General features: G+C 58.1%; 113 protein-coding genes and 1 riboswitch (2 of these 114 running past the window's edge). Of the genes, 60 read left to right on the top strand and 53 right to left on the bottom strand.

From position 1 onward, the window contains the following. On the bottom strand, positions 1 to 351 hold the 5' portion of the coding sequence (fos, locus tag ACUTQY_RS01830; RefSeq protein WP_033643393.1) for a fosfomycin resistance glutathione transferase. 57 nt of this gene lie to the left of the window's left edge; only the first 351 of its 408 coding nucleotides appear in the window; its start codon is at positions 349 to 351; its stop codon lies beyond the left edge, outside the window. A 169-nt stretch (positions 352 to 520) separates the two neighbouring features. Here fos and ACUTQY_RS01825 point away from each other — a divergent pair, with 169 nt between their 5' ends. The 3 genes from ACUTQY_RS01825 (at position 521) to ACUTQY_RS01815 (ending at position 2,672) form a co-directional block, all read left to right on the top strand. After that, positions 521 to 823, top strand: coding sequence for a phage protein NinX family protein (locus tag ACUTQY_RS01825; protein WP_033643391.1), 303 nt, complete (start codon positions 521 to 523; stop codon positions 821 to 823). A 75-nt stretch (positions 824 to 898) separates the two neighbouring features. After that, complete coding sequence (locus ACUTQY_RS01820) at positions 899 to 1,135, top strand: DUF4060 family protein (protein WP_025303167.1); 237 nt, start codon at positions 899 to 901, stop codon at positions 1,133 to 1,135. Between the two features lie 175 nt (positions 1,136 to 1,310). Beyond that, complete coding sequence (locus ACUTQY_RS01815; RefSeq protein ID WP_033643390.1) at positions 1,311 to 2,672, top strand: amino acid permease; 1,362 nt, start codon at positions 1,311 to 1,313, stop codon at positions 2,670 to 2,672. Positions 2,673 to 2,712: 40 nt separating this feature from the next. Here the strand turns inward: ACUTQY_RS01815 and ACUTQY_RS01810 are convergent, their stop codons facing one another. Continuing rightward, positions 2,713 to 3,003, bottom strand: coding sequence for a hypothetical protein (locus ACUTQY_RS01810; protein WP_033643389.1), 291 nt, complete (start codon positions 3,001 to 3,003; stop codon positions 2,713 to 2,715). Between the two features lie 221 nt (positions 3,004 to 3,224). Here ACUTQY_RS01810 and ACUTQY_RS01805 point away from each other — a divergent pair, with 221 nt between their 5' ends. From ACUTQY_RS01805 to cspE (ACUTQY_RS01795), 3 genes are all read left to right on the top strand, one after another. After that, a complete protein-coding gene (locus ACUTQY_RS01805) occupies positions 3,225 to 4,259 on the top strand; it encodes an MBL fold metallo-hydrolase (protein ID WP_046687259.1) in 1,035 nt (344 codons plus the stop codon). Between the two features lie 682 nt (positions 4,260 to 4,941). Further along, entirely contained in the window at positions 4,942 to 5,058 is a 117-nt protein-coding gene (locus ACUTQY_RS01800) for a DUF2627 domain-containing protein (protein ID WP_002211058.1), read from the top strand. A gap of 41 nt (positions 5,059 to 5,099) precedes the next feature. Next, entirely contained in the window at positions 5,100 to 5,309 is a 210-nt protein-coding gene (gene cspE / locus ACUTQY_RS01795) for a transcription antiterminator/RNA stability regulator CspE (protein ID WP_002221949.1), read from the top strand. Between the two features lie 52 nt (positions 5,310 to 5,361). Here cspE (ACUTQY_RS01795) and pgeF read toward each other — a convergent pair whose 3' ends face one another. Then, entirely contained in the window at positions 5,362 to 6,078 is a 717-nt protein-coding gene (gene pgeF / locus ACUTQY_RS01790) for a peptidoglycan editing factor PgeF (RefSeq protein WP_089194866.1), read from the bottom strand. A 161-nt stretch (positions 6,079 to 6,239) separates the two neighbouring features. On the opposite strand from pgeF, the gene rlmA reads away from it, so the two are divergent. Next, positions 6,240 to 7,058, top strand: coding sequence for a 23S rRNA (guanine(745)-N(1))-methyltransferase (gene rlmA, locus ACUTQY_RS01785; protein ID WP_046687257.1), 819 nt, complete (start codon positions 6,240 to 6,242; stop codon positions 7,056 to 7,058). A 62-nt stretch (positions 7,059 to 7,120) separates the two neighbouring features. Here the strand turns inward: rlmA and mntP are convergent, their stop codons facing one another. The 5 genes from mntP to manX all read right to left on the bottom strand — a co-directional run bounded on the left by mntP (position 7,121) and on the right by manX (position 11,289). Continuing rightward, positions 7,121 to 7,690: a manganese efflux pump MntP gene (gene mntP, locus ACUTQY_RS01780; protein WP_025159822.1), complete on the bottom strand. Its 570-nt coding sequence runs from the start codon at positions 7,688 to 7,690 to the stop codon at positions 7,121 to 7,123. A gap of 11 nt (positions 7,691 to 7,701) precedes the next feature. Then, positions 7,702 to 7,884, bottom strand: a riboswitch (yybP-ykoY riboswitch). Positions 7,885 to 8,102: 218 nt separating this feature from the next. Continuing rightward, entirely contained in the window at positions 8,103 to 8,561 is a 459-nt protein-coding gene (locus ACUTQY_RS01775; RefSeq protein ID WP_046687256.1) for a DUF986 family protein, read from the bottom strand. Between the two features lie 53 nt (positions 8,562 to 8,614). After that, positions 8,615 to 9,457: a PTS mannose transporter subunit IID gene (locus tag ACUTQY_RS01770; RefSeq protein WP_046687255.1), complete on the bottom strand. Its 843-nt coding sequence runs from the start codon at positions 9,455 to 9,457 to the stop codon at positions 8,615 to 8,617. Positions 9,458 to 9,472: 15 nt separating this feature from the next. Continuing rightward, on the bottom strand, positions 9,473 to 10,273 hold the full coding sequence (locus ACUTQY_RS01765) for a PTS mannose/fructose/sorbose transporter subunit IIC (RefSeq protein ID WP_033634888.1): 801 nt from the start codon (positions 10,271 to 10,273) through the stop codon (positions 9,473 to 9,475). Between the two features lie 56 nt (positions 10,274 to 10,329). After that, positions 10,330 to 11,289: a PTS mannose transporter subunit IIAB gene (gene manX, locus ACUTQY_RS01760; protein WP_089194865.1), complete on the bottom strand. Its 960-nt coding sequence runs from the start codon at positions 11,287 to 11,289 to the stop codon at positions 10,330 to 10,332. A 562-nt stretch (positions 11,290 to 11,851) separates the two neighbouring features. Here manX and ACUTQY_RS01755 point away from each other — a divergent pair. Next, positions 11,852 to 13,396: a TerC family protein gene (locus tag ACUTQY_RS01755; RefSeq protein WP_033643383.1), complete on the top strand. Its 1,545-nt coding sequence runs from the start codon at positions 11,852 to 11,854 to the stop codon at positions 13,394 to 13,396. 16 nt (positions 13,397 to 13,412) lie between these two features. Here the strand turns inward: ACUTQY_RS01755 and ACUTQY_RS01750 are convergent, their stop codons facing one another. The 4 genes from ACUTQY_RS01750 to pabB all read right to left on the bottom strand — a co-directional run bounded on the left by ACUTQY_RS01750 (position 13,413) and on the right by pabB (position 19,026). After that, positions 13,413 to 14,999 carry an EAL domain-containing protein gene (locus tag ACUTQY_RS01750; RefSeq protein ID WP_033643382.1) on the bottom strand — a complete coding sequence of 529 codons (1,587 nt, stop codon included), beginning with the start codon at positions 14,997 to 14,999 and terminating at the stop codon, positions 13,413 to 13,415. A gap of 267 nt (positions 15,000 to 15,266) precedes the next feature. Next, positions 15,267 to 16,631, bottom strand: coding sequence for an L-serine ammonia-lyase (gene sdaA, locus ACUTQY_RS01745; RefSeq protein WP_033650934.1), 1,365 nt, complete (start codon positions 16,629 to 16,631; stop codon positions 15,267 to 15,269). Positions 16,632 to 17,077: 446 nt separating this feature from the next. Beyond that, complete coding sequence (locus tag ACUTQY_RS01740) at positions 17,078 to 17,656, bottom strand: CoA pyrophosphatase (protein WP_342188172.1); 579 nt, start codon at positions 17,654 to 17,656, stop codon at positions 17,078 to 17,080. Next, a complete protein-coding gene (gene pabB / locus ACUTQY_RS01735; protein ID WP_046688496.1) occupies positions 17,653 to 19,026 on the bottom strand; it encodes an aminodeoxychorismate synthase component 1 in 1,374 nt (457 codons plus the stop codon). The genes ACUTQY_RS01740 and pabB overlap by 4 nt, the downstream gene beginning before the upstream one ends. 525 nt (positions 19,027 to 19,551) lie before the next feature. Between pabB and ACUTQY_RS01730 the strand changes: the two genes are divergently transcribed. Continuing rightward, positions 19,552 to 20,553: a glycosyltransferase gene (locus ACUTQY_RS01730; RefSeq protein WP_046688495.1), complete on the top strand. Its 1,002-nt coding sequence runs from the start codon at positions 19,552 to 19,554 to the stop codon at positions 20,551 to 20,553. A 70-nt stretch (positions 20,554 to 20,623) separates the two neighbouring features. Further along, entirely contained in the window at positions 20,624 to 20,863 is a 240-nt protein-coding gene (locus ACUTQY_RS01725; RefSeq protein ID WP_033643378.1) for a YoaH family protein, read from the top strand. A gap of 34 nt (positions 20,864 to 20,897) precedes the next feature. Here ACUTQY_RS01725 and purT read toward each other — a convergent pair whose 3' ends face one another. Next, entirely contained in the window at positions 20,898 to 22,076 is a 1,179-nt protein-coding gene (gene purT, locus ACUTQY_RS01720; RefSeq protein WP_046687252.1) for a formate-dependent phosphoribosylglycinamide formyltransferase, read from the bottom strand. Positions 22,077 to 22,322: 246 nt separating this feature from the next. On the opposite strand from purT, the gene cspE (ACUTQY_RS01715) reads away from it, so the two are divergent. From cspE (ACUTQY_RS01715) to yebF, 5 genes are all read left to right on the top strand, one after another. After that, on the top strand, positions 22,323 to 22,532 hold the full coding sequence (cspE, locus tag ACUTQY_RS01715) for a transcription antiterminator/RNA stability regulator CspE (RefSeq protein ID WP_004927572.1): 210 nt from the start codon (positions 22,323 to 22,325) through the stop codon (positions 22,530 to 22,532). Positions 22,533 to 22,679: 147 nt separating this feature from the next. Then, a complete protein-coding gene (dbpA, locus tag ACUTQY_RS01710) occupies positions 22,680 to 24,062 on the top strand; it encodes an ATP-dependent RNA helicase DbpA (RefSeq protein ID WP_033643376.1) in 1,383 nt (460 codons plus the stop codon). Between the two features lie 88 nt (positions 24,063 to 24,150). Further along, positions 24,151 to 24,474 (top strand): YebG family protein, encoded by a 324-nt coding sequence (locus ACUTQY_RS01705; RefSeq protein WP_033643375.1) that lies wholly within the window; start codon positions 24,151 to 24,153, stop codon positions 24,472 to 24,474. Between the two features lie 39 nt (positions 24,475 to 24,513). After that, positions 24,514 to 24,822 carry a N(4)-acetylcytidine aminohydrolase gene (yqfB, locus tag ACUTQY_RS01700; protein ID WP_004927562.1) on the top strand — a complete coding sequence of 103 codons (309 nt, stop codon included), beginning with the start codon at positions 24,514 to 24,516 and terminating at the stop codon, positions 24,820 to 24,822. A gap of 70 nt (positions 24,823 to 24,892) precedes the next feature. Continuing rightward, positions 24,893 to 25,252 (top strand): protein YebF, encoded by a 360-nt coding sequence (gene yebF / locus ACUTQY_RS01695; RefSeq protein ID WP_033643374.1) that lies wholly within the window; start codon positions 24,893 to 24,895, stop codon positions 25,250 to 25,252. Between the two features lie 57 nt (positions 25,253 to 25,309). On the opposite strand, the gene ACUTQY_RS01690 is transcribed toward yebF, so the two are convergent. From ACUTQY_RS01690 to mdtH, 5 genes are all read right to left on the bottom strand, one after another. Next, complete coding sequence (locus tag ACUTQY_RS01690; RefSeq protein ID WP_016927416.1) at positions 25,310 to 25,873, bottom strand: lipoprotein; 564 nt, start codon at positions 25,871 to 25,873, stop codon at positions 25,310 to 25,312. A 152-nt stretch (positions 25,874 to 26,025) separates the two neighbouring features. Continuing rightward, a complete protein-coding gene (locus tag ACUTQY_RS01685) occupies positions 26,026 to 27,666 on the bottom strand; it encodes an ABC1 kinase family protein (protein ID WP_046687251.1) in 1,641 nt (546 codons plus the stop codon). A 34-nt stretch (positions 27,667 to 27,700) separates the two neighbouring features. After that, positions 27,701 to 28,348: a glutaredoxin 2 gene (gene grxB / locus ACUTQY_RS01680; RefSeq protein WP_033650938.1), complete on the bottom strand. Its 648-nt coding sequence runs from the start codon at positions 28,346 to 28,348 to the stop codon at positions 27,701 to 27,703. 127 nt (positions 28,349 to 28,475) lie between these two features. After that, on the bottom strand, positions 28,476 to 28,724 hold the full coding sequence (locus ACUTQY_RS01675) for a hypothetical protein (protein ID WP_033643371.1): 249 nt from the start codon (positions 28,722 to 28,724) through the stop codon (positions 28,476 to 28,478). A 73-nt stretch (positions 28,725 to 28,797) separates the two neighbouring features. Continuing rightward, positions 28,798 to 30,003: a multidrug efflux MFS transporter MdtH gene (gene mdtH, locus ACUTQY_RS01670; RefSeq protein ID WP_033643370.1), complete on the bottom strand. Its 1,206-nt coding sequence runs from the start codon at positions 30,001 to 30,003 to the stop codon at positions 28,798 to 28,800. 346 nt (positions 30,004 to 30,349) lie between these two features. Between mdtH and rimJ the strand changes: the two genes are divergently transcribed. From rimJ to murJ, 4 genes are all read left to right on the top strand, one after another. Beyond that, positions 30,350 to 30,934, top strand: coding sequence for a ribosomal protein S5-alanine N-acetyltransferase (rimJ, locus tag ACUTQY_RS01665; RefSeq protein ID WP_033644290.1), 585 nt, complete (start codon positions 30,350 to 30,352; stop codon positions 30,932 to 30,934). Between the two features lie 9 nt (positions 30,935 to 30,943). After that, positions 30,944 to 31,588, top strand: a complete 645-nt coding sequence (locus ACUTQY_RS01660; RefSeq protein WP_042784746.1) for a YceH family protein — start codon at positions 30,944 to 30,946, stop codon at positions 31,586 to 31,588. Then, a complete protein-coding gene (locus ACUTQY_RS01655) occupies positions 31,581 to 32,501 on the top strand; it encodes a Gfo/Idh/MocA family protein (protein ID WP_033643368.1) in 921 nt (306 codons plus the stop codon). Before ACUTQY_RS01660 ends, ACUTQY_RS01655 begins: the two co-directional genes overlap by 8 nt. Positions 32,502 to 32,607: 106 nt before the next feature. Further along, positions 32,608 to 34,143 carry a murein biosynthesis integral membrane protein MurJ gene (gene murJ / locus ACUTQY_RS01650; RefSeq protein ID WP_033643367.1) on the top strand — a complete coding sequence of 512 codons (1,536 nt, stop codon included), beginning with the start codon at positions 32,608 to 32,610 and terminating at the stop codon, positions 34,141 to 34,143. 66 nt (positions 34,144 to 34,209) lie between these two features. Here murJ and argS read toward each other — a convergent pair whose 3' ends face one another. After that, a complete protein-coding gene (gene argS / locus ACUTQY_RS01645) occupies positions 34,210 to 35,940 on the bottom strand; it encodes an arginine--tRNA ligase (RefSeq protein WP_033643365.1) in 1,731 nt (576 codons plus the stop codon). A 200-nt stretch (positions 35,941 to 36,140) separates the two neighbouring features. Here argS and ACUTQY_RS01640 point away from each other — a divergent pair, with 200 nt between their 5' ends. Together ACUTQY_RS01640 and ACUTQY_RS01635 are read left to right on the top strand one after the other, a co-directional pair. Then, positions 36,141 to 36,299 carry a hypothetical protein gene (locus tag ACUTQY_RS01640; RefSeq protein WP_154219869.1) on the top strand — a complete coding sequence of 53 codons (159 nt, stop codon included), beginning with the start codon at positions 36,141 to 36,143 and terminating at the stop codon, positions 36,297 to 36,299. A 475-nt stretch (positions 36,300 to 36,774) separates the two neighbouring features. Beyond that, on the top strand, positions 36,775 to 37,341 hold the full coding sequence (locus ACUTQY_RS01635) for a VOC family protein (protein WP_033643364.1): 567 nt from the start codon (positions 36,775 to 36,777) through the stop codon (positions 37,339 to 37,341). Here ACUTQY_RS01635 and ACUTQY_RS01630 read toward each other — a convergent pair. After that, positions 37,338 to 38,486, bottom strand: a complete 1,149-nt coding sequence (locus ACUTQY_RS01630; protein ID WP_046687249.1) for a MalY/PatB family protein — start codon at positions 38,484 to 38,486, stop codon at positions 37,338 to 37,340. The genes ACUTQY_RS01635 and ACUTQY_RS01630 overlap by 4 nt on opposite strands. Before the next feature lie 101 nt (positions 38,487 to 38,587). Between ACUTQY_RS01630 and cutC the strand changes: the two genes are divergently transcribed. Continuing rightward, positions 38,588 to 39,346, top strand: a complete 759-nt coding sequence (gene cutC, locus ACUTQY_RS01625; protein ID WP_060660624.1) for a copper homeostasis protein CutC — start codon at positions 38,588 to 38,590, stop codon at positions 39,344 to 39,346. A gap of 131 nt (positions 39,347 to 39,477) precedes the next feature. Here cutC and ACUTQY_RS01620 read toward each other — a convergent pair whose 3' ends face one another. Then, positions 39,478 to 41,298 (bottom strand): hypothetical protein, encoded by a 1,821-nt coding sequence (locus ACUTQY_RS01620; RefSeq protein ID WP_046687247.1) that lies wholly within the window; start codon positions 41,296 to 41,298, stop codon positions 39,478 to 39,480. Positions 41,299 to 41,741: 443 nt separating this feature from the next. Between ACUTQY_RS01620 and ACUTQY_RS01615 the strand changes: the two genes are divergently transcribed. Continuing rightward, positions 41,742 to 42,146: a hypothetical protein gene (locus tag ACUTQY_RS01615; protein ID WP_033643360.1), complete on the top strand. Its 405-nt coding sequence runs from the start codon at positions 41,742 to 41,744 to the stop codon at positions 42,144 to 42,146. Then, on the top strand, positions 42,143 to 43,999 hold the full coding sequence (locus tag ACUTQY_RS01610) for an FKBP-type peptidyl-prolyl cis-trans isomerase N-terminal domain-containing protein (protein ID WP_128868473.1): 1,857 nt from the start codon (positions 42,143 to 42,145) through the stop codon (positions 43,997 to 43,999). Before ACUTQY_RS01615 ends, ACUTQY_RS01610 begins: the two co-directional genes overlap by 4 nt. A 36-nt stretch (positions 44,000 to 44,035) precedes the next feature. Here the strand turns inward: ACUTQY_RS01610 and cmoB are convergent, their stop codons facing one another. The 5 genes from cmoB to ACUTQY_RS01585 form a co-directional block, all read right to left on the bottom strand. After that, positions 44,036 to 45,007 carry a tRNA 5-methoxyuridine(34)/uridine 5-oxyacetic acid(34) synthase CmoB gene (gene cmoB, locus ACUTQY_RS01605; protein ID WP_033643358.1) on the bottom strand — a complete coding sequence of 324 codons (972 nt, stop codon included), beginning with the start codon at positions 45,005 to 45,007 and terminating at the stop codon, positions 44,036 to 44,038. Then, positions 45,004 to 45,747: a carboxy-S-adenosyl-L-methionine synthase CmoA gene (gene cmoA / locus ACUTQY_RS01600; protein ID WP_033650946.1), complete on the bottom strand. Its 744-nt coding sequence runs from the start codon at positions 45,745 to 45,747 to the stop codon at positions 45,004 to 45,006. The genes cmoB and cmoA overlap by 4 nt, the downstream gene beginning before the upstream one ends. Positions 45,748 to 45,849: 102 nt before the next feature. Next, the gene (locus ACUTQY_RS01595) at positions 45,850 to 46,245 is read right to left on the bottom strand and encodes an MAPEG family protein (RefSeq protein WP_004932387.1); all 396 of its coding nucleotides are present in this window, start codon (positions 46,243 to 46,245) and stop codon (positions 45,850 to 45,852) included. A 102-nt stretch (positions 46,246 to 46,347) separates the two neighbouring features. Next, on the bottom strand, positions 46,348 to 47,163 hold the full coding sequence (locus tag ACUTQY_RS01590) for a DUF72 domain-containing protein (RefSeq protein ID WP_089195493.1): 816 nt from the start codon (positions 47,161 to 47,163) through the stop codon (positions 46,348 to 46,350). Positions 47,164 to 47,215: 52 nt separating this feature from the next. After that, positions 47,216 to 47,794: a hydrolase gene (locus ACUTQY_RS01585; protein ID WP_033643355.1), complete on the bottom strand. Its 579-nt coding sequence runs from the start codon at positions 47,792 to 47,794 to the stop codon at positions 47,216 to 47,218. Between the two features lie 215 nt (positions 47,795 to 48,009). Between ACUTQY_RS01585 and ACUTQY_RS01580 the strand changes: the two genes are divergently transcribed. The 7 genes from ACUTQY_RS01580 (at position 48,010) to ruvB (ending at position 53,635) form a co-directional block, all read left to right on the top strand. Further along, on the top strand, positions 48,010 to 48,240 hold the full coding sequence (locus tag ACUTQY_RS01580) for an FmdB family zinc ribbon protein (RefSeq protein ID WP_320204121.1): 231 nt from the start codon (positions 48,010 to 48,012) through the stop codon (positions 48,238 to 48,240). A 74-nt stretch (positions 48,241 to 48,314) separates the two neighbouring features. Further along, positions 48,315 to 50,099: an aspartate--tRNA ligase gene (gene aspS / locus ACUTQY_RS01575; RefSeq protein ID WP_033643354.1), complete on the top strand. Its 1,785-nt coding sequence runs from the start codon at positions 48,315 to 48,317 to the stop codon at positions 50,097 to 50,099. Next, positions 50,099 to 50,545 carry a dihydroneopterin triphosphate diphosphatase gene (gene nudB / locus ACUTQY_RS01570; protein ID WP_004932373.1) on the top strand — a complete coding sequence of 149 codons (447 nt, stop codon included), beginning with the start codon at positions 50,099 to 50,101 and terminating at the stop codon, positions 50,543 to 50,545. The genes aspS and nudB overlap by 1 nt, the downstream gene beginning before the upstream one ends. Before the next feature lie 19 nt (positions 50,546 to 50,564). Then, complete coding sequence (locus ACUTQY_RS01565) at positions 50,565 to 51,308, top strand: YebC/PmpR family DNA-binding transcriptional regulator (RefSeq protein ID WP_004932370.1); 744 nt, start codon at positions 50,565 to 50,567, stop codon at positions 51,306 to 51,308. A gap of 57 nt (positions 51,309 to 51,365) precedes the next feature. Continuing rightward, positions 51,366 to 51,887 (top strand): crossover junction endodeoxyribonuclease RuvC, encoded by a 522-nt coding sequence (ruvC, locus tag ACUTQY_RS01560; protein ID WP_004932367.1) that lies wholly within the window; start codon positions 51,366 to 51,368, stop codon positions 51,885 to 51,887. 112 nt (positions 51,888 to 51,999) lie between these two features. Further along, on the top strand, positions 52,000 to 52,611 hold the full coding sequence (gene ruvA / locus ACUTQY_RS01555; RefSeq protein ID WP_033643353.1) for a Holliday junction branch migration protein RuvA: 612 nt from the start codon (positions 52,000 to 52,002) through the stop codon (positions 52,609 to 52,611). A gap of 19 nt (positions 52,612 to 52,630) precedes the next feature. After that, positions 52,631 to 53,635, top strand: a complete 1,005-nt coding sequence (ruvB, locus tag ACUTQY_RS01550; RefSeq protein WP_033643352.1) for a Holliday junction branch migration DNA helicase RuvB — start codon at positions 52,631 to 52,633, stop codon at positions 53,633 to 53,635. A gap of 61 nt (positions 53,636 to 53,696) precedes the next feature. Here the strand turns inward: ruvB and znuB are convergent, their stop codons facing one another. Together znuB and znuC are read right to left on the bottom strand one after the other, a co-directional pair. Beyond that, entirely contained in the window at positions 53,697 to 54,482 is a 786-nt protein-coding gene (gene znuB / locus ACUTQY_RS01545) for a zinc ABC transporter permease subunit ZnuB (RefSeq protein WP_033643351.1), read from the bottom strand. Beyond that, positions 54,479 to 55,237, bottom strand: a complete 759-nt coding sequence (znuC, locus tag ACUTQY_RS01540; protein ID WP_004932357.1) for a zinc ABC transporter ATP-binding protein ZnuC — start codon at positions 55,235 to 55,237, stop codon at positions 54,479 to 54,481. The genes znuB and znuC overlap by 4 nt, the downstream gene beginning before the upstream one ends. 78 nt (positions 55,238 to 55,315) lie before the next feature. Here znuC and znuA point away from each other — a divergent pair, with 78 nt between their 5' ends. From znuA to lpxM, 3 genes are all read left to right on the top strand, one after another. Beyond that, positions 55,316 to 56,260 (top strand): zinc ABC transporter substrate-binding protein ZnuA, encoded by a 945-nt coding sequence (znuA, locus tag ACUTQY_RS01535; RefSeq protein WP_033644289.1) that lies wholly within the window; start codon positions 55,316 to 55,318, stop codon positions 56,258 to 56,260. A gap of 20 nt (positions 56,261 to 56,280) precedes the next feature. Continuing rightward, positions 56,281 to 57,603 (top strand): murein DD-endopeptidase MepM, encoded by a 1,323-nt coding sequence (mepM, locus tag ACUTQY_RS01530; RefSeq protein ID WP_046687244.1) that lies wholly within the window; start codon positions 56,281 to 56,283, stop codon positions 57,601 to 57,603. 150 nt (positions 57,604 to 57,753) lie between these two features. After that, positions 57,754 to 58,722, top strand: a complete 969-nt coding sequence (gene lpxM, locus ACUTQY_RS01525) for a lauroyl-Kdo(2)-lipid IV(A) myristoyltransferase (RefSeq protein WP_042785718.1) — start codon at positions 57,754 to 57,756, stop codon at positions 58,720 to 58,722. Between the two features lie 49 nt (positions 58,723 to 58,771). Here lpxM and ACUTQY_RS01520 read toward each other — a convergent pair whose 3' ends face one another. The 3 genes from ACUTQY_RS01520 to ACUTQY_RS01510 all read right to left on the bottom strand — a co-directional run bounded on the left by ACUTQY_RS01520 (position 58,772) and on the right by ACUTQY_RS01510 (position 62,243). Beyond that, entirely contained in the window at positions 58,772 to 59,653 is an 882-nt protein-coding gene (locus ACUTQY_RS01520) for a leucine-rich repeat domain-containing protein (protein ID WP_046687243.1), read from the bottom strand. A gap of 84 nt (positions 59,654 to 59,737) precedes the next feature. Beyond that, the gene (gene pyk, locus ACUTQY_RS01515) at positions 59,738 to 61,180 is read right to left on the bottom strand and encodes a pyruvate kinase (RefSeq protein WP_019452801.1); all 1,443 of its coding nucleotides are present in this window, start codon (positions 61,178 to 61,180) and stop codon (positions 59,738 to 59,740) included. A 190-nt stretch (positions 61,181 to 61,370) separates the two neighbouring features. Next, complete coding sequence (locus ACUTQY_RS01510) at positions 61,371 to 62,243, bottom strand: MurR/RpiR family transcriptional regulator (protein ID WP_033643347.1); 873 nt, start codon at positions 62,241 to 62,243, stop codon at positions 61,371 to 61,373. A 447-nt stretch (positions 62,244 to 62,690) separates the two neighbouring features. Between ACUTQY_RS01510 and zwf the strand changes: the two genes are divergently transcribed. The 4 genes from zwf to mdtI all read left to right on the top strand — a co-directional run bounded on the left by zwf (position 62,691) and on the right by mdtI (position 66,199). Next, the gene (gene zwf / locus ACUTQY_RS01505; protein ID WP_033643346.1) at positions 62,691 to 64,166 is read left to right on the top strand and encodes a glucose-6-phosphate dehydrogenase; all 1,476 of its coding nucleotides are present in this window, start codon (positions 62,691 to 62,693) and stop codon (positions 64,164 to 64,166) included. 154 nt (positions 64,167 to 64,320) lie between these two features. Next, complete coding sequence (locus tag ACUTQY_RS01500) at positions 64,321 to 64,962, top strand: bifunctional 4-hydroxy-2-oxoglutarate aldolase/2-dehydro-3-deoxy-phosphogluconate aldolase (RefSeq protein WP_046688494.1); 642 nt, start codon at positions 64,321 to 64,323, stop codon at positions 64,960 to 64,962. Positions 64,963 to 65,514: 552 nt separating this feature from the next. Then, positions 65,515 to 65,883: a multidrug/spermidine efflux SMR transporter subunit MdtJ gene (gene mdtJ / locus ACUTQY_RS01495; protein WP_004932327.1), complete on the top strand. Its 369-nt coding sequence runs from the start codon at positions 65,515 to 65,517 to the stop codon at positions 65,881 to 65,883. Beyond that, entirely contained in the window at positions 65,870 to 66,199 is a 330-nt protein-coding gene (mdtI, locus tag ACUTQY_RS01490) for a multidrug/spermidine efflux SMR transporter subunit MdtI (protein WP_046687242.1), read from the top strand. Before mdtJ ends, mdtI begins: the two co-directional genes overlap by 14 nt. Positions 66,200 to 66,260: 61 nt before the next feature. On the opposite strand, the gene ACUTQY_RS01485 is transcribed toward mdtI, so the two are convergent. After that, a complete protein-coding gene (locus ACUTQY_RS01485; RefSeq protein ID WP_004932322.1) occupies positions 66,261 to 66,605 on the bottom strand; it encodes a RidA family protein in 345 nt (114 codons plus the stop codon). A gap of 133 nt (positions 66,606 to 66,738) precedes the next feature. Here ACUTQY_RS01485 and ACUTQY_RS01480 point away from each other — a divergent pair, with 133 nt between their 5' ends. The 5 genes from ACUTQY_RS01480 to rnd all read left to right on the top strand — a co-directional run bounded on the left by ACUTQY_RS01480 (position 66,739) and on the right by rnd (position 73,229). Next, positions 66,739 to 68,655 (top strand): ATP-dependent DNA helicase, encoded by a 1,917-nt coding sequence (locus tag ACUTQY_RS01480; protein ID WP_342188174.1) that lies wholly within the window; start codon positions 66,739 to 66,741, stop codon positions 68,653 to 68,655. 79 nt (positions 68,656 to 68,734) lie between these two features. Then, on the top strand, positions 68,735 to 69,436 hold the full coding sequence (gene tsaB / locus ACUTQY_RS01475) for a tRNA (adenosine(37)-N6)-threonylcarbamoyltransferase complex dimerization subunit type 1 TsaB (RefSeq protein ID WP_046687241.1): 702 nt from the start codon (positions 68,735 to 68,737) through the stop codon (positions 69,434 to 69,436). 101 nt (positions 69,437 to 69,537) lie between these two features. Next, positions 69,538 to 70,128, top strand: a complete 591-nt coding sequence (locus tag ACUTQY_RS01470) for a Slp family lipoprotein (protein WP_021503867.1) — start codon at positions 69,538 to 69,540, stop codon at positions 70,126 to 70,128. A 209-nt stretch (positions 70,129 to 70,337) separates the two neighbouring features. Further along, positions 70,338 to 72,026 (top strand): long-chain-fatty-acid--CoA ligase FadD, encoded by a 1,689-nt coding sequence (gene fadD / locus ACUTQY_RS01465; protein WP_033643344.1) that lies wholly within the window; start codon positions 70,338 to 70,340, stop codon positions 72,024 to 72,026. A gap of 81 nt (positions 72,027 to 72,107) precedes the next feature. After that, positions 72,108 to 73,229 (top strand): ribonuclease D, encoded by a 1,122-nt coding sequence (gene rnd, locus ACUTQY_RS01460; protein WP_046687239.1) that lies wholly within the window; start codon positions 72,108 to 72,110, stop codon positions 73,227 to 73,229. Between the two features lie 237 nt (positions 73,230 to 73,466). On the opposite strand, the gene minE is transcribed toward rnd, so the two are convergent. The 3 genes from minE to minC are packed head-to-tail and all read right to left on the bottom strand — an operon-like array spanning position 73,467 to position 75,273. Further along, complete coding sequence (gene minE / locus ACUTQY_RS01455) at positions 73,467 to 73,736, bottom strand: cell division topological specificity factor MinE (protein ID WP_004932303.1); 270 nt, start codon at positions 73,734 to 73,736, stop codon at positions 73,467 to 73,469. A 3-nt stretch (positions 73,737 to 73,739) separates the two neighbouring features. After that, on the bottom strand, positions 73,740 to 74,552 hold the full coding sequence (minD, locus tag ACUTQY_RS01450; RefSeq protein WP_004932300.1) for a septum site-determining protein MinD: 813 nt from the start codon (positions 74,550 to 74,552) through the stop codon (positions 73,740 to 73,742). Between the two features lie 25 nt (positions 74,553 to 74,577). Next, on the bottom strand, positions 74,578 to 75,273 hold the full coding sequence (gene minC, locus ACUTQY_RS01445; RefSeq protein WP_033650952.1) for a septum site-determining protein MinC: 696 nt from the start codon (positions 75,271 to 75,273) through the stop codon (positions 74,578 to 74,580). Positions 75,274 to 75,409: 136 nt separating this feature from the next. Here minC and ACUTQY_RS01440 point away from each other — a divergent pair, with 136 nt between their 5' ends. From ACUTQY_RS01440 to ACUTQY_RS01425, 4 genes are all read left to right on the top strand, one after another. Next, positions 75,410 to 75,682, top strand: a complete 273-nt coding sequence (locus tag ACUTQY_RS01440; protein ID WP_033643340.1) for a YcgL domain-containing protein — start codon at positions 75,410 to 75,412, stop codon at positions 75,680 to 75,682. 28 nt (positions 75,683 to 75,710) lie between these two features. Then, on the top strand, positions 75,711 to 76,733 hold the full coding sequence (locus tag ACUTQY_RS01435; protein WP_046687238.1) for a lytic murein transglycosylase: 1,023 nt from the start codon (positions 75,711 to 75,713) through the stop codon (positions 76,731 to 76,733). A gap of 58 nt (positions 76,734 to 76,791) precedes the next feature. Continuing rightward, entirely contained in the window at positions 76,792 to 77,448 is a 657-nt protein-coding gene (locus ACUTQY_RS01430) for a fumarylacetoacetate hydrolase family protein (protein WP_033643338.1), read from the top strand. A gap of 122 nt (positions 77,449 to 77,570) precedes the next feature. Then, positions 77,571 to 78,017, top strand: coding sequence for a YcgN family cysteine cluster protein (locus tag ACUTQY_RS01425; RefSeq protein WP_025159803.1), 447 nt, complete (start codon positions 77,571 to 77,573; stop codon positions 78,015 to 78,017). A 118-nt stretch (positions 78,018 to 78,135) separates the two neighbouring features. On the opposite strand, the gene ACUTQY_RS01420 is transcribed toward ACUTQY_RS01425, so the two are convergent. The 3 genes from ACUTQY_RS01420 to nhaB form a co-directional block, all read right to left on the bottom strand. Further along, a complete protein-coding gene (locus tag ACUTQY_RS01420) occupies positions 78,136 to 78,897 on the bottom strand; it encodes an aspartyl/asparaginyl beta-hydroxylase domain-containing protein (RefSeq protein WP_033643337.1) in 762 nt (253 codons plus the stop codon). Between the two features lie 649 nt (positions 78,898 to 79,546). Next, positions 79,547 to 80,077 (bottom strand): disulfide bond formation protein DsbB, encoded by a 531-nt coding sequence (gene dsbB, locus ACUTQY_RS01415; protein WP_033643335.1) that lies wholly within the window; start codon positions 80,075 to 80,077, stop codon positions 79,547 to 79,549. 120 nt (positions 80,078 to 80,197) lie between these two features. Further along, complete coding sequence (nhaB, locus tag ACUTQY_RS01410; protein ID WP_042784729.1) at positions 80,198 to 81,763, bottom strand: sodium/proton antiporter NhaB; 1,566 nt, start codon at positions 81,761 to 81,763, stop codon at positions 80,198 to 80,200. Positions 81,764 to 82,006: 243 nt separating this feature from the next. Between nhaB and fadR the strand changes: the two genes are divergently transcribed. After that, a complete protein-coding gene (gene fadR, locus ACUTQY_RS01405) occupies positions 82,007 to 82,726 on the top strand; it encodes a fatty acid metabolism transcriptional regulator FadR (protein ID WP_033643333.1) in 720 nt (239 codons plus the stop codon). 57 nt (positions 82,727 to 82,783) lie between these two features. Here fadR and ACUTQY_RS01400 read toward each other — a convergent pair whose 3' ends face one another. Then, positions 82,784 to 84,319 (bottom strand): SpoVR family protein, encoded by a 1,536-nt coding sequence (locus ACUTQY_RS01400; RefSeq protein WP_033643331.1) that lies wholly within the window; start codon positions 84,317 to 84,319, stop codon positions 82,784 to 82,786. Positions 84,320 to 84,617: 298 nt separating this feature from the next. Between ACUTQY_RS01400 and zinT the strand changes: the two genes are divergently transcribed. Next, the gene (zinT, locus tag ACUTQY_RS01395; RefSeq protein ID WP_046687237.1) at positions 84,618 to 85,268 is read left to right on the top strand and encodes a metal-binding protein ZinT; all 651 of its coding nucleotides are present in this window, start codon (positions 84,618 to 84,620) and stop codon (positions 85,266 to 85,268) included. 46 nt (positions 85,269 to 85,314) lie between these two features. On the opposite strand, the gene ACUTQY_RS01390 is transcribed toward zinT, so the two are convergent. After that, positions 85,315 to 85,632 carry an antibiotic biosynthesis monooxygenase family protein gene (locus ACUTQY_RS01390; RefSeq protein WP_046687236.1) on the bottom strand — a complete coding sequence of 106 codons (318 nt, stop codon included), beginning with the start codon at positions 85,630 to 85,632 and terminating at the stop codon, positions 85,315 to 85,317. Positions 85,633 to 86,166: 534 nt separating this feature from the next. On the opposite strand from ACUTQY_RS01390, the gene ACUTQY_RS01385 reads away from it, so the two are divergent. Further along, positions 86,167 to 87,471 (top strand): D-amino acid dehydrogenase, encoded by a 1,305-nt coding sequence (locus ACUTQY_RS01385; protein ID WP_046687235.1) that lies wholly within the window; start codon positions 86,167 to 86,169, stop codon positions 87,469 to 87,471. A gap of 76 nt (positions 87,472 to 87,547) precedes the next feature. After that, complete coding sequence (gene dadX / locus ACUTQY_RS01380) at positions 87,548 to 88,621, top strand: catabolic alanine racemase DadX (RefSeq protein ID WP_046687234.1); 1,074 nt, start codon at positions 87,548 to 87,550, stop codon at positions 88,619 to 88,621. An 8-nt stretch (positions 88,622 to 88,629) separates the two neighbouring features. On the opposite strand, the gene ACUTQY_RS01375 is transcribed toward dadX, so the two are convergent. From ACUTQY_RS01375 to ACUTQY_RS01365, 3 genes are all read right to left on the bottom strand, one after another. Next, positions 88,630 to 89,823: a multidrug effflux MFS transporter gene (locus ACUTQY_RS01375; RefSeq protein WP_046687233.1), complete on the bottom strand. Its 1,194-nt coding sequence runs from the start codon at positions 89,821 to 89,823 to the stop codon at positions 88,630 to 88,632. A gap of 77 nt (positions 89,824 to 89,900) precedes the next feature. Continuing rightward, entirely contained in the window at positions 89,901 to 90,461 is a 561-nt protein-coding gene (locus ACUTQY_RS01370; protein WP_033643325.1) for a 3'-5' exonuclease, read from the bottom strand. A 306-nt stretch (positions 90,462 to 90,767) separates the two neighbouring features. Beyond that, complete coding sequence (locus tag ACUTQY_RS01365) at positions 90,768 to 91,250, bottom strand: hypothetical protein (protein WP_033643322.1); 483 nt, start codon at positions 91,248 to 91,250, stop codon at positions 90,768 to 90,770. Positions 91,251 to 91,475: 225 nt separating this feature from the next. Between ACUTQY_RS01365 and ACUTQY_RS01360 the strand changes: the two genes are divergently transcribed. Further along, positions 91,476 to 91,772, top strand: coding sequence for a hypothetical protein (locus ACUTQY_RS01360; RefSeq protein WP_033643321.1), 297 nt, complete (start codon positions 91,476 to 91,478; stop codon positions 91,770 to 91,772). A 159-nt stretch (positions 91,773 to 91,931) separates the two neighbouring features. Here ACUTQY_RS01360 and ACUTQY_RS01355 read toward each other — a convergent pair whose 3' ends face one another. Beyond that, a complete protein-coding gene (locus ACUTQY_RS01355) occupies positions 91,932 to 92,108 on the bottom strand; it encodes a GhoT/OrtT family toxin (protein ID WP_033634815.1) in 177 nt (58 codons plus the stop codon). A 395-nt stretch (positions 92,109 to 92,503) separates the two neighbouring features. Here ACUTQY_RS01355 and ACUTQY_RS01350 point away from each other — a divergent pair, with 395 nt between their 5' ends. Next, a complete protein-coding gene (locus ACUTQY_RS01350; protein WP_144414663.1) occupies positions 92,504 to 92,875 on the top strand; it encodes a hypothetical protein in 372 nt (123 codons plus the stop codon). A gap of 109 nt (positions 92,876 to 92,984) precedes the next feature. After that, positions 92,985 to 93,674, top strand: coding sequence for an alpha/beta hydrolase (locus tag ACUTQY_RS01345; RefSeq protein ID WP_033643320.1), 690 nt, complete (start codon positions 92,985 to 92,987; stop codon positions 93,672 to 93,674). A gap of 174 nt (positions 93,675 to 93,848) precedes the next feature. On the opposite strand, the gene ACUTQY_RS01340 is transcribed toward ACUTQY_RS01345, so the two are convergent. From ACUTQY_RS01340 to yeaG, 3 genes are all read right to left on the bottom strand, one after another. Beyond that, the gene (locus ACUTQY_RS01340) at positions 93,849 to 94,079 is read right to left on the bottom strand and encodes a hypothetical protein (RefSeq protein WP_033643319.1); all 231 of its coding nucleotides are present in this window, start codon (positions 94,077 to 94,079) and stop codon (positions 93,849 to 93,851) included. Positions 94,080 to 94,407: 328 nt separating this feature from the next. Beyond that, positions 94,408 to 95,676, bottom strand: coding sequence for a YeaH/YhbH family protein (locus ACUTQY_RS01335; protein ID WP_033643318.1), 1,269 nt, complete (start codon positions 95,674 to 95,676; stop codon positions 94,408 to 94,410). A gap of 132 nt (positions 95,677 to 95,808) precedes the next feature. After that, the gene (gene yeaG, locus ACUTQY_RS01330) at positions 95,809 to 97,743 is read right to left on the bottom strand and encodes a protein kinase YeaG (RefSeq protein WP_016927472.1); all 1,935 of its coding nucleotides are present in this window, start codon (positions 97,741 to 97,743) and stop codon (positions 95,809 to 95,811) included. A gap of 426 nt (positions 97,744 to 98,169) precedes the next feature. Here yeaG and ACUTQY_RS01325 point away from each other — a divergent pair, with 426 nt between their 5' ends. Beyond that, the gene (locus tag ACUTQY_RS01325; RefSeq protein ID WP_033643317.1) at positions 98,170 to 98,934 is read left to right on the top strand and encodes a MipA/OmpV family protein; all 765 of its coding nucleotides are present in this window, start codon (positions 98,170 to 98,172) and stop codon (positions 98,932 to 98,934) included. A 94-nt stretch (positions 98,935 to 99,028) separates the two neighbouring features. Here ACUTQY_RS01325 and ACUTQY_RS01320 read toward each other — a convergent pair whose 3' ends face one another. Then, complete coding sequence (locus tag ACUTQY_RS01320; protein ID WP_033643316.1) at positions 99,029 to 99,904, bottom strand: D-hexose-6-phosphate mutarotase; 876 nt, start codon at positions 99,902 to 99,904, stop codon at positions 99,029 to 99,031. Between the two features lie 194 nt (positions 99,905 to 100,098). Continuing rightward, positions 100,099 to 101,094 carry a glyceraldehyde-3-phosphate dehydrogenase gene (gapA, locus tag ACUTQY_RS01315; RefSeq protein ID WP_004932222.1) on the bottom strand — a complete coding sequence of 332 codons (996 nt, stop codon included), beginning with the start codon at positions 101,092 to 101,094 and terminating at the stop codon, positions 100,099 to 100,101. Between the two features lie 348 nt (positions 101,095 to 101,442). On the opposite strand from gapA, the gene msrB reads away from it, so the two are divergent. Together msrB and ACUTQY_RS01305 are read left to right on the top strand one after the other, a co-directional pair. Beyond that, entirely contained in the window at positions 101,443 to 101,856 is a 414-nt protein-coding gene (gene msrB / locus ACUTQY_RS01310) for a peptide-methionine (R)-S-oxide reductase MsrB (RefSeq protein WP_033643315.1), read from the top strand. A 63-nt stretch (positions 101,857 to 101,919) separates the two neighbouring features. Further along, positions 101,920 to 102,192 (top strand): YeaC family protein, encoded by a 273-nt coding sequence (locus ACUTQY_RS01305; protein ID WP_004932218.1) that lies wholly within the window; start codon positions 101,920 to 101,922, stop codon positions 102,190 to 102,192. Between the two features lie 45 nt (positions 102,193 to 102,237). Here the strand turns inward: ACUTQY_RS01305 and ACUTQY_RS01300 are convergent, their stop codons facing one another. The 4 genes from ACUTQY_RS01300 to sppA form a co-directional block, all read right to left on the bottom strand. Beyond that, positions 102,238 to 103,515, bottom strand: coding sequence for a glycoside hydrolase family 18 protein (locus ACUTQY_RS01300; RefSeq protein ID WP_033643314.1), 1,278 nt, complete (start codon positions 103,513 to 103,515; stop codon positions 102,238 to 102,240). A gap of 233 nt (positions 103,516 to 103,748) precedes the next feature. Further along, positions 103,749 to 104,381: a bifunctional nicotinamidase/pyrazinamidase gene (gene pncA / locus ACUTQY_RS01295; RefSeq protein ID WP_046687230.1), complete on the bottom strand. Its 633-nt coding sequence runs from the start codon at positions 104,379 to 104,381 to the stop codon at positions 103,749 to 103,751. Between the two features lie 22 nt (positions 104,382 to 104,403). Beyond that, a complete protein-coding gene (gene ansA, locus ACUTQY_RS01290) occupies positions 104,404 to 105,420 on the bottom strand; it encodes an asparaginase (protein ID WP_033643312.1) in 1,017 nt (338 codons plus the stop codon). Positions 105,421 to 105,513: 93 nt separating this feature from the next. Then, positions 105,514 to 107,370: a signal peptide peptidase SppA gene (gene sppA, locus ACUTQY_RS01285; RefSeq protein ID WP_033643311.1), complete on the bottom strand. Its 1,857-nt coding sequence runs from the start codon at positions 107,368 to 107,370 to the stop codon at positions 105,514 to 105,516. 160 nt (positions 107,371 to 107,530) lie between these two features. Here sppA and ACUTQY_RS01280 point away from each other — a divergent pair, with 160 nt between their 5' ends. From ACUTQY_RS01280 to mnmH, 3 genes are all read left to right on the top strand, one after another. Continuing rightward, positions 107,531 to 108,082 carry an NAD(P)H nitroreductase gene (locus ACUTQY_RS01280; RefSeq protein WP_342188175.1) on the top strand — a complete coding sequence of 184 codons (552 nt, stop codon included), beginning with the start codon at positions 107,531 to 107,533 and terminating at the stop codon, positions 108,080 to 108,082. Between the two features lie 157 nt (positions 108,083 to 108,239). Further along, on the top strand, positions 108,240 to 109,283 hold the full coding sequence (gene selD / locus ACUTQY_RS01275; protein ID WP_046687228.1) for a selenide, water dikinase SelD: 1,044 nt from the start codon (positions 108,240 to 108,242) through the stop codon (positions 109,281 to 109,283). Between the two features lie 8 nt (positions 109,284 to 109,291). Further along, on the top strand, positions 109,292 to 109,516 hold the start of the coding sequence (gene mnmH / locus ACUTQY_RS01270) for a tRNA 2-selenouridine(34) synthase MnmH (RefSeq protein ID WP_046687227.1). Its footprint extends 885 nt past the window's final position; 225 of the gene's 1,110 nt are visible here — the first part of the coding sequence; it begins with the start codon at positions 109,292 to 109,294; the stop codon falls past the right edge of the window.

Below are 109,516 nucleotides of genomic sequence, written 5' to 3'. Positions count from 1 at the left end.
CAGATCGCCGGCATGGATCTCCAACTGATGCCCATCAGGATCGAGAAAATAGAGCGACTCGCCCTCGCTGCGATTGCTTTTCCACTCTTCTGCGCCGCTCTGGCGCAGCCGCTCGCTGACCCGTTCAATGTGTTCCGGCGCGACGCTGAAGGCGTAATGGGTGTAATCACGCGCCCGTGGTTGCGTGCGGGCCTCATCCAATGACAGGCACAGCCACAACGCCCCCAACGACAGATAGGCGCCGCCTTGCCAGCGGGCGTGAGGGGTAAACCCCAACAGATGACGGTAAAAATCGAAGCTGCGATCGAGATCGCTGACGGCGAGCGTCAGGTGGTTGAGGCCGGTCAACATGCGTGCGTTTCCTGGGCGCTAAACAGACGAAAAGTGTACGCAGAAGGGGAGAAAAGTTAAAGGGGGCGAAACATTAGTGCAGATAATGTGAAAACCGGCGACGCTGTCATAAAACTGTCTTACAGACATCGTAATGTAGCGCGAACCTTACAAAAGATGGATAAAGCCGATGATTAAATGGTACGAAGAAAGCGATGCCGAAGTGAACCGCAGCATTGCGCTGCTGACCGGGGAGAACCCGGACAAGTGGTATCCCTACGGCGGCGTGAAAGGTAAAGATTACTGCAAGAATCCCTCCGACGCCTGGCCGATCATTTGCGCCAACAAAATCAGTCTGAACCCCGACAACCACAGCGACAGCCCACAGTGGCAGGCGCGCATGAGCACCCAGGGCGGTGAATGGCAGGCCGACAGCGCCAGCCCGCTGCGCGCGGCGATGATCTGTTTTCTGATGAGCCGACAGGCTAACTGATTCGCAAAAATACCGGTGATTGGTAAGAGTTTCTCCTTTTTCTAATAACAGAGCTGTCGTTGGCGGAGGCTGTTTATGAAGCGCATTATCAAAGGTGATAAAAACTTGTCTCATCTGGTGATTGCCCATGCGGCGATCGATCGTCATGCCGAAAGCTTCGGCCAGCGCCGTCAGGGCTGGCCCTCGACCTATCTGATAAAATATCAAAACGATCGCGTGGCGGTGGAAGTGGTTACGCGTCGCCAATCTTATGTCGCCACGCTGATGATCGGCGCGCGCAACCTGACCAAACTGTGCGGTATGCCTGGCTGAACGCCGCCGTTACCCGCTCTCCCTCGGTTAAAAAATCGCGCTCCGGTCTGCCGTCTCGGGGCGCTACTCCTTGATGCTCACGGGGTTAAGTGTTAAAAAGCCGCCCGCAGATACATTTATTGATTGGTGAAATCTTGGCCGATAACGGCAAGGAGGTACGCCATATGAGGATAAGATGGGCGGTCAGCATCAGGATACCCCGCTAAAACGCGGATTAAAAAACAGACACATACAGCTTATTGCCCTCGGGGGCGCCATCGGCACCGGTTTATTTCTCGGCATTGCGCAAACCATTAAAATGGCCGGCCCCGCCGTGCTGTTGGGCTACGCCATCGGCGGTTTTATCGCGTTTTTGATCATGCGCCAGCTGGGCGAAATGGTGGTGGAGGAGCCGGTCGCCGGATCTTTCAGTCACTTTGCCTATAAATATTGGGGTGATTTCGCCGGTTTCCTTTCCGGCTGGAACTACTGGGCGATGTTCATTCTGGTCGGCATGGCGGAATTGACCGCCGTCGGCATCTACATTCAGTACTGGTGGCCAGAGATCCCCACCTGGGCGTCCGCCGCGCTGTTCTTTGTGTTGATCAATCTGATCAACCTGGTGAACGTGCGCCTGTATGGCGAAACCGAGTTTTGGTTCGCCATCATCAAGGTGGTGGCGATTGTCGGCATGATCGTGTTTGGCGCCTGGCTGTTGGCCAGCGGCAACGGCGGGCCGCAGGCCAGCATCACCAACCTGTGGCAGCAGGGCGGCTTTATGCCGCACGGCTTCTCGGGGCTGGTGATGGCGATGGCGGTGATCATGTTCTCGTTCGGCGGGCTGGAGATGGTGGGCATCACCGCGGCGGAAGCCGCCGATCCGCGTCGCAGCATTCCTAAAGCGACCAATCAGGTGGTGTACCGTATTCTGATTTTCTATATCGGTTCGCTGACCGTACTGCTCTCGCTTTATCCGTGGGGGCAAGTGGTGGAGGGCGGCAGCCCGTTCGTGCTGATCTTCCATGCGCTGAACAGCAATCTGGTGGCGACGGTGCTCAACGTGGTGGTGCTGACCGCCGCATTGTCGGTCTACAACAGCGGCGTTTACGCCAACAGCCGCATGTTGTTCGGGCTGGCCAGCCAGGGCAATGCGCCGAAAGCGCTGACGCGCGTCAACAAGCGCGGCGTGCCGGTCCTGTCCATCGCGCTGTCGGCGCTGATTACCTCGATCGGCGTGCTGATCAACTATCTGATGCCCGGCAAGGCGTTTGAGCTGCTGATGGCGCTGGTGGTGTCCACCCTGGTGATCAACTGGGTGATGATCTGCCTGGCGCACCTGAAATTCCGTGCGGCGAAGAACCGTCAGGGTGTCATTCCGAGCTTTAAGGCGCTGTGGTATCCGTTCGGCAACTATCTGTGCCTGGCGTTCCTCGGCCTGATTTTAGTGATTATGTATTTCAGCGAAGGGATCCGCATTTCGGTGCTGTTGATGCCGGTGTGGGTTGCAGTGCTGTGGGGCGGATTCATGCTGACGCGCCGCAAAGGCGCCAAGCGTTAATCTGCGCGCGGAGGCGTATTGCGCCTCCGCGCTCTTCTCGTCAGCTGCGCGGCATAAAGGCGCGCCCCTCACCGTCACCCCGTCCCAGCAGTTTCCGGCACAGCAGCAGCAGGGTGCTGATGACGTCGATGGTCACCACGCTGAGCATCAGCAGGGTCAGCATGAAGAACCCGAGCAGCGAACCGCCAAGCAGCACCAGCGGTGCAGGCACGCGCACGCGGCGCAGCTTCATGGCGAAATACATTTTCCAGTATTGCTTCTGCGCCAGCAGCGCGCTGCGAATACGGCGCCCCAGGCCTGCGCCTGATTTGCGGGATGTCGAACGACTCATAACTTCTCCTTTTCTGTATGCCCTACAAGTCAATCACAAAGTTCTTAAGAGAGTCTTAACGGGCTCTTGGCGGCCCTGGCTGTCTCACCGAAGTGAGACAACAGCATACGGCAAAAGCTCCCTCAATGCAGCGCACGGCTGACGAAGTGCGAGCTTCATCGGGTTTGTTACACTGAAAGTCATGCCCGTGCAGGGCGCAGAGGGTCGGGAGAAGACGCTGGGTGAAAAGAATCAACCGTTATTACGACGCGGCCAAGGCGCATCACACGCCGGAGGGATTTCGCAACCCGGAACCTTCGCGGCGTCAGGAGGGGGATCTTCAACGTTGGCAAGATGAGCGCAAGCGCCAGGGGTTGCCCAAGCCGCCGCAGCAGGGCTACGCGCAATTTACCGAACGCTGGTGGCAGCCAGCCGATCTCAGCGGCAGTGGCGACAGCGTCTGGTGGTTGGGGCATGCCTCGATGCTGCTGCGGTTGAGCGGGCGCTATATCCTGATCGATCCGGCGTTGTCCCAACGCGCATCGCCGCTGAGCTTTTACGGCCCGAAGCGCAGAACGCCGCCGCCGCTGACGGTGGAGCAACTGCCGGCGGTGGATGCGGTGCTGATCTCCCATAACCATTATGACCACCTTGACAGGCGCACGGTGCGGCAATTGGCGCGGCGTTTCCCTCAGGCCGAGTTCATCGTGCCGCTCGGCTTGAAGCGCTGGTTCCGCCGTTATCGGCTGAAGGTGCATGAGCTGGACTGGTGGCAGAGTCTGCCGTTGGGCGAGCTGACGGTCTACGCCACGCCGGCGCGGCACTGGAGCATGCGCACGCTGTGGGATCGCAATCGCTCGCTGTGGTGCGGCTGGGTGATCCACCATCCGGCGCTGCGGTTTTATTTTTCCGGTGACAGCGGCTATTCGGAACGGTTGGCGGAGATCGGTCAGCGGCTGGGGCCGTTCGACGTGGCGGCGCTGCCCATCGGCGCCTATGCGCCGCGCTGGTTTATGCAGGAACAGCATATGGATCCGCAGCAGTCGGTGACGCTGTACCGTCAACTGAATCAGCCGCGCGCCATTCCCATTCATTGGGGGGTGTTCGAATTGGCGGATGAATCGCTGGACGAGCCGCCGCAGCAGTTGAACCTGGCGTTGAGTGAAGCGGGGCTGGAGCAGCATCAATTCCATCCGCTGAAGATTGGCGAGCGCATCGCGTTGCAGGGCTCACCGTCTGCGTTACCTCATCACCCGGCGGCGCTGCGGGATGAATAAAACCAACGGTTTGAAAGCGCGGCTGTAATTAGCCGAATTGATAAGCGCGGGTGGTGATTCAAATAACCCCCTTGTTTTCAGGATTTAATTCAACGTTGAACTTTCGTTATTGATAAGACTATTCCGGCTATTGAGGTTAATGATATTCGGATTATTTATGATGAACCCACCGGCAAGCGGGAGAGGTGTCGGCACTTTGCATGTTTATGCATCCGTTGTGCAGGGCGGATGCGTCACCGCTGGCCCGTGCGCCGTGCTCGCCCGCGCCGTTTGGCGGCAGGGCTGAAAGCCGATGATGAATGGGCTTTCCGGCGGTAAATGGTCGGAGGAGCGATGAATAAATTGGCCCCCGTTCATCGATATTCAAATGTTGCATATCAAATTCCATAAAGATTCAAATTTTTTAACGCTATAAGCGGCAAAAAAGCGGAAATGATGAGACAGATAGGCGTCAATACGATGAAAGTTTTGTTAAAACGCCAGCAGAATGCGGGGTCTGGCGCAGTGATTTTGGCAAGCAGAAAATAGCCGATGCTTCAACATCTTTTGGCCTATTTAAGCAAATGTGGCTCTCGACCGTTTCAAATATGTGCGACATGTCGTTCAGTGATTAAAAATGGCTTGCCATCGCATACAGAGTATGTGATAACGCATCTGGGTAAAACGAGGTACAGTTCTGTATATGTGTGGCATTTTCAGTAAAGAAGTTCTGAGTAAAGACGTTAGCGTTGAATACCGCTTCTCTGCCGATCCTTATCTTAGTGCCTCAAGCAGTAACGACTCTAGTTTGTCTATGTAACGCCTACGGGCGGTTTAAACAATCCAAAGGAAATACTCAAGATGGCAAAGATCAAAGGTCAAGTTAAGTGGTTCAACGAGTCTAAAGGTTTCGGTTTCATCACCCCGGCTGACGGCAGCAAAGACGTGTTCGTACACTTCTCTGCAATCCAGGGCAACGGCTTCAAAACCCTGGCTGAAGGCCAGAACGTTGAGTTCGAAATCCAAGATGGCCAGAAAGGCCCATCTGCAGTAAACGTTACTGCTATCTAATCAGCGTCAGCTGTACAAAAAGCCCGCCTTCGCGCGGGCTTTTTCGTTTCCGTCATTCGGCGACGATGACGATGCCGGCGTACTGGTTGCGGCCTTTAATGCCCGGATGCGTCGGATCCTGCGCGCGCCGATGGCTGTTGCGGCGATAGCTGGTGTATTTGAAGCGCTGCGGCCGCTGCGGATCGACGTCCGGCGTGCAGATAGTGCAACTGCCTGAGCGGTCAACGGCGGCGAAGCCGAGTGCCGTCAGCTTGTATTCGGCGATCGCGGCCAGATCCAGATGCCGATAGTGCGGGCTGATCAGCGTAGCGGGCAGCGGCAGACGCTGTTTAAAGTTTTCCACCAGCGCTTCGTCAACTTCGTAACAGCACGGGCCGGCGGCGGGACCGATGGAGGCCACCCAATCGGCGGTGTCGCCGTCCTGGCGAATGCGGGCCGCCATCTGTTCCAGAATACCGTCCAGCAACCCGCGCCAGCCGGCGTGCACCGCCGCGATGGCGCCGCCGTCACGACGGCTGAACAGCACCGGCAGGCAATCCGCCGTCAGCACGCTGAGCAGAATGCCGGGCTGGCGCGTGTAGAAGCCATCGGCCTCACCGCACGTCTGCGCCGGTTGCAGCACATCGACGATGCGGGTGCCATGCACCTGCTTCTTTTCCGGCAATGTGGCGCTGTAGGGCAGCAGATGCCCCGGCAGCAGCGCGAGTTTGTTGCCGAAGCCGTGCTGAATGTGGGGCACCGCATCGAGCAGCGCGGAACGATCGCTCATAAATTATTTTCACCTGCGTGAGAAAACAGACTCTCAGTGTAGCCAGCTTTTTCCCCGCTTGGCCAGGTGTTGTTGGCGATGAAAGCGAGCGGGGATGCGCCTTGCATCAAACCGGCGCCTTCTTTAGACTAGCCGCGCCCTGTCTCTCTGGAAGCCCATTCATGTCTTATCAATGTCCCCTGTGTCATCAGCCGCTGCATTTTACATCTCAACAATGGCGTTGCGACGGCAATCATCAGTTCGATCAGGCCAAAGAGGGCTACGTCAATCTGCTGCCGGTACAGCACAAGCGATCGAAACAGCCGGGAGACAGCGCGGAAATGATGCAGGCGCGGCGCGCGTTTCTCGACGGTGGATATTATCAGCCGTTGCAAGCGCAGGTGGCCGAGTGGCTGGATGTGGCGCTGGCGGCCGATGCTGGCGCGTTATTGGACATAGGCTGTGGGGAAGGGTATTACACCGCCGCCGTGGCCTCACGGCTGGCCCAGGGGCGCAATATGGCGGTCTACGGGTTGGACGTCGCGAAGGTGGCGATCCGCTATGCCGCCAAACGTTATCCGGCGGTCTCGTTCTGCGTCGCCTCCAGCCACCGCTTGCCGTTCGCCGACGGGGCGCTGGATGCGGTCTTGCGCATCTACGCCCCTTGCAAGGCGCAGGAGCTGGCGCGGGTGGTGAAGCCGGGCGGCGTGGTAGTGACGGTTTCGCCGGGCCCGCGTCATCTGTACCAGCTGAAAGAGCGGGTGTACCAGCAGGTGCAGCTGCATGCCGAACAGGACGAACAGTTCGATGGGTTCGACTGCGAGCGCAAAGAGGCGCTGGCCTATACGATGACCTTGCCGGGCGCGCAGGCCGCCAACCTGCTGCAGATGACGCCGTTCGCCTGGCGCGCCACGCCGGAAGTGCAACAGCGGTTGGCCGAGGGCGGGGAGTTTGTGTGCGAGACGGATTTCGTCCTGGCGCTGTACCGACGTCGCGCTTAAAAGGCGCGGCGTCCAGAAACAAAAAAACCTGCCGCGGCAGGTTTTTTTGCAGTTCGGTCGCCTCAGGCCAGGTAGCCGAGGTGTTCCAGCAGGATGTTGACGCCGATACCTATCAGCACCACGCCGCCGAGGATCTCGGCGCGTTTGCCGAGCAGCGGGCCGATAAAGCGGCCGATCATCATGCCCAGCGTCGCCATGATCATGGTGGCGCAGCCGATGGCCATCGCGGTGTGCACGATATTCACCTGCAGGAAGGCCAGGCCGACGCCGATCGCCATGGCGTCGAGGCTGGTGGCGATGGCGGTGGCGACCAATAACCAGAAACCATGGCGTTTGACCTTCTCTTCTTCGTCGGGCCTGTTGCGCACCCCTTCGACGATCATGCGCATGCCGAGAATGAACAGCAGCGAGAAGGCGACCCAGTGGTCCCATTCCATGATGTATTGGCTGGCGAACAGGCCGATGGCCCAACCGATGAGCGGGGTGATCGCTTCCACCACGCCGAAGATCAGGCCGGTGCGGATCGCTTCGCGAAAACGGGGTTGATGCAGGCTGGCGCCTTTGCCGATTGAAGCGGCGAAAGCATCCATGGACATGCCGAAAGCGAGAATAAGCGTTGCTGAAAGGTTCATGTGAAATAGCCTCGGCCGGGTGGCTCCATATACACGTAACCCACCCCCAACCAAACGACGGAGTTACGTGTCTATGGTCTCGCCAACCTTACCTGGCTGCCCGCACCACGTTTCATACGGCGAAACGAGTATGTTGATACGGGCGTTTCTGGTTTTTATTCTCCAGAAACCGGCTACTCCCCAATGACGGCGCAACCATACCATATTATTTCAGCCATCGACAACCTTATTCTTTGGCAATATTGGTTCTTAATTGAGACTCGTTTTCATTAATCTGAGTTCATGCGGGAATATAATGTAGCCGGGGGTAACAATGTTGCGGAAATAATAGTCAGAAAGGAAATGGCGCTGCCGATTAATTGTCCACAAGCAGCGCGGGGTTTGAGCGATAACGGAATGGATTTATTTTTATTTATTGATTATCAACGAAAAAGTGATAAATCTTCTCCAGGTCGTCCAGGTGAGTTACCTGAACCAACAGCCGGCGCTGTTCCAGGTCGATGGCCAGAATGCCATCCTCCGATAAATTCATGGCTTTAATGCGGTTATATTCGACAAACACATTGGCGAAGAAAAAACCGTGCGCTTTAAACACCATTTTGGGCGAGCGAATATAAGCGATATAGATGGCGAGCAGCGCCAAAGAAATAAGCAGGTAAGTGGTTAATGCCGCGCCGTTGGTGGTGACGTTGCGGTAAATCAGAATGGCGATCAGGCCGACGAAAATCAGGCTGTCGAGCCGGTTGCGGCGTTTGAGCGGCACTTTGAGCCGCGTTTTGCCTTTCAGCAGATCCATGCCGAATTCGTCATACAGCGAATACAGCAACAGCAGGGTGATGAACAGCATCAGTACGGCGTCGGTCAGTGACATCTCTTGCTCCACACATAAAAAAGCCGGGGGTTGCCCCCGGCCGTTTCGAACGATTACAGGCCCAGCAGGCCAATCCAATAGCCAAAGATACCGATGACGAAGAAGCCGATGATGATCCACAGCGCGTTGACTTTCTTGCGCAGCAGCCACATGCAGGCGAAGGTCAGCAGCAACGGCACCAGGCCCGGCATCAGCTGGTCGAGGATAGTCTGCACCGTGGTGACGTTGGTATGCCCGGTCTGGTCGGTTATCTTGGACACCACCAGCGGGATATTCACGTGCGTCCACTTGTTGACCAGCGCCCCCATCACAAACAGGCCGAGAATGGACGCTCCTTCCGTCAGTTTTTGCAGGAAGCCGCCGCCCATGTCGTTGACGATATCCACCCCTTTACGGTAACCGTAGGCCACGCCGTAGTAGCGGGTCAGCAGGCGCACCAGGTTGAACAGCAAGAAGAACAGGATCGGTCCAAGCAGGCTGCCGCTCATGGCGATGCCGGCGCCGAGCGCGGCGAACACCGGCCGCACGGTGCCCCAGAAAATCGGGTCACCGACGCCTGCCAACGGCCCCATCAAACCGACCTTGATGCCGTTGATCGCGCCGTCGTCGATCGGCGCGCCGTTGGCGCGTTGCTCTTCCATCGCCATGGTCACGCCGAGCACCGGCGCCGCCACGTAAGGGTGCGTGTTGAAGAATTCGAGATGGCGTTTGATCGCCTGTTTGCGATCGTCATTGTTTTCCGGATACAGGCGACGGATCACCGGCACCATCGAGAAGCAAAAACCCAGCGCCTGCATGCGTTCGAAGTTCCATGACCCCTGGAACAGGTTAGAGCGCAGGAATACGCCGCGAATGTCGGCCGGCGTGAGTTTCTTATGAGCAGTTGTATCAACCATTTCTCTCACCTATTCCTAGTCGAGTTCGTTATCGAGATCGTTCGCGTTAGCCGGGCCGGCCTGGACAACCTGAGATTTGTTGTATTTCGGGCTGAGCTGGATATACAGCACGGCCATCACCACGCCGATGACGCCGAGCGCCACCAGGTTGAAGTTGGTGAAGGCGGCGGTAACGAAACCGAGATAGAAGAACGGCATCAGGTAGCCGGCGCGCATCATGTTAATCACCATTGCGTAACCGACCACGACGATCATGCCGCCGGCGATGTTCAGGCCGCTGGTGACCACTTCCGGGATCGAGTTGAGCAGGGCGTGTACCCCGGCGGTGCCGACCGAGATGGCGACGATGACCGCAGGGATGGCGATACGCATCGCCTGCAGCAGCAGGGCACCGATATGGATCCAGGTGATGGCGCGCAGGCTGCCGCGCTCCGCAGCGCTGTCCGCCGCGTGCTGGAAGGCCACGGTGAGGGTGCGCACGATGATGGTCAGCACCTGGCCGGCCGCCGCCAGCGGAATGGCCAGCGCGATACCGGCGCCGACGCTCTGCCCACCGGCGATGACCAGAATGGTCGAGATGATGGACGCCAGGGCGGCATCCGGCGCGACCGCCGCACCGATGTTCATCCAGCCGAGGGCGATCATTTCCAGCGTACCGCCGATGATGATGCCGGTTTTCATGTCGCCGAGGATGAAGCCGATCAGGGTACAGGCGACCAGCGGGCGGTGGAACTGGAACTCGTCGAGGACGGAACCCATCCCGGCGATACAGGCAACGATAAATATCAGCACAATCTGAAGAGTGGTGATCTCCATTGCACTTCTCCTATGACCAAAAAAGCTCTGAGTAAAATAATCAGCGGCTGGCGCCACTAATTGAGTTTGTTAATCAGGTCCATCATTTTTAGCCGGCTGTCGGACGAGACCTTACGCACCTCCAGCTCGATACCGCGGTCGTTCAGCTTCTTAAACGCTTCGATATCTTTTTCATCGACGGAAACGGCGTTGTTCACCTGGGTTTTCCCCTGACGGAACGCCATGCCGCCGATATTGACGGATTTAATCTCGACGCCGCCTTCCACCAGACGCCAAACGTCGGTCGGGTTGGTGAATAACAGCATCACGCGATCGTTGGCGTATTTCGGGTTGTTCCAGACGCGGATGGCCTTCGCCACGTCCACCACGTGAGCGGTGACGCCCGGCGGGGCAACCTGGGTCAACAAGGTCTTGCGCACATGGTCGGCGGCGACCTCATCGCTGACGACGATGATGCGGCTGACGTTGGTCTCTTTGGTCCAGCGGGTGGCGACCTGGCCGTGGATTAAGCGATCGTCGATACGCGCCAGGCCGATTTTCATGTGATCGTTCGGCCCCAACGGCGCCTGAGGAGCAGCGGCTTTCGGGGCGGGTGCTGCGGGTTTTGCGGGTTCTTCTTGCGGTTTTTTCAGCGCTTTCACGCCTTCACGGCCGGTTTCCAACGCCAGCGCCACCAGTTCATCGAAAGCGGGGTTATCGTCCCGCGCCATGAAGGTTTCCACCAGCATCGGGATGTTGACCCCGGTGACGACCTCATAGTTGTCTTTATCGACCGCAATGCGGCTGGCGGCGTTGAACGGGCTGCCGCCCCAGGTATCCACCAGGAACAGCACGCCGCCGCTGGTATCCAATCCACTGATTTTTTCGTTGTACTTGACGATTAACGTTTCGGCATTCTCACCGGGAACGAAGTCTATAAAGGCGACGTTGTCCTGCTCGCCCAATAGCATCTCCGCCGTTTTCAGCAGTTGTTCCGCTGCAGCCCCGTGTGTGCCGATGATAATAGCTATTGCCACTCGCTACCTCCTCGTTGAACTCCAGGCACGGTGTATATCGTTCTTCCGTGCCGTCTTGGCAGTCACTTCCGCGGTTCAGATACATTATGGTAGAAAAAAAGAAACGCACGCCTAACATTTCTCACGCAGTTTCAAATGCCTGTGCGCGATACTTCACGAACGCGTCATTTATTTTAGTGAGTGAAAAAATATTTTTTGTGACGCTGCTCCGCTATTGAATGCTCGGATAAATCTTAACGGTCGTGGGCGAGATGACAGGGCGCAACCTTAAACCGCCGTTGAAAAAGCCGCTTTGTCCGCCAGAAAAATCCTGATACAGTAATTTCCTCTTTCATCACTAAGGAGTGAAGGGCCTCAGCCCTCCCTATGGACTGTCACCGAAGTTACTGTTTTTCCAGGTTTCACCCGCCACCTGCTGGCGTTACATATGCTGTTCGGCCGCTCGGCCACCACCCGGTAATCCCATCCCGTCACCTTGCTATTGTCGACTGCGCCCATGCAGCGGCGGCATCGTCACGTCTGAGCCTCCTGCGCTCGTTCCCACTTTTCTCTGGAGTCTGATATGGAATTTTTAATGGACCCCTCTATTTGGGCGGGGTTGCTTACGCTGGTGGTGCTGGAAATCGTGCTGGGCATCGACAACCTGGTGTTCATTGCCATTTTGGCCGACAAGCTGCCGCCGAAGCAGCGTGATAAAGCGCGCATCATCGGCCTGTCGCTGGCACTGCTGATGCGTTTGGGCCTGTTGTCGGTGATCTCCTGGATGGTGACGCTGACCACGCCGCTGTTCAGCGTCGGCGATTTCAGCTTCTCGGGCCGCGATCTTATCCTGCTGTTCGGCGGGGTGTTCCTGTTGTTCAAAGCCACCATGGAGCTGCATGAACGGCTGGAAGGGCAGACGCACCAGGACGGCGCCAACCGCGGTTACGCCAAGTTCTGGGCGGTGGTGGTGCAGATCGTCATCCTCGACGCGGTGTTCTCGCTCGATGCGGTGATTACCGCAGTGGGCATGGTGAACGATCTGCCGGTGATGATGGCGGCGGTGGTGATCGCGATGGCGGTGATGCTGTTGGCGTCCAAACCGTTGACTAACTTCGTTAACGCGCACCCGACCATTGTGGTGCTGTGCCTGAGCTTCCTGTTGATGATCGGCCTGAGCCTGATCGCCGAAGGCTTCGGCTTGCATATTCCTAAAGGTTATCTGTACGCCGCGATCGGCTTCTCGATCCTGATTGAATTGTTCAACCAGATCGCGCGTCGCAACTTCATCAAGCATCAGGCGCGTCGCCCGATGCGCGAGCGCACCGCGGAAGCGATCATGCGCCTGATGGGGCAGCAGCGCGCGCAGCAGACGGACGATGCGGTCGCCTTGCCGCGGGATGAAACCTTTGCGGAGGAAGAGCGTTATATGATCAGCGGCGTGCTGACGCTGGCCTCGCGCTCATTGCGCAGCGTGATGACGCCGCGCACCGAGATTTCCTGGGTCGATTGCGAGCGCTCTCGTGAAGAGGTGCGCGAACAGCTGCTGGACACGCCGCACAGTCTGTTCCCGGTGTGCCGCGATTCGGTGGATGAGATTGTCGGCGTGGTGCGCGCCAAGGATCTGCTGGTGGCGCTGGAGCAGGGTGAAGATATCGCCGAGTTCGCCGCCCGCACGCCGCCGATCGTGGTGCCGGAAACCATGGACGTCATCAAGCTGTTGGCGGTGCTGCGTCGCGCCAAAGGGCGTCTGGTGGTGGTCACCAACGAGTTCGGCGTCGTGCAAGGGCTGGTGACGCCGCTGGACGTGCTGGAAGCGATTGCCGGTGAATTCCCGGACGAAGATGAAACCCCGGACATTGTGGCGGAAGGCGACGGCTGGCTGGTGAAGGGCGGGACCGACCTGCACTCGCTGGAACAGGCGCTGGCCTGCGATGACCTGGTGAGCCCAACCGCGGACTACGCCACCCTGGCGGGGCTGCTGTTGGCCCACTACGGCCAGATGCCGGTGGTGGGGGATACTATCGAGCTGAACCACCTGCGTTTCGATATCGTCGACGTCTCCGAATACCGCATCGAACTGGTGCGTGTCACCCGCGTCGTCTTTGACGAGCCGACGCAGTCGTAACCCGTTCGCCGGAGGCTCAGGCCTCCGGCGGATCCTCTTGCGCATGTCTGACGCGCGATTCGTACTGCTGCAACCACAGCGGGAAAACGTGGATCGGCATCGGTTTGGCGAAATAATACCCCTGCAGGGCATTGACCTCGCGTGAGCGCAGATAGTCAGCCTGTTCCGCCGTTTCTACCCCTTCAGCCACCAACTTCAGCTTCAGCCGCTGCGCCAGCGTAATGATGGTGTCGGTCACCGTGGCGTTTACCGCGTCGGTGCCGATGGCCGCGGTAAACCCGCGGTCGATCTTCAACACGTCCGGGCTGAGGTTTTTCAGGTAGCTCAGCGAACTGTGGCCGGTGCCGAAATCGTCGATGGCCAGCATGATACCCATGTCTTTCAGCGTCCGGATCTGGTCATGCTGGATGGCCGACAGCGCGGTGCGCTCGGTCAGCTCCAGCATCAGTGACGGCATTGGGTGCGCCGGCAGCCAAATCTGGCGGATATCGTCGATGATGTTGAGCGTTTTAAAATGTTCGGCCGCGACGTTGATGCTGATGTAGAACGACGGCCGCGGCGGGAATAGCTGCAGATTTTCCGTCACGGTGTTCATCAGATAACGGGTCAGCGGAATGATCAGCTCATGCTGCTCGGCCAGCGGGATAAACACGTCGGGCGAGATCCACCCCTGCCGTTTCTTTTTCCAACGCAGCAGCATCTCGACGCCGGCGCAGCGGCCGGTATCGCTGTGAATGATCGGTTGGCAGTAAACGCGGAACTCCCGGTGGGTAATGGCATGACCGATGTGATAAGACAGGCTCATACGGTTAGCGGTGAGCAGGTAGACCACGTAGGCCGCCAGCAGGCTGATCAACAGCGCCAGAGGAATATGGCGCGGCAGTGCGGAAAACGCCAGCATGCCGACCTGCGGGCCGAACAGCGAAATCGAGAACGGGTACCGCTCGGAACCGGCGGTGTAACGCAGATCGTTGGTCAGGGTGTCGCGGCGCAGGATTTCACGGCGTCCGTATTCCAGGCTGCTGTCGGCTACGTTCAGCACCATTCGCTGAACATAAGGCTCCTGCGGTTCGAGTAAAAAGTTCGATAACAGCTCGATATTGAAGACGTGCAGAACGCCGCTGGTTCTATCGCCGGGGGAGGGTGTCCACATCACCAACGTGGGCAGTCCTTTGCTCACCGCCAACGAAGGGCGCAGCGCCAGCTTGACGTTGCTGTTGACGAAAATCGGCAGCACGGCGGCCAACTGATAATGACGGGCGCCAAACAGGCTGGAGCAGTAGATGACGCCATTTTTTACCAGCAGCATGGCGCGCAGCGCCTGATTTTGCGCAGCGCGAAAGCGCAGGGTCGATGAGACGTTCTCGCAGGGTTGTTCCAGCATGTCCATACTGCGTTCCGCCTGCAGCTGCGCGGGGGACAGCAGCTGGTCAATCTTGCCGACGGTGCGGGTGGCCAACGTTTGCTGGCTCTGCTCGATGCTTTTGACCTCTTGATAGTAACGGGTATACAGCGATACCAACAGAATAGCCGCGCCCACCGCTCCGGCCAGCAGCCAACGGTAGTAACGATATTGGGACGCGGCGAGGTGGGTCATCAACATCCGGTAAATCCTTGTTCGGTAATCCAGCTCCGAGTCACGGTCAGGCCATAGATCCTTAAGTTGCGCTCGGCTAATTCTAGCCTGAGGTTATACAAGATTGATGGTAACTCAGTAAATTATTTCGATTTGGCAAAACAGAAGGTCAATTTGCAGGCTAACCGCCGGATCGATGAGAAAAATGCAGGATTTTTTCTGGTGACATTGTCACAAAAACGCTCAATGAATTGATTACCCATAAAAAACCCCGCCGGGTGGCGGGGTTGTCGGTCAGTCGCATTGCACCTTGATAGCCAGGCCGCCGCGTGATGTTTCTCGATACTTGGCGTTCATGTCTTTGCCGGTTTCATACATGGTCTCGATCACCTTATCCAGCGAAACGCGCGGTTCGCTGGTGCGGCGCAGGGCCATGCGGGCGGCATTGATCGCCTTGACCGAGGCGATGGCGTTGCGCTCAATGCACGGCACCTGCACCTGGCCGGCGACCGGATCGCAGGTCAGACCCAGGTTGTGTTCCATGCCGATTTCCGCCGCCACGCATACCTGCTCAGGGCTGCCGCCCAGCAGTTCGGCCAGGCCGGCCGCCGCCATGGAGCAGGCAACGCCGACTTCACCCTGACAGCCGACTTCGGCGCCGGAAATGGAGGCGTTCATCTTGTACAGCGCGCCGATGGCGCCCGCCGCCATAAAGTAGCGGATATAGATGTCCGGGCTGACGGACTCGATGAAGTGATCGTAGTAAGCCAGCACGGCAGGCACGATGCCGCAGGCGCCGTTGGTCGGCGCGGTGACGACGCGGCCGCCGGCGGCGTTTTCTTCGTTAACCGCCAGCGCGAACATGTTGACCCAGTCGATCACGTTCATCGGATCGTTGGACAGTTTGTCCGACGCCACCAGCATACGGCGCAGCGCGGAGGCACGGCGCGGCACGCGCAGCGGGCCCGGCAGCACGCCTTCGGTGTTCAGACCGCGATCGATGCAGGCGCGCATGGTTTGCCAGACGTTACCGAAGTAGGTGTCGATCTCTTGCTTGCTGTGCAGCGCCAGTTCGTTCTGCATCACCATGCCGGACAGCGACAGCCCGGTATCGCGACAGTGGTCGAGCATTTCGCGCGCGGAATTGAACGGATAAGGCATTTGCAGTTCTTGCTCGGCGGCCTTGCCGAAGTTCTCTTCATCGACGATGAAGCCGCCGCCGATAGAATAATAGGTCTTGCTGTACACTTCTTTATCGCCGGCGAAGGCGTGGACCTGCATACCGTTTTCGTGCAGCGGCAGGTTGTCGCTGCGGAAGACCATGCCGCCGTCGCGCGGGAAATCGACTTCATGCAGGCCGTTGGCCAGCATCAGGCGTTGACGTTGTTCTACATCGCGAATAAAACCCGGAATGCTATCGATATCGACGGTGTCCGGCATGTTGCCGGCCAGGCCGAGAATGATAGCGATGTCGGTATGGTGACCTTTGCCGGTCAATGAGAGTGAGCCGTAAACGTCTACGGCAACACGCGTGATAGAAGGCATCAGGCCTTTATTTACCAGATCGTCGACAAACTGTTTGCCGGCTTTCATCGGTCCAACCGTATGAGAGCTGGACGGGCCGATGCCGATCTTAAACATGTCGAAAACGCTAATCACGCTAAAACTCCTTAAAGAGACGTATTGTTATGGCTGCGGCGGTTAAAAACCGCGCAGGGAACAGCGATATTGTAAAAGGGCCGTGCGGGTTCGGCTGCCTTTTTCGCATGAAATTAAATAATCCGTGGTGTCGCTTTTTTTACTGATTACCCGGGGCGAACCCTTGTGCGGGGCATCCGCTTTCGCCCAAGCTCCATTAACGGTAATCGCGCCAGCTTTCCTTGCTGAACGCCGCCGGCTTAATCCCTGTTTCTACAGTGGTTTATCTCGGACGGTGGTATTTTACAGGTATTTCGTAAGGTTTAAGAGAGGGTTTACAGTTTTTTTAAAACCATTCAACCGGAACGGTAGTTGAAAAAGCGATCAAATGAAGTGATTTCGATCGCTTTACCCGCAGCGGAGGCCGGCAACCGTGCCAGATTGCGAGTCAGATCACGCAATGCCGTCTAAATACTGACTTGTTGCGCCAGGCGGCGAATGATGGCGGCGGTCAGCCCCCAGATAAACTGGCTGTGGTACCAGGAAAGGTAAATCCGGTGCGTATGGCCGGCGCGATGAATGTCCAGCGGGTAGTAACGCGACAGGGTCAGCGCCTCCCGCAAAGGCATTTCAAACACGTCAGCCACTTCGCCTTCGTTGGCGCGGAACTGCACGTCCGGCGAGACCAGGCCGACGATAGGCGTGACCTGAAATCCGGTGCTGCTGTCGAGCGGCGCCATTTGGCCGAGTATGGTAACCGCCTGCGGCGGTATCGCCACTTCTTCCTGCGCTTCTCGCAGCGCCGTCACGATCGCCGACCCGTCTTCAGCGTCGGTTTTACCGCCGGGGAAGGCCACCTGGCCGGCATGTTTGCGCAGCGAGTCGGCGCGGCGGGTCAACAGCAGCGTCGGCTCGGCGCGACAGACGATCGGGATCAGCACTGCGGCCGGGCGCAGATTGTGCGAGATCTGCGCCGCCTGCGGCAGCTGCAGTTGGAAACGGCTGATAAAGGCGTGCAGTGAAGCCGGTGCATTTGGTGGGATCACGACTGGGCGCACTCCCCGAGCTGCGGCAGAATGCGGCCAACCTTGTCGAAGGTCTCCTGATATTCCGCCTGTTCCTGGCTGTCCGCCACGATGCCGCCGCCGGCGGAGCAATGGATGCGGCCGTTTTCGGTGACGAGCGTGCGAATAGTGATGTTGGTGTCCATGGTGCCGCAGGCGCTCAGGTAACCGATGCTGCCGCAATAGGCGTTGCGACGCTGCGGCTCCAGTTCTTCGATGATTTCCATCGCCCGCACCTTGGGCGCGCCGGTGATCGAGCCGCCGGGAAAGCAGGCGCGCAGCAGTTCGGTCGCCGAGGCGGTGTCCGGCAGGGTTGCGGTGATGGTGCTCACCAGGTGGTGCACCGCCGGGAACGGCTCCACGATGAACAGTTCCGGCACGCGCACGCTGCCGGGCTGGGCGACGCGGCCGATATCGTTGCGCAGCAGATCGACAATCATCAGATTTTCAGCGCGATCTTTGGGCGAACCGGCCAAACGACGAGCCTGTGCGGCGTCTTGTTCCGCGTCCGCCAGCCGCGGCAGCGTGCCCTTGATCGGGCGGGTTTGGATGCGCTGCTGCTCCAGCCACAGGAAGCGCTCGGGAGAAACGCTCAACACGCTGTTGTGAGGCAGACGCAAGAACGCGGAGAACGGCGCGCGGTTGCTGGCGCTCAATTGGCAAAACGCCTGCCATTCATCTCCCTGATAGTCTGCGGAGAATCGCTGCGCCAGATTGATTTGGTAACAGTCGCCGCTGCGCAGGTAGTGCTGAATGCGTTGGAACTTCTCGCCGTACTGCTGCCGGCTCATATTGGCGCGCCAATCGCTCAGCAGTGTGAAAGGGCGTGCCGCAGGCGCGGTTTGGCTATTGAGCCAGCGCCAGCGCTGTTCCACGTCGCCATAGCTGAGCAGCGTCAGCGTTTGCAGCCGGTGGTCGGCGATCAGCGCCCAGTCATAAATGCCCACCGCCATGTCCGGTAAGGCGAGGTCGGCTTCGGCCAACTGCGGCAAGCTTTCCACCCGCCGCCCAAGATCGTAGCCGAACAGCCCCAGGGCGCCGCCCTGAAACGGCAGATCCGGATTAAAGGCCGGTTGCCAACCTTGCGCCACCATCTGCTGTTGCAACAACTCAAACGGATCTTGTTGCGACCGTATTGTTACGTCGTCACTTATGATTTCCGTGGTGGCGCCGTGAGTCGTGAGAGTAATGCGCGGCTGCGCGACCAGAATATCGAAGCGGTTGTGCGAATGGTCGGCAAAGCCCGAGTGCAGCAGCATCGCCCAAGGCTGCGATGAAAGCGGGGCAAAAAGCGTCATCAGGGCGCTGCGATGGTAGGGCAAAGACTTTATGTTTGGGGCGGTTACGCTCATGAACGTCAATAAACCTGGCTGTGAAGACGGCAATATCTGGCGGCTAGTGTGCCATAGACGGCCATGGCATGCATGTTTTGCCATGCGAGACATGCAGCACACCTCATATAAACGGCAGTTCAATAAACCTGAAATAAGGCATTTTTTGCGCCATTGTTTATACTTCGATATGTTAAAAATTTAACGTCAAAATAACTGGAAGCATTTTTCACCGAGGGCGCAAGACCCGAGAAATATAAAGACAACTCGTTAATTTCACACTTTTATTGTTGCTCGTTGTTATTAAGCGGGCGATGCGAAACGGTTTTGCCTGTGTTTTTTAAGGTGGCCGTCTTGTGAAAGTTATTCCTTGTTGTGGAACGCTTTTCTTGTAGAAAGCATGAAAAGACAAACAAGATGAATCTTATTTAGTTCGCGGCGGAAATGTGAATGTTTGCGTCATATTTTGCTCGGGCGCTGAAGCGATTTCTATTTTTCAAAAAAATAAAATTATCATTTTGTTACATTATTATTGAAGAGCTGCCTATGTCGTTAATGCTGAGCGTCATCGTCCCGATGCACAATGCGGGAGAACTGTTAGAACCTTTCCTGGCTTCGTTGCTTGCTCAACGAGAACAGCGGTTGGAGGTGATCATCGTTAACGATGGTTCCACCGACGGTTCGGGGGAGGTCGCCCACCGCTATGCGGCGGCGCATCCGCATATTCGGGTTATCGATCAGGCGAACGCCGGCGTTTCGAGTGCGCGTAATGCCGGGCTCGCCGTTGCCCGAGGAAAATACGTGGCGTTTCCCGACGCTGACGATCTGTTGGCGCCGGAAATGTATTCCACGCTGCTCGAGCAGGCCGAACAGCACCAATTAGACGTGATGCAATGCAATGGCGAACGCTATTTTGCCAGCGAGGACGAATTGCAGCCGATTTTTCCTCAGGAGCGTTTACGTACCACTGATGTTATCACTGGCGTTCAATGGTTCGAACGCGCGTTGAAATCGCGAAAGTTTATTCACGTTGTGTGGTTGGCGATATATCGTCTCGATTTTATCCGCCAGCATCGGCTCTATTTTGAACCGGGCTTACATCACCAGGATATTCCCTGGACGACGGAGGTCATGTTTAATGCCAAGCGGGTCAAATATTTAAGCACGCCGCTGTACCGCCAACGGGTGCACGACAAGTCGATCAGCAATCGCCGTCGCACCGGCAAGGCTAACGTGGATTATCAGCGCCACTATATGAAAATCGTCGAAATGCTGGAGCGGCTCAACCTGCGTTATGCGAGCACCATCGCCATTCGGCCGGCGTTTCATTGGCAGATCACCCGTGAAGCGCTGGGGATTTGCCACAGCATTCGCCGTGAGCCGGATCCGGCCGCTCAGAATCAGATTACCGAAGAGTTTTACCAACGTGGCATCGACAGAGCGATGCTCGCCAATGCGCGCGGCGTGAAGCAGGGGTGGCATGTCATGCTGTGGCGGCACCGTTTAAAGCAGTGGCGCAACGATAACGGCTGTTCACAGCCGGCCTGAGGCATAAGACGTTGGGATCCGCCGCGTTAGCGCGTATACTCCTTCTCCCTTTTGCCGGAGAGAACGACACATGCATGCAGGTATGCCATTACTGAGCCACGCGGAGCAGCAGGAAGCGGCGGATCGCATCCATCAGCTGATGGAACAGGGCATGAGCAGCGGTGAGGCCATTGCTCGCGTTGCGCAGGAAATTCGTGAGAAGCATCAGGGCGCGCATGTCGCGGTGCTGTTCGATGACGAAGACGAACAGCAGGATGCCGCGCCGGAGGCGTCGCGGGATGACGATGCTGAAGAAGACGAAGACTATTGATGTTATCGGGGCCGCGCAAGCGGCCCCGTCAGTTTTAGCGGTTGACCGCTACGGCGGCGGCGGCCTGTTTCGCCAGCTCCACCGCGAGTTCCGTGGTGTCCGCCGTCGCCAGCGCTACACCCAGGCGGCGCTGGCCGGCGATTTCCGGCTTGCCGAACAGACGCAGCTGGTTGTGCCCGCGCAGCGCGTTTTCCAATCCGCTGAAGCGCACATCGGTGCTGGTGAGCTGTGGCAGGATCACCGCCGAAGCGGAAGGGCCGAACTGGCGGATAGCGCCGATCGGCAAACCGAGAAACGCGCGCACGTGCAGGGCGAACTCAGACAGATCCTGTGAAATCAACGTGACCATGCCGGTATCGTGTGGGCGTGGCGACACTTCGCTGAAGATCACGTCGTCGCCACAGACGAACAGCTCCACGCCGAACAGCCCGAAGCCCCCCAGGGCCTTCACCACTTTCTCGGCGATAGCCTGGGCCCGGCTCAGCGCCGTAGCCGACATGCGTTGCGGCTGCCAGGACTCGCGGTAATCCCCATCCTCCTGACGGTGCCCGATCGGCTCACAGAAATGCACGCCATCCACGGCGTTGATGGTCAGCAGCGTAATTTCAAAATCAAATCTTACCAGCCCTTCGACGATCACCCGGCCACCGCCGGCACGGCCGCCCTGTTGGGCGTAATCCCAGGCGCTTTGCAGCTGTTCGGGCGTGCGGATCAGGCTCTGGCCTTTGCCGGAAGAGCTCATCACCGGTTTGACGATGCACGGGTAGCCGATATGCTCAACCGCCTGGCGGAAAGCGATTTCACTGTCGGCAAAGCGGTAGCTGGAGGTGGGAAGACCGAGATCTTCCGCCGCCAGACGGCGGATGCCTTCACGGTTCATGGTCAGGCGTGTGGCTTCGGCGCAGGGCACTACGCGGTGGCCCTGGCGTTCAAGCTCGACCAGCATGGCGGTGGCGATCGCTTCGATTTCGGGAACGATATAGTCCGGCCGCTCGTGTTCGATGACGGCTTTCAACGCGTCACCGTCCAGCATATTGATGACGTGGCTGCGGTGCGCCACATGCATGGCCGGCGCATCGGCGTAGCGATCGACGGCGATCACCTCCAGACCGAGGCGCTGGCATTCAATGGCGACTTCTTTACCCAGCTCGCCGGAGCCGAGCAACATGACGCGGGTGGCGGAAGGGCGCAGGGCGGTTCCAATCGTTAACATAGTTTCGTACCTGGATCGGTGAAAGTAAGCGGATTGATGATCGGCGGGCAGTATATACGAAAACGATTGCGCGCGCAGCCGCCGCGCCGGTTTTGTTGCCAACTGGCTGTTTTTATAACAAACAGAAATATTTGCCCTGTATGAGCGATTGTGCGTTAATAACCGACGGCGAAAGAAGGCCTACTTATTTAAAGGTTTTCGCGTCTCGTGCCGTCAAGGCAGGTTTATCAAGTAAAGGAAACACAAATGAGCAAGATCACTGGTCACGTTAAATGGTTCAACGAAAGCAAAGGTTTCGGCTTTATTACCCCTGCCGACGGCTCTAAAGACGTTTTCGTTCATTTCTCCGCTATCGTCAGCGATGGTTTCAAGACCCTGGCTGAAGGCCAGCAGGTTGAGTTCTCCATCCAGGACAGCCAACGTGGCCCAGCCGCAGCCAACGTCGTTGCGATTTAACGACTGCGTTGCCAAGAAACCCGCCGCCGGCGGGTTTTTTTATGCCCGCACCCCGTAACGCCGCCCATCTCTGTTATCATTTACCGCTGATTCGGCGCTTACCTGCGGGCGCGCCGCCATTCCATTCGTCACATAAGAGTTATCGCCGTGAGCACAGTTTCTTTTTCTTCCCTGCCGCTGCCAGCCGAACAGTTGGCCAACCTCAACGAACTGGGGTACGCCGAAATGACGCCGGTACAGGCCGCCGCATTGCCCGCCATCCTGCAAGGGCGGGACGTGCGCGCCAAGGCGAAAACCGGCAGCGGTAAAACGGCGGCCTTCGGCATTGGTCTGCTGAACAGTATCGTCGTCGGTCAGGTCGCCACGCAGGCGCTGGTGCTCTGTCCCACCCGCGAGCTGGCCGATCAGGTGAGCAAAGAGCTGCGTCGCCTGGCGCGTTTTACGCAAAACATCAAGATCCTGACGCTGTGCGGCGGCCAGCCGATGGGGCCGCAGCTCGATTCGCTGGTGCATGCGCCGCACATCGTGGTGGGGACGCCGGGCCGTATCCAGGAACACCTGCGCAAGAAAACGCTGCAGCTGGACGAGCTGAAGGTGCTGGTGCTGGATGAGGCCGATCGCATGCTGGACATGGGGTTCGCCGACGACATCGACGATGTGATCAGCTATACGCCGCCGCAACGTCAGACGCTGCTGTTTTCCGCCACGTACCCGGCAGGCATCGAGCGCATCAGCGCGCGCGTTCAACGCCAGCCGCTGAGCGTCGAGGTGGACGATGGCGAAGCGCAGACCTCCATCGAACAACGCTTTTATGAGACCACGCGCGATCAGCGCCCAGCGCTGCTGGTGTCGGCCATTCGCTATCATCAACCCGCGTCCTGCGTGGTGTTCTGCAATACCAAGCGCGACTGTCAGACGGTGCTTGAGGCCCTGGAGGCCCGCGGCATCAGTGCGCTGGCGCTGCATGGCGATCTGGAACAGCGCGACCGCGACCAAGTGTTGGTGCGTTTCGCCAACCGCAGTTGCCGGGTATTGGTGGCGACCGACGTCGCCGCACGCGGGCTGGATATTAAAGAGCTGGAGCTGGTGGTCAACTACGAGCTGGCGTTCGATCCCGAAGTGCATGTGCACCGTATTGGCCGTACCGGCCGCGCCGGCATGAGCGGGTTGGCGATCAGCCTGTGCACGCCGCAGGAAATGGCGCGTGCGCACGCGATTGAAGACTATCTGCAGATGAGCGTCGACTGGTCGCCGGTGTCCGAGCTGAGCGGGGCGGCCAACGGCTCGCTGGAGGCGGAAATGGTGACGCTGTGCATCGACGGCGGCCGCAAGGCGAAGATCCGTCCCGGCGATATTCTCGGGGCGCTGACCGGTGATGCCGGGCTGACGGCGGCGGAAGTGGGCAAGATCGATATGTTCCCGGTGCATGCCTATGTCGCGATCCGCAAAGCCAGCGCGCGCAAGGCGCTGCAACAGTTGCAGCAGGGCAAAATCAAAGGCAAAAGCTGCAAGGTGCGGCTGCTGAAATAAGCCAAGGGCGGGCGGCGGTTTGCCTTCCCGCCACGATCTATTTATACTGTATATAATAACAGTAATTTGAGTATTTGAGGACGCACGCATGGCGGTTGAAGTTAAATATGTGGTGGTGAGAAACGGTGAGGAAAAAATGACTTTCGCGAGCAAGAAAGAAGCCGACGCCTACGACAAAATGCTGGATCTGGCGGACAACCTTGGGGAGTGGCTGCAGCAGGCGCCGCTGAACCTGGATGACGAACAGCGCGAAGGGCTGAGCTTCTTCCTGGCGGAAAACAAGGATGCGCTGGGCCTGATTCTGCGCGGCGCATCGCCGGCGGAAACCCTCAAGAAACCGGCGGAAAGCAAAGCGAAAAAAGCGGCCTCCACCCCAAAAGAGGGATCTGCATCAGAAAAGCAGGCGGCATAATGACTTATGTTGCGGTGTTGTGATGAAAAAGGATCTAAAATGAGCCGTGAAATAACTTTCTTCAGCCGCTTTGAGCAAGACATTCTGGCCGGGCGTAAAACCATCACCATTCGGGATGCCAGTGAATCGCATTTTGAACCGGGCGAGGTATTGCGCGTCAGCCGCAATGAGGACGGCGTATTTTTCTGCTTTATCGAAGTGCTGTCGGTAACGCCGGTGCGCCTGGATGCGCTGACCGAACGCCACGCACAGCAGGAGAACATGTCGCTCGGCGAACTGAAGCAGGTGATCAAGGAAATCTATCCGGGCCTGGATGCGCTGTTTGTCATTGAGTTCGTCAAACGGTAACCCTTTGCCGAAGCCCTGTTGTGAGCCAGGGATGGGCGCCCGGATAGCGCTAATCACAACGGGAGGACATATGAAAAAAACGGGTTTGGCTATCGCCTTGTTGGCCATGATGGGAGCATCGACGACGGTGTGGGCGCAGGATCACGAACAGCGCGCCGCCAAGGTGGGGCAGTGTGCGGGCCTGCAGCCGGCGGATATCGCCGCCCAGGTCAAGCGCGACTTCTTGCAGAACCGCATTACGCGCTGGGAGTCGGACAAAAAGCTGCTGGGTACCGCAACGCCGATTGCCTGGGTTAGCCCGGATGCCATCAGCGGCAAGGATCAGGTATGGCAGGTGCCGTTGACGGTGCGTGGCACCAAGGCAGATAAAACCTACAACGTGACGCTCAACTGCAACACCGGCGAAATCGCCTACAGCGCCCCACAGTAACGCTTTCCCGGCAGTAAAAAGCCCGCCGAGCGGCGGGCTTGATGTTCTCAGGCGGCGTCAGTCGCTGAATGGGATCACCAATTCCCCCGGTTTCACTTCCAACCCTTTCGCCAGTTTTTTCGCCAGCGCTTCGGTTTTGCTGTTGTCAGGATTCAGCACATAAGCCGGCTTTTGGTCGAAGTAGGATTTCAGCGACTGGTTCAGATACGGCGTCAGCGCTTTCATCACCGTCTGCATTTTTTCCGGCTGCACGCTGTAATCGGTCAGCTCCATGTCCTTCAGGAAAATGGCGCCCTGCGCCCGGTCATAAACCGGCTGCGCCTTCAGCGTCAGCTTCAGATCCGCGGTCTGCGGGCCGAGAATCGACGTGATGTTGACCTTGGCGTCGCCGGAAAGGGTGACTTTACCCGGTTCGCTGCGGCCGATCTGGCTTTGCAACTGAGTCAGCACGATGTTGGCGTCCAGCAGGCCGGGCACGCCGATTTGCTTCTGATAGTCGTTATGTTTCTGCAGGTAGTCATTCACTTCCTGTTCACTCAGGGTGTACTGGGTCAGTTGATTGCAACCGGCCAATACGCCGGCGAACAGCAGGGCGGCTGCGCCCATCAGGATCTTCTTCATTAATGCCTCATTGCGACTGCTGGCGAAAAGTGCTGCAGATAATTGATTAATCATTATAAACGCTCCGCCTGCGCGTGAAAACGGCAGGCGGCGGTATGGCGGGAATAGTGCGCGTAAAACAGGGCGAGACCTATCGGATAACGCCGAAAGCGTCAGCGCCGTAATCGCAGCGCCAAGAGGATCACGCCGGCCAGGCAGGCTGCGCCTCCCAACAGCGGGAACAGCGGAATGCCCCACAGCCGCAGCGACGAATGCATCAGATAAGGCGCCAGCCCCAGGGCAAAAGCGGCGGTGACGATGGCGATGGCCAGGGTAACGGCGCTGCGCTCCAGCGCTTTGCTCAACTGACCGAGGTTCTTGACGTTAATGTCGGCATTGAGCTGCCCGCGTTTCAGGCGGCGCACCAACAGCCGCAGGGTTTGCGGCAGTTCCTCTCCGGCATCGAGCGCTTCCCCGCCCAGGGTCAAGAGCCGTTGGCGCACGGCGTCAGGGGCATAACGTTGCAGCACCGTTTGTTGCAGCATCGGTTTGAGCGTGGCGACGATGTCAAAGGCCGGATCCAGCCGGTGCAGCACGCCGTCGGCGGTGATTAAGGCCTTGAACAGCAGCACCAGATCCGGCGGCAGCGCCAGCTGGTGCTCACGCGCCATCACCAACAGGTCAGTGAGGGCTTTGCCGAGCGTTAGGGAGGCGGCGGCCTGCTTGTCGAGAAAGTTTTGCGCCGCCAGCTCCAGGTCCATCAGATCCAGCGGTTCGCTGTCCGACCAGGCGATCAGCGTGTTGACGATGCCTTCGGACTGACGATCGGCGATGGCCTGCAGCAGCAGGAGCAACTGGTTGCGCCGCCGTTCGGACAGCTGGCCCACCATGCCGAAGTCGATGAAGCCGACGCGATCGCCGCTCAGCGCCATCACGTTGCCGGGGTGCGGATCGGCGTGATACAGCCGGTGCTCCAGCACCATGCTCATAAAGGCGCGAGCGCCGCGCCGCGCCAGCAGCGGGCCGTCAAATCCCGCTTCCGCCAACTGCCGGGGGTTCTCCGGCGCGGTGCCGGGCAAGTATTCCTGCACTAACAGACGCGGAGAAGACCATTGCCAATAGATTTTCGGCACGACCACGTCGGGTTCACGCGCAAACATGCCGGCGACGCGATCGCAGTTATGCCCTTCATGGGTCAAATCCAGTTCATGATTGAGCGCCGTCGCCAGCGCTCTGACCATCTGCCGTGGTCGATAGCGCGCCAGCGCCTGACTCTGCTGCTCCACGATTTCCGCCAGCGAGGCCAGCAGCCGCAGATCGGCGTGAATGGTTTTTGCCAGGCCGGGGCGCAGCACTTTCACCACTACCTGTTCGCCGCTGTGCAGGCGCGCGCGGTAAATTTGCGCCATCGACGCCGCGGCCAGCGGTGTGCGATCGAATTCGGCAAACAGCTGCTCGGGATCATCCCCGAGATCGGCGATGATCTGCGGCGCCAGCATTTCCCATGGCAACACCGCCGCCTGGCTGTGCAGACGATCCAGTTCGTCGGTCCAGGCCGGATCCAGCAGGTCAGAACGCGTGGCCAGGATCTGGCCGAATTTGACGAAGGTTGGGCCGAGCGCCTCGAGCGCTTCGCGCAGCCGCTGAGGAAGGGGCTGCGCGCTCTGCCGTGCGGGCTCACCGCGGGCGCCACGCAGCAACGCCCCCAGGCCCAGCAGGCGCAGAACGTCTTGCAAACCATAACGAATCAGAACGGAAGTAATTTCCTTCAGCCGCGCCCGATCGCGAGCGGTGGCGAGCACCATTTTCAGCATCAGTACGCCATATCCTTTTTGTGACTGTCGAACGTTATTGTTCCATATCCAGCAGCAACGGCACTTCGCTGCGCTGCGCCATGCGGTTGCGGTAGGCTTCCACGTTGTCCGGCAGGGCAACCCCGGCGACGATCGACAATGAGCGCAGCAGCGGGAACAGATGAATATCGTCCTCAGAAAGCTCGCCGTTCACGGCGTCGGCGGAGACGATCAGCGGTGACAGCGTTTGCAGGTCGGCCTCCAGTTCGGCGATCAGATCGGCGCTGTTGGCGAGATGCTCGGCGAAATCACCGATTGACGCCTGCTTTTTATCGATAAAGTAACGGCGGGCGCTGTCGGTGGCAAATTCTTCGAAATCGGCATGCGCAATACGCGGCAACAGCAATTTTGCCGCATAACTGTCGACCCGGCGCAACCACTCGGCGATGGCAGGGTTGGTGCGGCCGGTCAGCACCGGTTTGCCGTCCAAGCCATCGACATAGCGCACGATATCCAGGCTTTCCGGCATCGCTTCGCCGTCGTCTTTGATCAGGATCGGCACCATTTTTTTGCCAATCAGATTGAACGGGGTCGTCTCATCGTCGTTGAGCAACGTGACCAGGCGAATCGGCAGATGTTTCAGGCCGAAAATCATGCGGGCTTTAACGCAGAATGGGCAATGATCGTAAATGAACAGTTTCATGCTTGCTCCGGGTTGTCAGGTTTTAACAGCAATAGTTACCACAGCTTATCGAGGCTGTCTTGAAACGCGTGTGTTGGATGGTGCGTTATTGCGATATTGCCCGCGCAACAGGCGCGGGCGAGGGGTGCTATTTCTTGACCGGTACCGAGTTGAGCACATCGATCAGGTGAATGCGGGCTTGTTCCAAATCGATCTGATCGCGTTCGTTGGCGGCGGTGACGACCTGCAGCTGTTTGATAATATCGTTTTTCAGGCCGGCGTCGCTGGCGAGGATATGCGCCAGCGCCTTTTCCACCAGGGTGGAGCGCGCATAAATCATGCGCAAGTTCAGTATCATATGTTCGAGTAGTTGCGGTAATTTGGCTTCTTCGCTCATGCCGACGGGCTCCTGTGGGTGTTTTTACTAACAGGATAGCAGCTGTTGCCGATTCGGCCGGATTTCTATGGCGTTAGCCGCCGCGCAGTATCACCGACGCGTTGCGCCGCGGGCTGAATTGCCAGTACAGCGCCAGCAGCGTGGCGAAGCCGACGGCGCCGAGCAGCAGCCAGGGCAGCTCCGGCATGTTCATCATCCGCCCGGTATCGTACATCCAACCGCCGCCGGTATATCCCAACGCACCGCCCAACGCCAGCCCGAGGCGGCTGAAGCCCATGTAGCTGCCGCGCGCCCGCGGATCGGCCAGTGACGCGCTGAGCGTTTCGCGCGCCGGCTCGGCGATGATCGAACCCAGATAGAAACAGCAGATCAGCGTGAACACGCCTTGCAGGCTGCTGGCAAGGCCGATCGGCAGCAGGCTGAGCGTCATCAGCAGCAGGCCCGCCATCAGGCGTTGTTCAAGCCGAAAATGTTTTTCACCCCAACGCGCCAGCGGATAGAGCAGCGACAGCGACAGCGCCGCTTCGATCGCGTACATCCATTTCACCGCCGCCGGTGAGCCGGCAATTTCATTGACCACGATCGGCAGCATCAGCATCACCTGTACCGCCAGCATATAGTAGCCGGTCAGCGTCAGGACATAGGTGAGGAAGCGGCGATCGCGCACGACCCGCAACATGCCTTCTTTCATCGGCACGCGCACGGTGGAGATGCGATAAGCCGGCAGTAACCAGGCGTTCCAGCCGGCGGCCAGCACGAAGATCGCCGCCCCGACCCAGCAGACAAAGTGGAAATCGTATTGCAGCAGCCAACTGCCGATCAGCGCGCCGACTACCGCGCCGGCGCTGTCCTGCATCATCAACAGCGAGAAAAAGCGGCCGCGTTCGTGCGGACGGGTCAGTTTGATCACCAAAGCGGTGCGCGGCGGATCGAACAGCGTGCCGCCGAGGGCGGACAGCGCGCAGGAGAACCACAGGATCCACGGCGCATCGGCCATCGCCATGGTGGCGAAACCGGCGGCGCGCAGCAGCATGCCGGTGACGATCATCGGCTTGGCGCCAAAGCGGTCGGCGACCGCGCCGCCAAAGATGCCGAGCCCTTGTTGCAGCAACTGACGCAAACCCAGCGCGATGCCGACGATCAGCGCCGCCCATCCCAGCTGATCGACGAAGCGGATCGAAATAAGCGGGAACACGACAAAGAAGCCTAAAACCACCAGCAGGTTGTCGAGCAACAGAAAATATTTACCCAAGCTGCGCGCTTGCGACACCAGAGACATGCATCACCATGAGCAATTAAGAGAGAGGGGGAAGGCAACTCCACCATTCTCTACCCAATTGGCGGACGGCGACAGGGGCGGAGTAGATAATATTTTTTTATCGTCAAGGTGTTACCTGAACTGCAAAATTGGCGGAAAAACGCCGTAAAACGCGTATTCGACGATTTACTGAGCGGCCGGTATTTTACCTCGGGGGCGGCCTACGGTTATATTGAATGCAAGGGAGCGCGGTTCTGAGGCGCTATTGGCAACATAAAGTCATGGCCTCAGATTGGCGTCGGATAATTATCCACGAGGCTTCCTAATAAATACTTCTTATCGAACCGTTTTGACCGCGGGGGAAATGATGTTCGGCTACCGCTCTGCATCGCCAAAAGTACGTCTTACTACCGACCGGATGGTGGTCCGTTTAGTGCATGAACGGGACGCCTATCGTCTGGCGGACTATTATGCCGAGAACCGGACCTTTCTCAAACCCTGGGAGCCGGTGCGCGATGAAAGCCATTGTTATCCGTCCGGCTGGCAGGCGCGCCTGGGGATGATCGCTGAAATGCAAAAGCAGGGCAGCGCCTACTATTTTATCCTGCTCGATCCGGAAGAGCAGGAAGTCCGCGGCGTGGCGAACTTCAGCAACGTGTTGCGCGGTTCGTTTCACGCCTGCTTCCTCGGTTATTCGCTGGGGGAGAAATGGCAGGGGCAGGGGTTGATGTTCGAAGCCTTGCAGTCCGCCATCCGCTATATGCTGCGCCAACAGCGCATGCACCGCATCATGGCCAACTATATGCCGCATAACCAGCGCAGCGGCGCATTGCTGACGCGTCTGGGATTCGAACGCGAAGGTTACGCCAAAGATTACCTGCTGATCGACGGCAAGTGGCAAGACCACGTTTTGACGGCATACACCAATAAAGAGTGGCTACCCCCACGTTGAGGCCAAACGATGAAATATGAATTGAACGCCAAAGAGGCCCGGGTCATCGGCTGCCTGTTGGAAAAACAGGTGACGACGCCGGACCAATACCCGCTTTCGCTTAACGCCATTACCCTGGCCTGTAACCAAAAGACCAACCGCGAGCCGGTGATGGATCTGAGCGAAAGCGAGGTGCAGCAACTCCTCGATCTCTTGCTGCGCAAACATTTCCTGCGCACCCTCAGCGGGTTCGGCAATCGGGTCGTGAAATACGAGCAGCGGTTTTGCAATTCCGAGTTTGGCCAGCTGAAGCTCTCTCCCGCCGAACTGGCGGTGATCGCCACCTTACTGCTGCGCGGCGCGCAAACGCCGGGCGAGCTGCGCACGCGCACCAACCGAATGCACGAGTTCAGCGATGTCAGCGAGGTCGAACAGGTGCTGCAGCAGTTGACCACGCGCGAAGACGGCCCGTTCGTGGTGCGCCTGGCGCGCGAGCCGGGCAAGCGCGAAAGCCGCTTCATGCATCTGTTCAGCGGGCCAATCGATGAGGCGCCGCCGGCGCTCGAGTCGGAGATCGACGGTGAATTGAGCGCCAGGGTCAGCGCGTTGGAAAACGACGTGGCGGAGCTGAAACGGCAGGTGCAGCAACTGTTGGCGAGGGAAACGCATGACTAAATTGCGCGTGGGCGTGGTGGGGCTGGGCAGCATCGCGCAGAAGGCCTACCTGCCGATCCTCAGTCAGGCGGCGGACTGGACGCTGGTGGGCGGCTTCTCGCCTAATCAACAGAAAGCGCAGCCGCTGTGCGACAGCTACCGTATGGCCTGTTTCCCTCGGCTGGACAGCTTGGCCGAACAGTGCGATGCGGTCTTTGTCCACAGCAGCACCGCCAGCCATTTTTCGGTCATTGGCGAGCTGCTTAACCGTGGCGTACATGTTTACGTCGATAAGCCGCTGGCGGAAACGCTGGAGCAGGGCGAGCAGTTGCTTGAGCTGGCCGAGCGGCGGGGCAAAACGCTGATGGTGGGGTTCAACCGCCGTTTCGCGCCGCTTTACCGCCAACTCAAGCAGCAAATGAATCAGCCCGCCTCCATTCGCATGGATAAACATCGGGCGGACAGCGTCGGCCCTCACGATCTGCGTTTTACCCTGTTGGATGATTACCTGCACGTGGTGGACACCGCCCTGTGGCTGGCGGGCGGAGGCGAGCAACTGCTGAGCGGCAGCGTGCGCGCCAACGCTGCAGGCGAGATGCTGTACGCCGAGCATCACTTCGCCTGTGGCGATACGCTGGTGACGACCAGTATGCATCGCCGCGGCGGCAGCCAGCGCGAAAGCGTGCAGGCGGTGACAGACGGCGCGCGGTATCAGTTGACCGATATGCGCCACTGGCTGCGCGAAGATGCGCAGGGCGAGTTGGAACAGCCGGTGCCGGGTTGGCAAAGCACGCTGGTGCAACGCGGTTTCGACGGGGCGGTGCGGCATTTCCTCTGCGCCGTCGCCAATCAGAGCGCGCCGGAAACCGGCGGCGAGCAGGCGTTGGTTGCGCAGCGGGTGGTCGAGCGTTTGTTACGCGATAACTCTATGTAACATATGGCGGTAGCTATTCTTTTCCGGATGCGTAAACTGAGCCGATTGTTTCACTGACGCCTGCTGTTGCAGGCGTTGATATTTACGGTACCTATCAGACAACCACATGAACCTACTCAAATCATTGGCTGCCGTCAGCTCGATGACGATGTTTTCGCGGGTGTTGGGCTTTGCCCGCGATGCGATCGTCGCGCGCGTGTTCGGGGCCGGCATGGCAACGGACGCCTTCTTCGTGGCGTTCAAACTTCCTAACCTGCTGCGTCGTATCTTTGCCGAAGGCGCATTTTCGCAGGCTTTCGTGCCGATCCTGGCGGAATATAAGAGCCAGCAGGGCGAGGAAGCGACGCGCACCTTTATCGCCTATGTCTCCGGGCTGTTGACGTTGGTGCTGGCGGTGGTGACGGTGCTGGGGATGCTGGCCGCGCCCTGGGTGATCTATATCACTGCGCCGGGCTTTACCGATACGCCCGACAAGTTTGCGCTGACGTCGGCGCTGCTGCGCATTACCTTCCCCTATATTCTATTGATTTCGCTGGCCTCGCTGGTGGGGGCGATCCTCAATACCTGGAACCGTTTCTCGATCCCGGCCTTTGCGCCAACGCTGCTTAACGTCAGCATGATCGGCTTCGCGCTGTTCGCCGCGCCGTATTTCCACCCGCCGGTGCTGGCGCTGGCGTGGGCGGTGGTGGTCGGCGGCGTGCTGCAACTGGGCTATCAGCTGCCGCACCTGCGCAAGATCGGCATGCTGGTGCTGCCGCGCATCAAATTGGGCGACGCCGGGGTCTGGCGGGTGATGCGCCAGATGGGGCCGGCGATCCTTGGGGTGTCGGTCAGCCAAATCTCGCTGATCATCAACACGATCTTCGCATCGTTCCTGGTGTCCGGCTCGGTGTCCTGGATGTACTATGCCGACCGCCTGATGGAGTTTCCTTCCGGCGTGCTGGGCGTGGCATTGGGCACCATCCTGCTGCCGTCGCTGGCCAAAAGCTTCTCGAGCGGCAACCACGACGAGTACTCGCGCCTGATGGATTGGGGGCTGCGCCTGTGCTTTCTGCTGGCGCTGCCGAGCGCCATCGCGCTGGGTATTTTGGCCAAACCGTTGACCGTCTCGCTGTTCCAGTACGGCAAGTTCAGCGCCTTTGACGCGGCGATGACGCAACGTGCGCTGGTGGCTTACTCGGTGGGGCTGATGGGGCTGATCGTGGTTAAGGTGCTGGCGCCGGGCTTTTATTCGCGTCAGGACATCAAAACGCCCGTCAAGATCGCCATCATTACGCTGATCATGACGCAGGTGATGAACCTGGCGTTTATCGGTCCGCTGAAGCATGCCGGCCTGGCGCTGTCGATCGGTTTGGCGGCCTGCCTGAACGCCGCGCTGCTGTATTGGCAGCTGCGCAAGCAGAAAATCTTCCAGCCACAGCCGGGTTGGGCGCTGTTCCTCACCAAGCTGGTGATTGCCGTACTGGTGATGTCGGCCGTGCTGATTGGCTTGATGTGGCTGATGCCGGCCTGGGATCAGGGCAACATGCTGGAGCGTTTGCTGCGCTTGGCGGCGGTGGTGGTGGCCGGTGTGGTAGCCTACTTCGGCGTGCTGGCCGGGTTGGGTTTCCGCCCGCGTGATTTCGCGCGCCGGGTCGTCTGAGCCGAGTGAAAGCGTAAAAAAAAAAGGTCGCCACGGCGACCTTTTTGCTTTTCCGCGCGGCGCGGTTTACATGCGCTCGACGGTTTCGATGCCCAGCGTATCCAGGCCGGTTTTCAGCGTTTTGGCGGTCAGCAGCGCCAGCTTCAGGCGGCTCTGACGGGCTTCTTCGCTGTCGGCGTTGAGGATCTGGCAGTGCTCGTAGAAGCCGGAGAACAAGCCGGCCAGATCGTACAGGTAGCTGCACATGACGTGCGGCGTGCCTTCACGCGCGACGGCGGTGAGCACCTCTTCGAACTGCAGCAGGCGAGTGGCCAGCGCAATTTCACGCTCTTCGGTCAGGATCAGCGGCAGCGTCAGGCTGCTTTCGTCGATCCCGGCGCGTTTGAATACCGATGCCACACGGGTATAGGCGTATTGCATGTAAGGCGCGGTATTGCCTTCGAAGGCCAGCATGTTATCCCAGTCGAAAACATAGTCGGTGGTGCGGCTTTTCGACAGATCGGCGTATTTCACCGCGCCGATACCGACCACGCGAGCGATGGTCTTCATTTCGTCTTCCGGCATGTCCGGGTTTTTGCCGGCGATCAACTGCTCGGCGCGTTCGATGGCTTCATCCAGCAGGTCGGAGAGCTTCACGGTGCCGCCTGAGCGGGTTTTGAACGGCTTGCCGTCTTTGCCCAGCATCATGCCGAACATGTGATGTTCCAGCGAGACGGACTCCGGCACATAACCGGCTTTGCGCACGATGGTCCAGGCCTGCATCAGGTGCTGATGCTGGCGGGAATCGATGTAATACAGCACGCGATTGGCGCCCAGGGTCTCGTAGCGATACTTGGCGCAGGCGATATCGGTGGTGGTATAGAGGTAGCCGCCATCCTTTTTCTGGATGATGACGCCCATCGGGTCGCCGTCCTTGTTCTGGTATTCGTCGAGGAACACCACGGTGGCGCCTTCGCTTTCCACCGCCAGCCCTTTGGCTTTCAGATCGGCGACGATGCCCGGAAGCATCGCGTTATACAGGCTTTCGCCCATCACGTCGTCTTCGGTCAGCGTGACGTTCAGGCGGTTATAGGTCAGCTGGTTTTGCGCCATGGTGATGTCGACCAGCTTGCGCCACATTTTCAGGCAGTATTGATCGCCGCCCTGCAGCTTCACGACGTAAGCGCGTGCGCGCTCGGCGAACTCGGCGTCTTCATCGTAATGCTTCTTGGCTTCGCGGTAGAACTGCTCGAGATCGGACAAGCCCATATCGCTGGCGTTTTCATTCTGCATTTTTTCCAGGTAGGCAATCAGCATGCCGAACTGGGTGCCCCAGTCGCCGACGTGGTTGGCGCGGATCACTTTATGGCCCAGAAACTCCTGAGTACGCGCTGCGGCGTCGCCGATGATGGTGGAGCGCAGGTGGCCGACGTGCATTTCTTTCGCCACGTTCGGCGCGGAATAGTCGATAACGATGGTTTGCGGTTCAACCGGCGCAATGCCCAATTTCGGTGCGTTCAGCACCTGGTCGGCCTGGCGGGCGACCCAGTCGCTGTTCAGGAAGATATTGATAAAGCCGGGGCCGGCGATTTCCACTTTACTGGCGACGTCGCCGAGATCCAGCAGTTGCACCACTTTTTCCGCCAGCTGACGGGGCGGCATGCCCAGCTTTTTGGCGACTGACATCACGCCGTTGGCCTGGTAATCACCAAACTGCGCCTTGGCGGATGGGCGGACCTGCGCTTCGCAATCCGCTGGCGCGCCAGCGGCGATCAGCGCCTGGCTGACTTTATCTGAAAGAAGAACCTGAATATTCACCGGGTTACCTTAATGACGAACGAGGGGCCGAAACCAGCCCCCGAGGGATTCAACGGTGGTGGCCAACGGCGCGCGGGCGGCGGCGACCTCCACAAAACAGCCTGCAATTGTAACCGATCTGAGGGAGCCCGTCAGCAGTTGGCGCGACCGCAGCGATGAAACAGTTGCGGAGGCGCGCGTTATTGCCGTGGGGATAAAAGATGGACAACCGAGAGAAGATATACGGTGGAAAAAATGAGGGGCTAGCGTTTTTTATTGCGGCGACCGGAATCCAGCGTATTGGTGCTGCGAGATTTAAAATGACGGTAGATGGCGTATACGGCGATAATTATCAACACCAAGGATATCGTCAGCAATAACATAATGATCATCTCTAATTTAAATTTCCCCCAAAGTAGCCGAGTTGAGTGGGTGAATCAATTGCCCGGCATTAAATTAAGATAATCCTTAGTTTTCCATCATTTTTTGCGCTGCATTCTCTTTGTTTACAATTGGTTAAACTTCATTTTTTGTGTGACTTATATAAGTGGGTGAGGTTTGATTAAGCGAAAAAAATCAATCGATTTAGCCCGCAGGTGGCGGAGGGTTTTGTGCAAAATAACTTAAATCTTACTGTCATAAGGAAATGATATAATGGCCTGCGAAAAATCCTATTTTTTATTTAATTGCCGAATTAATAAGCTGCCATCTCAATAAGCGCTGGGTTTTTCGTCCCCCATCCAGAACCGAAAATTATGCTGTACTGCCGCTGAAAAATCTCGCCACTCTGGCGAGCGCCGTCGCCACCGTGTAAATTACGGCCTTTAACTTTGCGCTCGTTGTTTTGAGGTTTCTATGACCAATCCCTTGCAGGCCATTGCCGAGCTTGACGATCTGAGGCTCGACCTGCCGCGTTTCGAGCAGGCGTTGCAACAATTCGCCGCCAGATTGCAGCTTGACCTGTCCTCGTTTACCGCCGATCACATTTCCTTGCGCTGTCACCAGAACGCTACCGCCGAACGCTGGCGCCAGGGATTGATGCAGTGCGGGACACTGTTGTCCGAATCGATGATCAACGGGCGGCCTATCTGTCTGTTTGATTTACAGCAGCCGCTGGCCGTGGGGCCGTGGCGGATAGATTGCGTCGAGCTGCCGTATCCCGGGGAGAAACGGTATCCGCATGAAGGGTGGGAACATGTCGAGCTAGTGCTGAGCGGCGATCCGCAGACGTTGCACGCCCGCGCGCTGAGCCATCTCGCTGATGAAGCGTTGCTGGCGCCGGGGATCAAACTGAAGCAAAGCTCGCCAAAAGGCGAGGGCGAGCGGTTGCCGAACCCGACGCTGGCCATCACCGATGGAACGGTCACGATCAAGTTTCATCCTTACTCCATTCGGGACATTGTCGCCAGCGAGCAAGGCTAGTCGAACAGCGTGGCGCAGGCCCGCGCCATGCGATCGAGCGCTTCATCGAGCAGAGCCCGCCGGCAACCGAAGTTCAGTCGTACAAAGCGCCGATCGCCGAAATCCAAACCGGCGCTTAATCCAACGCCCGCGCGCTCGAAGAACTGATGCGGATTGTCCACCGGCAACGCGCCGCAGTCGATCCAGGCCAAATAGGTGGCTTCAATCGGCAACAACTTCAATCCCGGCATGGCGTTGATGCGTTCTGTCACCCGATCGCGATTGGCGCGCAGATAAATCAACTGCTCGTCCAGCCAGGGTTGCCCGTATTGATAGGCCGCCTGGGCGGCGACCAGCGCCAGCAGATTGACCTCCGGCACGATGCCGCTGCGCGCACGTTTCAGCTTTTGTCGCAGCGCCTCATTAGGGACGATCGCCATCGAGGCGCCCAGCCCGGCGAGATTAAACGCCTTTGACGGCGACATCAGCGTTACGCTGCGCTGGGCCGCGTCTTCGCTCAGGGTGGCGAAAGGAATATGCCGTGCGCCGGGTTCAAGCAGCAATTCGCAGTGGATTTCATCCGAACAGACGATTAAATCGTGCTCGCGGGCGAACTGATGGTGCTGCGACAGCTCTTCTCGACGATAAACGGTGCCTCCGGGATTTTGCGGGTTGCACAGCAGCAGGAGCTTCTCATTGCCGCTGAGCTGCCCATGCAGCGCGGAAAAATCCAGCACCCAACGTTGGCCTGTTGCCGCCAGCGGTACCGAGAGGTGCTTGCGCCCGGCGAATTTGGCCGCTTTGCGAAATGGCGGATAAATGGGGCTGGGCGCGAGCGTGCTCTGATGGTCTTCGGTGAAGGCGCGCACGCACAGGTTCAGGCCGCACACCAGGCCGGGCAGGAAAAGGATCCATTCAGGCTTGATGTGCCAGCGGTAGCGCTCTACCATGCGGCGGGTAAAAACCTCAAGAAGATCGGGGGATGGGTGCGTGTAGCCGAACACGCCGTGCGCCACGCGCCGCTGCAAGGCGTCGATGACCGCCGGCGGGGAGGCGAAGTCGCTGTCGGCGACCCACAGCGGAATGATGTCGCTGTCGCGATATTTATCCCACTTAACGCTGTCACTGTGACTGCGGTCTACCCATTGATCAAAATTGAATGCCATAGTTACAACCCTGAGCCGGTTTATGCCTAAGCATGAGCCTACGTGAGAAATGAAGAAATGAACAATTGCCGCCGTATGTTGGCCGTTATCTGGGGGTGACAATGATAAAACTGGAAGTTTGTTGCTTTAGCGTCGACTGCGCGCTAACGGCCGAACGGGCGGGCGCCGATCGTATCGAGTTATGCGCCAGCCAGAGCGAGGGCGGATTGACGCCGAGTTATGGCACGCTGCGTTTGGCGCGGGAACGGGTTTCGATTCCGGTTCATCCGATCGTACGCCCTCGCGGTGGCGATTTCTGTTATGGCGCGGTGGATTTCGAGGTGATCAAGCAGGATATCCGCCAGATCCGCGAGTTGGGATTCCCCGGCGTGGTCGTCGGCATGCTGGACGAAGAAGGGCATATCGATCTGCCGCGCATGCGCGAGGTAATGGCGTTGTGCGAGGGGATGGCCGTCACGTTCCATCGCGCATTCGACATGTGCCAAAACCCGATGGTGGCGCTGGAGCAACTGACCGACCTGGGCGTGGCGCGCATTCTGACTTCCGGTCAACAGCAGAGCGCCGAACTGGGCCTGCCGCTGTTGCGTGATTTGCGTCAGGCCAGCCAGGGCCCGGTGATCATGGCGGGCGCCGGCGTGCGTCTGAGCAATTTGCACAAGTTTGTCGATATCGGCCTGCATGAATTGCACAGCTCTTCCGGCCATCTGGTGCCATCGACCATGCGTTATCGCAAGGCGGGGGTCACCATGTGTTCCGATAACGAGTTTGACGAATTTAGCCATTATTGCGTGGATGGCGAAATGGTGGAGGCGATGAAAAACGCGCTGGCCTTGGTTGACCCCTTGGCGCAAAGCGCATAAACACGCAGCTAACCGCGTTTGAAAACCGGTTTCCGGGCCGTAAGACCCCTTTGCGTGTCACTGAGCCTTCGGCGATCACGCAAGTACCAGGCCCCGGCGTTTTGCCGGGGCTTTTTTTATGCCGCGAGAGACTATTGCAACGTGTCAGGCGAGAAGTCAAAGATTTCACCCGGGCTAATGCCGCAGGCTAAAATGCGCACTGTATTATTGCCGTTACCGGGATTGATCAGGATATCGTGGATGGTGCGGTTATTATTCATGACAAACCGCGCATAATAGAGGTTCCCGATGCGCATCCAGGGGATGGCATTATTGCTCTCGATCGTGTCAGTGTAGTCATCGTTGAATGAACGGGCCCAGATACCGGTCGAGGCTTGTGCGGTAGATTGTTCACCGATATAGGATGCGATGGCCCAGAATGTCCTTAATCCCATGCTCCGATGGATGCGCTGGCCCAAACCTTTATAAGCCGGGTTGTCGCCATTGGCCGTCAGGGTATTGCTATCCGCCGTCAGATTTCCATCAATAAACCAGCCTACAGGCTGTTTGTCAGCACCGATGGCGATCATATTGCTGTTCGTCAAACAATTTAGCGGAGCCGCATGTAGCTGATAGCTGCGTTGCGCAATGCTCAGTGTGCCTCTAAGAATGTTGTAACCCGCTTCATTGTTCAGACTGCCGTTCGTCCACATTGGCATGACGGTGTTGCTGAATGAAAGTTGATACCCGCCGTTCGCTTCGAAGCGAATGGCCTGAGGGGAGAGTGAACCCTTCGGTCCATTAGCGGTAGCGAAGTTAACATTGCTGATTTGCACTGGGGTGATATTTGATTGGCCAGTAGACTTTCTTAATACCAGGAACCCTCCAACGATATCACCATAGTCATTAATATAAGAACCGTTGGAGATTTGAATATTGGCGGAGGAATCCGAGTCGATATCAATTCCGGTACCATTTCTGTCTGCCATGAAATTGCTCAGGCTAAGGCCGCCTAAATAGGAGGTTCCTTGTGTTGTAGTTTTGATAAAGATCTTTTTGCCATAAGAGAACACATTCACCATAAACGTATTGTCGTGGCGATCGAGATTGAAAGCACAAGAACCGGCTACGGCGATAGAGGCAGTCACCGCGTTTTCTGTCGGGCGCACGACGTTGGCATTGACGTGAACATTGGTAAATCTGTTGATGTCCCTGCTTTCATAAACCCTGTAGTCGCAGCGTACTGCCCAACCGTAGATATTCTCAAAGCTGTTGGCTTCTCCACGAGCTTCAACAAAATCATAGGCGCCTACATAACGGCAGTTGGCGACTGACAGAGCGCCGGTTGCGGTAATGGTGGCTCCGTATGGAACAAACGCCTCCGGCTGGGTGGCAGTATATTTCTGATCTGGATAGAGGAACGACCAACCATCAAAGACAACGTTCTTATCGCAGGCGAAACAAACCGTACCTGCCGGCTTTTTGATGATGAAAGCACTATCGTCAGCAAGGCCTGCCCGATTAGGGCCATTGTTTGTAAGACTTGCAGGGCCTTGAGCAATACCGCGGCGGGATCCTCTGACTGTGACGCCATTTGCGACGTTGATAGGTTGAGTGCTGGTCAGCAGATATTGAGCATTTTCCGAAGCATAGACCACTTTATTTTTTAAACTTGCGACATAGTCTAATGTGGCGCTGATTGCCGCGTCAGAGGCGAACGTGCCACTGGGATCGGCGCCGAAGTGATCGAAGGTAAGCTTAGTGTCCAGTCGTTTCCAGCGGGCTCCGTCTGCAGTAACCACTACGGTACCGTTATTGTCCGTACTGGTTGTATCCGTTTTCGCATAATAGAATTCGCCGCCGCCGGCGAAACGTCCGGCGGAGTGAGAAACTAAAAAGACAATCTGATCGTCTGTCGCGGGTGTCAGATTACGCAATTCACTGATGTTATTCACACTAATCATATTGCCCATGATATCTCTCCTGTTGATTGGCAACATGATTCTCAATCAGGGTGGACGTTTTAAAAAGCCGATGAGGTTTGTTGGGCGCTGATACAGTATGAAGGTCAGGCTGCGGTGTTCGGAGCATGGATTAGCTTGTTACTTTGTAAAGACACCGCGCCCGTTCCTGCGCTGTTTATCGGTCGGTCAGGCGCCATCTCTTCTCTTGCGCTCGTCATGCCCTGCTGATAAGTTTATGAGTTAAAATCCTTTAAATATCATAATATTAAATGATTTTTTGGTATGTATTGGCGTGGTGAATGATTTGCGCTCTGCCGTTCATCACCGCGTCTGCATTTCTATACCTATTCACCGCCGGTTTTTATGGCCGGAACATCACAGCACCAATGAGGAGAGCCGTCGGCGCAGCCACAGAGCACGTCGACGGCGGACTTTACAAGGAGATAACGATAATGACCCGAACGGCACACTGTTTGACCGCTGCGCTTTTGCTGACCTTGGCCCTGACCGGCTGCCAGACCACCAAGCGGCCTGTTTCTACCTTAAGTAAGCCCCCCAGCGCAGAAGAAATTGCGGAGCAAGACAAACGGCAACGTGAGGCCGAACGCATGCAGCAGTGCCAGCGCGAGCTGGATGCCATGCGCGGCATGGATAACGAAAAATACCAAAAATTCAAACGCGAATTCGATGCTTTGATGGGCGGCGCCGCGCAGTATGCCGGGGTGCGTCAGCGGGTCAACACGGGGACGCAGGAAACCGTTGACGCCCTGTATCGTTATCGCACCAGCCGTCTGTGCGCAGACATCAGTTCTGCCATGATGACCGGTCTGGCTGAGCGTGGAGAGCGCACCCAATGACCCCGCGTGCGAGAAAGGCGTTACTGAGCCTGATGATACCGTTGGCGTTTGCGCCGGCGGTGGCCGCTGCGGATGACGATGTGCCGGCGTTATTGCAGTTTGCCGAGCGCTACCAGCGGCAGGATGCACCGGCCGCGGAGGCTGATGCCGCCGTCACGCAACCCCAGGCCCCCCAGAAGTCGGCATCCCGCCAGGTTCAAACGCGTGAGGCGACGGCGAAGAAGCAGCAGCTGGCGCAGTGGCAAAAGGCGCTGCGCGAGAAAGATGCCCGACTGGAGCAACAGCAGGCTTCCATTCAATCACTGCAGCAGGAGCTGACCGCGTTGCGCGTCGCGTCTTCCCTGGCGGCTGCCGATAAACCGGCTCCGGCGCCCGATCTGAGCGCGTTGAGCGACTTTGCCAGCGGCGTGCGACAGGCGCTGAACCTGACGCCGCAGGAGCGTAAGGCTCAGGCGCAAATCGCCGAGGCGCAAGCGGCGTTAGCGCGGCAAAAGCAGCAAACCGAGGAGCGGGATCGACGCATCGCATCGCTGGAGCAACGGTTGGCGGCGTTGCCAAAACAGTCTGATAACGCGCAGCAACAGGTTTGGCAGGAGAAACTGGCGGCGGCGCAAGCTGCCAACGATAAAGCGCGCCAGCGTTATGAACAGGACCGAAAAGCGGCCGCCGCTGAACTGGAACAGCAGAAGGCCGAAGCCGCCAAGGCGCTAGGGGCACTGCAACAGCAGCTGACGCAGTTGCAAAAAGAGCAGGAAAGCCAACGCCAGCAGGGTGGGCAGCAAGAGAAAAACCTGAAGGCGGCGCTGGAGCAACAAAAGGCCGAGGCCGCCAAAGCGGCGGGCGAACTTCAACAGCAGTTGGCAGCGCTGCAAAAAGAGCGTGATGACCAACGCCAGCAGGCCGAGCAGCAAGAGAAAAAACTGAAGATGGCGCTGGAGCAGCAAAAGGCCGAGGCCGCCAAAGCGGCGGGTGAACTTCAGCAGCAGCTGGCGCAGCTGCAGGAAAAAAACAAGACGCAAACCGAGCAGGCTAAGGCGCTGGAACAGCGTCTGGCGGCGCTGACGGCGGAAAGCGCGCAGGCTGCGCAGCAACGGGATAAAGCGGCGCAACAGGCGGATAAAACGGCGACGGAGCTGGCGGCCGCGCATCAGGCGCAGCAAGCCTTGCGTGAGGAACTGGACGGGCTGAGATCGCGGGCCAAATGGCTGCCGGATAGGCAAGCGCTGAAGAAAAAGCCGGAGCAACAGAGCTATGCCGCCGGTGTTGCTTTGGGGCGCGATATTCAAACGATGCTGGCGGAACGTAAAAATTGGGGTATCACGCCCGACAAAACCGTGCTGCTGGCAGGCGTGATCGATACCTTCAACGGCCATTACCAGTTGAGCGATGCGCAGTTGACCAGCGCACTGGCGGAGTCGGAAAAAGCGGTGAACGACGCCAGAAACCAGGCTGCGAAGACGCAGGCCAGCAAAGGTGAGGCGTTCGTCGCCGAGTTCCAAAAGAAGAAGGGCACGCAGAAGTCGCCTTCCGGTTTCTGGTATCGCATCGATTATGCGGGTGATGAGGTCATTACGGAAAACGCGCGGGTGGACATTGTGGTGAAAGAGAGCTTAACCGACGGCAGCGTGATTCAGGATATGGATCGCAGCGGGAAGGTGATGTCTCAGCCGCTCTCCGCCTATCCGCCGCTGTTCCGCGAGGCGATCGGCCATCTGAAAAATCACGGCTCGCTGACGATGGTGGTGCCGCCGGCGTTGGCGTACGGTGAAACGGGCTATGCGCCGCAGATCCCGCCGAACGCGACGATGGTCTATGAGCTGCGAATTGTCGATGTCGATGTCGGTAACGGGTGAATTCGGGCCGGCGCAGGCCGGCCCGATTAGCGTGCGCTAGGGCTTTTTGGCGGTCAGCACGGCGCGCAGCGGCGCCGGATAGCCTTCGACCGTTTTGCTACGATCGTTCGGATCGAGGAATTCGGCCAACGATTCGCTGGTCATCCAGTCAGTGCGTCGCTGCTCTTCGAGGCTGGTGACGCACATATCGGCGATCTTCACGTCGACAAAGCCGCACTTCTCCAGCCAGCATTTCAGCGCTTCGGCGGAAGGGATGAAATACACGTTGCGCATCTGCGCATAACGATCGCCCGGCACCAGCACCTGGTGACGGTCGCCTTCCACCACCAGCGTTTCCAGCACCAGCTCACCTTCAGCCACCAGCTGATTTTTCAACTGATAGAGATGATCGAGCGGCGAGCGGCGATGATACAGCACCCCCATCGAGAACACGGTGTCGAACGCCGCCAGATCCGGCAACTGCTCGATGCCGAGCGGCAGCAGATGGGCGCGCTGATCGCCGCCCAACAGTTTGCGCACGGCTTCAAACTGGCACAGGAACAGCTGCATCGGATCGATACCCACGGCGAAGTGTGCGCCGGCGCCAATCATGCGCCACAGGTGATAGCCGCTGCCACAGCCGACGTCGAGAATGGTGCGGCCGGCCAGCGGAGAAATGTGCGGCAGTACGCGATCCCATTTCCAGTCGGAATGCCATTCGGTATCGATATCGATGCCATACAGCGAGAAGGGCCCTTTGCGCCACGGCATCAGGGTGCGCAGCATTTTCTCGATGCCTTCAAGCTGGCCCGGCGACAGCCCCGGCTCCATCTCGGCGCGCACGCCGTGCAGCAGATCGAGACGGGTGGGAGTCAGCGTCGGCAAATGCTCTACCGAGTTGAACCACTGCTTGAATTTGCCGTGCAGCGATTCGCGCTGCCAGGCGCTCAGCTGAGCGGGCAGCGTATCCAGCCAGTGGCTGAGGGGGCTCTTGGCAATGCGCTGATAGAAGTCACCAAACTCGATCATTGCGCATCCCCCGCTTTCAGAGCGATCAATGAACCGAAGTTGAAGCACTGGAACCACACTTCGGCATGCTCGAATCCGGCCTGTTGCAGACGCGCCTTGTGCGCTTCCACCGAGTCGGTCAGCATCACGTTTTCCAGCATGCTGCGTTTTTGGCTGATCTCCAGCTCGCTGTACCCGTTGGCGCGCTTGAAATCGTGGTGCATGTTGAACAGCAGCTCGCCGACTTCGGCGTCTTCAAAGCTGAACTTTTCCGACAGCACCAGTGCGCCGCCCGGGCGCAGGCCACGATAAATTTTTTCCAGCAGGCGCAGGCGATCGGCAGGTTCGAGGAACTGCAGCGTAAAGTTCAGCACCACCATCGAGGCGTCTTCGATATCGATGTCGCGAATATCGGCTTCGATGACGTCGACCGGCGTGTCGGCGCGGAAGGCGTCGATATGGCGGCGGCAACGTTCCACCATCGCCGGCGAATTGTCGACGGCGACGATAGTGCAGCCGGGCACCCTGATATTCCGCCGCATCGACAGCGTCGCCGCGCCCAGCGAGCAGCCCAGGTCATACACCCGGCTGTCGGGTTGCACAAAACGTTCGGCCAGCATGCCGATCATTGAGATGATGTTGGAATAGCCGGGAACGGAGCGTTGGATCATGTCGGGAAACACTTCGGCGACGCGTTCGTCGAAGGTCCAGTCGCCCAGTTTGGCGATGGGGGCTGAGAAAAGAGTATCGCGGTTTGGCATAGCGGCAAATCAGTTCAGAATTCGAAGCTGCGTAGTCTAACAGAAAAGCGTAAAAAAGCGGAGCGGAAGCAGGCGGCGCGGCCGCCTGATGATAAAACGGGATCAATGCAGGCTGAAAATCAGATCCCAGGGCAGATAGAAGATATTTGCCAGAACCATCAACAACAAAGAGATGTAGGTCGCGGCCATGCCCGAACGACGCCAGCGAACCTCGCGGTTGCGCAAACCGTAGTAATGCACCAGTCGCCCGGCCATCAGCATCAGGCCGCAAAGGTGGATCATCCAGATTTCCGCGCCGTTCATTTCCATAATCACCAGCAATACAGCAGCGATAGGAATGTATTCAACGGCGTTGCCATGCACGCGGATGGCGGTCTGCAATTCGTAAAAACCGCCGTCGCCGTAGGCTACGCGGTACTGCATCCTTAATCTGACAACGTCATAAGAGAGTTTGATCAACAACAATGCGCCGAGCACCACATAAAGCGCGCTTACCATTTTTAACTCCGTTCCCTAACCAAAACTGGCAGCCAGCATCATAGCCGTCATTGTATTCACTGTCGCGGGGAAATATTTGATGTTATTGGTCAGATTAATAGGTCAAAACAGTGCATCTTGCTCTGGCCAGTCCGGCGGCGCAGGCAAATCGGGGATCGCCCGGCGAAGCTGCTGCCAAATTTTTTGCGCTTGCTGGGGTGAATCGCCGTTGTCCGGCGTATGAATAAACAGATACGGTTGATGCTGTTGCTGCCACAGCGGCAGTTTTTGCTGCCAGGCTTCGAACCAGCGCAGGTTGTCGGCCAATTGGTCGCCGCCGATAAAACGCACCAGCGGTTGGTCGGCGGTGACCAGCGCGTGCACCGGCAGCTTCGGTTTTTTCTGCTGGGCATCGCGCACGGCGGCGGTATGGGGGGCGGCGTGATGCACCGGGCGGCTGTCGAGGATCACCCGATTGATGCCGCGCTGATGCAGCCCCTGATTCAACGCGCGCTCTTCCTCCCCTTTGGCGAAAAATGCCGGATGACGCACTTCGACGCCGTAAGTGAACTCCTGCGGCAGGCTTTCGAAGAACTGCCACATGCGCGGCAGCTCATCGGGGCCGAAGGCGGCGGGCAACTGCAGCCACAATTGCCCGATGCGTTGATGCACCGGGCTCAGGCAGTGGTAAAACGCCTGCAGCTCGGCGGCGCAGTTGCGCAGGGCGGCCTTATGGCTGATGTCCGACGGGAATTTGAAGCAAAAGCGAAAATCGTCGCCGGTCATGTCGCGCCAGCGCTGCACGATTTCCAGCTTCGGCAGCGCATAGAAGGTGGTGTTGCCCTCCACGCAGTTGAAGTAGCGGCTGTAATCCGCCAAGTCGCGCAGCCCGATACGGTTCCAGGCTGCATGTTGCCACTGTGGCAGTCCGATGTAGATCACGGCTTGTCTTCCTTTACTTGTGCTTGGCTTATCAGGCTACAACTTAACGTTACCGGTCGAGCGCGGCAAGAATTTCGCCGGTGTCGCGCACCCGCGCCAAACGCGGGAAGATGTGTTCGAACGCGAAACGGTGCATTTCCGCGTTCTGCGCGCTGCAGACGTCTTCGGCGATCACCAGCTCATAGCCGTGTTCCCAGGCGGCGCGGGCGGTGGATTCCACGCCGATATTGGTGGATATGCCGCCCAAGACTACGGATTTGATGCCGCGACGGCGCAGCTGCAAGTCCAGATCGGTGCCGTAGAAGGCGCCCCATTGGCGCTTGGTGATCAGAATATCGCTGTCGCAGACCGCCAGCGGCGCGGGGAACTCCCACCAGGTGGCCGGCAAACCGCCGGCGGGCGCGGGAGCCGGCTTGTCCACCGGTTGTTTCAGCGCCTCGGCGAAGGAGTCTGACCAACCGACGCGCACCAACAGCACCGGCGCGCCCAGCATGCGAAAACGCGCGGCCAGCAGGGCGGCGTTCGCCACCACCTGGTCGGCGCCGTGCGGGCCGCCGGCGTAGGGCAGAATGCCGTTTTGCAAATCGATCAGCACCAGAGCGGTGGTTTGGGCGTCAAGTTTCAGCATGGATTTCATCTCGTTGCGAAGTGGATAAAAACTGTTCGGCGCGTCGGGCGAGCTGCGTTCGGCGCAAAACCGGGGGAGAATCAGGCTACGTGAAAAAACTGTCGCAGGTTAATGGGAAATTTGTTAACCGATGTGTTGATTCGAACAAAAACGCGCCATTTAGTGCAGTAACAATGCTGTGTTCGCACTTATCGGGCGGATGAATTTCCTTTATAATGACTCCCTTTTTTCAACACTCTTTAATCCAACGACCTATGCCGATTTATGAATATGCATGTGGTGCTTGCAACCATCGGTTAGAGAAATTGCAAAAATTTTCCGATGCGCCGCTGGCAGACTGCCCGGCGTGTGGGCAGCCCGCGTTGACCAAGTTGATTTCATCTTCCGGTTTCCAGCTTAAGGGCACCGGCTGGTATGCGACGGATTTTAAACCGGGTAACAAGTAGAATTTATCAGATAACAGCCGCGCGACAGGGGCGCACTAGCCCGGCGCGGCATCGGCTGTGTAAAAGGATAGCGTATGCGTACTGAATATTGCGGGCAGTTGAATCTGTCCCACGTGGGCCAGGAAGTCACTCTGTGTGGTTGGGTCAATCGTCGTCGCGATCTCGGCGGCCTGATCTTTATTGATATGCGCGACCGCGAAGGCATCGTGCAGGTGTTCTTCGATCCGGACGAGAAAGTGGCGTTCGACAAGGCCTACGACCTGCGCAATGAGTTCTGCATCCAGATCGTCGGCACCGTGCGTGCGCGTCCGGACAGCCAGATCAATAAAGATATGGCCACCGGCGAAGTGGAAGTGTTTGCCCACGCGCTCGAGATCATCAACCGCTCCGAGCCGCTGCCGCTGGACTCCAACCAGGTCAACAGCGAAGAAGCGCGCCTGAAATACCGCTACCTGGATCTGCGCCGCCCGGAAATGGCCGAGCGTCTGAAGACCCGCGCCAAAATCACCAGCTTCGTGCGCCGCTTCATGGACAGCCACGGCTTCCTCGACATCGAAACGCCGATGCTGACCAAAGCGACGCCGGAAGGCGCCCGCGATTACCTGGTGCCGAGCCGCGTGCACAAGGGCAAATTCTACGCGTTGCCGCAGTCTCCGCAGCTGTTTAAACAGCTGCTGATGATGTCCGGCTTCGATCGTTACTATCAGATCGTCAAATGCTTCCGTGACGAAGACCTGCGTGCGGACCGTCAGCCTGAATTTACCCAGATCGACGTCGAAACCTCCTTCATGACCGCCGACCAAGTGCGTGAAGTGATGGAGAAACTGGCGCGTGAACTGTGGCTGGACGTGAAGGGCGTGGATCTGGGCGATTTCCCGGTCATGACCTTCGCCGAAGCGATGCGTCGCTTTGGTTCCGATAAGCCGGACCTGCGTAACCCGCTGGAGCTGGTGGACGTGGCCGACCTGGTCAAGGACGTCGAGTTTAAAGTGTTCTCCGGCCCGGCCAACGACGCCAAAGGCCGCGTGGCGGCGATCCGCGTACCGGGCGGCGCACAGCTGACCCGCAAGCAGATCGATGAGTACGGCGCTTTCGTCAACATCTACGGCGCGAAAGGCCTGGCCTGGCTGAAGGTCAACGACCGCGCCGCCGGCATGGAAGGCGTGCAGAGCCCGATCGCCAAATTCCTCAGCGCGGAAGTGCTGGAAGCTGTCCTGGCGCGTACCGACGCGCAGACCGGCGACATCCTGTTCTTCGGCGCAGACAGCTTCAAGATTGTCACCGATGCGATGGGCGCGCTGCGCCTGAAGCTGGGGCGCGATCTGGGGCTGACCCAACTCGACAGCTGGGCGCCGCTGTGGGTGGTCGACTTCCCGATGTTCGAAGAAGACGAAGAGGGCGGCCTGGCGGCGATGCACCACCCGTTCACCTCGCCGCGCGACATGAGCCCGGAAGAGCTGGCCGCAGCGCCGGTCAACGCTATCGCCAACGCTTATGACATGGTCATCAACGGTTACGAAGTGGGCGGCGGTTCGGTGCGTATTCACCGCAGCGAAATGCAGCAGACGGTATTCAGCATTCTGGGCATCGACGAACACGAACAGCGCGAGAAGTTCGGCTTCCTGCTGGACGCGCTGAAGTACGGCACGCCGCCGCACGCCGGCCTGGCCTTCGGCCTGGACCGTCTGGTGATGCTGCTGACCGGCACCGACAATATCCGCGACGTGATCGCCTTCCCGAAAACCACCGCGGCGGCCTGTCTGATGACCGACGCCCCGAGCTTCGCCAACCCGGCGTCGCTGCAGGAGCTGGCGATCAGCGTGGTAAAGAAAGCCGGTGCGGAACAAGAGAGCGAGTGATGAGTTATAAGCGCCCTGAATCTATCCTGGTAGTGATTTACGCGAAATCCAGTGGTCGGGTGCTGATGTTACAGCGGCGCGACGATACCGAGTTCTGGCAGTCGGTCACCGGCAGTCTGGAGCAGGATGAGTCGCCGCCGCATGCCGCGCGGCGTGAAGTCATGGAAGAAGTCGGCATCGATATCGAAGCAGAGCACCTGCCGTTGTTCGATTGCCAACGCTGCGTGGAGTTTGAACTCTTTGTCCATTTGCGACATCGCTATGCGCCGGGAACCACGCGCAATAAAGAGCACTGGTTCTGTCTGGCGTTGCCCGAGGAGCGCGATCCGGTGATTACCGAGCATCACGCTTACCAATGGCTTGAGGCGGCCGAGGCCGTGAAGTTGACCAAGTCGTGGAGCAATCAGCAGGCGATTGAAGAGTTCGTGATCAATTCAGTCCAGTAGTTTTTTTCGGAGATTTTTTATGGCAGGTCATAGTAAGTGGGCCAACACAAAGCACCGTAAAGCGGCGCAGGACGCCAAGCGCGGTAAAATTTTCACCAAGATTATTCGTGAGCTGGTCACTGCCGCGAAGCTGGGCGGCGGCGATCCGGATTCCAACCCGCGTCTGCGCGCGGCGATGGACAAGGCGCTGTCGAACAACATGACGCGCGACACCATGAACCGGGCGATCGCGCGTGGCGTGGGCGGCGATGATGATACCAACATGGAAACCATCATCTACGAAGGCTACGGCCCTGGCGGCACCGCCGTCATGATCGAATGCCTGAGCGACAACCGTAACCGCACCGTGGCGGAAGTGCGTCACGCCTTCACCAAATGCGGCGGCAACCTGGGTACCGACGGTTCCGTTGCCTACCTGTTCACCAAGAAGGGCGTAATCACTTACGCACCGGGCCTGGATGAAGACAGCGTGATGGAAGCGGCGCTGGAAGCCGGTGCGGAAGACATCGTGACCTATGACGATGGCGCCATCGACGTGTTCACCGCCTGGGAAAGCCTGGGCGCGGTGAAAGACGCGCTGACCGCGGCGGGCTTCGAAGCCGAAGCGGCGGAAGTGTCGATGATCCCATCGACCAAGGCCGACATGGACGCGGAAACGGCGCCTAAGCTGCTGCGCCTGATCGATATGCTGGAAGACTGCGACGACGTGCAGGAAGTTTACCATAACGGTGAGATCTCCGACGAAGTGGCGGCGACGCTGTAATCCGGTAAAACGGGCGCCGCCATCAGGCGGCGCCGTGCATGCAAGGTGGATGTAGATATGGCGATCATACTCGGTATCGATCCCGGCTCACGCGTCACCGGCTATGGCCTTATCCGCCAGCAGGGGCGCCAGTTGAGCTATATCGCCAGCGGCTGCATCCGCACGGTGGTGGACGACATGCCGACGCGGCTGAAGCTGATTTACGCCGGCGTCAGCGAGATCATCACCCAGTTTCAGCCCGACTTCTTCGCCATCGAACAGGTGTTTATGGCCAAGAACCCGGATTCGGCGCTCAAGCTCGGCCAGGCGCGCGGCGTCGCGATCGTCGCGGCGGTGAATCAGAATCTGGAAGTGTTCGAGTATGCGGCGCGGCAGGTCAAACAAACCGTGGTCGGCACCGGCGCAGCCGAAAAGGCGCAGGTGCAGCACATGGTGCGCTCGCTGCTCAAACTCTCGGCCAACCCGCAGGCGGACGCCGCCGATGCCCTGGCCATCGCCATCACCCACTGCCACCTCAGCCAGAACGTGCTGCGGATGAGCGAAGGGCGGCTTAACCTGGCGCGCGGGCGTTTGCGCTGACGCGAAGCGATGATTGCTCAGGCTGGATATTCATCCAGCCTTTTTTATGTTATAAGCTTTACCAGCAACGGCATGGCAGGGCGCCATGCCCGGTCATTCTGCAGGAGGGTAAATGATAGGTCGTCTCAGAGGAAATATTCTGGAAAAGCAGCCGCCGCTGGTGTTATTGGAGGCGAACGGCGTGGGCTATGAAGTGCACATGCCGATGACCTGCTTTTACGAGCTGCCGGAACTGGGGCAAGAGGCCATCGTGTTTACCCACTTCGTGGTGCGCGAAGACGCGCAGCTGCTGTACGGTTTCAACGATAAGCAAGAGCGCGCGCTGTTCCGCGAGCTGATCAAGGTCAACGGCGTCGGGCCGAAACTGGCGCTCGCGATCCTGTCCGGCATGTCCGCGCAGCAGTTCGTCAGCGCGGTGGAACGTGAAGAGATCACCGCGCTGGTCAAGCTGCCGGGCGTGGGCAAGAAAACCGCCGAACGCCTGGTGGTAGAAATGAAAGACCGCTTCAAAGGGCTCAACGGCGATCTGTTCAACAGCAGCGAGATCAGCTTGCCGTCCGCCGCTGAGAAAGCGCCTGAGGCGGATGCGGAGGCCGAAGCGGTCTCGGCATTGGTGGCGCTGGGCTATAAGCCGCAGGAAGCCAGCCGCATGGTCAGCAAAATTGCCAAACCGGGTGCCGACTGCGAGACCCTGATCCGCGACGCGTTGCGCGCTGCTTTGTAAGGCCGCTAAGAGGTAGATAATGATTGAAGCCGATCGCCTGATCTCCGCCGAACCGCTCAACGAGGAAGAAGTCCTCGATCGCGCCATTCGTCCCAAGCTGTTGACCGAATATGTGGGCCAGCCGCACGTGCGCGAGCAGATGGAGATTTTCATCCAGGCGGCCAAGCAGCGCGGCGACGCGCTCGACCACCTGCTGATCTTCGGTCCGCCGGGGCTGGGGAAAACCACCCTGGCCAACATCGTGGCCAACGAAATGGGCGTGAATTTGCGTACCACCTCCGGCCCGGTGCTGGAGAAGGCGGGCGATCTGGCGGCGATGCTGACCAACCTCGAACCGCACGACGTGTTGTTCATCGACGAAATCCACCGCCTGTCACCGGTGGTGGAAGAGGTGCTGTATCCGGCGATGGAAGACTATCAGCTGGATATCATGATCGGCGAAGGGCCGGCGGCGCGTTCGATTAAGCTCGATCTGCCGCCGTTTACCTTGGTGGGTGCAACCACCCGCGCCGGTTCGCTGACCTCACCGCTGCGCGATCGCTTCGGCATTGTCCAGCGGCTGGAGTTTTATCAGGTGGCGGATCTGCAGCACATCGTCTCACGCAGCGCCGGCTGCCTGGGGCTGGAGCTGTCCGACGAGGGTGCCCATGAGGTAGCCCGCCGCGCGCGCGGCACGCCGCGTATCGCCAACCGTCTGTTGCGCCGGGTGCGCGACTTCGCCGAAGTGCGCGCCAACGGCGTGATCAGCGGCGCGGTGGCGGCGCAGGCGCTTGATATGCTCAACGTCGATGCCGAAGGCTTCGACTATATGGATCGCAAACTGCTGTTGGCGATTATCGACAAGTTTACCGGCGGCCCGGTCGGGTTGGATAACCTGGCTGCGGCGATCGGCGAGGAGCGTGAGACCATCGAAGACGTGATCGAACCGTTCCTGATCCAGCAGGGCTTTATCCAGCGCACGCCGCGCGGCCGTCTGGCGACGCAGCACGCCTACCGGCATTTCGGCCTCGAACGCGAAGCGTAAGTTTTTAATCCGCCAATAAGAAAGGGCCGCAGATGCGGCCCTCGTCATATCCCGGCTTTAATCAAGCCTGCTGTTTTTTAAACAGGCTCAGCGTGAACAGCACGGCGGCGCAGAGCACCACCGAAGGGCCGGCAGGCGTATCGTAAAACGCCGAGAAGGTCAGGCCACCGGTAACCGCCACCATCCCGAGCAGCACCGCGATGCCCGCCATCTGCTCCGGCGTGCGCGCGAAGCGGCGAGCGGTGGCCGCCGGAATGATCAGCAGCGAGGTGATGATCAGCGCGCCGACGAATTTCATCGCCAGACCGATGGTCAAGGCGGTGACCAGCATCAGCACGGTGCGCGCCCGCGCCAGATTGACGCCGTCGACGTGCGCCAGCTCAGGGCTGATGGTCATCGACAGCAGATCGCGCCATTGCCACCACAACACCAATAGCACCACGGCGACGCCGCCGGCGATCATCACGATGTCGCTCAGCGTGACCGACAGCAGATCGCCGAACAGATAGGCCATCAGATCGACCCGCACGTTAGACATCAACGCCACCACCACCAGCCCCAGCGACAGCGCGCTGTGGGCCAGAATGCCGAGCAGCGTATCCACCGAGAGCTGCGGGCGGCGCTCCAGCCACACCAAGGCCAGGGCCAGCAGCAGCGTAATGGCGATCACCGCATAGAAAGGATTGATGTCCAGCAGCAGACCGAAGGCGACGCCGAGCAGCGAGGCGTGCGCCAGGGTATCGCCGAAGTAGGACATCCGGCGCCAGACCACAAAGGAGCCCAGCGGCCCGGCGGCGCCGGCCAACAACACCCCGGCCAGCCAGCCGGGAAGTAACAATTCGATCATGCTTCGCGGCTCCCGGTCTTCTTCAAGACAATTCTTCCCTGCAGGTCGTGACGGTGGTTGTGATGGTGGCGATACACCGCCAGCTGCTCTGCGCCGCGGTTGCCGAACATGGCGATGAATTCGGGATGCATCGACACCACCTCCGGCGCGCCGGAGCAGCAGATGTGCTGATTGAGGCACAACACCTCGTCGGTTTTCGCCATCACCAGATGCAGATCGTGCGAGACCATCAGCACGGCGCACCCCAGCTCCTTGCGCAGTTGATCGATCAGATCGTACAGCGCCAGTTGGCCATTGACGTCCACCCCTTGCGTGGGTTCGTCCAGCACCAGCAGCTGCGGTTTATTCAGCAGCGCTCGCGCCAGCAGCACGCGCTGGTTTTCGCCGCCGGAGAGCTTTTGCATGGGCTGGTCGAGCAGGTGGGCGGCGTGCACGCGTTTGAGCGCCGGCAGAATGTCGGCTTTCTTTACGCCCGGTTTCAGGCGCATAAAGCGGCTGACGGTCAATGGCAGGGTAGCGTCGAGGTGCAGCTTTTGCGGCACGTAGCCGATGCGCAGATCGGGCTCACGCTCCAGCGTGCCGGCGGTCGGTTTTACCAATCCCAGCACTACGCGCACCAGCGTGGATTTACCCGCGCCGTTCGGGCCCAGCAGGGTGAGAATACGGCCAGGCTGCAGGCTGAGGGAAATATTCGACAGCACCTTGCGGCTGCCGAAGGCGACGGAGATATTTTTTAGCGTTATCAGTGTAGACATCTCGAGATTACAGGTTGCAGAACGAAGCGAATGTTATAATATCACGCCTTGTTGATGAAAACGATGGGATTACTGATGATGGCACAGAAAAATAAATGGCTGCAGCGCACGCTGCTGGCCAGCGCACTCGTGATGGCCGGCCCGCTGAGCAGCGCTTCCGCTGCGGTGGTGACGACGATTCGTCCGCTGGGCTTTATCGCTTCGGCTATCGCCGACGGCGTGACGCCGACCGAGGTGCTGCTGCCGGATGGCGCTTCGCCGCACGACTTCGCGCTGCGGCCTTCCGATATTCAGCGTTTGCGTTCTGCCGACCTGGTGCTGTGGGTCGGACCGGATATGGAAGCGTTCCTGACCAAGGCGCTGGTGCCTATCTCGGCAACCCGCAAACTCGCCATCAGCGAACTGCCCGCGGTGAAGCCGCTGCTGATGAAAGGCGAAGATGACGACGATCATGATCATGCAGGCGAGGCGCATAACCATGCTGATGACGATCATGGGCATCATCACGGCGAGTACAATATGCACGTTTGGCTGTCGCCGGAGGTGGCAAAAGTGACCGCGATCGCGATTCACGACAGATTGTTGGAACTTATGCCGCAAAATAAGGACAAATTAGACGCAAACCTGCGCCAGTTCGAGAATCTGCTGACGCAAACTGACAAAAATGTTGGTAACATGCTTACGCCTGTGCAAGGTAAGGGTTATTTTGTTTTTCATGATGCTTACGGCTACTTTGAGAAACACTACGGTTTGAGTCCGCTGGGCCATTTCACCGTCAATCCCGAAATTCAGCCTGGAGCACAGCGCCTACACCAAATTCGAACACAGTTGGTTGAGCAGAAAGCGGTATGCGTTTTTGCTGAGCCACAATTCAGGCCGGCCGTAATCAATGCCGTCGCCAAGGGTACCACTGTGCGTTCCGGAACGCTGGACCCGCTGGGCATCGGCATCGCGCTGGGGAAGGACAGCTACGGGAAATTCCTGACACAGTTGTCAAGCCAGTACGTGAGCTGCCTGAAGTAAGCTTATGAGGATAATATCGAGTGCAGCAGATAGTCCGAACTATCGCTCTGGCGTATAACAACCTGCCACGGCCCCACCGCGTCATGCTGGGGTCGCTGACAGTCGTCACATTGGCCGTCGCTGTTTGGCGGCCTTTTGTTTACCACCCAGAACACAATCCCATCGCCAAGAGCGTCGAGTTAGAATCCAGCCAGTTGCGGTCATTGCTCCCCGAAGCCAGTGAACCGATAGATGCCGACCAACCCACCCCCGATGACGAAATCCCGCAGGATGAGCTGGACCAGAAGGATGCCGGCGATGATGGCGTGCATGAATATGTGGTTTCCACCGGCGATACCCTCGGCAGCATTCTGACGCAGTACGGCATCGATATGTCGGATGTCACGCTGCTGGCTTCGCAAAACCGCGATCTGCGCAACCTGAAGATCGGCCAACAGCTGTCGTGGACCGTGAACGAAGCGGGCGATCTGCAGCAGTTGACCTGGGAAGTTTCTCGTCGAGAAACCCGCATCTACGATCGCGTCGGCAACAGCTTCAAAGAGTCGAAAGAGGCGCAGCAGGGCGAATGGCGCAACAACGTGATCAGCGGCCGCGTTAACGGCAGCTTCGTCAGCAGCGCCGGCGACGCCGGGTTGAGCCGTAACGAAATCAATGCGGTGATCAAGGCGCTGCAATGGCAGCTCGATTTCCGCAAACTGCGCAAGGGCGACCAGTTTTCCGTGCTGATGTCGCGCGAACATTTCGACGGCAAGAAATCGCAAAGCCAACTGTTGGGCGTGCGTCTGCGCACGGGCGGCAAAGATTACTATGCGATCCGCGCCGAGGACGGCAAGTTCTACGATCGCCAGGGCTCTGGCCTGGCACGCGGCTTCATGCGTTTCCCGACCATGAAACAGTTCCGCATCTCCTCCAACTTCAACCCGCGCCGGGTGAACCCGGTGACCGGCCGCGTGGCGCCGCACAAAGGCGTCGATTTTGCCATGCCGGTCGGCACGCCGGTGCTGGCGGTCGGCGACGGCGAGGTGGTGATCGCCAAGCGCAGCGGCGCGGCGGGCAACTATGTGGCGATCCGCCACGGTCGCCAATACACCACGCGCTACATGCACCTGAAAAAGCTGCTGGTGAAACCGGGCCAGAAGGTGAAGCGTGGCGATCGCATAGCGCTCTCCGGCAACACCGGCCGTTCCACCGGGCCGCACCTGCACTTTGAACTGTGGACCGGTCAACAGGCGGTGAACCCGCTGACGGCCAAACTGCCGCGTTCCGAAGGCCTGGGCGGCAAAGACCGCAGCGATTATCTGGCGCAGGTGAAGGAAGTGGTTCCTCAGCTGCAACTGGATTAACGTCCCCCTTATTCCGGCGCTCCGGCGCCGTTAATTTCATCGGCCTGATTGCGGGCCGATGCTGTTTTATCTGGGCGGTTCGCGGTTGTTAATTGCAAAATTGGTGATGGCAATTATGATTAGCCGAATTGCTAAGCGAAGAGCATGTGCATGCAAAACGAGAAGAAATCGAACGTAGAGTTCATCCCGCAGTTTCAAAAAGCCTTTTTATACCCGCGCTACTGGGGCGTGTGGCTGGGAACCGGCCTGATGGCCGGCGTTTCTCTGGTGCCTGCGCGCCTGCGCGATCCGGTGCTGGGAGCGATCGGCACACTGGCCGGCAAGCTGGCGAAAGGGGCGCGTCGTCGTGCCCGCATCAACCTGCTGTATTGCTTGCCGGAACTGCCGGAAAGCGAGCGTGAGCACATTATCGACCAGATGTTCGCCTGTGCGCCGCAGTCGATGGTGCTGATGGCGGAACTGGCCTGCACCAAACCGGAAAAAGTGCTCAAGCGCGTGCGTTGGCACGGTGAAGAGGTGTTGGACAAGATCCGCGCGGAAGGGCGCAACGTGATTTTCCTGGTGCCACATGGCTGGGCGGTGGATGTGCCGGCGATGTTGATGGCCGCGCGCGGTCAACCGATGGCGGCGATGTTCCACAATCAGCGCAATCAGCTGATCGACTACCTGTGGAATGCCGTGCGTCGTAAATTCGGCGGCCGCATGCACGCGCGCAATGACGGCATCAAACCGTTTATCAGTTCGGTTCGCCAGGGATATTGGGGTTACTATCTGCCCGATCAGGATCACGGCGCTGAGCACAGTGAGTTTGTCGACTTCTTCGCCACCTATAAGGCGACGTTGCCGGCGGTCGGGCGGTTGATGAAAGTGTGTCGTGCGGCGATCGTGCCGTTGTTCCCGGTGTACGACGGCAAAACCAGCATGCTGGATATTTATATTCGCGAGCCGATGGACGATCTGGCCGAAGCGGACGATCCGCGCATTGCCCGCCGCATGAACGAAGAGGTGGAGAATCTGGTGGGCCCGAACCCTGAGCAGTACACCTGGATCCTCAAACTGTTGAAGACGCGCAAGGAAGGGGAGATTGAACCCTACTCGCGCGACGATCTGTATCGTTAATCCTATCTACCGCTAATGCCGGTCGGGCCACACCCTGGCCGGCGTCACTTCAGATGTGCACCATACAGCCGCGCGCCCGCAGGATCTCAATGACGTTGGGCGTGTGGGTGAAATCATTCCAGCGCAGATCCAGCTTGCGCAGCCGGCTCAGTTCACCGAGGCTTTCCGGCAGATCGCTCAGGCGGTTGGCGCGCAGATCCAGACTTCTCAGCGCCGTGAGCTCACCGATATTTTCCGGCAGGCGCGTCAACTGATTAAAACGCAGGTTCAGCTCGCTCAATCGCGGCAGGCGGCAGAAGGCTGCCGGCAGTTCGGTGATGGCATTGTTGGCCGCATCGAGTATTTCAAGCTCGCCGAGCAGAGCCATTTCCGCCGGCAGCGTGGTCAGGGCATTTTTCATGATATGCAACTCGCGCAGCGCGCGCAGTTGCCCGATTTCGCCGGGCAGGCTGCGGATGCGATTGTTGTATAAACGCAGCTCCTGCAACGCCGCCAGCCTCGGTATTGCCTGCGGCAAGACGGTCAGCTGGTTATCGGTCGCGTTGAGGTAAACCAACTGCTGCAGTTGCGCCAGCGCGCGCGGCAGGTCGCTAAAGCCGTTATCGCTCAGGTAGAGGTATTTCAGCCGGTGCAGTCGCCCCAACGTTTCAGGCAGTTCGCTCGCGCGGTTGTGACCAAAATCGAACATCTCGAGCTGTTGCAACTGACCAATCTCCGGCGGCAGACGGTCGAGCTGATTGCAAGAGATGTTCAGCACCCGCAGATTCTGGTGCCGGAATAGGGGAGTAGGGAAGGCCGTCAGCTGATTGTTGTACAGGCTGACCTTGCGCAGCGCGTGGCCGGCAAACAGCGATTCGTCGAGCTGCGTCAGGCCGCGTCCATCGAGCTCGAGCTCATCATAGGTCGAGGCGGGATTGTGCTGGTGGAGCATGGCGTTCTCCGTCGTAATGGCAGTGTCAGAGCAAAAAAAATGCCGGCCTAGGTGAGCCGGCCGGCATTTCGTCTGCGGCGTGAATTACTCGACGCGCAGGATACGGCTGGTATTGGTGGTGCCGACGGTTTCCATCACGTCGCCCTGGGTGACGATCACCAGATCGCCGGAGACCAGGAAGCCTTTGTCGCGCAGGCGATTGACGGCTTCGTTGGCGGCGATGACGCCGTCTTTGTGGCTGTCGAAATACACCGGCGTCACGCCGCGATACAGCGCGGTCAGGTTAAGCGTGTGCTCATGCCGCGACATGGCGAAGATCGGCAGGCCGGAGCTGATGCGTGACATCATCAGCGCGGTGCGGCCGGACTCGGTCATGGCGATCAGCGCGGTGACGCCTTTCAGGTGGTTGGCCGCATACATCGAAGACATGGCGATCGCCTCTTCGATATTGTCGAACTGCACGTCCAGACGGTGTTTGGAAACGTTGATGCTCGGGATCTTCTCGGCGCCCAGACAAACGCGCGCCATCGCCGCCACGGTTTCCGCCGGGTATTGGCCGGCAGCGGTTTCCGCCGACAGCATGACGGCGTCGGTGCCGTCCAGCACGGCGTTGGCCACGTCCATGACTTCGGCGCGGGTCGGCATCGGGTTGGTGATCATCGACTCCATCATCTGAGTCGCGGTGATCACCGCGCGGTTCAGAGTACGGGCGCGGCGGATCAGTTTCTTCTGGATCCCGACCAGCTCCGGATCGCCGATTTCGACGCCCAGATCGCCACGGGCGACCATCACCACGTCGGAGGCCAGAATGATGTCGTCCATCGCTTCGTCGCTGCAGACCGCTTCGGCGCGCTCGACCTTGGACACGATCTTGGCGTTGCAGCCTGCGTCGCGCGCCAGGCGGCGAGCATAGTTCAGATCTTCACCGGTGCGCGGGAAGGAGACCGCCAGGTAGTCGACGCCGATCTTGGCGGCGGTGACGATGTCCGCCTTGTCTTTTTCGGTCAGCGCTTCGGCCGACAGGCCGCCGCCGAGTTTGTTGATGCCCTTGTTATTGGACAACGGGCCGCCAACGGTGACTTCGGTAAACACTTTCATGCCCTGAACTTCGAGCACTTTCAGCTGAACGCGGCCGTCGTCGAGCAGCAAGACGTCGCCCGGCACGACGTCGGCAGGCAGGCCTTTATAGTCGATACCGACTTTTTCTTTATCGCCTTCGCCTTTTGACAGGTTGGCGTCCAGCAGGAATTTATCGCCCACGTTGAGGAAGATTTTGCCTTCCTTGAAGGTGGAAACGCGGATTTTCGGCCCTTGCAGATCGCCGAGGATAGCGACGTGACGTCCCAGTTTGGCAGCGATTTCGCGAACTTTGTCTGCGCGAGCCTGGTGATCTTCCGGGCTGCCGTGGGAGAAGTTAAGCCGAACTACGTTGGCGCCGGCGGCAATGATCTTTTCCAGATTATTGTCGCGGTCTGTAGCCGGACCCAGGGTGGTAACGATTTTGGTTCTTCTGAGCCGTCTGGACATGTATTACTCCGTTGACTGGTGAAGCAAATATTGGTGTTGCGATAACGTCGGATAACGAAACCAGGCGTGAAATGTAATTTTACAACACTGATATTTCACCCGGGTTACCCGCATGAGCGTATTAACAGGGTACAGCCTCTGATGTCGCCATTCAAATGTCTGTTGAACGGCGACTTTTTTCTTCGTCGGGTTACGAGTCAAAACTGTTGGGAATGACTACGCCTTTATCAAAGCGCGATTCTTTGAGCGCTTCTTTGACCCGCTTCAAGTTATCTCTGAATTTAGCCCCTCTGCGCAAGGTAAATCCGGTGGCGAGCACGTCAATGAGCGTTAATTGCGCGATCCGCGACACCATCGGCATGTAAACGTCGGTGTCTTCAGGCACGTCGAGCAGCAACGCGAGGGTCGCCGCCTGGGCGAGCGGGGTATCGCGCGAGGTGATAGCCAGTACCGTGGCGTCGTTTTCTCGCGCGAGGTGGGCCATTTCCACCAGGTTCTTGGTGCGGCCGGTGTGAGAGATCAACACCACCACGTCGCCCTCGCCGGAGTTCATGCAGCTCATGCGCTGCATGACGATGTCATCGAAGTAGACCACCGGAATATTGAAGCGGAAAAATTTGTTCATCGCGTCGTGGGCCACGGCGGCGGAGGCGCCCAGACCGAAGAAAGAGATCTTTTTTGCCTGGGTGAGCAGGTCAACCGCACGATTGATTGCGGCAATATCCAAATTTGCCTTTACTGTATCCAGGCTGGCCATCACCGATTCGAAGATCTTGCTGGTGTAGGAATCGACGCTGTCATCTTCCTCGACGTTGCGGTTTACGTAGGGCGTGCCGTTAGCCAGGCTTTGGGCGAGATGCAGTTTGAAGTCGGGAAAGCCTTTGGTATCAAGGCGACGGCAAAAACGGTTGACGGTGGGTTCGCTGACGTCGGCCATGCGCGCCAGCGTGGCGATGCTGGAGTGAATGGCGGTCTGCGGGGAGGCCAGGATCACCTCGGCGACTTTCCTTTCAGATTTGCTCAGGAGCTCCAGATGGCTCTGGATTTTGTCCAGCGTATTCATATAACGAGAGTCACTCATGGTTTTATCCCTGTGGCTTTCAAGCAACAGCGCCGAATTTCGCCCGTGTTCGCCGTGCAAGCAGACGCCAAACGAGCGGCTGTAACCTGAAATCGATAGGGTATGTCGATTGCAAACAAAGGAGAAATCAATGCCGGTTTAGTGAAAATATACTACGTGCTGGTAACCGTTGGCAGTCTCGACAGGGCGTATGCAGGCTTTTTTCACCAGAATATGACCTGTGTCTAACTTTCATAATGGTAACAGAGCGTCAAAAAAGACGAAAAATTACAGTTTTGCCCGCCTGTGAGGGCGCCGGCGCGCAGTGGCGCTACCACTGAGATCTTAACGTCTTTTTTCTGCTTCTGCGCCGGGTTTGCTGGCCGTAGTCAAACAGAGTACATTAGTAATGTAAGAAAATTACAAATATCCTGCAACGAGGAGATGAACATGGCGGTAACCTCTACAGCCCAGGCGTGTGACCTGGTTATTTTCGGCGCGAAAGGTGATTTGGCGCGCCGTAAGCTGCTGCCTTCCCTGTACCAGTTAGAGAAAGCCGGACACATCCACCCGGATACGCGGATCATCGGCGTCGGCCGCGCGGAGTGGGATAAAAAAGCCTATACCGAAGTGGTCAAGGAAGCGCTTGGCACCTTCATGAAGGAAAAGCTGGATGACGAACTCTGGGCCACGCTGAGCGCGCGCCTGGACTTCTGCAATCTGGACGTCAACGACAGCAAGAACTTTACCAAACTCGGTAAAATGCTGGATCAGAAGCACCGCACCACCATCAACTACTTCGCCATGCCGCCAAGCACCTTCGGCGCCATCTGCAAAGGGTTGGGCGAAGCCAAGCTGAACCATGAGCCGGCGCGCGTGGTGATGGAGAAACCGTTGGGCACCGATCTGGCGTCCTCCCGCGTGATCAACGATCAGGTGGCGGAGTTCTTCAACGAGTCCCAGGTCTACCGCATCGACCACTACCTCGGCAAAGAGACGGTGTTGAACCTGTTGGCGCTGCGTTTCGCCAACTCGCTGTTCGCGTCCAACTGGGACAACCGCACCATCGATTCGGTGCAGATCACCGTGGCGGAAGAGGTGGGCATCGAAGGGCGCTGGGGCTACTTCGATCAGGCCGGCCAGATGCGCGACATGATCCAGAACCACCTGCTGCAGATCCTGACTATGATCGCCATGTCGCCGCCGGCGGATCTGACCACCGACCGCATCCGCGACGAGAAGGTGAAGGTGCTGCGTTCGCTGCGCCGCATCGATCAGACCAATGTACGGGAAACCACCGTGCGCGGTCAGTACACCGCCGGTTTCGTTCAGGGCAAGAAAGTGCCGGGGTATCTGGAAGAAGAAGGGGCGAACAAGAGCAGCAGCACCGAGACCTTCGTTTCCATCCGCGTGGACATCGACAACTGGCAATGGGCCGGGGTGCCGTTCTATCTGCGTACCGGTAAACGTCTGCCGACCAAATGCTCGGAAGTGGTGGTGTACTTCAAGAATCCGCCGCTTAACCTGTTCAGCGACTCTTATCAGCAGCTGCCGCAAAACAAGCTGACCATTCGTTTGCAACCGGACGAAGGCATCGAAATTCAGGTATTGAACAAGGTGCCGGGGCTGGATCACAAGCACCGCCTGCAGACTACCAAGCTGGATCTGAGTTTCTCGGAAACCTTCAACCAGGAGCACGTGGCGGACGCCTACGAGCGCCTGCTGCTGGAGACCATGCGGGGCATTCAGGCGCTGTTCGTGCGCCGTGACGAAGTGGAGGAGGCCTGGAAGTGGGTCGACTCCATCATGGACGCGTGGAAAGCCGACAACGAAGCGCCTAAGCCTTATCAGGCGGGCACCTGGGGGCCGGTGGCCTCGGTGGCGATGATCACCCGCGACGGCCGTTCCTGGAACGAGTTCGAGTAATGCGCAATGCCGGCAGCCCGTCTGCCGGCTTTTTTTTGCCTGCGATCTGCGCGTGGGCCACATCACTTACGGTACGGCCGGACGTTCGCGCGTTTGCGCGGAGCCCTGTGGCAGGGGCGTGCCATTGTTAACCGCGAGTAATGGAGAAAGAATGATGACAAACTGGAAAACCAGCGCTGAACAGATCCTGACGGCGGGGCCGGTGGTGCCTGTTATCGTGATCAACACGCTGGAGCAGGCGGTGCCGCTGGCGAAAGCGTTGGTTGCCGGCGGCGTGCGGGTACTGGAGGTGACGCTGCGCACCGCCTGTGCGCTGGAGGCTATTCGCGCTATCGCCAAAGAGGTGCCGGAGGCGATCATCGGCGCCGGTACGGTGATCAATCCACAGCAGCTGCGGGAGGTGACCGAGGCCGGGGCGCAGTTCGCCATCAGCCCGGGGCTGACCGACGCTTTGCTGCAGGCGGCGACGGCGGGGTCAATCCCGTTGATCCCGGGCATCAGCACCGTATCTGAACTGATGCTGGGCATGGATTACGGCCTGCGCGAATTCAAATTCTTCCCGGCGGAAGCCAACGGCGGCGTGAAGGCGCTGCAGGCGATCGGCGGCCCGTTCCCGCAGGTGCGCTTTTGCCCGACCGGCGGCATTACGCCGAACAATTACCGCGATTATCTGGCGCTAAAAAGCGTGCTGTGCATCGGCGGCTCCTGGCTGGCGCCGGCCGATGCGCTCGAAAGCGGCGACTACGCGCGCATCACTGAACTGGCGCGCAGCGCCGTCAGCGGCGCCGCGTTGTAACCCGCGCCAGGCCTGGGGTTGGCGCTTATTTGCTCACCCGCGGATCTCGCAAGGCTCAACGCTCCGTTGGGCCTTTTTTAATTTTTATCGCGATTAACTTTCTTATTTTTAACCCGTTTTTTTCTGCTTTTTTATGAAAACGGCAGTTTGCTTTCTTATTTTGGCTATGGTAAAAATATCTCAGTTGAAAATTTTACTTTTATGAGGATATTGGGCAAATCGCACGGTGTGCGGCTGATAATAGAGAACTATTATGATGACTATTAACGGAACTACCCTCAGAACCTCTACGTGCCAACTCTTCCTGTCTGCGATCCTTGCCAGTGAGCATCACTGGTGCAGCGAGCTATAGCGTCTTTCTCCCTTAACCGGTGCTGGTAGCGGGCTTACGCCTTCGCTCTACCGTTCAGCCGGACAAACATTCTTTTTGCGTTTGGGTCAGTTTATCCCCAGGGATCTCTGCGTCTTGCGCGCCGTACTGCGGCCGTTCGACGAGATAAATCGGGATAAATATGCCTTGGCGCGCGTTATTCGCCGTTTGGGAGAAAAATTATGATTTATTGGATCTTTTTAGGTTTGGCCATCATGACCGAGATCATCGGCACCTTGTCGATGAAATACGCCAGCGTCAATGGCGGCATGATCGGGCATATCGTGATGTACGTGATGATCACCGCGTCTTATGTGTTGCTGTCAGTAGCGGTAAAACGCGTGGCGTTGGGCGTGGCTTATGCGCTGTGGGAAGGTATCGGCATTCTGTTCATTACCCTGTTCAGCGTGCTGTGGTTCGACGAGCCCATTTCGGCGCTGAAGGTACTGGGTCTGGCTACGCTGATCGCCGGTATCATGCTGGTGAAATCCGGTACCCGCAAAGAGCGAAAACAGGTCAGCCCGCGAGGTGACAACCATGCAACAGTTTGAGTTGTACCACATTGGGTTCCTGGGATTGGCCATCGTGCTGGAAATCATCGCCAACATCTTCCTGAAGATGTCGGACGGTTTCCGTAAAGTTTGGCTGGGATTGCTGTCGCTGCTGTCGGTACTCGGTGCGTTCAGCGCCCTGGCGCAGGCGGTAAAGGGCATCGATCTGTCAATCGCTTACGCGTTGTGGGGCGGTTTCGGTATCGCCGCCACCATCGCCGCAGGCTGGATCATGTTCGGCCAGCGGTTGAACGCCAAAGGCTGGATTGGCCTGGCGCTGCTGTTGACGGGGATGGTGATCCTCAAACTGTCCTGATAGCGGGCAATAAAAAACCGCAGGCGTTGCCGTCTGCGGTTTTTTTTCGTCTGCGCGTGGCTTACAGCGCGGCGATGATTTTGATTTCCACCTTGTACTTCGGATTCATCAACTGAGCCTGCACGGTGCAGCGCACCGGCGCGCTGCCGGCGACGACCCAGGCGTCCCAGGCGGCGTTCATCGCGGCGAAGTCGGCGGTATTGGCCAGGAAGATGGTGGCATCCAGAATACGGCTTTTGTCCGACCCTACACGTTCCAGCAGCACGTCGATGGCGGCAAGGGCGTTGGCGGTCTGCGCGGTCGCGTCATCGTCCAGATTCTCAGGCACGCTGGTGTAGTAAACGGTCTCGTTGTGCACCACGGCTTCGGACCAGCGCTGATCGGGATCAATTCTTTCGATATTCATTTGCTTATCTCCATATCATAGTCCCGCTAAGGGTAGCACAGCCGGTGATGAAAAAGCGCGGCGATAAAGTGGGTGGTAGCCGGGCGGCAGGCTTGGCATAATCACCGCTGAATGACACCGGCAGAGAGACAGCGTGACAGACGATTTTGCAACAGACGGCGCATTGGCGCAGGCTATCAAGGGATTCAAACCGCGTGAGCCGCAGCGGCAGATGGCGCAAGCCGTTACCGAAGCGATCAATTTCAAGCAGGAACTGGTGGTGGAAGCCGGCACCGGCACCGGCAAAACCTTCGCTTATCTGGCGCCGGCGCTGCGTGCCGATCGCAAAGTGATCATCTCCACCGGTTCGAAAGCGCTGCAGGATCAGCTGTATGCGCGCGATCTGCCCACCGTCGCCAAAGCGCTGAAGTACAAAGGCAAGCTGGCGCTGCTGAAGGGGCGCTCCAACTACCTGTGTCTGGAGCGTCTTGAGCAACAGTCGATGGCCGGCGGGGAGCTGGCGGGGCAGACGTTGATCGATCTGGTGCAACTGCGCAAGTGGTCGTCGCAGACCAAAGAGGGTGATATCAGCACCTGCAGCGAAGTGGCGGAAGACAGCTTCGTCTGGCCATTGGTGACCAGCACCAATGACAACTGTCTCGGCAGCGACTGCCCGCTGTATCAGGATTGCTTCGTGGTCAAAGCGCGCCGCCGCGCGATGGATGCGGATGTGGTGGTGGTGAACCATCACCTGTTCCTGGCGGATATGGTGGTGAAAGAGGGCGGCTTCGCCGAGCTGATCCCGGAAGCCGAGGTGATGATTTTCGATGAGGCGCACCAAATTCCCGACATCGCCAGCCAGTATTTCGGCCAGCAGCTCACCAGCCGCCAACTGCTGGATCTGGCGAAGGACATCACCATCGCCTACCGCACCGAGGTGCGCGATGCCGCCCAACTGCAAAAAAGCGCCGACCGTCTCAGCCTGAGCACGCAAGATTTCCGTCTGAATCTGGGGGAGCCGGGTTTTCGCGGCAACCTGCGGGATGTGCTCGGCGAACCGAACGTGCAGCGTGCTTTGTTGCTGCTCGATGACGCGCTGGAGCTGTGTTATGACGTCATGAAACTGTCGCTGGGGCGTTCGGCGCTGCTGGATGCCGCCTTTGAGCGCGCCACGCTGTACCGCGCGCGTCTCAAACGCCTCAAGGCGGTGACGGAACCGGGCTACAGCTATTGGTATGAGTGCAATTCGCGCCACTTCGTGTTGGCGCTGACGCCGTTGACGGTGGCCGATCGTTTCCGCGAAATGCTGGACGAGAAGCCGGGCAGCTGGATCTTTACCTCGGCGACGCTGTCGGTCAACGATCAGTTGGGTCACTTCACCGAACGGCTGGGGCTGACCAAGGCCAAAACGCTGCTGTTGCCGAGCCCGTTCGACTATGCCAAACAGGCGTTGCTGTGCGTGCCGCGCTTTTTGCCTTCGCCGAATCAGCCCGGCGGGGCGCGCCAGCTGGCGCGCATGCTGCGCCCATTAATCGAAGCCAACAACGGCCGCTGCTTCTTCTTGTGCACATCGCACCAGTTGATGCGCGAGCTGGCGGAAGAGTTCCGCGCCACGATGACGCTGCCGGTCTTATTGCAAGGGGAAACCAGCAAAGGGCAGCTGTTGGCACAGTTCGTCGCCGCCGGTAACGCGCTGTTGGTGGCGACCAGCAGCTTCTGGGAAGGGGTGGACGTGCGTGGCGATGCGCTGTCGTGCGTGATCATCGATAAGCTGCCGTTTACCTCACCGGACGATCCGCTGCTGAAGGCGCGCATTGAAGATTGTCGCCTGCGCGGCGGCGATCCGTTCAATGACGTGCAGTTGCCGGATGCGGTCATCACCCTGAAACAGGGGGTGGGCCGTTTGATCCGCGATACCGACGATCGCGGCGTGCTGGTGATCTGCGATAACCGTCTGGTGATGCGCCCTTATGGCGAGGTGTTCCTCAATAGCCTGCCGCCTACGCCGCGTACCCGCGATCTGAAGCAGGCGATCGCCTTCTTGCAGGCCGCTGATACGTCGGCCACGTGAAAGATGAAGGGCTTACGGGGCTGTGCTACAATGCGCGCCCTGTATGAAAAACCCAGTTTTATTCCCGCCAGAGGTTGGCATGTCCACGCGAATTTTAGCGATCGATACCGCGACGGAAGCCTGTTCCGTCGCCGTCTGGAATCAAGGCGAAATCCACGCCCTGTTTGAGCTGTGCCCACGCGAGCATACGCAACGTATTTTACCTATGGTGCAGCAGGTGCTGGCGGAATCCGGCCTGGCGCTCAACCAGCTCGATGCGCTGGCCTTCGGCCGCGGCCCCGGCAGTTTTACCGGGGTGCGCATCGGCATCGGCATCGCTCAGGGCCTGGCGCTGGGCGCCGATCTGCCGATGATCGGCGTTTCTACGCTGCAAACCATGGCGCAGGGCGCCTGGCGCGTCAGCGGCGCGGCGCGTGTGCTGGCGGCGATCGATGCGCGCATGGGCGAGGTCTACTGGGGGCAGTTCGAACGTCAGGCCGACGGCCGCTGGTTGGAAAGCGAAGGCGAGGCGGTGCTGTCGCCGGCGCAGGCGTTCGAGCGCGCACAGCGCCTGCAGGGCGAATGGGCCCACGTCGGCACCGGCTGGCAAACCTACCCCGATCTGGTCAACGGTTCCACGCTGAGCGTGCGCGATGGCCAGATGCTGTTGCCGCAGGCGGAAGACATGCTGCCGCTGGCGCTGCACGCCTGGCAACAGGGGCTGGCGGTGGCGGTGGAAAACGCCGAGCCGACCTACCTGCGCAATGAAGTGACCTGGAAAAAACTGCCGGGCCGCGAGTAATCGCGGCGTTATTGTGCTGATGTTGATGCCGGGCGATGAAGGCCTGCAACTTGAGCGCTGAAACGCGGTCAAAGTTACAGGCATTTCAGGAGATTGCGACCATGTTAATCCGCACTGCAAGTAAAAAGCTGTCGCTGCTGGCCGTCGCCTGCGGCGCGCTGGTTCTGACCGGGTGCGTCACCGTACCGGATGCGATCAAAGGCTCCAGTCCTTCGCCGGTGACTCAGCTTTCCTCGGTACAAAATGCACCGAACCTGTTTACCGGCGCGGAAGCCCGCTTCGGCGGCACCGTGGTGAACGTCGCCAACGAACAAGGGCGCACGCTGCTGGAGATCGCGGCGGTGCCGCTCGACAGCGGTGCGCGGCCGATACTGGGTGAACCGTCGAACGGCCGCTTGCTGGCCACGGTGAACGGCTTCCTCGAACCGGTCGATTTCAAAGGCCAACTGGTGACCGTCGTCGGCCCTATCACCGGCCTGAAAGAGGGGCGGATCGGCATGACGCCATATCGCTTCGTAACGATGAACGTGACCGGTTTCAAGCGCTGGCATCTGGTACAGCAGGTGGTGATGCCGCCTGCGCCGATGGGCCCTTGGGGCTGGCGCGGTGGCCCGTGGGGACCCGGCTGGGGCGCCGGCTATGGCTGGTACAACCCCGGCCCGGCACAGGTGCAAACCATCGTAACCGAGTAACATACGCTTGATGTGAACAAATTTGACAGGGCGGCTCAGGCCGCCCTTTTGTTTTTTGGGATAAGGAATATCCGACAATTAGTGACGTACATCGCAACCTGAGTAATGTTTAAAACCCGAACTGGTCTGCTGAGTTAAAATATTGTTATGGTTAGGCTGCGAGTTTGAGGGCTGCGATGATAATTAGTAATGATTTCAGGAGTAATACCTTGGATAAGGTCTGGTTAAAACGGTATCCGGCAGATGTGCCCGCAGAGATTGATGCCGATCGCTATTCGTCGTTGATCGAAATGTTTGAGCATGCCGTGCAGCGCTATGCCGATCAGCCCGCCTTTATCAATATGGGCGAGGTGATGACCTTCCGCAAACTGGAAGAACGCAGCCGGGCTTTCGCGGCTTACCTGCAAAATGAGCTGGGCCTGAAGAAGGGCGACCGCGTCGCGCTGATGATGCCTAACCTGTTGCAATACCCCATTGCCCTGTTCGGCATTCTGCGTGCCGGCATGGTGGTGGTCAACGTCAACCCGCTGTATACCCCGCGCGAGCTGGAGCACCAGTTGAACGACAGCGGCGCCAGTGCCATCGTCATCGTCTCCAACTTTGCCCATACGCTGGAAAAAGTGGTGTTCAACACCCAGGTCAAACACGTGATCCTGACGCGCATGGGCGATCAGCTGTCGGCCGCCAAGGGCACGTTGGTCAACTTCGTGGTCAAATACGTTAAGCGTCTGGTGCCGAAATACAACCTGCCGGACGCCATTTCCTTCCGCAGCGCGCTGCAGCGCGGCCGCCGTTTGCAATATGTAAAACCGGACATCATTAATGCCGATCTGGCTTTCCTGCAATACACCGGCGGCACCACCGGGGTGGCGAAGGGGGCGATGCTGACGCACCGCAACATGCAGGCCAACCTTGAGCAGGCCAAGGCCGCCTATTCGCCGCTGTTCCGTGAAGGGCAGGAGCTGGTGGTGACGGCGCTGCCGCTGTATCACATTTTCGCGCTGACGGTGAACTGCCTGCTGTTTATCGATCTGGGCGGGCGCAATTTGCTGATCACCAACCCGCGTGACATTCCGGGCCTGGTGAAAGAATTGGGCAAATACCCGTTCACCGCCATGAGCGGGGTAAATACGCTGTTCAATGCGTTGCTGAACAACGAAGACTTCCACAAGCTCGATTTCTCTACGCTGCGTTTCTCGGTCGGCGGCGGCATGTCGGTGCAAAAATCGGTGGCCGAGAAGTGGGAGAAAACCACCGGCAAACACCTGCTGGAAGGTTACGGCCTGACGGAGTGCGCGCCGCTGGTGGCCGGCAACCCTTACGATCTTAAGCACTACAGCGGCAGCATCGGTCTGCCGGTGCCGTCGACGGACATTCGGTTGGTGGACGACAACGGCCATGATGTGCCGCCGGGCGAGCCGGGCGAACTGTGGGTCAAAGGGCCGCAAGTTATGTTAGGCTATTGGCAGCGCCCGGATGCCACCGACGAAGTGCTGAAAGACGGCTGGCTGGCGACCGGTGATGTGGTGACCGTGGACGATCAGGGATTTGTACGCATCGTCGACCGCAAGAAAGACATGATCCTGGTCTCGGGTTTCAACGTGTATCCGAACGAGATTGAAGATGTGGTCAGCCAGCACCCGAAAGTGCTGGAATGTGCGGCAATCGGCGTGCCCAGCGAGGCCTCCGGCGAAACGGTGAAGATCTGCGTGGTGAAGAAAGACGCCTCGCTGACCAAGGAAGAGCTGTTGACCCATTGCCGACGCCACCTGACCGGGTATAAAGTGCCTAAAATTGTTGAGTTCCGCGATGAACTGCCGAAGTCGAACGTCGGCAAGATTTTGCGGCGAGAATTGCGCGATGAGCAAAAAGCGCCTAAGCCGGCTGATGCCGCCTAGGTTTTGCTCTCGCGTCAGCCTATCAACAACGCCGGTGAATGCCGGCGTTGTTGTGTTTGAATCCTACAAGAGAATGATGTTTTGAATTATCAGTTGATCACTACCGATGCCGGATTGCAGCAGGTCTGCGAGCAGGCGAGAAAGCATGCCCAGGTTGCGCTGGACACCGAGTTTGTCAGAACGCGTACCTACTATCCGCAGCTGGGCCTGATCCAGCTTTACGACGGTGAACAACTCTCCCTTATCGATCCTCTGCCGATCAAGCACTGGCAACCGTTTGTCGAGCTGCTGGCCGACACCGCCGTGGTGAAGTTTCTGCATGCCGGCAGTGAAGATCTTGAAGTGTTTCTCAACGCCTTTAAAACGCTGCCGACGCCGATGATCGACACTCAGATCCTGGCGGCCTTTACCGGTCGGCCGCTCTCCTGCGGCTTTGCGACGCTGGTGGCGGAGTACATGAAGGTTGAACTGGACAAGAGCGAGTCGCGCACCGATTGGCTGGCGCGCCCGCTGACTGAAAGACAGTGCGTGTATGCGGCCGCCGACGTGTTCTACCTGCTGCCGATGGCCAAACAGCTGGTGCAGGAGACTGAAGAGGCCGGCTGGACCGCTGCTGCCAATAACGAGTGCTTGCTGCTGTGCCAACGCCGTAGCGAGGCGCTGGCGCCGGAAGTGGCCTATCGCGAAATCAGCAATGCCTGGCAGTTGCGCCCGCGTCAGCTGGGGTGCCTGCAGAAGTTGGCGGAATGGCGGTTGCGCCAGGCGCGCGAGCGCGATCTGGCGGTGAACTTCGTGGTTCGCGAGGAGAACCTGTGGCAGGTGGCGCGCTTTATGCCGTCTTCGCTGGGAGAACTGGATTCGCTGGGCCTGAGCGGGCCGGAGATCCGTTATCACGGCAAAACGCTGTTGGCGCTGGTGGCGGAGGCCGAAGCGCTGGAGGAGTCCGAGTTGCCGGCGCCGTTGGCTAACCTTATCGATCAGCCGGGCTACAAGAAGGTGTTTAAGGACATCAAGGCCGCTATCGCCACCGTCAGCGAGCAAAGCGGGTTGAGCAGCGAGCTGCTGGCATCCCGTCGCCAAATTAACCAATTGTTGAACTGGCATTGGAAACTGAAGGACGGCGAGAGTCGCCCTGAATTAATCAGCGGCTGGCGCGGCGATTTATTAATGGCGCCGTTGCAGGACATCCTGAAAGATTATTAATCGCTGGTTATCACCAGGGCAGGGTAGGGAAACTCTGCTCGGGTGAATATAGGCAGGAAATAATGCGTTGAAGGTAAATCTGGCCAGAATTTACTTTAAACGAGGTGGCGGCAAAGTTAATTGGGAATTGTCCCAAAGGGAAAAATCGATTTTTTGCTGCCGATAATGCTTAATAACTGGATACACATACAGTTACCCCCTGCATAAAATATACAGGGGGTAATTAATGCGTCGCAATCATTTAGCTGCTTCTTCCGATTCCGGTAATGTCACGTTAAGTTCAAGTACCGAAATATCGTCCCCTTTCTGCTCGAACTGCACATGCAGCATTTCAGGATCGATCTGAATGTATTTGCAAATAACCGCCAGAATATCGCGTTTCAAATCAGGCAGATACGGGGGCTCACTGTCCCCGCGACGACGCTCTGCGACGATAATCTGCAGCCGTTCCTTGGCTATATTGGCTGTCTGTTTTTTGCGGGACAGAAAGAAGTCTAATAAGGCCATGGTTTATCCCCCAAAAAGGCGTTTCAGGAAACCCTTCTTCTCTTCTTCAATGAAGCGGAATGGGCGTTCTTCCCCCAACAAGCGGCAAACGGTATCGTCATACGCCTTACCGGCGTCTGACTCGGCATCCAGAATGACAGGCTCACCCTGGTTGGAAGCACGCAGTACGGACTGGTCTTCCGGGATCACACCCACCAGTGGAATGCGCAGGATTTCCAGCACGTCTTCCATGCTCAGCATGTCGCCACGGCTGACGCGGCCCGGGTTGTAACGGGTCAGCAGCAGGTGTTCCTTGATAGGCGATTCGCCTTTCTCGGCGCGGCGCGATTTGGAGGAAAGGATGCCCAGGATACGGTCGGAGTCGCGTACCGAAGAGACTTCCGGGTTGGTGGTGATGATAGCTTCGTCGGCGAAATACAGCGCCATCAGCGCACCGGTTTCGATACCGGCCGGTGAGTCGCAGACCACGAAGTCAAAATCCATCTCGCCGAGATCGTTGAGGACTTTTTCAACGCCTTCACGGGTTAACGCGTCTTTGTCGCGTGTCTGCGAAGCCGGCAGGATATAGAGGTTTTCAGTGCGTTTGTCTTTGATCAACGCCTGATTCAGCGTGGCGTCGCCCTGAATCACGTTCACGAAATCATAAACTACCCGACGTTCGCAGCCCATGATCAGGTCAAGATTACGCAGGCCGATATCGAAATCGATCACGACGGTTTTCTTGCCTTTCTGGGCCAGGCCGGTAGCGATGGCCGCGCTCGAAGTGGTCTTGCCAACGCCCCCTTTACCCGATGTAACAACAATAATGCGTGCCATGAAATGGATTCCTTGTCAAAAGGGCTTAATTTAAAGGTTGTATGGTTAAAGCGTTATCCAACAGGCTGAGTCGTACGGCCTGCCCGACGTAATCGGACGGGATTTGGTCGCTCAACCAGTACTGCCCTGCGATAGAGACTAGCTCAGCCGCCAGGTGGGTGCAAAAAATCTGACATTGCGTGTCGCCTGACGCGCCTGCCAGCGCGCGACCGCGCATCATGCCGTAGACATGAATGTTGCCGTCGGCAATCAGTTCGGCGCCGGCGCTGACGCTGCTGGTCACGATAAGATCGCAGTTGCGGGCGTAAATCTGTTGGCCGGAACGGACAGGGGTGCTGATGATACGCGTTTTGGCGGGGGCGTTGTCCGCCACCACGGGCGCAGGTGCAGGCTCCGGCGCCGCCATTTTCTGGCCTCTGCCTTCGCTCAGCAACGGCAGCCCGGCACGGGCTATCGCGCGCTTTTGACGCTCATCTCTGCAACCGCTGATACCCACAACGCGCAGACCTGCCGCCGCGACAGCCTGTTGAAGTTCTTTCCAGTTCGCGTCGCCATCCAGCGTTGCGACGTTGATAACAACAGGGGCGTTTTTCAGAAAAGCGGGCGCTTGCTCAACTTTTTCCTGTAACGCCTGGCGTATTACCTCGGGCTGCGAATTATGCAAATGAACAACCGATAGGGTAAAACTGCTGCCTTTTAGCTCAATTGGCGATTGTGACATCTATCCTGACTCAGTCTCAGCAACTTTAAATCCCCGGAATACCACTCGGGGTGCGATATTCCGATGTACTATAAGCATGTTATAGTCAGAGTTATATCCAGGCAAGACGCTCCCTCAATTAAATAGAGTTAAAAAAATGCTTTGTGTGATCTATAGAAGCCCGAAACGCGATCAAACTTATCTTTATGTCGAAAAAAAAGACGATTTCTCTCGTGTGCCGGAAGCGCTGATGAAAAGTTTCGGCGTACCGCAATTCGCCATGATGCTTTCACTCGATGAACGCAAGAAATTGGCCTCGGCGGATATCGAAAAGGTGAAACAGGCGCTGAAAGACGAAGGTTATTACCTGCAGTTCCCGCCGCCGGTGGAAAACCTGCTCAATCAGCATTTGGCGGGCGACAAGGCCTGAGACCGCCGCCACGGTCAGGGGAGGCATGATGACACGTTCGGCGAGAAGTACCGCGTTGGCCGTTTGGCTGGCGCTGGGCGGTGCGATGATGCCGGGCGCACCGCAGGCGGCGCAGGAGACGACGCTGGCGACCAGCGGGCGCGATCCGGCGCAGTTCCCGGCGTATGTCGAGCAACTGAAGCGCCGGGCGCGGGAACAGGGCATCAGTCAGGCCACCCTTGACCGCGCCTTTGCGCAAATCCATTTCGTCGATCGGGTGATCAAGGCCGATCGCAATCAGCCGGAGCAGAAGATCACTTTGGACGATTACCTGCGGCGGGTGATGTCGCCCGCCAAGGTGCGGCAGGGGCGCGAACTGTACCGGCAGCGCCATGCGCAATGGCTGCGGGCCAGCGAACGCTATCGGGTGCCGGGGCGCTATATCATCGCGCTGTGGGGCATGGAGAGCGCCTATGGCAAGATCCAGGGGCGGGAGGACGTGGTGTCCGCGCTGGCGACGCTGGCGTTCGAAGGGCGCCGCGAGGCCTTTTTCAGCCGGGAGCTGCTGGCGGCGTTGCAGATAGTCGAACAGGGGCACGTTGGCGATACGTCGCTCAAAGGGTCCTGGGCCGGCGCGATGGGGCAATGTCAGTTTATGCCAAGCTCCTTCCTGCGCTATGCGGCGGACGGCGACGGTGACGGGCGCATCGATATCTGGAATAACATTGACGACGTTTTCGCGTCCACGGCCAGCTACCTGTCCAAAGAGGGCTGGCAGCCCGGCATCGGTTGGGGGCGCGAGGTCAAACTGCCCGCCGGCTTCAATCGAGCCGAACTGGGCCTGAAAGACGCGCAGGCGCGCAGCGTCAACGACTGGCAGAAACGCGGCGTGCGCCGTGCGGATGGCCGCGCGTTGCCGCACGCCGTGCAGCGCGGCTGGATCATCGCGCCGGATGATCTGCAGGGGCGGACCTTCCTGGTCTATGATAATTTCCGCACCCTGATGCACTGGAATCGCTCTTACTATTTCGCTATCGCCGTGGGTATGATGGCAGACGCGATCGGGCATTGATCCGGCACACCAATAATCGGCTTGGCGCGCCAAGCCTCTACAGTTTGGGAGAAGCGGTATGTATCAACACAGAGACTGGCAGGGTTCGCTGCTCGATTTCCCGGTGAACAAGGTGGTCTGCGTCGGCAGCAACTACGCCGATCACATCAAGGAAATGGGCAGTGCGGTGTCCGTCGAGCCGGTGGTGTTTATCAAACCGGAGACGGCGTTATGCGATATCCGCCAGCCGGTGGCCATCCCTAAAGAGTTCGGTGCGGTGCATCATGAGGTAGAGCTGGCGGTACTGATCGGCACGCCGTTGAAGCAGGCCAACGAAGATCGCGTGGCGCGTGCGATTGCCGGTTACGGCGTGGCGCTTGATCTGACGCTGCGCGATCTGCAAGCCGGTTTTAAAAAGGCCGGTCAGCCCTGGGAGAAGGCCAAGGCCTTCGACGGGTCTTGTCCGATGTCGGGGTTTATCCCGGTGGCGGAATTCGGCGATCCGCAAAACGCCGAGCTGTCGTTGACGGTCAACGATCAACTGCGCCAGCAGGGCAATACGCGTGACATGATCACGCCGATCCTGCCGCTAATCAGCTACATGAGCCGTTTCTTCACGCTGCGCGCCGGCGACATCATCCTGACCGGCACGCCGCAGGGCGTAGGCCCGATGGCTTCCGGCGACATGCTGAAAATCAGTCTGAACGGTAAAGCGCTCAGCACCCGGGTGATCTGATCGCTGTTCGCCGCCGGCATCGTCGGCGGCAAAACTTGCATCTCGCGGCTAAAATGTCTATATAGTCCCCCCTCGAACCTGTGCGCAGGTGAGTTATCCATTTACCGAAACCGGACGCTAACATGTCACAACTCGCTTTTTGGCAACAGAAAACGCTGGCGGAAATGTCAGAACAAGAGTGGGAATCGCTGTGCGACGGGTGCGGGCAATGCTGTTTGAATAAGCTGATCGACGAAGATACCGACGAGATTTATTTTACCAACGTAGCCTGCAACCAGCTCAACATCAAATCCTGCCAATGCCGTAACTACGAGCGGCGCTTCGAGCTGGAAGAGGACTGCATCAAATTGACGCGCGAAAACCTCACCACCTTCGATTGGTTGCCGCCGACCTGCGCCTATCGCCTGATCGGCGAAGGCAAGCCGCTGTTCCCCTGGCACCCGTTGCTGAGCGGCTCCAAGGCGGCGATGCACGGTGAGCGCATCACGGTGCGGCATATCGCGGTGCGCGAGAGCGAAGTGGTGGACTGGCAGGACCATATCCTCAACAAGCCGGACTGGGCCAGATAACGCCGGCCCCCTTGCGCAGCAAGGCGCGTTTTCATGCAAGAGGGCGGCGTGTCAGGACACGCCGCCCTCTGCAATTGCGCTAACCGGCAGGCGTGAGGTTATGGCATAAGCCGTCACTTCACTCCTTTTTGTCGCGGCGGCGCCAGTTGGCCAGATTTTTCAGCGGCTGCTTCACGTAAGGGCTGGCTTTAATCAGGCTGAACAGCAGTTTATTTACCGCCGTCCCCACTTTGTCCATCGGCCGGTCGATATCGAGAAACAGCACCGCACGCAGTTCGTCGGTATCATTGCGCACCTCGTGTTCATAAGAGTCATCAAACAAAATGACCTTGCCTTCATCCCAGTGCAGGATCTGATCGTCGACGCGGATCCAGAGCTTTTCCCGATCCTTTGGCACGATCAATCCCAAATGCGCGCGCACCACGGCACGAGTCGGGCCTTTGTGGGGGACGATGTGATAGTGCGGCTTAAGAATCGAGAACATGGCGGTGCGCATGCCGGGGATCTCGCTGACCGCCTGTGCGGTGTGCGGACAAATGGCGCAGTTCTCATCAACGCGCTGCCCGTAGACAAATAGCCCGAAGGTTTTCCAATTATCCCCTTTGGAGATGCGTTTCTGATCCGGTGATATTTGGTGGAACGCGGGGATGTCCTCCGGATGCTCCAGTAACCGATCCAACTCCTGGCGAATGGCAGGCCAACGGGCTTCCAGCGCCGTCACCCAATTAAATTCATGATTACCGATCCGCGGCGTGGTGGAGATGAGCGAATGGCGAGTCTGAAATTCGCCGTTCCAGCGCAGGAATTTTTTCCCTGCTTTGAGCAGCATGCGCCGCAGGAACGGGCGCTGAGACGTGGGGGGAAAGGTGCTATCCGGCATAAATCGTGTCCTTGATATCATTGGCCTACTGCATTCAGCATAAGGAAAGAATCACGGACGATTTTAATCATTAGTGCGCGAACGTTGGCCGATGAGTGATACCGCGCAGAGTTAAATTTGAATGATTTATTTAAAGGCAGCGGGGACTGACGGTTGGGGGAGAAGGAAAAAAGCCCCTGCAAAGATGAGGGGCAAGACACACAACAACACCAGGGAAATCGGTAGTACTCACTTTGCCGATACTATAAGGATTTTATGGGCAAACTTCACCAAAATATTGTGCTCTGAATGTGACAAAGACGCAGTCGTTCATAAATAACGGTAATTTATTGATGCCCGCAGGCCGTGAGGAAAGTGCCTGCACAGCATGTGTTGGCCCGCTGGCAACGCAGAAGTTTAATGTTATGTAAATTACGCGCTTAATCGAGCCAGGATGCTTCTTTTTAAACGATAAGTTGGGTAATTTGGCCGCTCTCCCGCAAGTTCGAGAGCATAACAATGAAAATGGTCCGTCTGTTTGCCGTAGCTGGGGCACTGATCGTGCTCGTTTACTTCCTTACACATACCTGAAATGGGGTTATCTCTGAATTCAACAGTAATACCCTAAAAAAACGGCGCCCTGAGGCGCCGTTTTTTGTTTGTTGGCCTATCAGCGGCCGAACAAATCGCGGCGGCGTGGGCGAACAAATTGCGCGATCAGCACAATCAGCGCCACCAGCAGATAGGCACCGAAGATACCCACCAGCCACTGTGGCATTTCCAGCGTCAGGAACTGCCATTGACGCACGGAACAGTCACCGGAAGCGTGGAACACCGCAGGCAGCCATTTATCCAGCGGCAGCCAGGACGGGAAGCTGACGAAGAAATCGCAGGTATTGAACGGCGAGGGGTGCAGTTGGATCATGGTGTGTTTCCACGCCAGCTGTACGCCTTCCCAGGCGCTGTAGATCCACAGCAGGATCGCCACATAGCGCAGCGGCGTTTTCGGCGCGATGGCGCCCACCAGTGAGGCGCCGAGGATGCCGAACAGCGCGCAACGCTCGTAAATGCACATGACGCAGGGCTGCAGCAGCATAACGTGCTGGAAATAGAGCGCGACCAGTTCCAACACCAACGCTGTCAGGGCCATCAGCAGCCAGGCGCCGCGTCCTTGTGAACAGCGGTTAAAGAATTGCAACATATCTAGATTCTTCCATGCAGTAAGCAATTGAACCGGCAGTGTAAACCAATTCCCCCTCGCTGCCAGCCACCTGGGCCGGTTTCAGCGTAAAAATAGTCGGTTTACCCTGCCGGCGCCGCATCAGTGGCCGATGGCGTCGACAGGCGGCAGCGTCAGCCAGTGCCACTGTGTCAACAGTTCGGTCGCCGGCTCCAGCGTGAACTGTACGCACAGCAGGCCGACCACGGTCAATACAATCGTATAAGGCAGGGCCATCCACACCATGCGGCCATACGACAGACGCACCAGCGGCGCCAAGGCCGACGTCAAAAGGAACAGGAACGCCGCCTGGCCGTTAGGGGTCGCGACCGAAGGCAGGTTGGTGCCGGTATTGATGGCGACCGCCAACAGTTCGAACTGTTTCAGCGCAATGGCGCCGGTTTCCAGCGCGGTGCGCGCTTCGTTGATGTAAACCGTGCCGACGAATACGTTGTCGGAAACCGACGACAGCAGACCGTTGAACAGGTAGAACAGCGAAAGCTGAGAAGCGGGCTCGGCGCGCAGTACAAACTGGATCACCGGGCTGAACAGGTGTTGCTCAATGATCACGGCCACCACGGTGAAAAATACCGTCAGCAGGGCGGTGAACGGCAGCGCCTCTTGGAACGCTTTGCCGATGGCGTGTTCGTCGTTCACGCCGCACAGCGATGTGGCGAGAATGATGACCGACAGGCCGATCAGCCCGACTTCCGCCAGGTGGAAGGCCAGCGCCAGCACCAGCCAAACGCCGATCAGCGCCTGCATCACCAGCTTGAGCCTTTCTTGCTTGCTGCGGCCTGCGGTGGCCTTGCGATCATACTCTTTCAGCACCTCACGCACCGCTTCCGGCAGTGGCGTGCCGTAGCCAAACAGGCGAAAACGCTCTACCAGCCAGCAGACCAGCAGGCCGCATGCCAGCACCGGCAAAGTGACCGGCGCCATCCGCAGGAAGAAGTCGATAAAGCCCCAGCCCGCGCTTTTGGCGATGATCAGGTTCTGTGGCTCGCCCACCATGGTCATGACTCCGCCGAGCGCGGTGCCGACGCCGGCGTGCATCAGCAGGCTGCGCAGAAAGGCGCGGAATTGCTCCAGCGTCTGCTTGCGCTCTTCGCCGGTGAAATCGCTGTCATCGCCGATGTCGCCGTCGGAGCGGTTCGACGTCACATTGTGATAGATGGAATAGAACCCCGTGGCGACGCTGATCACTACCGCCACGACCGTCAGCGCATCGAGGAAGGCGGAAAGGAAAGCGGCCGCCAGGCAGAACGCCAGCGATAGCAGCGTTTTCGAGCGGATATTGAGCAGTAGTTTGGTGAACACGAACAGCAGCAGTTGCTTCATAAAGTAGATGCCGGCCACCATAAAGACCAGCAGCAGCAGCACGTCCAGATTATGTTCGATTTCCTGCGAAACCTGCGCCGGGCTGGTCATGCCGATGGCCACGGCCTCCAGCGCCAGCAGGCCGCCCGGCAGCAGCGGGTAACATTTCAACGCCATCGCCAGGGTAAAGATGAACTCGATCACCAACAGCCAACCCGCGAGAAACGGGCTGGCGAAAAAGAACACCAGCGGGTTGATCGCCAGGAAAATGAGAATGGTCAGTTTGTACCAGTCGGGAGATTGCCCCAGGAAGTTTTTGAGCAGGGCGCTGCGCAGGGTTGTTTCCATTGTCCTTTATGCATCCTTAAATCAGTCGTAGCACGTACCCTAACAACGCGGCGGGGGCGGGCGCAACCGGAGCTTGTTTTACAGTGGCAAATTTCTCAGGGCCGGTGTTTTTGCGCGTTTTTTGCCACTTTATGCACACTTTCGTTTATTGTTTTTCGCTCACGCTATGTCATGTCTGTGTGATCTGGTATGATGAGCTGATTACTTTTACTGATTTTATCGTCGCAACGGAACGTCAAACACATGGTCATAAAGGCGCAGAGTCCTGCCGGTTTCGCGGAAGAGTACATTATTGAGAGTATTTGGAATAATCGCTTCCCCCCTGGCTCTATTTTGCCCGCGGAGCGTGAGCTTTCGGAGTTGATTGGCGTCACGCGCACCACGTTACGTGAAGTGTTGCAACGTCTGGCCCGCGATGGCTGGTTGACCATACAGCATGGTAAACCGACCAAAGTGAACAATTTCTGGGAAACGTCCGGCCTCAATATCCTTGAGACCGTGGCTCGTCTCGATCACAAAAGCGTCCCGCAGCTGATCGATAACCTGCTGTCCGTGCGTACCAATATCGCGTCGATCTTTATTCGCGCTGCGGTGCGCAATCATCCTGAGCAGGCGCAGGAAGTGCTGGCGAAAGCCGCCGAGGTGGAAGATCAGGCGGATGCCTTCAATGTCCTGGACTATGAGATCTTCCGTGGTCTGGCGTTCGCTTCCGGCAACCCGATCTATGGCCTGATTTTCAACGGCCTGAAAGGGCTGTACACCCGCGTGGGCCGTTACTACTTCTCCAACCCGGAAGCGCGCAAGCTGGCGCTGACCTTCTACAGCAAGCTGTCTACGCTTTGCCATGAGAAGCTGTACGACCAGGTGATGGACACCGTGCGCAACTACGGTAAAGACAGCGGGGCGATTTGGCAGAGCATGCAGGGCACCATGCCGAGCGATCTGACCGAAGCGCGCCGCTGATGCCGTGCGAATGACATAATAAGGGCGCCGTGTTGGCGCCCTTTGTCGTTATGGCGGTTACAGCGGCGTAGGCCGCGGCGGGCAGCGGTCGAGCAATTCCACGCTGCCGTCTTCGTTTTGCTGCTCGAGGATCACGTCGAAGCCCCACAGGCGATGCAGGTGCTTCAACACGTCGCGGCGGCTCTTATCGAGCGGCGCGCGCTCCTGCGGGATGTAGCGCAGCGTCAGCGAACGGTCGCCGCGCAGGTCTACGTTCCAGATCTGAATGTTCGGCTCGTGGTTGCTCAGATTGTATTGAGCCGACAGCTCCTGGCGGATTGCCCGGTAGCCCGCTTCGTTATGGATCGCGGCAATTTCCAGGTAGTTGTTGCGATCGTCGTCCAGCACGGTAAACAAGCGGAAGTCGCGCATCACTTTGGGCGACAGGAACTGGCTGATAAAGCTCTCATCCTTAAAGTCGCGCATGGCGAAGTGCAACGTGTCCAACCAGTCTTTACCGGCGATGTCCGGGAACCAGTAGCGATCTTCCTCGGTCGGCGATTGGCAGATTCGCTTGATGTCCTGGAACATGGCGAAGCCCAGCGCGTAGGGGTTGATGCCGTTATAGTATGGGCTGTTGTACGGCGGCTGATAAACCACGTTGGTGTGGCTGTGCAAAAACTCCAGCATGAACCGCTCGGTCACCCGGCCTTCGTCGTAAAGATGGTTAAGGATGGTGTAGTGCCAGAAGGTCGCCCACCCCTCGTTCATTACCTGGGTCTGTTTTTGCGGGTAGAAATATTGGCTGACTTTGCGCACGATGCGCAGCACCTCACGCTGCCACGGTTCCAGCAGCGGCGCATTCTTCTCGATAAAATAGAGGATATTTTCCTGCGGTTCGCTCGGATATCGGCGCGCCTGCTCAGGCGACTCTTCGCGCTCGACGCGTGGCAGGGTCTTCCACAGCGTATTCACCTGGCTTTGCAGATACTCTTCGCGGCTTTTCTGGCGCGCTTTTTCTTCCACCAAAGAGATTTTTTGCGGGCGTTTGTACCTGTCGACCCCGTAGTTCATCAGCGCATGGCAGGAGTCCAGCAGCCGTTCCACTTCTTCGACGCCGTAGCGTTCTTCGCACTGGCTGATGTAGTGGCGAGCAAACAGCAGGTAATCGACGATGGAGCTGGCGTCGGTCCAACTGCGGAACAGGTAGTTATTCTTGAAGAACGAGTTGTGGCCATAGCAGGCGTGCGCCATCACCAGCGCCTGCATGGTGATGGTGTTCTCCTCCATCAGGTAGGCGATGCAGGGATTGGAGTTGATGACGATTTCATACGCCAGCCCTTGCTGGCCCTGTTTGTAGCGCTGCTCGGTTTCGATGAATTTTTTGCCGAAGGACCAATGGGTATAGTTGATCGGCATGCCGACGCTCGAATAGGCGTCCATCATCTGTTCTGAGGTGATCACCTCGATCTGATGGGGGTAGGTGTCGAGCCGGTAATGCTTGGCGACGCGGTCGATCTGCTCCAAATACACCTGCAGCAGTTCGAACGTCCAGTCCGGTCCATCGCTCAGACGTTTATCATCCTTAACCTTGTCATGTGTTGAAGTAGTCATCAGCGCACCCTCATTATTCACGGGCCTTGCTCAAACGGCAGACCCTGTAACAAGCATAGTTCAAGTCATAATTAACCATTGCAAATCAGTGAAATAAAAATGCCGGTACGCAAAGGGGCGAACGGCGGTCGATCCGGCGCCCGTCCCGGCAGAAGGCGGTGCAACACCGCGCATCTTCTCCGAGTATAGCCCTGCGGCAGGGGCGTGCAACACATTGCCTGCTGTGCGACAGGGATTGAAAATTGTTATGTTATATTGTAACTTTTCATTTTTCTCAATAACGGACAAGGAGCGCGTTTTGACGAGGCATTTGGGCAAATTGGCAGTGGCGCTGGCGGCGCTGTTCATCAGTGGGCAAACGTTGGCTCACGGGCATCATTCACATGGCAAGCCGCTGACGGAATTGGAAAAAAAGGCGGAGGGAGGCGTGTTCGACGATAAAGACGTCAAAGATCGCGACCTGACTGATTGGGAGGGCGTATGGCAATCCGTGTATCCGTATCTGATCAATGGGGATCTTGACCCGGTGTTCAAGAAGAAAGCGGCGCAGGATAAGAGCAAAACCTTCGCAGAGGTGAAGGCGTATTACCGCCAAGGTTACGCCACCGATGTGGATACCATTGGCATTGAGAACGGTGTCATGGAATTTCACCGTGGCGACCAATCCAGCGCCTGTCAGTACAAGTACGCCGGGCATAAGATCCTGACGTATGTCTCCGGTAAGAAAGGCGTGCGTTATCTGTTCGAGTGCCAGGATGCCGACAGCCAGGCACCGAAATTCGTACAGTTCAGCGATCACATTATCGGGCCGCGCAAATCGGCGCATTTCCATATCTTTATGGGCAACACGTCGCAGGAGGCGTTGCTGAAAGAGATGGATAACTGGCCGACCTACTACCCATTCCAGCTGCAGACCAAAGAAGTCGTGGACGAGATGCTGCATCATTGATGCGTCTCTCTTCTGCCACCACAAGCCCGCACGCGTGGGCTTGTGGTCAGTCGAACGGCCTGATTTGCAGGTAATCGTCCGTGACGTCCATTTCAAATAGCGTTTCATCCGCCAATAAAGTGGCGCGCATGCGATCCCGAGCCGCTCGGTACCGTTCATCCAGCTGAATATCACCGGCGTTTTCCCATGCCGAGCGGCTTGGCCACTGCGCATAGCCGATATATTTGCCGTTCACCTCCCGATGCAGGCGCGAGCCCAGGCTGCCGCGTTGCTGATAGATGCCCTGCGTCAATTCAAGCCAGGCCTGGCGAAAAGCGTGTTCGTGTCCGGTTTTGACTGAGAACTGATAGAGAGCGATGAACATGCGAGGTTCTCCTGAATAGCGACAGTCTGAACTCTGGGCGCGGCTGGGGGCTTGAACGTTCATATCGTGCTGCAGCGAAAACAAGATGGCGCCACAGTGAACGCCGCTTTATTCCAACAGTAAAAATAAGGCTATTAAGGGCTGAAAATTTACGCGATTTTTCTGCTGCAGCGGGTGGTGCCGTTATTTGCCAGTTGTTTTGGTATTTTTTGTTTTTGTGGTTTTTTATTCTATTTATAGGTTAGCTGATATTTTTATATTCTGTTAAATCCATGTTGCTTATCACGCCAATTTTCCATGACATCAATGATAGCAATGCTAGCGAATCAGGGGTGACCTCGCGCCATAAACCCCCTTAAACCGTATCTTATCGCTATTTTCTGGCGGCTATTGCAAATGCGCGGGCCATCGACGATAAATTAATTGTGAATATTGTCACGTTTGATGACGAAGTTGTTGGACGGATTTTTTCACTGAGTTAATTTCCTGTTAGCAGAAGATTGTGCTTTGTGAAGCCTTGGGCTGGAGTCAGCGATGCGAGTGGTAATTTTAGGTAGTGGAGTGGTGGGCGTAGCCAGTGCCTGGTATTTGGCGAAGGCTGGGCATGAGGTGACGGTGATCGATCGTCAGCCCGGCCCGGCACTGGAAACCAGCGCGGCGAACGCCGGGCAGATTTCACCGGGCTATGCCGCTCCCTGGGCGGCGCCGGGCGTGCCGCTGAAGGCCATTAAGTGGATGTTCCAACGCCATGCGCCGCTGGCGATCCGTCTCGACGGCAGCAGCTTCCAGCTGAACTGGATGTGGCAGATGCTGAAAAACTGCAACACCGAACACTACATGACCAACAAAGGCCGCATGGTGCGCCTGGCGGAATACAGCCGCGACTGCATCAAGGCGCTGCGGCAGGAAACCGGCATCCAGTACGAAGGCCGTCAGGGCGGCACGCTGCAGCTGTTCCGCACCCAACAACAGTTCGAAAACGCCGCGAAAGATATTGCGGTATTGGAAGATGCCGGAGTGCCTTACCGATTGCTGGAGGCCGGCCAACTCGGCAGCGTTGAGCCTGCGCTGGCGCAGGTGGCGCACAAGCTGACCGGCGGCCTGCAGTTGCCGAACGACGAAACCGGCGATTGCCAACTGTTTACGCAACAATTGGCGAAGATGGCTGAGCAGGCGGGCGTGACCTTCCTGTTCAACCGCAGCGTAGACCGTCTGTTGGTGGAGGGGGACAAGATCGCCGGCGTACAGTGCGGCGAGGAAGTGTTCAAAGCCGATAGCTATGTGGTGGCGTTCGGTTCGTACTCCACGGCGCTGCTGCGCGGCCTGGTGTCTATTCCGGTTTACCCGCTCAAGGGCTATTCGCTGACGATCCCTATCGTCGATGAGGCGGCGGCGCCATTCTCTACGGTACTGGATGAGACGTATAAAATCGCCATCACGCGCTTCGACCAGCGCATTCGCGTCGGCGGCATGGCGGAGATCGTCGGTTTCAATACTCAGCTGGAGCAAAAGCGGCGAGAAACGCTGGAGATGGTGGTGCGCGATCTCTACCCGAACGGCGGCAGAGTGGAAGAGGCGACGTTCTGGACCGGCTTGCGCCCGATGACGCCGGACGGCACGCCGATCGTCGGCCGCACCTCGTTGAAAAACCTGTACCTCAACACCGGGCATGGCACGCTCGGCTGGACCATGGCCTGCGGTTCCGGGCAGTTGTTGTCCGATCTGATGTCCGGCATTACGCCGGCAATCCCTTCCGATGACCTGGCGGTGGCGCGTTACAGCGCCGGATTTCGCCAGCAACACGCGGTTCCGCTGAACGACGTGCATCCCGCACGTTAATCGTCGACGCTGTCATAGACTTTTTCGGCCACGCGCAGGCGCGCGTGGCCGCTGTACGCTGCCCCAAGGAGAAGCGATGCCCCGTCCGATAACCGCCACGATGCATCTCGGTGCAATTGAAAACAACCTGCAGGTGGTGCGCCGTTTCGCCCCCGGCGCCAAAGTCTGGGCGGTGGTCAAGGCCAACGCCTATGGCCACGGCATCAAACACGTTTGGCGCAGCATGGCGCACACCGACGGCTTCGCCATGCTGGATCTGGCCGAAGCGGTGTTGCTGCGCGAGTCCGGTTGGCAGGGGCCGATCCTGTTGTTGGAAGGCTTCTTCCAGCGACAGGATCTGGCCTTGCTCGATCGTTATCGCCTGACGACGGCGGTGCACAGCGACTGGCAACTGGCGGCGATCGCCGACGCAAAGCTGAGTGCGCCGCTTGATGTCTATCTGAAAGTGAACAGCGGCATGAATCGGCTGGGGTTTGCGCCCGAGCGCCTGCATGAGGTGTGGTGCAGGGCGCAGGCTGTCGCCAATATTGCCGAGCTTACGCTGATGAGTCACTTCGCCACCGCCGACGGGCCGGAAGGCGTAACTCAACAGATGGCCACCATCGAGGCGGCGGCGGCCGATGTACCGCTGCCGCGTTGCCTGGCCAACTCGGCCGCTACGCTGTGGCATCCTGCGACCCACGGCAGCTGGGTGCGCCCTGGGATCATTCTCTATGGCGCTTCGCCGAGCGGATGCTGGAACGATATCGCATCGACGGGGTTGCAGCCGGCGATGACGCTGAGCAGCGAGATCATCGGCATTCAGCAGCTGAAGTCTGGAGATCGCGTGGGCTACGGTGGCCGTTACAGCGCCGCCGGCGCGCAGCGTATCGGCGTGGTGGCCTGCGGTTATGCCGACGGCTATCCGCGTCATGCGCCGACCGGAACGCCGGTATGGGTCGATGGCGTGTTGACGCGCACCCTGGGAACGGTATCGATGGATATGCTGGCGGTGGATTTGACGCCCTGTCCCCACGTTGAACTGGGCGCCGAGGTGGAGCTGTGGGGAAAACGCCTGCCGGTGGACGAGGTGGCCACGGCGGCAGGGACGTTAGGCTATGAACTGTTGTCGGCGTTGGCGGCACGCGTGCCGGTTGTTACCGAAGCCTGAGCCGCGGCTCAGGCGACTTTTCTGATCTGTCCTTTAATCTGCTTGCTGAGCCGCCGCGCGTGCAGCGCCAGCAGGCAGCCCGCCAGCATGACCAAGGCCAGCGACAGCTTCGGTTGCAGCGGCAGCGCCATCGCCAGCAGCCCCAGCGCGGCGCCCCCAGCCATCTGTACGAAACCGACCAGTGCGGACGCGACGCCGGCCTCATTGGAGTACGGTTCCAGCGCATAGCTGGTGGCCGGGCCCATTACGAACGCCAACCCGGCGCAGGCGCTGGCGACCGGCAGCATATACGCCAGCCAGTGCGCTTGCGCCGCCGCGGGAAGCCACATGACGCCCAGCAGCAGGCCCAGGCAGCCCAACCCCATCAAAATGCCGCCGGTCGCCAGACAAACCGGGCGGCCGACTTTGTGGATGATGCGGTTAGCGAAGAAGCTGACCAACATGATCCAGAAGCCGTTGGCGCCGAACACCAACGAGAATTGCAGAGGAGTCAGGCCCGCGGTGCCCATCAGCACGTTAGGCGCCAGAGAAACGTAGGTCAGCGCCATGCCCATCGCCCCGGAGTTCACCACCGCAAAAGAGAGGAAACGCCGTTCGCTGAGGATGCGCGCGTATTGGCGCACCGGCAGCCCTTTGACCGGCACGGTGTCGGCGGGGCGAGTTTCCGGCAGGCGCAGCGCGATAAGCACCAACACCAGCAGCGCGTAACCGGCCAGGAACCAAAAGGGCGCGCGCCAGCCGAAGGCTTCGGCGAGCAGGCCGCCGAGCAGCGGCGCCAATGCCGGGATGATGTTCAGCGTGCCGTTGAGAAAGCCGAAGGCGCGGGCGGCGTCGTCGCCATTCAGCCGATCGCGCACGCCGCTGAAGGCGACGACGGCGGTGCAACAGACCGCAACCCCTTGCAACAGGCGCGACGCGATGAAGATCGTCGGGCTGGTGGCCAGTGCCGCCATTGCCGCGCCGATCGTGTAGAGAATAATGCCGGCCAGCGCCACCGGTTTGCGGCCATAGTTATCCACCAACGGACCGGCGATGATTTGACCGAGGCCGAGCACCAGAATAAACAGCGAAATGGTGGATTGGATCAGCGCTTCACTGCTGCCCAGGCCGGCGGCGATGGCGGGAATGGTGGGCAGATAGAGATCGATGCCCAATGGGCCGAGCAGCACCAGGCTGAGAAGCAGAAACAGGAACTTTTGCATAGCAGGAAAGGCACGTCCGAGTGACAAAGAGGGCTAGAGTAGAGATTCTGGCGGCAAATGAAAAGGGGCAAAGCGGGTCAGCGCTGCGCTCCCGGGCGGAGATAAAGCGCCGAGACGGTATCGGCCACATAACGGGCCTGATGGCGAGCGTCATCCAACGCGCGATGCGGCATGCCTTCGAACGGACGGGTCTTTTTCGGGTTAAAGCCGTGCAGTTCCGCCAGCGTTATCACCGTGCGCACATCCTGGGTATCCCAGAATTTCCACGGACAGGGCATCTCCAACTGCTGGAAGGCGTGTTCGAGGATCGCGCAGTCGAACTCTTTACCGTTACCCCAGACCTTTACCGTATCGGTGCTGTTCATATGGATAAAACGGCTGAGACTGCTCAGCACGCGCTTGAGGCTCTCGGTGCCGCCGAAGGCCAGCTTGCGCGCTTCATCGGATTGTTTCGCCCACCAGGCAACCGTGTCCAGGCTTATGGTTCGCCCCGGCTGATCTTTCTGGCTGCTGACGGCGGCCTCGAATTCGGCGCCAAGTTCCCCGGTGCGGGGATCGAAAAACACCGCCGCGACCACCAAAATCACGGCGCTGGGTTTTATATCCAGGGTTTCAATGTCTAACATCAGATGGTGCATCGGCGTTTCCGGTGGTTGGCGTGGTGGCTTAATGTTACTACAGAACGTGCGACGATGCGGCCAGTGCGCACATGAAATCCTTTTAAAGCGCCTCGTTCAGGTTATGATGCTGGAGATACTCTTGTCAGGTTGGTCGCTATCGGTGAGAACGCTTATCTTTATTTTGTGCATGGTTGGCTACTTGCTGCTGCTGGGCTACCTTAGCGTGTTCGTCACGGACAAGATCTGTGAGAAGGCAGGCAACTACACCAAAATATGCCGCATCGTAGACATTTCAGAGCCCCATATCCCCAGATAGCACCGCGTTTAGCCGAGGTAATCGGTGGTGATCAGCGGGGTCAGGATCGCCGCCAGCGCCGCGAGCGTCGTCCATTGCCGCCAGCCTAGGCGAGCCAGCCAGTCATGCCGCTGTGGCGGCGTGGCCAGCTGCCCGACGGCCACGGTGCCGGTCAGCAGCAGCGTCAGAATCAGCAGCACCAGGCCACGGCTCACTAGCGTGAACTCAATGTGCAGCACATTGGCGTAATACAGGCGCATCAGAATAAAATAGCCCAACAAGATCCAGGCGAAAACGACGTTTTTCTTGAGCACCTGTTGCAACATCAGCGCGAGAAACAGGCTGTGAAACAGCGATAGCAGCGGGGCTTCGATCGGATGCCGAACGCAGACGTTGTAGACCGCCATGTAAATGTTGAAAACCAGCAGGATATAGATCACGTAAATATACCAGCCGTAGATCACTTTGAGTTTTTTGGCGCTCGGCGGCAGGGAGAGTGCGTCCGGTTTCATTAGGGCCTCCTGATGACGCCACGCAAACGCTGCAGTTGAAGGCGGCGCGTCGGCATCGTAATTTATAATCCACAGGGTATATATCACCCGAGCGCTAAATGAGAATTAAACGCTGAACCGGCTTTATTCCCGCGTTTGCGCGGAACTATTTTTGGCCCGCAGGGTCGATTGGCGAGCGATCGCCAGGCGATTCTCGCACTGAGATGAAGCAAGCAATACGCTGATATGAAAGATTATAAAAACACGCATGGCACCAGGCTGCTGCTGATATTCACCCTGGCGTTTTACATCCTGTTGCCGCCTGTGCTGACCGCCTGCGTCTTCACCCGTTTCAATCTTAATCCCTTCGCGATCGTCAAATTTTTGCACTTTAATCCGTTCTTCGCCGATCGGGGCATACCCGGTTATCAGACTTTCCTCTACCTGCTGATGCTTTGGTTGGGGGGGAATATTTTACTATGGCTGATGGTATGGGGCGCGGGGCGGCTGTACCGCCGTTGGCGATCGCGGCGCGGCGAATAGTCTACCCCCAAGTAAAACGTTACGCGGGGAAATGGCCTTTCATTTAACAATGCGCCGTATCGTCACTTGTTTCGCTGGTGAGGGGCAGCGTCGTCGGCTGACCCATTCCATTAGCACGGCTGTTTAAAAGCATCCGTGGCGGCACAGCCGGTTAGGGCGTTAGAACAGCGAAAACAGCAAGACGACCGGCAGACTCAACGGCCAGGTTAACCCGATGGTCAGCGCGCTGATGCAACGAATTTTGACGGTGTCCCTGCTTACCAGGTAGGTGAAAATCATTGAAACTAACAGACCAATAAAATAACAGTATTGCGTTGCAACCCACAGCGACGACATGAAACTCGATCCCAGTTGTATTTTTACGCGCGAATTCTAGGAGCTTGGCGGGCGATAATCAATGACCGAAGGCCGTTAATTCATGCCTTTATCCATAAGAATGCATAATTTATTTCTATAAAGAATGTAAGGTTATTAACGGCTTTATGCTTATTACGAAAAGAAATCAACAACATAGTTACCGGTAACATTTTAAGGTTGTCAGCCTGATTTCAGGCGGGAACGGTGTGAAGAAGGAAAATAGTCATTCAGACGTCCGGAAACGCGACGAGGTTATAACTCATAAATTTTATTGATGTTTCAGTGGGCAAGCAGACGAAGGCGAGATCGCGTTGCGCCGGCGAGCTTTGGGTTCTTTTTTTTAGCTGTCGGCGGGCGAATGATGGGATAGAAACATGCGGGGAGAGGGGTTTTTAGCGCATCGTCCGGATGCGCTGCCGGTCAGCCAGGAAGGGGGGTTTGGTGTTGCTGTAGGTTTAATGAATGTTAAGACCGTAGACGAACAGCCACGAAAACAGCAGCGCCAGCAGGCATGTCATCAATACGATGGAGATCATTTCCTTCACAACTTCATTCCTTTTCCCGATGAACCAAATTTACTTGTCTTTGTTTTTGCGTGGGATTTTAGATCGGTATGGGTAAAAATCCTAGTTTTAATCCCGTTTTTTGCACTGGCGCCACGGCGTACGCTGCCTCGGCAAGTCATGACGATGCCTGTAAACCGAGCCGCCTTAACCCGTCGTAGCTATTGCCGAATACCGCAGTGATAACTATATAAATGGAGATCGCGCGACGTCGCCGGTTGCAAGGCGCGTCCCTGTAGGGCCGCTGTTGATCTGTCTACAGCGCCTCCAAATGAGATGAAGAGGTCGGCAAATGAGCACAAAACCAACCATCGTGCTGGTGCACGGATTCTGGGGCGGCGCCGCGCACTGGAGTAAGGTGATTATCGAGTTGTCGCGCAGGGGCTATTCGGCGATTCATGCGGTGGAAATGCCGCTGACCTCACTGGCTGAGGATGCGGAACGGGCGCGCAAGATGGTCGCGCAGCAAGCGGGACCGGTATTGTTGGTGGGGCACTCTTACGGTGGCGCGGTGATCACGGAAATGGGCAACCAGCCTAACGTGGTCGGCCTGGTCTACATTGCCGCGTTTGCGCCGGATGCCGGTGAAAGCCCCGGTGGCATTACGCAAGCGCATCCTCCTGCGGCAGTCGCGAATCTGATTCCTGACAGCGATGGTTATCTGTGGATCAAGAACGACAAGTTTCACGAAAGCTTTTGCCAGGATCTTACCGCCGACGAGGCTCTGGTGATGGCGGCGACGCAGAAGGCGCCATTGGCCGATACCTTCGGCAACCCCCTCGGTGAGCCCGCCTGGAAACATAAACCGTCGTGGTATCAACTCTCCAGCGACGACCGCATGATAGCGCCGGAGAACCAACGGCGTATGGCGCAGCGGCTGCAGGCTAAGAAAGTCATGGTGCTGAAGGCCAGTCATGCCTCGCTGGTTTCCCATGCCGATGACGTGGCGGGATTGATTGACGAAGCGGCCGGTTCAAAATAAAACCCGGGCAGAAACGCGCTTCGGGCCAAAAAAGAGGCACCTTGCGGCAAAGGAGTGCTGCGCTTCACATTAGGGATAAGCGCTGATATCGCTGCCGGAGTTCATTATTAACAGCATAATCAACACCACGACGGCGGCAATAATGGCGTAGATTTCCGCCTTGCGCATATCGATCTAGCGCCCGTTAACGCCGATCATTTCTATTGCCGCGCGATGCAATTTTTGAAAATACTCGTCGTGCTGTTGTTCAACTTCCTGAATAAGACTGGCCAGCAGATTCTGTTTGGTGATCGGTTTGTTGGCGATGAGCACCAGCAGCACGCTTTTGCCGAGCAGGCAGCAGATTTGCTTATGGTATTCATCAACATCATTCTTGTTGAGGCCATAGAGGGTGTAATCGATCATGGTGTCTAACCTGCTGACAGGTAAATTGCCCGCCGAAGCGGGCTGAGAAGCCATAGAAAATAAAATGAGTCAAATTTCGCTTAGGGTGGAACCCGATGCGTGTGTTAACGATAACTGAATGGGAATATTCCCATCAAGACGCATGAGGGAGGATGTGAAGGTTTAGGAATAACCTCAGAAGAAATAATAATAGAGGTCGTCATTCGGGATAATGCGGCTTATTATTTTGCCGGTGAAGGTCAAAATTTATGTGTGAGGGATATATCAGGGTGAAAAAGAAACAGCCGGAAAACGGGTTCTCCGGCTGCTATGATTACCGCGATATTATTCACGCGGTCTGTTTGCGGAACAGTTCGCGGAATACCGGATAGATATCGTCCGGTTCGCGGATATGCTGCATGGCGAAGTTGTCGAATTTCGCTTGCAGATCTTCGTATTCGCGCCACAGCGTTTGGTGAGCGCGGCGAGTGATTTCGATGTAGCTGTAGTACCGCACCATTGGCAGGATCTTCTTCGCCAACAGCTCGTGACACAGCGGTGAATCGTCGGCCCAGTTGTCTCCGTCCGACGCCTGCGCGGCGTAGATATTCCATTGCGCCGGATCGTAACGCTCTTCGACCACGTCGTTCATCAGTTTCAATGCGCTGGAGACGATGGTGCCGCCGGTTTCCTGCGAATAGAAGAACTCCTGCTCGTCCACCTCTTTCGCCTGGGTGTGATGGCGAATATAGACCACCTCGACGTTTTTGTAGGTTCGGCTCAGGAACAGATAAAGCAGAATGTAAAAACGTTTGGCCATGTCTTTGGTGGCCTGATCCATCGAACCGGATACGTCCATCAGGCAGAACATCACCGCCTGGCTGGAGGGCTCCGGCCGACGCTCGTAGTTTTTGTAACGCAGATCGAAGGTGTCGATAAACGGCACGCTTTCGATTTTCTTGCGCAGTTCGGCAATCTCTTTGCGCAGCCGCTCTTCTTCCAGCAGTTGCACCGGCTCGGTGTTTTCCAACTGGGTCAGCGCGTCTTCCAGTTCGTGCAACGCGCGCCTTTTACCGGCGGTCATGGCGGTACGCCGCGCCAGCGAGTTTTGCAGCGAACGCACGACGCTGATGTTGGCCGGCACGCCGTTAGCGGTATAGCCGGCGCGGTGGGTTTTGAACTCGGTCAGCTGCTTGTACTGATTCTTTTTCAGGTTGGGCAGGGCGAGATCCTCGAACAAAAGATCGAGGTACTCGTCTTTGGATATCTGGAAGACGAACTCATCCTGGCCTTCACCGTCCTGGCTGGCGTTGCCCTGGCCGCCGCCACCGCCTGCGCCGCCCTGAGGCCGTTCGACGCGATCGTTCTGCACGAAGTGGTCATTGCCCGGGTGAACGCGATGGCGCGTGCCGCCGCGCCCCTGATGAAACATCGGTTCGTTGATATCGTCAGTGGGGATAGAGACTGACTCCCCGCTGTCTACGTCGGTGACCGAACGCTTGTTGATGGCTTCGGCAATCGACTGTTTGATTTGCGACTTGTAACGGCGCAAGAAGCGCTGGCGGTTCACCGTGCTCTTGTTTTTGCCGTTCAGCCGCCGGTCAATGAAATAGGCCATACTTCCCCCAAACGACGTTGCCAACTCTTCATGTCCCGGCCGCGGCAGCGCAATGTGTCAGCCCCTCCGTGGGCTGCGCTGCAACGTCCATGACTATGGACATGGCCCTGATAATGCCGCTTACCTGAGGCGTTATGAGGATTTTCTGACCCGCAGATACCATTCACACAGCAGGCGCACCTGCTTGCGGGTATAGCCTTTCTCCATCATGCGATCGACGAAGTCGTCGTGTTTTTTCTGCTCGTCCGTCGATGTTTTGGCGTTGAACGAAATCACCGGCAACAGTTCTTCGGTATTGGAGAACATCTTTTTCTCAATCACGGTGCGCAGCTTCTCGTAGCTGGTCCAGTTCGGGTTGCGGCCGTTGTTGTTGGCGCGGGCGCGCAGCACGAAGTTCACGATTTCGTTGCGGAAATCTTTCGGGTTGCTGATGCCGGCCGGTTTTTCAATTTTCTCCAGTTCGGCGTTCAGGGACTCGCGGTCGAACAGCTGGCCGGTGTCGGGATCGCGATACTCCTGATCCTGGATCCAGAAGTCGGCATAGGTGACGTAGCGGTCAAAAATGTTCTGTCCGTATTCCGAGTAGGATTCCAGATAGGCGGTCTGGATCTCTTTGCCGATAAACTCGGCGTATTTCGGGATCAGATAGCCTTTCAGGTGCTCCAGGTATTTCTCCGCCAAATCCTGCGGGAACTGTTCGCGCTCGATCTGCTGTTCCAGCACATAGAACAGGTGCACCGGGTTGGCTGCCACCTCGGCGTGATCGAAGTTGAATACCCGCGAGAGGATTTTAAAGGCGAAACGGGTGGAGAGGCCGTTCATGCCTTCGTCAACCCCGGCGTAGTCGCGGTATTCCTGATAGGACTTGGCTTTCGGGTCGGTATCTTTGAGACTTTCACCGTCATACACGCGCATTTTCGAGTAGATGCTCGAGTTTTCGGGCTCTTTCAGCCGCGACAGCACGCTAAAGCGCGCCAGCGTTTCCAGCGTGCCCGGCGCGCAGGGCGCATGGGTCAGCTCACTGTGATCCAGAAGCTTGTCGTAAATTTTGATCTCTTCCGACACGCGCAGGCAGTAAGGCACCTTGACGATATACACGCGGTCGAGGAACGCTTCGTTGTTCTTGTTGTTACGGAAGGTCACCCACTCGGATTCGTTGGAGTGCGCCAGAATAATGCCGCTGAACGGCAGGGCGGAGATGCCTTCGGTGCCGTTGTAGTTGCCTTCCTGGGTTGCGGTCAGCAGCGGATGCAGCACCTTGATCGGCGCTTTGAACATCTCGACGAATTCCATAATCCCCTGGTTGGCGCGGCACAGGGCGCCGGAATAGCCGTAGGCGTCCGGATCGTTCTGCGCGTGGTTCTCCAGTTTACGGATGTCCACTTTACCGACCAGTGCCGAGATGTCCTGGTTGTTCTCATCGCCCGGCTCGGTTTTGGCGATGGCGATCTGTTCCAGAATGGAAGGGCGCACTTTCACGACTTTAAACTTAGTGATATCGCCACCAAACTCATGCAGGCGCTTCGCCGCCCACGGCGACATGATGGTGCCGAGATAGCGACTTGGGATATTGAACTCTTTTTCCAGGATCGTGGCATCTTCCTGCGGATTGAACAGGCACAGCGGATGATCGTTGACCGGGCTGCGTTCGCCGTTGGCGCTGAGGGTGTAGATGGGCACGCGCTGCATCAGCGCTTTCAGACGTTCCGCCAGCGAGGACTTGCCGCCGCCCACCGGGCCCAGCAGGTAAAGGATCTGTTTCTTCTCTTCCAGGCCCTGAGCGGCGTGTTTCAGGTAAGAGACGATCTGTTCGATGGCCTCTTCCATGCCGTAGAACTCTTCGAAGGCCGGATAGCGTGCGATCACGCGGTTGGAGAACAGGCGCGACAGGCGTGATTCTAGCGCAGTGTCGACCATCACAGGTTCACCGATAGCCATCAGCAGACGTTCGGCCGCGTTGGCATAGGCACTGCGATCTTGCCGGCAAATGGTAAGAAATTCCTGCAGTGTGAACTCTTCGTCCTTGGCAGCTTCGTAGCGCTGGCGATAGTGGTCAAATATGTTCATGATGCCCGTCCTTTCGTTATTAGCACAGGTTAAAGAGAGCGTGTGATAGTGTTCTGGCTCCCGAAAGATGAGAATACGCCTGAGTACAGCAACCCGTATGCCAACTTGGTGCGCTTATTATCGCGAGTTGCGCTGTATGCCACTGGGCCCAGGATAAATTCACCTTCTGATTTAAGCTTAGTTTGCTTGCCGGAAAATTTCCTGCCGTAGAAAAAGCTTTTTTTAAGTCATATCAATGACTCAGTTATTGCCGGGATAACCAAATGCCTTGTCTGGCGCGGCCTGCGGCATGAATCGTCATCGTTCCGCCATGATTAATTCATAATTCCGCTATAAGTTATTCGATCTTGGTCGTTTTCTATTGTAAAGATTAGGCGCGTAACTAAATTTTCACATAAACTATTGCGGCTATTAACCCTGTAATTTATGGAAAAAGAACCAGTGAAGATTTCAAAACTCAAAACGCTAGCAATTATCGCTTCCGCAATGGTTTGTGCGCAAAGTGCCCAGGCGGGAACCTGGTCACTGGGTGCTGCCGCGCTGGTTAGCCCGGACCCGTATCGCGGTTATCAGGATCGCGTTTATCCGGTGCCCGTCATCGACTATGAAGGTGACGACTTCTACTTCCGTACTCTGACCGCCGGTTACTACCTGTGGAAAGATCAAGAAAATCAGCTGAGCATCATGGGGTATTACACGCCATGGGGCTACCGTCCGGGCGACAGCGACGACGATCGCATGAAGCGTCTCGACAAGCGTCGCGGCACGCTGATGGCCGGCCTGGCCTATTCACACAACGCAGAGTGGGGCACCATTCGCACCACCTTCACCGGCGACACGCTGAACTACAGCAACGGGCTGGTGGGCGATGTGGCTTATCTGTACAAGTTTGATCTGGACGCGTTGACGCTGGTTCCGGGCGTAGGCGTGATGTGGAACAGCAAAAACCAGAACAAATATTACTATGGCGTCAGCGCCAATGAATCGCGCCGCAGCGGTCTGGACAGCTACACCCCGAGCGATAGCTGGGCGCCGTATCTCGAGCTGAGCGCCAATTACCAGATCAACAAGAGCTGGAACGCCTTCTTCCTCGGCCGCTATGTGAAGTTGTCGGATGAAGTGAAAGACAGCCCGATGGTGGATAAATCTTACACCGGTTTGCTGATGACGGGTGTGAGCTACACCTTCTAATCGCGCATTGCACGATAAGTGTGCATGGTGTGCATCAAAAAGGGGCGCGAGCGCCCCTTTTGCACATCCGTAGTGCGCTGACGCGCACGGGGTTTCAGGCCTTTTTACGGCTGCGGAAGGTCACACCCAAACGGGCGGGTTGTTCGCCGGCGGCGACCAGCGGTTTGCTGACGCGCCCGGTCTCAACGCAGACCATGGTCTTGTAACCGTCGTTCGGCATGTCTCCCATGCTGCAGGACAGCTCTACGCCGGGGTTCCAGGCGATAACGTCGCTCATATGATGGTGATGAACCTCGATGGTGCGTGCGAGCGCCGGATCGCGGATCAGGCTGAAGGCCTCCGGACGGGTATAGACGCGGTCAGTTTGGCCGACGAAGGTCACTTCGCCCGTCTGACGCGCTTCGACGCCGCCCGCCACCTTATCAATATAAGGTTCGCCCAGGCCCGCCACGCTGACCCGATCGATATCGCCAACCTGGAAGTAGCTGTGCAGCGCCGCCGTGGCTTGATAATCGCCGTGCGATTCCAGTTCGATCTCGCACTCTTCACCCAGCTTGAAGCGAGCAATCAGCGTGAAGGCGTGCGGCCACAGCTTGCGGGTCTGCTCATTGTCTTTCAGCGTAAAGGTCAGGATGACGCCGTTGTCATCTTCATCGTGCGCCGTCAGGCTCCAGGGCTGGTTGCGGGCGAACCCGTGGGAGGGTTGCGCCACCGGGCCGAACCACGGCCAGCAGATCGGCACGCCGCCGCGGATGGCCTTGCCTTTGGCGAAAGGCGTGTTGTTGCTGAGCCAAATCACCGGCTGCTCACCGCTGGGCTGCCAGGCCAGCAAATGGGCGCCCTGCAGCGCGACCGCCGCGCGCACTTTCGGGTGCGACACGACCACCACGCCCAGCTCATCGAGTTGGCGCTGGCTGATGTAAGGAGAAATCTGTTCGGAAACGGGCAGGGTGAAAATTTTCTCGTTCATTTCATAACCTATTGTTTGCCGGAAATAGAAATGGACCCTATTAGCTTTCGGGTCACAACCAGGCCCTCAGGCGCATGCTTAGACAGTGACTGAGGTGAGTGTGTGCAGCGAACAACGCTGTGACTCGAAAGATGACGGGTAAAAAAAGGGCGACAAAAAAATGTCGCCCTCATTATCAGCTTAACATCATGCCATTACTTGGAGATGTGAGCGATCAGATCCAGAACCTTGTTGGAGTAGCCGGTTTCGTTGTCGTACCAGGAAACCAGTTTCACGAAGTTGTCGTTCAGTGCGATACCGGCTTTGGCATCGAACACGGAAGTCAGCACTTCGCCGTTGAAGTCGGTGGAAACCACGTCGTCTTCAACATAGCCCAGAACGCCTTTCATAGAGCCTTCAGCGGCGTCTTTGATGGCTTTCTTGATTTCTTCGTAGGTAGCCGCTTTTTCCAGACGCACGGTCAGGTCAACAACGGACACGTTAGGGGTCGGTACGCGGAACGCCATGCCGGTCAGTTTGCCTTTCAGCTCTGGCAGAACCACGCCAACCGCTTTCGCTGCGCCGGTAGAAGAAGGGATGATGTTCTGGGATGCGCCGCGGCCGCCGCGCCAGTCTTTGTGAGACGGGCCATCAACGGTTTTCTGAGTCGCGGTGGTGGCGTGAACGGTGGTCATCAGGCCTTCAACGATACCGAAGTTGTCGTTGATGACTTTAGCCAGCGGCGCCAGGCAGTTGGTGGTGCAAGAGGCGTTGGACACGATGTCCTGGCCGGCATATTTGTCAAAGTTGGCGCCGCGAACGAACATTGGGGTCGCATCTTTGGATGGGCCAGTCAGAACCACTTTTTTAGCGCCGGCGGTGATGTGTTTACGTGCGGTTTCGTCGGTCAGGAAGATACCGGTCGCTTCAGCAACCACATCAACGCCCACTTCGTTCCACTTCAGGTTAGCCGGGTCTTTCTCTGCGGTAACACGGATGGTTTTGCCGTTAACAACCAGGTGGCCGTCTTTAACTTCTACCGTACCGTTGAAACGGCCGTGAGTAGAGTCATACTTCAGCATGTAAGCCATGTACTCTGCGTCCAACAGGTCGTTGATTGCAACGATCTCGATGTCAGAACGCTCTTGAGCAGCACGGAAAACAATGCGACCGATACGGCCAAAACCGTTGATACCTACTTTGATAGTCATATATTCCACCAGCTATTTGTTAGTGAATAAAAGGTTGGTTGTAAAATTACAAAAACCTTACCCAGCGTCAAGCGGAATCGTGTCAATACTTGCGGCAAGTCAAACCGGAAGGGTGGTTTTGCACGCTTATTGCACAGTCCATTTGCGCTCGGCCTCATCCGTTATATGGGGACAAGCCGCCAAGTATAAAGTCAGCATACGCAAGATGTGTGATCGCTATCACATATCATCGTGACGTGGCCTTTATGGGCTACAGTTTAGGCCAAAAACCCCTGCAGCGGTGTTAATTTTTTGTTATTATTAATCATTGTTTTCGTTGACATTATCCACATTCAGAGATAAGCACAAATGGCTAAAGAGACAACCCCCGCTCATCCGGTCACGGAACTGAATGAAATCCAACGTTATGTCACGCAACAGCGTGGCACCGAAGCGCCGTTTAGCGGCAAATTGCTGCATAACAAGCGTGAGGGCGTGTACCATTGTCTGTGCTGTAACCAGCCGCTGTTCTATTCCGAAACCAAATACGATTCCGGCTGCGGCTGGCCCAGCTTTTACGAGCCGGTTTCCGCCGATGCAATCCGTTATCTTGATGATAATTCACATAATATGCATCGTGTTGAAATCCGCTGTGGCCACTGCGACGCGCACCTGGGGCATGTATTCCCCGATGGCCCGCAGCCGACCGGTGACCGTTACTGCGTCAATTCCGCCTCGCTGAGTTTCACCGATGGCGAAAATGGCGATCAAACGGCCGGTTAAGCGGTAATTTAACCAACAAAATCGATTCAGCTAATTATTCTTCCGTAAGCGAGAAGGGCCCTGATGGACGTGAAAGATCTGATTGCGGCGATGACGCCCGAGATATACCAACGCCTGGTGCAGGCGGTTGAACTGGGCAAATGGCCGGACGGCGTGGCGCTGACGCCGGAGCAAAAGGAAAACAGCCTGCAGGCGGTGATGCTGTGGCAGTCGATGAACAACGTCGATCCGCAGCATATGAGCATCGGCACCGACGGGCAGATCGTGATGAAGAGCAAACAAGAGCTGAAGCAGCAGTTCGTTGCCGAGCCGCTGGTGAAACTCAAGCCGCAGTAAGGCTCCACCCCTAAAGCGGGGCGATGTCGCCATCGCCCCGTCGATTCAACGTTTCTCGCCCTTTATGCCCAGCGATTCCGCCAGCTGCTGCGCCAGCCGGTTGTTGTCGTCTGCGCCGTATTCCCAGAACATCGCACCGCCCAATCCCTGGCTTTTAATATAATCGGCCTTGATGGCCACCGAACGCGGGTTCTCGTACGAAATGGCGAACAGCGGCTTGCCTTCGGCGGATTGCAGCGTCAGGTATGGCACTTTGGCGTCGTCATCCCAGTGCTCGCGGAAACGCTGCTGCGGATCGTTGAGCAATTTGTTGACGATATCGCGGTATTTAAAATAAGTGTCTTTGCTGAGATCCAATCCCAGCGTGCGGAACAGGGCGATTTCTCGCGCGCTGAAGTAAGGCTGCGTCACCGGATGGTTGGCGGCATCCGGTTTGTCCCAGTCGATGCCCGCCTCGGTCGCCCGTTTCGGTACCCGGCCGTAGAAACCGATACCCAGGTTCATCTGCGCCGGTTTCAGACCGGCGGCCAGATAATGCTTTACCACGTTATCGGCGCTGTAGCGATCGGCGGCGGCTACGGTTGGCCAACGCGTTGAATCGTACAGGTTGGCATTGAAGTACTGCGTGCCGTAAGCCATGTCGTAGGTCATCAGATTGATGTAATTGAGGTAGGGCGCAATATTTTTTACATCGACCCATTCACGTGGGCTTTTGACGTTGGCGCCAACGGCGATGGTCAACAGTTTGCCTTTACCCAGCGTCTGATGAAGCTCTTTCAGCAGCAGGGTGAAGTTGTCGCGGTCTGCCGGTTGGCTTTCCACCAAACCCCATGCGCCGTTTACCGGGTATTCCCAGTCCAGATCGATCCCATCCAGCCGGTACTGTTCGATCACCTGCAACGCGGAGCGAATGAAAATCGCCCGGTTTTCCGCGGTGGCGGCGGCGCCGGAGAAACCGCGTGCGCCCCAGCCTCCGACCGACAACAGCACTTTCAGCTCGGGGTTCTGTTTGCGCAGCACCGGCAGACGTTGCAGATCGGCCGTGACTTTCGGTGACAGGTAGATCTGGTGGCGGCGAGCAGGGTCTTTCAGCGCCGCATTGGTTTCGTCTTTCTCGTCGTTGTAGATCAGGCCAAACGAATAGTTGAGGTGGGTGATTTGCGTCACGTCCAGCTTGTCGATGTCACCACCGGGGCCGGCGGTGACGTCGCCGCCGCCGTTGAAGTAGCCGACGGAGAGATAGGCCGCCTGAGCCGCGCCGGTACCGGCGATAGCCAACTGCACCGCTGCCAGCAAAGGCAGCAGTTTTCGGGTTATTTTCATGTTTGTCTCCTTGGGATCGGCAAGGCCGACCGTACCGCCAGTAGCGGTCACAATAAAGCCGGGCTCAGCGGGCCCCGGATGCGTATAACCGATTGACGCCAAAAGCGTCGCTGCCATAACAGCAAAAGCGCCTGCCGGTCACAAGCGGCTGGAGGAGAAGAAGAACAGCATTGTGAGCGGCGTCGATATTTTCGCCGCCGCCCAGAGAGGGCGCCGATAGCGCCCGGCAGGATTTAATTGGCGAGAAATTGTGACAGGGTAACCAGTTGAGCGCCGGCGCGCGCCATCTCCTGCAGCGCCCGCTCACTGTCGTCCGGCTGCAGATTCACGCCGCGGCAGCCGTCGACGATCACCTGCGTCGGATAGCCGGCAGCCAGCGCATCCAGCACGCTGAACTTCACGCAGTAGTCGGTCGCCAGGCCCATGACAGCCAACCGCCGGACGCCCTGCGATTGCAGCCAGCCGTGGAGTTCGGTTTGCGCACGGTGGCCGTTATCGAAGAACGCGCTGTAGCTGTCGATGTTCGTATCTTGCCCTTTGCGAAAGACGGCATTGATGTGTTGCCGCTGTAACTGGGGATGAAAATCGGCGCCGAGGCTCCCTTGTACGCAGTGCACCGGCCACCATACCTGCGGCAGGCCTTCCAGCTCACCGAGGGTGCCGACCTGCGCATCGGAGTTCACCGCAAAGCTGCGGTGATTGGCGGGATGCCAGTCCTGGCTGGCCACCACCGGTTCGCCGCGCGCCAGGCAGGCGGCGATCGCCTGATTGGCGACCGGGATGACGGCGTCGCCCTCCGCGACCGCCAGCGCGCCGCCGGGGCAGAAGTCGTTTTGCAGATCGATCAACAACAGGGCCGTTTTCATCGCCGCTCCAGAGTTCAGTCGATTAACCGTTGATGCTCAGCTCGCCGCGCAGATCTTGCTGCATCAGGGCGCGGATTTGTTCCGGCGTCAGCGGCTGGCTCAACAGATAGTGCAGCTTGGTCAGAGCGGCTTCCACCGTCATGTCGAAACCGCTTATCACCCCGGCGTGCGCCAGCGCGTTGCCGGTGGCGTAGCCTTCCATATTGACGCGCCCGGAGATGCACTGCGTCAGGTTGACCACTACGATGCCGCGTTCGGAAGCCGCGCGCAACTCGTCGATCAGCTCGGCCTTCTGCGGCGCGTTGCCGACGCCGTAGGAGCGTAAGATCAGCGCCTTGACCGGCTGCAGCAGGAAGTTGCGCACCACCGCGCCGGAAATGCCCGGATAGATGGTGACGACGCCGATCGGTTGCGGCGTGATGTCATGTACCTGCAGCGCGCCGTTGCAAACCGGGCTGTCGATGCCGTGCTGGCGACGAATGTGGATACCGGCTTCCAGCAGCGGCGGCAGATTCGGGGAGGCGAAGGCGTCGAAGCCGTCGGCGTGCGCTTTGGTGGTGCGGTTGCCGCGGAACAGCTTGTTGTTGAAGAACAGGCTGACTTCGTTCACCGGATGGTTGGCCGCCAGATACAGTGCATTCAGCAGATTGGTTTGGCCATCGGAGCGCAGCTCCGCCAGCGGAATCTGCGAGCCGGTGACGATCACCGGTTTGGCCAGGTTCTCCAGCATGAAGGAGAGCGCCGAGGCGGTGAACGCCATGGTATCGGTGCCGTGCAGGATCACGAAGCCGTCGTAGCGATCGTAGTTCTGTTTGATGTCGTCGGCGATGTGCTGCCAGTCTTCCGGCGTCATGTCCGAGGAATCGATGAGCGGCGCGTATTCATGAATGGTGAAATCCGGCATCTCCGGCCGATGGAATTCCGGCATCAGCGCCAGCTGACGCTGCAGGTGGCCGGAAACCGGAATATAGCCGTGCTCGGAACGCTGCATGCCGATGGTGCCGCCGGTGTAGGCGACGTAAATGGATTTCTTTTGCATGGTTATGATTTTAACAAAGATAAGATGGGCTGAATTATAGGGACATGGCGGCAGAAAAAAAGCCCGGCGGAGGCCGGGCTGCAGAATTATTTGTTAGCGGACTTCTCCGCAGGTCAGACAGATCGCGTAGCGGTTCTGCGGATCGTTCAAGTTATTGAACAAACCCGGCTGCTCTTTCACCGCATTGGCGACCGAGGCCAGCGGGGCAGGCAGCATGGCCTGAATCGCCGCCGGCAGCATGGCGTGAATGGAAACGCCGAACTGGCTGAGCACCATATCGCTCAGGCTCGGGGTGTCGACGAACCAGTCGAGCTGCCACTGTTGCAGTTTCGCCAGCTCAGCGGCTTTCTTCACCGCGTCGTCGAAATCGCCCAACTGATCGACCAGGCCGTTGGCCTTGGCGTCGCTGCCGAGCCACACGTGGCCCTGCGCGATTTGGTCAACCTGCTGCGGGGTCATCTTGCGTGATTTGGCGACCAGATCGAGGAAGTTCTTATACCCGTTTTCGATATTCAGCTGCATCATCTGCGAGAACTCCTGCGGCAACGCCTTGGTGACCGCGATATCGGCCAGCGGGGATGTCGCTACGCCGTCGGTGTGCACGCCCAGCGTATCCAGGGTTTTCTCGTAGGTATTGATGATGCCAAAAATACCGATGGAGCCGGTCAGCGTGCTCGGGCTGGCGATGATGTAGTCGGCCGGCGTCGAGACCCAGTAACCGCCCGACGCGGCCATGCCGCCCATCGACACCACCACCGGTTTGCCGGCGGCGCGCACGGCGGCCAGCTCGGAGCGGATCACTTCGGACGCGCTGACGCTGCCGCCAGGGCTATTGACGCGGAACACCACGGCTTTGACGGCCGGATCCAGACGGGCCTGACGCAGCTCGGCGGCGGTGGTGTCGCCCCCGACGTTGCCCGGCGTCTGCGGGCCGTCCATGATGGCGCCGTTGGCGAACACCACGGCGATCTTGCCACCCTGGTTGGCGTCCGGCTTCGGCTGGTAGTCGTAGATGCTGATGGCGTTAAAATCGTTCGCCTGTTTGTCCCAGCCGAAGGTTTTGACCAGCTGATTTTCGATCGCGGTGCGCGACGCCAGCTCGTCCACCAGCTTATTGTCCAGCGCATAGCGGGCGGTGTCGCCGCCTGCCGCCTGCAGGCCGCTCAGCACGCCGGCGGCGCCGGGGAACAGCTGCTGCGGCGTCAGCTGCCGGTTGGCCGCCACGGTTTCCAGATAGTTCTGCCACAGGCCGCCAATCCAGCGGCTGTCCGCTTCGCGCGCCGCCGGGGACATGTCGTCGCGGATCAGCGGTTCGACCGCCGATTTATAGGTGCCGACGCGGAAGATATTGGTGGTGACCTTGAGCATGTCCAGCAACGACTTGTAATACAGGTTGTTGGTGGCGAAACCGTGCAGATCGACCGCGCCCTGCGGCGAGAGGTAGACCTTGTTGGCGTAGCTGGCCAGGTAGTATTGCGTTTGATTGTAACTGTCGCCGATGGCGAAGATCGGTTTGCCGCTGTCGCGGAACTCGCGCAGCGCTTTGCCGATATAGCGCAGCGAGGGCTGATCGGCGCCGGCGAAGTCATTTAGCTGCAACACCATGCCGGTAATGTTTTTGTCGTCTTTGGCCTTGCGGATGCTGTCCACCACGTCGAACAGCGAATTCTCCTGCAGGCGGCTGCTGGAGGCGCCCAACAGTTCACGCCCCCATTGCCGCACTCGGTTGTTTACCGAAGGCTGATCGACCACCACACCGCTTAAATCGACCAACAGCGCGCCGCGCGCCGGGGCCGTCGAGGTGGAGGAACTTTGGAAGGACAGATAGATGCCGACCCCAACCAGGATCAGCAGGACCAGGAACAGGTTAAGGATCAGTTCCCTGATAAAATTCAGCAGACGCCATGTCCACCGGAAAATGCCGGCAATAATTTGCCACAATGTGCGCATGTGCTCTCCAACAAGAGTCGAGAATGTTCCGCTATCCTAATGAGCGGCCGGGTAAATGTCAGCTTTAAATCGTGGCACACAGACGCTATCGCCGAGGCTGTAACTCGCCGTTTAGCTATGTTAACGTGGCCGGAATGAAAATTGTTATCAGGAGTTTACGATGGATGCTCTGGATCTTTTATTGAATCGTCGCTCGGCTTCGCGCCTGGCGGAACCGGCGCCGGCGGGGGAAGTGCGCCAAAACATCATCAACGCGGGCCTGCGTGCGCCCGATCACGGCGCGCTGCAGCCGTGGCGTTTCGTGATGATCGAGAATCAGGGCCTGGAGCGTTTCAGTCAGCTGCTGCAGGCGGTGGCGAAGCAGGATCAGTTGGATGAAGCGGCGATCGAAAAAGCCACCAAGGCGCCGTTCCGCGCACCGCTGATCATCACCGTCATCGCGCATTGCACTGAAGAGACCAAGGTGCCGCGCTGGGAGCAGGTGGTTTCCGCCGGTTGCGCCGTGCAGGCGATGCAGATGGCGGCGCTGGCGCAGGGTTTTAACGGCATCTGGCGCACCGGCGCCTGGACCGAGCATGCGCTGGTGCGTGAAGCCTTCGGTTGCCGCGAGCAGGACGAGATCGTCGGTTTCCTCTATCTGGGCACGCCGCAGCTGAAGACCGCCACTAAAGTGACGCCGCCGGACAGCACGCCTTTCGTCAGCTATTTCTAAGTATTATCCGACGGGGCGCGGCGAAAATGCGCCAAACCCCGCAAAATTGCATGGTTTCTGAGCAGGCCGTTCGCTTATCGGCGGCCCGCTCTTATCAATCCCCTCGGCAAGCGCTACCCTATGTTATCTTGAGTGCCGTTATCGAAGGGAGTGGACTATGACATCGCCAGCGATCCGTTTAACCCAGTACAGCCATGGCGCTGGCTGCGGCTGCAAAATCTCACCGAAAGTTCTCGAAACCATCCTGCACAGCGAGCGGGAGAAATTTGTCGATCCGCGTCTGTTGGTCGGCAATGAAACCCGCGACGACGCGGCGGTATATGACATCGGCAACGGCGTCGGCATTATCAGCACCACCGACTTCTTCATGCCGATCGTCGACGATCCGTTCGATTTCGGCCGCATCGCCGCCGCCAACGCCATCAGCGATGTGTACGCCATGGGCGGCAAACCGATCATGGCGATCGCCATTCTCGGCTGGCCGATCGCCAAACTGCCGCCGGAGGTGGCGCAACAGGTGATCGACGGTGGGCGTTTCGCCTGCCAGCAGGCGGGGATCGCGCTGGCCGGCGGCCACTCCATCGATGCGCCTGAACCTATCTTCGGCCTGGCGGTCACCGGCGTGGTCAATACCGAGCGGGTGAAGAAGAACAGCGCCGCGCGGGCCGGGGCTAAACTCTATCTGACCAAGCCGCTGGGCATCGGCGTGCTGACGACCGCCGAGAAGCAAAGCAAGCTGCGCCCCGAGCATCATGGGCTGGCGACGGACGTGATGTGCCGCCTTAACAAGCCGGGCGCCGACTTTGCTGAGGTGGCGGGCGTCACGGCGATGACCGACATCACCGGTTTTGGCCTGCTGGGCCACCTGAGCGAGGTATGTCAGGGTTCCGGCCTGCAGGCGACGGTCTGGTTCGATCGGGTGCCGAAGCTGCCGGACGTCGAGGCGTATATTGCCGAGGGCTGCGTGCCGGGCGGTACCGGGCGCAACTTCGGCAGCTATGGCCATCTGGTGGGCGAGATGAGCGATCTGCAGCGCCAGTTGCTGTGCGATCCTCAGACCTCCGGCGGTTTGCTGTTGGCGGTATTGCCGGAGGCGGAAGCGCAGGTGCTGGCGATTGCCGAACAGCATGGCATTACGCTCAACGCCATCGGCGAGCTGCATGTGGCATCGGCCGATAAGCCGCTGATCGAGGTCGTGTAGTGTCCAACATGCAAGGAAGGCCGGACAGCGACAATTACCAACGCATTTTCCTGCAGGACGTGCCGCTGATTGACGTGCGCGCGCCGATCGAGTTTCAGCAGGGCGCCTTCGCTCAGGCGCTGAACCTGCCGCTGATGATCGACAGCGAGCGGCAGGCGGTGGGCACCTGCTATAAACAGCATGGGCAGCAAGCGGCGATAGCGCTCGGCCACAGTCTGGTGAACGGCAAACTG

The organism is Serratia sp. TSA_130.1, from assembly GCF_052691795.1.
Note: the sequence above shows the minus strand (reverse complement) of the source record. Positions and strands in the feature narration are given on the sequence as shown.

Coding starts and splice junctions, on each gene's coding strand:
- cspE (WP_002221949.1), top strand. CDS start 5,100: ATGGCAAAGATCAAAGGTCAAGTTAAGTGGTTCAACGAGTCTAAAGGT.
- nhaB (WP_042784729.1), bottom strand. CDS start 81,763: ATGGAAACAACCCTGCGCAGCGCCCTGCTCAAAAACTTCCTGGGGCAA.
- ACUTQY_RS01820 (WP_025303167.1), top strand. CDS start 899: ATGAAGCGCATTATCAAAGGTGATAAAAACTTGTCTCATCTGGTGATT.
- ACUTQY_RS01610 (WP_128868473.1), top strand. CDS start 42,143: ATGACCCCGCGTGCGAGAAAGGCGTTACTGAGCCTGATGATACCGTTG.
- ruvB (WP_033643352.1), top strand. CDS start 52,631: ATGATTGAAGCCGATCGCCTGATCTCCGCCGAACCGCTCAACGAGGAA.
- zwf (WP_033643346.1), top strand. CDS start 62,691: ATGGCGGTAACCTCTACAGCCCAGGCGTGTGACCTGGTTATTTTCGGC.
- ACUTQY_RS01730 (WP_046688495.1), top strand. CDS start 19,552: ATGTCGTTAATGCTGAGCGTCATCGTCCCGATGCACAATGCGGGAGAA.
- ACUTQY_RS01630 (WP_046687249.1), bottom strand. CDS start 38,486: ATGGCATTCAATTTTGATCAATGGGTAGACCGCAGTCACAGTGACAGC.
- ACUTQY_RS01580 (WP_320204121.1), top strand. CDS start 48,010: ATGACTCCCTTTTTTCAACACTCTTTAATCCAACGACCTATGCCGATT.
- pncA (WP_046687230.1), bottom strand. CDS start 104,381: ATGAAAACGGCCCTGTTGTTGATCGATCTGCAAAACGACTTCTGCCCC.
- minC (WP_033650952.1), bottom strand. CDS start 75,273: ATGTCACAATCGCCAATTGAGCTAAAAGGCAGCAGTTTTACCCTATCG.
- ACUTQY_RS01520 (WP_046687243.1), bottom strand. CDS start 59,653: ATGCTCCACCAGCACAATCCCGCCTCGACCTATGATGAGCTCGAGCTC.
- ACUTQY_RS01335 (WP_033643318.1), bottom strand. CDS start 95,676: ATGGCCTATTTCATTGACCGGCGGCTGAACGGCAAAAACAAGAGCACG.
- grxB (WP_033650938.1), bottom strand. CDS start 28,348: ATGAAACTGTTCATTTACGATCATTGCCCATTCTGCGTTAAAGCCCGC.
- ACUTQY_RS01565 (WP_004932370.1), top strand. CDS start 50,565: ATGGCAGGTCATAGTAAGTGGGCCAACACAAAGCACCGTAAAGCGGCG.
- dsbB (WP_033643335.1), bottom strand. CDS start 80,077: ATGTTGCAATTCTTTAACCGCTGTTCACAAGGACGCGGCGCCTGGCTG.
- ACUTQY_RS01350 (WP_144414663.1), top strand. CDS start 92,504: ATGCGGGGAGAGGGGTTTTTAGCGCATCGTCCGGATGCGCTGCCGGTC.
- ACUTQY_RS01640 (WP_154219869.1), top strand. CDS start 36,141: ATGGACAACCGAGAGAAGATATACGGTGGAAAAAATGAGGGGCTAGCG.
- ACUTQY_RS01425 (WP_025159803.1), top strand. CDS start 77,571: ATGTCACAACTCGCTTTTTGGCAACAGAAAACGCTGGCGGAAATGTCA.
- ACUTQY_RS01360 (WP_033643321.1), top strand. CDS start 91,476: ATGAAAGATTATAAAAACACGCATGGCACCAGGCTGCTGCTGATATTC.
- ACUTQY_RS01470 (WP_021503867.1), top strand. CDS start 69,538: ATGTTAATCCGCACTGCAAGTAAAAAGCTGTCGCTGCTGGCCGTCGCC.
- murJ (WP_033643367.1), top strand. CDS start 32,608: ATGAACCTACTCAAATCATTGGCTGCCGTCAGCTCGATGACGATGTTT.
- ACUTQY_RS01690 (WP_016927416.1), bottom strand. CDS start 25,873: ATGAAGAAGATCCTGATGGGCGCAGCCGCCCTGCTGTTCGCCGGCGTA.
- ansA (WP_033643312.1), bottom strand. CDS start 105,420: ATGCAAAAGAAATCCATTTACGTCGCCTACACCGGCGGCACCATCGGC.
- ACUTQY_RS01345 (WP_033643320.1), top strand. CDS start 92,985: ATGAGCACAAAACCAACCATCGTGCTGGTGCACGGATTCTGGGGCGGC.
- ACUTQY_RS01500 (WP_046688494.1), top strand. CDS start 64,321: ATGACAAACTGGAAAACCAGCGCTGAACAGATCCTGACGGCGGGGCCG.
- tsaB (WP_046687241.1), top strand. CDS start 68,735: ATGTCCACGCGAATTTTAGCGATCGATACCGCGACGGAAGCCTGTTCC.
- ACUTQY_RS01300 (WP_033643314.1), bottom strand. CDS start 103,515: ATGAAAATAACCCGAAAACTGCTGCCTTTGCTGGCAGCGGTGCAGTTG.
- yeaG (WP_016927472.1), bottom strand. CDS start 97,743: ATGAACATATTTGACCACTATCGCCAGCGCTACGAAGCTGCCAAGGAC.
- ACUTQY_RS01705 (WP_033643375.1), top strand. CDS start 24,151: ATGGCGGTTGAAGTTAAATATGTGGTGGTGAGAAACGGTGAGGAAAAA.
- msrB (WP_033643315.1), top strand. CDS start 101,443: ATGGCTAAAGAGACAACCCCCGCTCATCCGGTCACGGAACTGAATGAA.
- ACUTQY_RS01825 (WP_033643391.1), top strand. CDS start 521: ATGATTAAATGGTACGAAGAAAGCGATGCCGAAGTGAACCGCAGCATT.
- ACUTQY_RS01430 (WP_033643338.1), top strand. CDS start 76,792: ATGTATCAACACAGAGACTGGCAGGGTTCGCTGCTCGATTTCCCGGTG.
- mdtI (WP_046687242.1), top strand. CDS start 65,870: ATGCAACAGTTTGAGTTGTACCACATTGGGTTCCTGGGATTGGCCATC.
- cmoB (WP_033643358.1), bottom strand. CDS start 45,007: ATGATCGAGTTTGGTGACTTCTATCAGCGCATTGCCAAGAGCCCCCTC.
- ACUTQY_RS01755 (WP_033643383.1), top strand. CDS start 11,852: ATGGAATTTTTAATGGACCCCTCTATTTGGGCGGGGTTGCTTACGCTG.
- znuC (WP_004932357.1), bottom strand. CDS start 55,237: ATGTCTACACTGATAACGCTAAAAAATATCTCCGTCGCCTTCGGCAGC.
- cutC (WP_060660624.1), top strand. CDS start 38,588: ATGATAAAACTGGAAGTTTGTTGCTTTAGCGTCGACTGCGCGCTAACG.
- ruvA (WP_033643353.1), top strand. CDS start 52,000: ATGATAGGTCGTCTCAGAGGAAATATTCTGGAAAAGCAGCCGCCGCTG.
- yqfB (WP_004927562.1), top strand. CDS start 24,514: ATGAGCCGTGAAATAACTTTCTTCAGCCGCTTTGAGCAAGACATTCTG.
- purT (WP_046687252.1), bottom strand. CDS start 22,076: ATGTTAACGATTGGAACCGCCCTGCGCCCTTCCGCCACCCGCGTCATG.
- cspE (WP_004927572.1), top strand. CDS start 22,323: ATGAGCAAGATCACTGGTCACGTTAAATGGTTCAACGAAAGCAAAGGT.
- ACUTQY_RS01420 (WP_033643337.1), bottom strand. CDS start 78,897: ATGCCGGATAGCACCTTTCCCCCCACGTCTCAGCGCCCGTTCCTGCGG.
- cmoA (WP_033650946.1), bottom strand. CDS start 45,747: ATGCCAAACCGCGATACTCTTTTCTCAGCCCCCATCGCCAAACTGGGC.
- aspS (WP_033643354.1), top strand. CDS start 48,315: ATGCGTACTGAATATTGCGGGCAGTTGAATCTGTCCCACGTGGGCCAG.
- pyk (WP_019452801.1), bottom strand. CDS start 61,180: ATGTCCAGACGGCTCAGAAGAACCAAAATCGTTACCACCCTGGGTCCG.
- mdtH (WP_033643370.1), bottom strand. CDS start 30,003: ATGTCTCTGGTGTCGCAAGCGCGCAGCTTGGGTAAATATTTTCTGTTG.
- ACUTQY_RS01800 (WP_002211058.1), top strand. CDS start 4,942: ATGTGTGGCATTTTCAGTAAAGAAGTTCTGAGTAAAGACGTTAGCGTT.
- gapA (WP_004932222.1), bottom strand. CDS start 101,094: ATGACTATCAAAGTAGGTATCAACGGTTTTGGCCGTATCGGTCGCATT.
- ACUTQY_RS01510 (WP_033643347.1), bottom strand. CDS start 62,243: ATGAATACGCTGGACAAAATCCAGAGCCATCTGGAGCTCCTGAGCAAA.
- ACUTQY_RS01585 (WP_033643355.1), bottom strand. CDS start 47,794: ATGCTGAAACTTGACGCCCAAACCACCGCTCTGGTGCTGATCGATTTG.
- ruvC (WP_004932367.1), top strand. CDS start 51,366: ATGGCGATCATACTCGGTATCGATCCCGGCTCACGCGTCACCGGCTAT.
- ACUTQY_RS01355 (WP_033634815.1), bottom strand. CDS start 92,108: ATGTCGTCGCTGTGGGTTGCAACGCAATACTGTTATTTTATTGGTCTG.
- lpxM (WP_042785718.1), top strand. CDS start 57,754: ATGCAAAACGAGAAGAAATCGAACGTAGAGTTCATCCCGCAGTTTCAA.
- ACUTQY_RS01595 (WP_004932387.1), bottom strand. CDS start 46,245: ATGGTAAGCGCGCTTTATGTGGTGCTCGGCGCATTGTTGTTGATCAAA.
- ACUTQY_RS01685 (WP_046687251.1), bottom strand. CDS start 27,666: ATGCTGAAAATGGTGCTCGCCACCGCTCGCGATCGGGCGCGGCTGAAG.
- ACUTQY_RS01765 (WP_033634888.1), bottom strand. CDS start 10,273: ATGGAGATCACCACTCTTCAGATTGTGCTGATATTTATCGTTGCCTGT.
- ACUTQY_RS01305 (WP_004932218.1), top strand. CDS start 101,920: ATGGACGTGAAAGATCTGATTGCGGCGATGACGCCCGAGATATACCAA.
- ACUTQY_RS01485 (WP_004932322.1), bottom strand. CDS start 66,605: ATGAATATCGAAAGAATTGATCCCGATCAGCGCTGGTCCGAAGCCGTG.
- ACUTQY_RS01375 (WP_046687233.1), bottom strand. CDS start 89,823: ATGCAAAAGTTCCTGTTTCTGCTTCTCAGCCTGGTGCTGCTCGGCCCA.
- ACUTQY_RS01280 (WP_342188175.1), top strand. CDS start 107,531: ATGGATGCTCTGGATCTTTTATTGAATCGTCGCTCGGCTTCGCGCCTG.
- ACUTQY_RS01770 (WP_046687255.1), bottom strand. CDS start 9,457: ATGGTTGATACAACTGCTCATAAGAAACTCACGCCGGCCGACATTCGC.
- ACUTQY_RS01675 (WP_033643371.1), bottom strand. CDS start 28,724: ATGAGCGAAGAAGCCAAATTACCGCAACTACTCGAACATATGATACTG.
- ACUTQY_RS01325 (WP_033643317.1), top strand. CDS start 98,170: ATGGAAAAAGAACCAGTGAAGATTTCAAAACTCAAAACGCTAGCAATT.
- ACUTQY_RS01390 (WP_046687236.1), bottom strand. CDS start 85,632: ATGTTCATCGCTCTCTATCAGTTCTCAGTCAAAACCGGACACGAACAC.
- ACUTQY_RS01725 (WP_033643378.1), top strand. CDS start 20,624: ATGCATGCAGGTATGCCATTACTGAGCCACGCGGAGCAGCAGGAAGCG.
- dadX (WP_046687234.1), top strand. CDS start 87,548: ATGCCCCGTCCGATAACCGCCACGATGCATCTCGGTGCAATTGAAAAC.
- ACUTQY_RS01660 (WP_042784746.1), top strand. CDS start 30,944: ATGAAATATGAATTGAACGCCAAAGAGGCCCGGGTCATCGGCTGCCTG.
- pgeF (WP_089194866.1), bottom strand. CDS start 6,078: ATGAGCGATCGTTCCGCGCTGCTCGATGCGGTGCCCCACATTCAGCAC.
- sppA (WP_033643311.1), bottom strand. CDS start 107,370: ATGCGCACATTGTGGCAAATTATTGCCGGCATTTTCCGGTGGACATGG.
- ACUTQY_RS01320 (WP_033643316.1), bottom strand. CDS start 99,904: ATGAACGAGAAAATTTTCACCCTGCCCGTTTCCGAACAGATTTCTCCT.
- ACUTQY_RS01440 (WP_033643340.1), top strand. CDS start 75,410: ATGCTTTGTGTGATCTATAGAAGCCCGAAACGCGATCAAACTTATCTT.
- ACUTQY_RS01815 (WP_033643390.1), top strand. CDS start 1,311: ATGGGCGGTCAGCATCAGGATACCCCGCTAAAACGCGGATTAAAAAAC.
- ACUTQY_RS01340 (WP_033643319.1), bottom strand. CDS start 94,079: ATGATCGATTACACCCTCTATGGCCTCAACAAGAATGATGTTGATGAA.
- ACUTQY_RS01400 (WP_033643331.1), bottom strand. CDS start 84,319: ATGACTACTTCAACACATGACAAGGTTAAGGATGATAAACGTCTGAGC.
- ACUTQY_RS01750 (WP_033643382.1), bottom strand. CDS start 14,999: ATGTTGATGACCCACCTCGCCGCGTCCCAATATCGTTACTACCGTTGG.
- znuA (WP_033644289.1), top strand. CDS start 55,316: ATGGCACAGAAAAATAAATGGCTGCAGCGCACGCTGCTGGCCAGCGCA.
- selD (WP_046687228.1), top strand. CDS start 108,240: ATGACATCGCCAGCGATCCGTTTAACCCAGTACAGCCATGGCGCTGGC.
- ACUTQY_RS01370 (WP_033643325.1), bottom strand. CDS start 90,461: ATGCACCATCTGATGTTAGACATTGAAACCCTGGATATAAAACCCAGC.
- ACUTQY_RS01615 (WP_033643360.1), top strand. CDS start 41,742: ATGACCCGAACGGCACACTGTTTGACCGCTGCGCTTTTGCTGACCTTG.
- ACUTQY_RS01810 (WP_033643389.1), bottom strand. CDS start 3,003: ATGAGTCGTTCGACATCCCGCAAATCAGGCGCAGGCCTGGGGCGCCGT.
- ACUTQY_RS01385 (WP_046687235.1), top strand. CDS start 86,167: ATGCGAGTGGTAATTTTAGGTAGTGGAGTGGTGGGCGTAGCCAGTGCC.
- rlmA (WP_046687257.1), top strand. CDS start 6,240: ATGTCTTATCAATGTCCCCTGTGTCATCAGCCGCTGCATTTTACATCT.
- ACUTQY_RS01655 (WP_033643368.1), top strand. CDS start 31,581: ATGACTAAATTGCGCGTGGGCGTGGTGGGGCTGGGCAGCATCGCGCAG.
- yebF (WP_033643374.1), top strand. CDS start 24,893: ATGAAAAAAACGGGTTTGGCTATCGCCTTGTTGGCCATGATGGGAGCA.
- rimJ (WP_033644290.1), top strand. CDS start 30,350: ATGTTCGGCTACCGCTCTGCATCGCCAAAAGTACGTCTTACTACCGAC.
- ACUTQY_RS01435 (WP_046687238.1), top strand. CDS start 75,711: ATGACACGTTCGGCGAGAAGTACCGCGTTGGCCGTTTGGCTGGCGCTG.
- mdtJ (WP_004932327.1), top strand. CDS start 65,515: ATGATTTATTGGATCTTTTTAGGTTTGGCCATCATGACCGAGATCATC.
- ACUTQY_RS01620 (WP_046687247.1), bottom strand. CDS start 41,298: ATGGGCAATATGATTAGTGTGAATAACATCAGTGAATTGCGTAATCTG.
- nudB (WP_004932373.1), top strand. CDS start 50,099: ATGAGTTATAAGCGCCCTGAATCTATCCTGGTAGTGATTTACGCGAAA.
- minE (WP_004932303.1), bottom strand. CDS start 73,736: ATGGCCTTATTAGACTTCTTTCTGTCCCGCAAAAAACAGACAGCCAAT.
- pabB (WP_046688496.1), bottom strand. CDS start 19,026: ATGAGCGTAACCGCCCCAAACATAAAGTCTTTGCCCTACCATCGCAGC.
- ACUTQY_RS01365 (WP_033643322.1), bottom strand. CDS start 91,250: ATGAAACCGGACGCACTCTCCCTGCCGCCGAGCGCCAAAAAACTCAAA.
- mntP (WP_025159822.1), bottom strand. CDS start 7,690: ATGAACCTTTCAGCAACGCTTATTCTCGCTTTCGGCATGTCCATGGAT.
- fadR (WP_033643333.1), top strand. CDS start 82,007: ATGGTCATAAAGGCGCAGAGTCCTGCCGGTTTCGCGGAAGAGTACATT.
- minD (WP_004932300.1), bottom strand. CDS start 74,552: ATGGCACGCATTATTGTTGTTACATCGGGTAAAGGGGGCGTTGGCAAG.
- ACUTQY_RS01775 (WP_046687256.1), bottom strand. CDS start 8,561: ATGTCACTGACCGACGCCGTACTGATGCTGTTCATCACCCTGCTGTTG.
- ACUTQY_RS01635 (WP_033643364.1), top strand. CDS start 36,775: ATGACCAATCCCTTGCAGGCCATTGCCGAGCTTGACGATCTGAGGCTC.
- znuB (WP_033643351.1), bottom strand. CDS start 54,482: ATGATCGAATTGTTACTTCCCGGCTGGCTGGCCGGGGTGTTGTTGGCC.